87 protein-coding genes, 1 tRNA gene, 1 other RNA gene, 1 pseudogene and 1 other annotated feature are annotated in these 90,818 nt (G+C 56.4%); of the genes and pseudogenes, 46 read left to right on the top strand and 44 right to left on the bottom strand.

Translation table 11 applies throughout. The annotated features are described in order from the left end of the window. From AC3WOK_RS20115 to AC3WOK_RS20090, 6 genes are all read left to right on the top strand, one after another. Positions 1-77: transfer RNA gene (locus AC3WOK_RS20115), tRNA-Arg, on the top strand. Positions 78-202: 125 nt separating this feature from the next. Beyond that, complete coding sequence (gene yqaB, locus AC3WOK_RS20110; protein ID WP_063956831.1) at positions 203-769, top strand: fructose-1-phosphate/6-phosphogluconate phosphatase; 567 nt, start codon at positions 203-205, stop codon at positions 767-769. Then, complete coding sequence (locus AC3WOK_RS20105; protein ID WP_008499541.1) at positions 766-1,194, top strand: YqaA family protein; 429 nt, start codon at positions 766-768, stop codon at positions 1,192-1,194. The genes yqaB and AC3WOK_RS20105 overlap by 4 nt, the downstream gene beginning before the upstream one ends. A gap of 83 nt (positions 1,195-1,277) precedes the next feature. Then, a complete protein-coding gene (gshA, locus tag AC3WOK_RS20100) occupies positions 1,278-2,822 on the top strand; it encodes a glutamate--cysteine ligase (protein ID WP_492355023.1) in 1,545 nt (514 codons plus the stop codon). Positions 2,823-2,975: 153 nt separating this feature from the next. Then, a complete protein-coding gene (luxS, locus tag AC3WOK_RS20095) occupies positions 2,976-3,491 on the top strand; it encodes an S-ribosylhomocysteine lyase (RefSeq protein WP_024907693.1) in 516 nt (171 codons plus the stop codon). 54 nt (positions 3,492-3,545) lie between these two features. Further along, positions 3,546-4,310, top strand: coding sequence for an AraC family transcriptional regulator (locus AC3WOK_RS20090; protein WP_447856115.1), 765 nt, complete (start codon positions 3,546-3,548; stop codon positions 4,308-4,310). On the opposite strand, the gene leuA is transcribed toward AC3WOK_RS20090, so the two are convergent. From leuA to AC3WOK_RS20025, 13 genes are all read right to left on the bottom strand, one after another. Then, entirely contained in the window at positions 4,297-5,952 is a 1,656-nt protein-coding gene (gene leuA / locus AC3WOK_RS20085; protein WP_492355022.1) for a 2-isopropylmalate synthase, read from the bottom strand. The genes AC3WOK_RS20090 and leuA overlap by 14 nt on opposite strands. A 198-nt stretch (positions 5,953-6,150) precedes the next feature. Beyond that, the gene (emrB, locus tag AC3WOK_RS20080; RefSeq protein WP_047348081.1) at positions 6,151-7,698 is read right to left on the bottom strand and encodes a multidrug efflux MFS transporter permease subunit EmrB; all 1,548 of its coding nucleotides are present in this window, start codon (positions 7,696-7,698) and stop codon (positions 6,151-6,153) included. A gap of 16 nt (positions 7,699-7,714) precedes the next feature. Then, the gene (gene emrA / locus AC3WOK_RS20075) at positions 7,715-8,887 is read right to left on the bottom strand and encodes a multidrug efflux MFS transporter periplasmic adaptor subunit EmrA (RefSeq protein WP_059312452.1); all 1,173 of its coding nucleotides are present in this window, start codon (positions 8,885-8,887) and stop codon (positions 7,715-7,717) included. 126 nt (positions 8,888-9,013) lie between these two features. Further along, the gene (gene mprA / locus AC3WOK_RS20070) at positions 9,014-9,544 is read right to left on the bottom strand and encodes a transcriptional repressor MprA (protein WP_023308933.1); all 531 of its coding nucleotides are present in this window, start codon (positions 9,542-9,544) and stop codon (positions 9,014-9,016) included. A gap of 314 nt (positions 9,545-9,858) precedes the next feature. Then, positions 9,859-11,043: an MFS transporter gene (locus AC3WOK_RS20065; RefSeq protein ID WP_047348082.1), complete on the bottom strand. Its 1,185-nt coding sequence runs from the start codon at positions 11,041-11,043 to the stop codon at positions 9,859-9,861. Positions 11,044-11,249: 206 nt separating this feature from the next. After that, a complete protein-coding gene (gene proX, locus AC3WOK_RS20060; protein WP_492355021.1) occupies positions 11,250-12,245 on the bottom strand; it encodes a glycine betaine/L-proline ABC transporter substrate-binding protein ProX in 996 nt (331 codons plus the stop codon). Between the two features lie 9 nt (positions 12,246-12,254). Next, positions 12,255-13,319: a glycine betaine/L-proline ABC transporter permease ProW gene (gene proW / locus AC3WOK_RS20055; protein WP_059312454.1), complete on the bottom strand. Its 1,065-nt coding sequence runs from the start codon at positions 13,317-13,319 to the stop codon at positions 12,255-12,257. After that, positions 13,303-14,514 (bottom strand): glycine betaine/L-proline ABC transporter ATP-binding protein ProV, encoded by a 1,212-nt coding sequence (gene proV / locus AC3WOK_RS20050; protein WP_059312455.1) that lies wholly within the window; start codon positions 14,512-14,514, stop codon positions 13,303-13,305. The genes proW and proV overlap by 17 nt, the downstream gene beginning before the upstream one ends. Before the next feature lie 331 nt (positions 14,515-14,845). Beyond that, entirely contained in the window at positions 14,846-15,805 is a 960-nt protein-coding gene (gene nrdF, locus AC3WOK_RS20045) for a class 1b ribonucleoside-diphosphate reductase subunit beta (RefSeq protein WP_492355020.1), read from the bottom strand. Positions 15,806-15,814: 9 nt separating this feature from the next. Continuing rightward, entirely contained in the window at positions 15,815-17,959 is a 2,145-nt protein-coding gene (gene nrdE / locus AC3WOK_RS20040) for a class 1b ribonucleoside-diphosphate reductase subunit alpha (RefSeq protein WP_492355019.1), read from the bottom strand. Then, the gene (gene nrdI / locus AC3WOK_RS20035; protein ID WP_059312458.1) at positions 17,932-18,342 is read right to left on the bottom strand and encodes a class Ib ribonucleoside-diphosphate reductase assembly flavoprotein NrdI; all 411 of its coding nucleotides are present in this window, start codon (positions 18,340-18,342) and stop codon (positions 17,932-17,934) included. The genes nrdE and nrdI overlap by 28 nt, the downstream gene beginning before the upstream one ends. Beyond that, positions 18,339-18,578 carry a glutaredoxin-like protein NrdH gene (nrdH, locus tag AC3WOK_RS20030; protein WP_492355018.1) on the bottom strand — a complete coding sequence of 80 codons (240 nt, stop codon included), beginning with the start codon at positions 18,576-18,578 and terminating at the stop codon, positions 18,339-18,341. Before nrdH ends, nrdI begins: the two co-directional genes overlap by 4 nt. A 252-nt stretch (positions 18,579-18,830) precedes the next feature. Continuing rightward, a complete protein-coding gene (locus AC3WOK_RS20025; protein ID WP_008502569.1) occupies positions 18,831-19,157 on the bottom strand; it encodes an ElaB/YgaM/YqjD family protein in 327 nt (108 codons plus the stop codon). Between the two features lie 160 nt (positions 19,158-19,317). On the opposite strand from AC3WOK_RS20025, the gene AC3WOK_RS20020 reads away from it, so the two are divergent. Further along, complete coding sequence (locus AC3WOK_RS20020; protein WP_006811693.1) at positions 19,318-19,662, top strand: DUF2002 family protein; 345 nt, start codon at positions 19,318-19,320, stop codon at positions 19,660-19,662. A 32-nt stretch (positions 19,663-19,694) separates the two neighbouring features. Here the strand turns inward: AC3WOK_RS20020 and alaE are convergent, their stop codons facing one another. Further along, the gene (gene alaE, locus AC3WOK_RS20015; RefSeq protein WP_023617655.1) at positions 19,695-20,144 is read right to left on the bottom strand and encodes an L-alanine exporter AlaE; all 450 of its coding nucleotides are present in this window, start codon (positions 20,142-20,144) and stop codon (positions 19,695-19,697) included. A gap of 493 nt (positions 20,145-20,637) precedes the next feature. Between alaE and stpA the strand changes: the two genes are divergently transcribed. Continuing rightward, positions 20,638-21,042: a DNA-binding protein StpA gene (gene stpA, locus AC3WOK_RS20010; protein ID WP_047348091.1), complete on the top strand. Its 405-nt coding sequence runs from the start codon at positions 20,638-20,640 to the stop codon at positions 21,040-21,042. A gap of 38 nt (positions 21,043-21,080) precedes the next feature. Here stpA and AC3WOK_RS20005 read toward each other — a convergent pair whose 3' ends face one another. From AC3WOK_RS20005 to AC3WOK_RS19995, 3 genes are all read right to left on the bottom strand, one after another. After that, positions 21,081-21,260 (bottom strand): hypothetical protein, encoded by a 180-nt coding sequence (locus tag AC3WOK_RS20005; protein ID WP_492355017.1) that lies wholly within the window; start codon positions 21,258-21,260, stop codon positions 21,081-21,083. Between the two features lie 79 nt (positions 21,261-21,339). Next, on the bottom strand, positions 21,340-21,861 hold the full coding sequence (locus AC3WOK_RS20000) for a rhodanese family protein (RefSeq protein WP_059312462.1): 522 nt from the start codon (positions 21,859-21,861) through the stop codon (positions 21,340-21,342). Positions 21,862-21,870: 9 nt separating this feature from the next. Beyond that, positions 21,871-22,170 carry an ArsR/SmtB family transcription factor gene (locus AC3WOK_RS19995; RefSeq protein WP_059312463.1) on the bottom strand — a complete coding sequence of 100 codons (300 nt, stop codon included), beginning with the start codon at positions 22,168-22,170 and terminating at the stop codon, positions 21,871-21,873. A 179-nt stretch (positions 22,171-22,349) separates the two neighbouring features. Between AC3WOK_RS19995 and AC3WOK_RS19990 the strand changes: the two genes are divergently transcribed. Then, a complete protein-coding gene (locus tag AC3WOK_RS19990; protein ID WP_059312464.1) occupies positions 22,350-22,508 on the top strand; it encodes a YqaE/Pmp3 family membrane protein in 159 nt (52 codons plus the stop codon). Here AC3WOK_RS19990 and AC3WOK_RS19985 read toward each other — a convergent pair. Continuing rightward, positions 22,505-23,434, bottom strand: coding sequence for a LysR substrate-binding domain-containing protein (locus tag AC3WOK_RS19985; RefSeq protein WP_059312525.1), 930 nt, complete (start codon positions 23,432-23,434; stop codon positions 22,505-22,507). The two genes, AC3WOK_RS19990 and AC3WOK_RS19985, sit on opposite strands and share 4 nt — an antisense overlap. Before the next feature lie 321 nt (positions 23,435-23,755). Between AC3WOK_RS19985 and AC3WOK_RS19980 the strand changes: the two genes are divergently transcribed. The 7 genes from AC3WOK_RS19980 (at position 23,756) to AC3WOK_RS19950 (ending at position 32,294) form a co-directional block, all read left to right on the top strand. Continuing rightward, positions 23,756-24,361, top strand: a complete 606-nt coding sequence (locus tag AC3WOK_RS19980) for an ankyrin repeat domain-containing protein (protein WP_492355016.1) — start codon at positions 23,756-23,758, stop codon at positions 24,359-24,361. Between the two features lie 107 nt (positions 24,362-24,468). Beyond that, positions 24,469-26,010, top strand: coding sequence for an acyl-CoA synthetase FdrA (gene fdrA, locus AC3WOK_RS19975; protein WP_492355015.1), 1,542 nt, complete (start codon positions 24,469-24,471; stop codon positions 26,008-26,010). Further along, positions 26,010-27,425, top strand: a complete 1,416-nt coding sequence (locus tag AC3WOK_RS19970; protein WP_492355014.1) for a YlbE family protein — start codon at positions 26,010-26,012, stop codon at positions 27,423-27,425. Before fdrA ends, AC3WOK_RS19970 begins: the two co-directional genes overlap by 1 nt. A gap of 11 nt (positions 27,426-27,436) precedes the next feature. After that, positions 27,437-28,981 (top strand): hypothetical protein, encoded by a 1,545-nt coding sequence (locus AC3WOK_RS19965; protein WP_063428890.1) that lies wholly within the window; start codon positions 27,437-27,439, stop codon positions 28,979-28,981. A 118-nt stretch (positions 28,982-29,099) separates the two neighbouring features. Continuing rightward, positions 29,100-30,056, top strand: a complete 957-nt coding sequence (locus tag AC3WOK_RS19960; RefSeq protein ID WP_492355013.1) for a carbamate kinase family protein — start codon at positions 29,100-29,102, stop codon at positions 30,054-30,056. A gap of 1 nt (position 30,057) precedes the next feature. Continuing rightward, on the top strand, positions 30,058-31,437 hold the full coding sequence (locus AC3WOK_RS19955) for an amidohydrolase family protein (RefSeq protein WP_492355012.1): 1,380 nt from the start codon (positions 30,058-30,060) through the stop codon (positions 31,435-31,437). A 125-nt stretch (positions 31,438-31,562) separates the two neighbouring features. Further along, entirely contained in the window at positions 31,563-32,294 is a 732-nt protein-coding gene (locus AC3WOK_RS19950) for a class I SAM-dependent methyltransferase (protein WP_492355011.1), read from the top strand. Here the strand turns inward: AC3WOK_RS19950 and AC3WOK_RS19945 are convergent. Further along, a complete protein-coding gene (locus AC3WOK_RS19945; RefSeq protein ID WP_063956804.1) occupies positions 32,291-32,893 on the bottom strand; it encodes a short chain dehydrogenase in 603 nt (200 codons plus the stop codon). The genes AC3WOK_RS19950 and AC3WOK_RS19945 overlap by 4 nt on opposite strands. 97 nt (positions 32,894-32,990) lie before the next feature. Between AC3WOK_RS19945 and AC3WOK_RS19940 the strand changes: the two genes are divergently transcribed. The 3 genes from AC3WOK_RS19940 (at position 32,991) to AC3WOK_RS19930 (ending at position 35,675) form a co-directional block, all read left to right on the top strand. After that, on the top strand, positions 32,991-33,878 hold the full coding sequence (locus AC3WOK_RS19940) for a LysR substrate-binding domain-containing protein (RefSeq protein ID WP_447856106.1): 888 nt from the start codon (positions 32,991-32,993) through the stop codon (positions 33,876-33,878). Positions 33,879-33,898: 20 nt separating this feature from the next. Then, positions 33,899-35,080 (top strand): aminotransferase-like domain-containing protein, encoded by a 1,182-nt coding sequence (locus AC3WOK_RS19935; protein WP_492355010.1) that lies wholly within the window; start codon positions 33,899-33,901, stop codon positions 35,078-35,080. 85 nt (positions 35,081-35,165) lie between these two features. Continuing rightward, entirely contained in the window at positions 35,166-35,675 is a 510-nt protein-coding gene (locus AC3WOK_RS19930) for a DUF6622 family protein (protein WP_492355009.1), read from the top strand. 2 nt (positions 35,676-35,677) lie between these two features. Here AC3WOK_RS19930 and nudI read toward each other — a convergent pair whose 3' ends face one another. The 3 genes from nudI to AC3WOK_RS19915 form a co-directional block, all read right to left on the bottom strand. Next, positions 35,678-36,103, bottom strand: coding sequence for a nucleoside triphosphatase NudI (gene nudI, locus AC3WOK_RS19925; protein ID WP_492355008.1), 426 nt, complete (start codon positions 36,101-36,103; stop codon positions 35,678-35,680). A 58-nt stretch (positions 36,104-36,161) separates the two neighbouring features. Then, positions 36,162-36,431: a HigA family addiction module antitoxin gene (locus tag AC3WOK_RS19920; RefSeq protein WP_447856104.1), complete on the bottom strand. Its 270-nt coding sequence runs from the start codon at positions 36,429-36,431 to the stop codon at positions 36,162-36,164. Between the two features lie 88 nt (positions 36,432-36,519). Continuing rightward, positions 36,520-36,957 carry a hypothetical protein gene (locus tag AC3WOK_RS19915; RefSeq protein WP_492355007.1) on the bottom strand — a complete coding sequence of 146 codons (438 nt, stop codon included), beginning with the start codon at positions 36,955-36,957 and terminating at the stop codon, positions 36,520-36,522. A gap of 436 nt (positions 36,958-37,393) precedes the next feature. On the opposite strand from AC3WOK_RS19915, the gene AC3WOK_RS19910 reads away from it, so the two are divergent. From AC3WOK_RS19910 to AC3WOK_RS19900, 3 genes are read left to right on the top strand one after another with little or no spacing between them, the layout of a single operon-like run. Next, positions 37,394-37,843 carry an STM2901 family protein gene (locus AC3WOK_RS19910; protein ID WP_059312476.1) on the top strand — a complete coding sequence of 150 codons (450 nt, stop codon included), beginning with the start codon at positions 37,394-37,396 and terminating at the stop codon, positions 37,841-37,843. Beyond that, positions 37,837-38,163 (top strand): DUF1493 family protein, encoded by a 327-nt coding sequence (locus tag AC3WOK_RS19905; RefSeq protein WP_492355006.1) that lies wholly within the window; start codon positions 37,837-37,839, stop codon positions 38,161-38,163. Before AC3WOK_RS19910 ends, AC3WOK_RS19905 begins: the two co-directional genes overlap by 7 nt. A gap of 14 nt (positions 38,164-38,177) precedes the next feature. Further along, positions 38,178-38,663, top strand: a complete 486-nt coding sequence (locus tag AC3WOK_RS19900; RefSeq protein ID WP_492355005.1) for an Hcp family type VI secretion system effector — start codon at positions 38,178-38,180, stop codon at positions 38,661-38,663. Between the two features lie 64 nt (positions 38,664-38,727). Here the strand turns inward: AC3WOK_RS19900 and AC3WOK_RS19895 are convergent, their stop codons facing one another. From AC3WOK_RS19895 to AC3WOK_RS19880, 4 genes are all read right to left on the bottom strand, one after another. Then, a complete protein-coding gene (locus AC3WOK_RS19895) occupies positions 38,728-39,897 on the bottom strand; it encodes a beta-barrel domain-containing protein (RefSeq protein WP_123138623.1) in 1,170 nt (389 codons plus the stop codon). 10 nt (positions 39,898-39,907) lie between these two features. Further along, the gene (locus AC3WOK_RS19890; RefSeq protein WP_492355004.1) at positions 39,908-42,106 is read right to left on the bottom strand and encodes a type I secretion system permease/ATPase; all 2,199 of its coding nucleotides are present in this window, start codon (positions 42,104-42,106) and stop codon (positions 39,908-39,910) included. Beyond that, positions 42,103-43,506 carry a TolC family outer membrane protein gene (locus tag AC3WOK_RS19885; protein ID WP_429057648.1) on the bottom strand — a complete coding sequence of 468 codons (1,404 nt, stop codon included), beginning with the start codon at positions 43,504-43,506 and terminating at the stop codon, positions 42,103-42,105. The genes AC3WOK_RS19890 and AC3WOK_RS19885 overlap by 4 nt, the downstream gene beginning before the upstream one ends. A gap of 80 nt (positions 43,507-43,586) precedes the next feature. Then, the gene (locus AC3WOK_RS19880) at positions 43,587-54,569 is read right to left on the bottom strand and encodes a BapA/Bap/LapF family large adhesin (protein WP_492355003.1); all 10,983 of its coding nucleotides are present in this window, start codon (positions 54,567-54,569) and stop codon (positions 43,587-43,589) included. Positions 54,570-55,333: 764 nt separating this feature from the next. Between AC3WOK_RS19880 and AC3WOK_RS19875 the strand changes: the two genes are divergently transcribed. Genes AC3WOK_RS19875 through AC3WOK_RS19865 form a run of 3 tightly spaced genes read left to right on the top strand, consistent with a single transcriptional unit; the run spans position 55,334 to position 57,187 of the window. Further along, the gene (locus tag AC3WOK_RS19875; RefSeq protein WP_059312481.1) at positions 55,334-55,861 is read left to right on the top strand and encodes a tetratricopeptide repeat protein; all 528 of its coding nucleotides are present in this window, start codon (positions 55,334-55,336) and stop codon (positions 55,859-55,861) included. A 7-nt stretch (positions 55,862-55,868) separates the two neighbouring features. Continuing rightward, positions 55,869-56,399 (top strand): RNA polymerase sigma factor, encoded by a 531-nt coding sequence (locus tag AC3WOK_RS19870; RefSeq protein ID WP_059312482.1) that lies wholly within the window; start codon positions 55,869-55,871, stop codon positions 56,397-56,399. Beyond that, positions 56,396-57,187: an anti-sigma factor family protein gene (locus tag AC3WOK_RS19865; RefSeq protein ID WP_059312483.1), complete on the top strand. Its 792-nt coding sequence runs from the start codon at positions 56,396-56,398 to the stop codon at positions 57,185-57,187. The genes AC3WOK_RS19870 and AC3WOK_RS19865 overlap by 4 nt, the downstream gene beginning before the upstream one ends. Here AC3WOK_RS19865 and AC3WOK_RS19860 read toward each other — a convergent pair. Beyond that, the gene (locus AC3WOK_RS19860; RefSeq protein ID WP_492355002.1) at positions 57,179-57,736 is read right to left on the bottom strand and encodes a YceI family protein; all 558 of its coding nucleotides are present in this window, start codon (positions 57,734-57,736) and stop codon (positions 57,179-57,181) included. The genes AC3WOK_RS19865 and AC3WOK_RS19860 overlap by 9 nt on opposite strands. 194 nt (positions 57,737-57,930) lie before the next feature. Beyond that, complete coding sequence (locus tag AC3WOK_RS19855; protein ID WP_047348115.1) at positions 57,931-58,287, bottom strand: hypothetical protein; 357 nt, start codon at positions 58,285-58,287, stop codon at positions 57,931-57,933. A gap of 399 nt (positions 58,288-58,686) precedes the next feature. Here AC3WOK_RS19855 and AC3WOK_RS19850 point away from each other — a divergent pair, with 399 nt between their 5' ends. Then, positions 58,687-58,995, top strand: a complete 309-nt coding sequence (locus AC3WOK_RS19850; RefSeq protein ID WP_063428922.1) for a hypothetical protein — start codon at positions 58,687-58,689, stop codon at positions 58,993-58,995. Positions 58,996-59,276: 281 nt separating this feature from the next. Continuing rightward, complete coding sequence (locus tag AC3WOK_RS19845; protein WP_063956788.1) at positions 59,277-60,092, top strand: DUF4225 domain-containing protein; 816 nt, start codon at positions 59,277-59,279, stop codon at positions 60,090-60,092. Between the two features lie 13 nt (positions 60,093-60,105). Here the strand turns inward: AC3WOK_RS19845 and AC3WOK_RS19840 are convergent, their stop codons facing one another. Next, positions 60,106-60,432 carry a hypothetical protein gene (locus tag AC3WOK_RS19840; RefSeq protein WP_063428927.1) on the bottom strand — a complete coding sequence of 109 codons (327 nt, stop codon included), beginning with the start codon at positions 60,430-60,432 and terminating at the stop codon, positions 60,106-60,108. A gap of 377 nt (positions 60,433-60,809) precedes the next feature. On the opposite strand from AC3WOK_RS19840, the pseudogene AC3WOK_RS19835 reads away from it, so the two are divergent. The 3 genes and pseudogenes from AC3WOK_RS19835 to AC3WOK_RS19825 all read left to right on the top strand — a co-directional run bounded on the left by AC3WOK_RS19835 (position 60,810) and on the right by AC3WOK_RS19825 (position 63,540). Next, a pseudogene (locus AC3WOK_RS19835) lies at positions 60,810-61,601 on the top strand (nucleotidyltransferase domain-containing protein). 132 nt (positions 61,602-61,733) lie between these two features. Then, positions 61,734-62,510 carry an isocitrate lyase/PEP mutase family protein gene (locus tag AC3WOK_RS19830; protein ID WP_492355001.1) on the top strand — a complete coding sequence of 259 codons (777 nt, stop codon included), beginning with the start codon at positions 61,734-61,736 and terminating at the stop codon, positions 62,508-62,510. Further along, the gene (locus AC3WOK_RS19825; RefSeq protein WP_492355049.1) at positions 62,494-63,540 is read left to right on the top strand and encodes a bifunctional transcriptional activator/DNA repair enzyme AdaA; all 1,047 of its coding nucleotides are present in this window, start codon (positions 62,494-62,496) and stop codon (positions 63,538-63,540) included. Before AC3WOK_RS19830 ends, AC3WOK_RS19825 begins: the two co-directional genes overlap by 17 nt. Before the next feature lie 140 nt (positions 63,541-63,680). Here the strand turns inward: AC3WOK_RS19825 and ssrA are convergent. Both ssrA and smpB read right to left on the bottom strand, forming a co-directional pair. Beyond that, positions 63,681-64,044, bottom strand: a transfer-messenger RNA (tmRNA) gene (gene ssrA, locus AC3WOK_RS19820). Positions 64,045-64,133: 89 nt separating this feature from the next. After that, positions 64,134-64,616, bottom strand: a complete 483-nt coding sequence (smpB, locus tag AC3WOK_RS19815; protein WP_008502505.1) for an SsrA-binding protein SmpB — start codon at positions 64,614-64,616, stop codon at positions 64,134-64,136. Positions 64,617-64,772: 156 nt separating this feature from the next. On the opposite strand from smpB, the gene AC3WOK_RS19810 reads away from it, so the two are divergent. Further along, positions 64,773-65,210 (top strand): type II toxin-antitoxin system RatA family toxin, encoded by a 438-nt coding sequence (locus AC3WOK_RS19810; RefSeq protein WP_024908332.1) that lies wholly within the window; start codon positions 64,773-64,775, stop codon positions 65,208-65,210. Further along, the gene (locus AC3WOK_RS19805; RefSeq protein ID WP_025759268.1) at positions 65,200-65,487 is read left to right on the top strand and encodes an RnfH family protein; all 288 of its coding nucleotides are present in this window, start codon (positions 65,200-65,202) and stop codon (positions 65,485-65,487) included. Before AC3WOK_RS19810 ends, AC3WOK_RS19805 begins: the two co-directional genes overlap by 11 nt. Before the next feature lie 109 nt (positions 65,488-65,596). Here AC3WOK_RS19805 and bamE read toward each other — a convergent pair whose 3' ends face one another. The 3 genes from bamE to nadK all read right to left on the bottom strand — a co-directional run bounded on the left by bamE (position 65,597) and on the right by nadK (position 68,699). Further along, positions 65,597-65,935, bottom strand: a complete 339-nt coding sequence (gene bamE, locus AC3WOK_RS19800; protein ID WP_492355000.1) for an outer membrane protein assembly factor BamE — start codon at positions 65,933-65,935, stop codon at positions 65,597-65,599. Positions 65,936-66,073: 138 nt separating this feature from the next. Next, complete coding sequence (gene recN, locus AC3WOK_RS19795) at positions 66,074-67,735, bottom strand: DNA repair protein RecN (protein WP_047348138.1); 1,662 nt, start codon at positions 67,733-67,735, stop codon at positions 66,074-66,076. Between the two features lie 85 nt (positions 67,736-67,820). Continuing rightward, positions 67,821-68,699, bottom strand: coding sequence for an NAD(+) kinase (nadK, locus tag AC3WOK_RS19790; protein WP_008502500.1), 879 nt, complete (start codon positions 68,697-68,699; stop codon positions 67,821-67,823). Between the two features lie 122 nt (positions 68,700-68,821). Here nadK and grpE point away from each other — a divergent pair, with 122 nt between their 5' ends. After that, complete coding sequence (gene grpE / locus AC3WOK_RS19785) at positions 68,822-69,415, top strand: nucleotide exchange factor GrpE (protein WP_063428938.1); 594 nt, start codon at positions 68,822-68,824, stop codon at positions 69,413-69,415. 52 nt (positions 69,416-69,467) lie between these two features. On the opposite strand, the gene AC3WOK_RS19780 is transcribed toward grpE, so the two are convergent. Both AC3WOK_RS19780 and AC3WOK_RS19775 read right to left on the bottom strand, forming a co-directional pair. After that, the gene (locus tag AC3WOK_RS19780; RefSeq protein WP_047348141.1) at positions 69,468-70,754 is read right to left on the bottom strand and encodes an HlyC/CorC family transporter; all 1,287 of its coding nucleotides are present in this window, start codon (positions 70,752-70,754) and stop codon (positions 69,468-69,470) included. Positions 70,755-70,772: 18 nt separating this feature from the next. Next, positions 70,773-71,564 carry a cytochrome C assembly family protein gene (locus AC3WOK_RS19775; protein ID WP_047348200.1) on the bottom strand — a complete coding sequence of 264 codons (792 nt, stop codon included), beginning with the start codon at positions 71,562-71,564 and terminating at the stop codon, positions 70,773-70,775. Positions 71,565-71,730: 166 nt separating this feature from the next. On the opposite strand from AC3WOK_RS19775, the gene ffh reads away from it, so the two are divergent. The 7 genes from ffh to AC3WOK_RS19740 all read left to right on the top strand — a co-directional run bounded on the left by ffh (position 71,731) and on the right by AC3WOK_RS19740 (position 77,167). Continuing rightward, positions 71,731-73,092, top strand: a complete 1,362-nt coding sequence (gene ffh / locus AC3WOK_RS19770; RefSeq protein WP_014884878.1) for a signal recognition particle protein — start codon at positions 71,731-71,733, stop codon at positions 73,090-73,092. A gap of 136 nt (positions 73,093-73,228) precedes the next feature. Next, a complete protein-coding gene (gene rpsP, locus AC3WOK_RS19765) occupies positions 73,229-73,477 on the top strand; it encodes a 30S ribosomal protein S16 (protein WP_003863133.1) in 249 nt (82 codons plus the stop codon). Positions 73,478-73,492: 15 nt separating this feature from the next. Beyond that, positions 73,493-74,032, top strand: a complete 540-nt coding sequence (gene rimM / locus AC3WOK_RS19760) for a ribosome maturation factor RimM (RefSeq protein WP_047348142.1) — start codon at positions 73,493-73,495, stop codon at positions 74,030-74,032. Positions 74,033-74,063: 31 nt separating this feature from the next. After that, positions 74,064-74,831 (top strand): tRNA (guanosine(37)-N1)-methyltransferase TrmD, encoded by a 768-nt coding sequence (trmD, locus tag AC3WOK_RS19755; RefSeq protein WP_492354999.1) that lies wholly within the window; start codon positions 74,064-74,066, stop codon positions 74,829-74,831. A gap of 43 nt (positions 74,832-74,874) precedes the next feature. Next, on the top strand, positions 74,875-75,222 hold the full coding sequence (gene rplS / locus AC3WOK_RS19750) for a 50S ribosomal protein L19 (RefSeq protein ID WP_002914145.1): 348 nt from the start codon (positions 74,875-74,877) through the stop codon (positions 75,220-75,222). 132 nt (positions 75,223-75,354) lie between these two features. After that, on the top strand, positions 75,355-75,759 hold the full coding sequence (locus AC3WOK_RS19745; RefSeq protein ID WP_063956755.1) for a DUF2946 domain-containing protein: 405 nt from the start codon (positions 75,355-75,357) through the stop codon (positions 75,757-75,759). Between the two features lie 37 nt (positions 75,760-75,796). Next, complete coding sequence (locus AC3WOK_RS19740; RefSeq protein ID WP_492354998.1) at positions 75,797-77,167, top strand: PepSY-associated TM helix domain-containing protein; 1,371 nt, start codon at positions 75,797-75,799, stop codon at positions 77,165-77,167. Positions 77,168-77,169: 2 nt separating this feature from the next. Here the strand turns inward: AC3WOK_RS19740 and AC3WOK_RS19735 are convergent, their stop codons facing one another. The 4 genes from AC3WOK_RS19735 to AC3WOK_RS19720 form a co-directional block, all read right to left on the bottom strand. Continuing rightward, positions 77,170-77,655 carry an OmpA family protein gene (locus tag AC3WOK_RS19735; protein WP_492354997.1) on the bottom strand — a complete coding sequence of 162 codons (486 nt, stop codon included), beginning with the start codon at positions 77,653-77,655 and terminating at the stop codon, positions 77,170-77,172. Between the two features lie 12 nt (positions 77,656-77,667). Then, positions 77,668-78,888 (bottom strand): diguanylate cyclase DgcN/YfiN, encoded by a 1,221-nt coding sequence (gene dgcN, locus AC3WOK_RS19730; RefSeq protein ID WP_059312516.1) that lies wholly within the window; start codon positions 78,886-78,888, stop codon positions 77,668-77,670. After that, positions 78,881-79,432, bottom strand: coding sequence for a regulatory sequestration protein YfiR (yfiR, locus tag AC3WOK_RS19725; protein ID WP_252000828.1), 552 nt, complete (start codon positions 79,430-79,432; stop codon positions 78,881-78,883). The genes dgcN and yfiR overlap by 8 nt, the downstream gene beginning before the upstream one ends. A gap of 138 nt (positions 79,433-79,570) precedes the next feature. Continuing rightward, positions 79,571-79,945, bottom strand: coding sequence for a DUF2799 domain-containing protein (locus AC3WOK_RS19720; RefSeq protein WP_059312518.1), 375 nt, complete (start codon positions 79,943-79,945; stop codon positions 79,571-79,573). A gap of 214 nt (positions 79,946-80,159) precedes the next feature. Here AC3WOK_RS19720 and aroF point away from each other — a divergent pair, with 214 nt between their 5' ends. Genes aroF through AC3WOK_RS19705 form a run of 3 tightly spaced genes read left to right on the top strand, consistent with a single transcriptional unit; the run spans position 80,160 to position 83,295 of the window. Continuing rightward, complete coding sequence (gene aroF, locus AC3WOK_RS19715; protein WP_014832942.1) at positions 80,160-81,230, top strand: 3-deoxy-7-phosphoheptulonate synthase AroF; 1,071 nt, start codon at positions 80,160-80,162, stop codon at positions 81,228-81,230. A gap of 10 nt (positions 81,231-81,240) precedes the next feature. After that, positions 81,241-82,362: a bifunctional chorismate mutase/prephenate dehydrogenase gene (gene tyrA, locus AC3WOK_RS19710; protein ID WP_492354996.1), complete on the top strand. Its 1,122-nt coding sequence runs from the start codon at positions 81,241-81,243 to the stop codon at positions 82,360-82,362. Between the two features lie 60 nt (positions 82,363-82,422). After that, positions 82,423-83,295: an SMP-30/gluconolactonase/LRE family protein gene (locus AC3WOK_RS19705; RefSeq protein ID WP_492354995.1), complete on the top strand. Its 873-nt coding sequence runs from the start codon at positions 82,423-82,425 to the stop codon at positions 83,293-83,295. On the opposite strand, the gene pheA is transcribed toward AC3WOK_RS19705, so the two are convergent. The 4 genes from pheA to bamD all read right to left on the bottom strand — a co-directional run bounded on the left by pheA (position 83,292) and on the right by bamD (position 86,066). Then, entirely contained in the window at positions 83,292-84,452 is a 1,161-nt protein-coding gene (pheA, locus tag AC3WOK_RS19700; RefSeq protein WP_059312521.1) for a bifunctional chorismate mutase/prephenate dehydratase, read from the bottom strand. The genes AC3WOK_RS19705 and pheA overlap by 4 nt on opposite strands. A gap of 30 nt (positions 84,453-84,482) precedes the next feature. Beyond that, positions 84,483-84,608 (bottom strand) — a sequence feature (Phe leader region). Further along, positions 84,560-84,607, bottom strand: coding sequence for a pheA operon leader peptide PheL (gene pheL, locus AC3WOK_RS19695; RefSeq protein WP_100249759.1), 48 nt, complete (start codon positions 84,605-84,607; stop codon positions 84,560-84,562). It overlaps the preceding feature by 48 nt. Positions 84,609-84,718: 110 nt before the next feature. Continuing rightward, a complete protein-coding gene (gene raiA, locus AC3WOK_RS19690) occupies positions 84,719-85,060 on the bottom strand; it encodes a ribosome-associated translation inhibitor RaiA (RefSeq protein ID WP_008502470.1) in 342 nt (113 codons plus the stop codon). Positions 85,061-85,328: 268 nt separating this feature from the next. Next, positions 85,329-86,066, bottom strand: coding sequence for an outer membrane protein assembly factor BamD (gene bamD / locus AC3WOK_RS19685; protein WP_013098339.1), 738 nt, complete (start codon positions 86,064-86,066; stop codon positions 85,329-85,331). Positions 86,067-86,197: 131 nt separating this feature from the next. Between bamD and rluD the strand changes: the two genes are divergently transcribed. The 3 genes from rluD to clpB all read left to right on the top strand — a co-directional run bounded on the left by rluD (position 86,198) and on the right by clpB (position 90,609). Beyond that, positions 86,198-87,178 (top strand): 23S rRNA pseudouridine(1911/1915/1917) synthase RluD, encoded by a 981-nt coding sequence (gene rluD, locus AC3WOK_RS19680; protein ID WP_063956747.1) that lies wholly within the window; start codon positions 86,198-86,200, stop codon positions 87,176-87,178. Beyond that, positions 87,175-87,906, top strand: coding sequence for a purine nucleoside phosphorylase YfiH (gene yfiH / locus AC3WOK_RS19675; protein WP_447856086.1), 732 nt, complete (start codon positions 87,175-87,177; stop codon positions 87,904-87,906). The genes rluD and yfiH overlap by 4 nt, the downstream gene beginning before the upstream one ends. A 129-nt stretch (positions 87,907-88,035) precedes the next feature. Continuing rightward, positions 88,036-90,609 carry an ATP-dependent chaperone ClpB gene (gene clpB, locus AC3WOK_RS19670; protein ID WP_059312524.1) on the top strand — a complete coding sequence of 858 codons (2,574 nt, stop codon included), beginning with the start codon at positions 88,036-88,038 and terminating at the stop codon, positions 90,607-90,609. Positions 90,610-90,818: the final 209 nt, after the last annotated feature.

Genomic DNA, 90,818 nt, shown 5'->3' with positions numbered 1-90,818 from the left:
GCATCCGTAGCTCAGCTGGATAGAGTACTCGGCTACGAACCGAGCGGTCGGAGGTTCGAATCCTCCCGGATGCACCATCTCTTCTGTTGTTCCCTTCGATGTTTAGTTCTTAATCACTCTCGTTGTTATCACTTCGCAATCAGCGACAAAAATCCCCTTTTGCGATAAAGTAATGCTTTGTTAATCGTTTAGCGAGAGCACGATGTACGCACAGTATGACGGTTTGATCTTCGATATGGATGGCACCATCCTGGATACCGAACCCACGCATCGTCAAGCCTGGACTGACGTCCTGGGCCGCTACGGTATGCGTTTCGACCTTCAGGCGATGATCGCCCTTAACGGATCCCCAACCTGGCGTATTGCGCAGGCCGTGATTGAAATGAATCAGGCCGATCTTGACCCGCACCTGCTCGCGCGTGAAAAAACCGATGCGGTAAAAGCCATGCTTTTAGATACCGTACGCCCGCTTCCGCTGATTGATGTCGTGAAAGAGTGGCACGGACGTCGTCCGATGTCGGTGGGAACGGGCAGCGAAAGCGCGATTGCAGAAGCTTTGCTCAACCATCTTGGCCTGCGCCACTATTTTTCTGCCGTGGTTGCCGCCGATCATGTTAAAAATCACAAGCCCGCACCGGACACTTTCCTGCTCTGCGCAGAGTTAATGGGCGTCCCGGCGGCAAAATGCGTTGTGTTTGAAGATGCCGATTTTGGTATTCAGGCCGCGCGTGATGCCGGCATGGCCGCGGTGGATGTGCGCTTACTGTGAGTGACGCGCTGTCACTTGCTTCATTATTCGCCAGCAGTTTTTTAAGCGCCACGCTGTTACCGGGAAATTCGGAAGTGGTGCTGGTGGCGATGCTGTTGTCCGGCGTGAGTCAGCCCTGGTTGCTGGTATTAATAGCAACAATGGGTAATAGCCTTGGAGGGCTGACTAACGTTATTCTTGGGCGTTTCTTTCCGCTGCGTGAGAAATCGCGCTGGCAGGAAAAGGCAGTCGGCTGGCTAAAACGCTATGGCGCTGCCACGCTGTTATTAAGCTGGATGCCTGTAATAGGCGATTTACTGTGTCTGCTGGCGGGATGGATGCGCATCTCCTGGGGACCGGTGCTCTTTTTTTTGTGCCTTGGCAAGGCGTTGCGCTATGTTCTCGTGGCATGGGCAACGCTGCAGGGTATGACGTGGTGGCACTAATTGGTGGAATGAATACGCGACCTTCAATCGTCAACCATTACAATTATGCTGAGTAACATTACTTTGACAGGCGGGAGGTCAATTTGATCCCGGACGTATCTCAGGCGCTGGCCTGGCTGGAAAACCACCCTCAGGCATTGAAGGGTATTCAGCGTGGTCTTGAGCGTGAAACGCTGCGCGTTAACGCGGACGGTAGCTTAGCGACAACGGGTCACCCGAAGGCGTTAGGCTCGGCGCTGACACATAAATGGATCACAACCGATTTCGCTGAAGCGCTGCTGGAGTTCATCACTCCGGTAGAGGGTGATATTGATCATATGCTGACGATCATGCGCGATATCCATCGCTATACCGCGCGCAATCTGGGCGACGAACGTATGTGGCCCCTCAGCATGCCGTGCTATATCGAGCAGGGCCAGGAAATTGAGCTGGCGCAGTACGGCACGTCAAATATTGGCCGGCTGAAAACGCTCTATCGTGAGGGGCTGAAAAACCGCTACGGCGCGTTGATGCAGACCATCTCTGGCGTGCATTACAATTTCTCGTTGCCGATGGCCTTCTGGCAGGCGAAATGCGGTGAAACCGATAAAGACGCCATCTCTGAAGGCTACTTCCGCCTGATCCGCAACTATTACCGTTTTGGCTGGGTGATCCCGTATCTGTTCGGCGCGTCGCCGGCCATTTGCTCATCATTCCTGCAGGGGAAACCGACCACGCTGCCGTTCGAGAAGACCGAGTGTGGGATGTACTACCTCCCGTACGCCACCTCTCTGCGCCTGAGCGATTTGGGTTATACCAATAAATCGCAAAGCAATCTCGGAATTACGTTTAACGAACTGCACGAATATGTGGCAGGATTGAAGCGGGCGATCAAAACTCCGTCGGAAGAGTACGAAAAAATCGGTCTCGAAAAAGACGGCAAGCGCCTGCAGATCAACAGCAACGTTCTGCAGATTGAAAACGAGCTGTATGCGCCAATTCGTCCGAAGCGCGTGACGCGCAGCGGTGAAACTCCGTCGGACGCGCTGCAGCGCGGCGGGATTGAATACATTGAAGTGCGCTCGCTGGATATCAACCCGTTCTCACCGATCGGCGTTGATGAACAGCAGATTCGCTTCCTGGATCTGTTTATGGTCTGGTGCGTGCTGGCGGATGCGCCTGAAATGAGTTCAGACGAGCTGCTCTGCACCCGTACAAACTGGAACCGCGTGATTCTGGAAGGGCGTAAACCGGGTCTGACGCTGGGTATCGGCTGCGAAACCGCACAGTTCCCGCTGACGAAAGTCGGTAAAGATCTGTTCCGTGACCTGAAGCGTGTTGCCCGGACGATGGACAGCATCGACGGCGGCGACGCGTATCAACAGATTTGCGACCAGCTGGTGGAATGCTTTGATAACCCCGAACTGACGTTCTCAGCACGCATTTTGCGTTCTATGATCGATCAGGGCATTGGCGGTACCGGGCGATCGCTTGCGGCGGAATACCGTGAGATGCTGATGCATGAGCCATTAGAAGTCTTGAGCGAAGCGGATTTTGTAGCGGAACGCGATGCGTCCGTTGTGCGTCAGAAAGAGGTTGAAGCGGCGGATACCGAGTCGTTTGAGGCGTTTCTGGCGAGGCAGGCTTAAGCAGAAAAGAAAAAGGCCACATCGCTGTGGCCAAAATATACATCTCTGAATTCAGGGATGATGATAACAAATGCGCGTCTTTCATATACTCAGACGCGCATTCTGTAGAAGAGTTCAGTTTATTTTAAAAAAAATCACTACCGGAGGTGACGTATGCCGTTATTAGATAGCTTTACTGTCGACCATACCCGTATGGAAGCACCTGCAGTCCGCGTGGCGAAGACCATGCACACTCCGCACGGCGACACGATCACCGTATTCGATCTTCGCTTCTGCGTGCCAAACAAAGAAGTCATGCCAGAGAAAGGCATTCATACGCTGGAGCACCTGTTCGCTGGCTTCATGCGTGACCACCTGAACGGCAACGGCGTTGAGATCATCGATATCTCTCCGATGGGCTGCCGTACCGGTTTCTACATGAGCCTGATTGGCGTGCCTGATGAGAAGCGCGTCGCGGATGCCTGGAAAGCGGCGATGCAGGACGTGCTGAAGGTGAAAGAGCAGAACCAGATCCCTGAGCTGAACGTTTACCAGTGCGGGACTTACCAGATGCACTCTCTGGAAGAAGCGCAGGAAATCGCGCGCCATATCATCGAGCGTGATGTTCGCGTGAACAGCAACGAAGAGCTGGCCCTGCCAAAAGAAAAACTGCAGGAACTGCACATCTAGTGCACCTTTTCCCTCTCCCTCAGGGAGAGGGTAGGGTGAGGGTGGTTTAACCCCATGACCACAACCGCAACCTTCTCCTTTACCCATCGTCCCCTCGTTCCGTTTGCCCATGACTACGTTCATGGTGACAGCGAACCGTGGCATGAACATGACTGCGCGCAGCTGTTGCACACCCTGAGCGGCGTGGTACGGGTGGATACCGCGTCGGGCTGCTGGGTGGTTCCTCCCGGCCGCGGCGTCTGGCTGCCGGCGGGTACCTTCCACTCGCTGCGTATCACCGGCAACGTGGCGGCGCGAACGCTGTTTATCGATCCGCTGGCGCGGGCCGATCTCCCTGCTACCTGCCAGATCGTGCAGATCTCCCCGCTGCTGCGCGAGCTGATCCTTGCCGCCCTTGCTTTGCCTGAATCGTACTCACCCGGCAGCCGGGATGAACGTGTCTATGAGCTGATCCTCGATGAAATTCGCATGATGCCGGTACTGCCGTTTCATCTGCCGGAGCCAGAAAGTGAGGCATTACGTCATCTGTGTCTGCAAATCGGGCAAAACGCAGGAGAAAGCTGGAGCAGCGCGCAGGCCGCGAGCATGGTAGGGATGAGCGAGCGTACCCTGAACCGCCATTTTCAGCAGCAGACGGGATTAAGCTACGGTGAGTGGTTGAGAAGGGCGCGCCTGCTGGAGGCGCTACAGCGGCTGGCGCAGGGCCAGCCGGTACTTCGCGTGGCGCTGGAACTGGGTTACGGCAGCCACAGCGCCTTTACGGCCATGTTCCGCCGGGTGATGGGCATTTCACCCAGCGAATACTTCAAAGACAGCTAACCGCATTAAAAAGCGCCTGAAGCGAGGCGCGCGAGACGTCGCCGTCAATGCCCACGCCCCAGCGGCTGCTGCCGTCCTGGAACAGGCAGCGAATGTATGCCACCGAGCGGCTGTCGCTGCGCTCGCCTAACGTATGCTCGTGATAGTCCTTAATCACAAACGGCGCGTTAACCCAGCGGCTCAGGCCGTGAGCGGCGGCGGACAGCAGGCCGTTGCCCTGACCTTCCAGCTGGCGCGTTCCCCCTTGCGTGGCGACGCTTGCCGTCAAACGCAGCTGGCCGTCCTGCTGGCCATCGCTGCGATAGGATTGCAGCGCAAACGGCGGCGTTGCCACCAGGCCGTAGCGGGTGCGGAACAGCTGCCACAGCGCGTTTTGCGTCATCTCTTTTCCGTGGCGGTCCGTTTCCTGCTGCACGTGCTGGCTAAAATCCTGCTGCAGGCCGCGCGGTAGCTTCAGACCGTGATTTTGCTCAATAAGCCACGCGCTGCCGCTTTTCCCTGACTGGCTGTTCACCCGGATCACCGCTTCGTAGGTGCAGCCGATATCCTGCGGGTCCACGGGCAGGTAAGGCATCTCCCAGCGATCGCCGGGCCTGCGGGCATCAAAGCCTTTTTTGATCGCGTCCTGGTGCGAGCCGGAGAAGGCGGTATAGGCCAGCCGACCGGCCCACGGATGGCGCGGGGGCACCGGCAGCTGGTTGCAGGTTTCCACCACTTCCACCACCCGGTTCATATCGCTAAAGTCCAGATTCGGGCTAACGCCCTGGCTATAGAGATTCATCGCCAGCGTCACCAGGCAGACGTTGCCCGTGCGCTCCCCGTTACCGAACAGACAGCCCTCCACGCGGTCAGCGCCCGCCATCACGGCAAGCTCGGCGCTGGCAACGCCGGTACCGCGGTCGTTATGCGGATGCACGCTGATGCAGACATCGCGGCGGCGGCTGAAGTGGCGGCAGAAATATTCGATCTGATCGGCATACACGTTCGGCGTGCTGACTTCGACGGTCGCGGGTAAGTTGATCACCATCGGGCGCTCGTCGCACGGCTGCCAGATTTCCGCCACGGCTTCACAAATCTCCAGCGCAAACTCCGGCTCGGTAAAGCAAAAGGTCTCTGGAGAGTATTCATACTGCCAGCGGGTGTCGGGGTTTTCCTCGCACAGCCTGCGAATAAGCCGCGTGGCGCGGGTCGCCAGCTCAACGATTTGCGCTTTCTCCATGCCGAACACCAGGCGACGGAACAGCGGGGCGGTGGCGTTATACAGATGGACGGTCGCCTGCTTCGCGCCGCGTAACGATTCAAAGGTCCGGACGATCAGATCATCCCGCGCCTGGGTTAATACCTGAATCGTGACGTCATCCGGGATGCGGTTCTCTTCAATCAGCTGGCGAACAAAGTTGAAATCCGTCTGCGAGGCGGAGGGAAAGGCGACCTCGATCTCTTTAAACCCGCAGCTCAGCAGCAAGTCCCAGAACTGCAGCTTGCGCGCGCTGTCCATCGGCTCGGCAAGGGCCTGGTTGCCGTCGCGTAAGTCGGTGGAGAGCCAGCGCGGCGCGCGGATGATGCGTTGATCCGGCCAGCGACGGTCGGGCAGGGAAAGGGTGGGATAGGGCTGGTACTTGTCGGCGGGTGTGTTCAGCATGATGCGCTCCTGTTGTCTTTTCACTATCGTGAAGGGATTTCAGGCGCGCTGCTTTATCGGAACTGACAATCGCTGTCGCGTTCTGGACATCGGTGGCGATTGTTGCCCGGTGGCGGCTACCCCTTACCGGGCCTACGGGCATGTGCCCTTTTGTAGGCCGGGTAAGGGGTAGCCGCCACCCGGCTCCTGCGCACAGGACTAGTGCGCGCCACCGCCGCCGCTACCGGCGCCAAACGGGGGTTTAGCAAACCACACCAGGCCCAGCAGGACGATAAAGATCCCTGCCGATATCCAGAAAATCTCGTTGGCCGAGATAATCAGGCCCTGGTTGGTGATCTGCTGGGCGATCCAGCCGGACGCCTGCTGCTCCGTCATCCCCATTCCCTCCAGCTGGCTATACATCTGCTGCGCGTTGGGGTTGAACGGGTTCACCGCTTCGGTGAGTTGAGCATGGTGCATCGATTCCCGGTTGGTCCACAGCGTCGTGGTGATCGACGTCCCGATGGAGCCCGCCAGCGTTCGGGTAAAGTTCGACAGGCTCGATGCCGCCGCCATGCGCTCAGGCGGTAAGCCGGAAAGCGTGATGGTGGTTAATGGCATAAAGAAGCACGCCACGGCAAAGCCCTGAATAAACTGCGGCCACGCGGAGGCGCCAAAGTCCATTCCCGGTTCGAACGTGTACGCGCGCCAGTAGAAGCACACGGCGTACATGATGAAGCTGAACGTCACCAGCCGGCGCATGTCGAGCTTGTGGGCGAAGCGGCCAATAATCGGCGACAGCAGAACCGGAATCAATCCAACCGGCGCCGAGGCTAAACCTGCCCAGGTTGCGGTATAGCCGTATACCTCCTGCAACAGCTGCGGCAGCAGAACGATCGCGCCGAAGTAGAGCATGTAGGCGAGGCTAATACACAGACAGCCGATGGTGAAGTTTCGCGACTTAAACAGCGACAGGTCGACTATCGGGTTGTCGTCCGTCAGCTCCCAGACAATCAGGAAACTAATGGCGACGACGGCGACCACCGTCAGAACGATGATTTCCGAAGAGGCAAACCAGTCGAGCTCTTTACCCCGGTCGAGCATGATCTGCAGGCTACCAATGCCGACAACCAGCAGCGCCAGCCCGATACCGTCAATGCGCCGCTGTTCGGTACGCGTTTCGCGCCCGCGCAGTGACTGCAGCGTCATCAGTACCACCAGCGCACCGATGGGCACGTTGATAAAGAAGATCCAGCCCCAGTGGTAGTTATCGCTGATGTACCCGCCCAGAATCGGCCCGCAGATTGGCGCAACAATCACGGTCATCGACCACAGCGCCAGCGCGATAGAGCGTTTTGCCGGCGGGTAGTTGTTCAGCAGCAAGCTCTGCGACAGCGGAATCAACGGTCCGGCAACAATCCCCTGAATGACGCGGAAGAATATCAGCATCGTCAGGCTGCTGGACATGCCGCACGCCCAGGAGGCTAGAACGAACAATACCGTCGACCAGAGGAACAGCTTCACTTCACCGACGCGCTTCGCCAGCCAGCCGGTAATCGGGATGGAGATGGCGTTTGCCACCCCAAACGAGGTAATGACCCAGGTTCCCTGGCTCAGCGACGAGCCAAGGTTACCGGCGATGGTCGGGATTGCCACGTTTGCGATGGTGGAGTCCAGCACCTGCATGAATGTCGCCAGCGACAGCGCAATGGTCATAATGACCAGCTGCGCGCCTTCCAGCGGTTTTTGCGGCTTTTGCTGTTGCATAACGCTCACCTTCGGATTAACCGGCGTTTGCCTTCACGATGTCATCGATCAGCTTGTTGACCGGATCGAGGCTAATTTCACGGGCGTTACTTTCATAAGCCGGGCTGCTACGCACCTGGCTTGCCAGGATCTGGCCGTCGCGGTTGGCGGTGTCGACCGTCACCAGCGTAGAGAGGCCGATACGCAGCGGGTGATCCGCCAGCTGTTTGGCATCCAGTTCGATACGTACGGGCAGGCGCTGAACCACTTTGATCCAGTTACCGGTGGCGTTCTGCGCCGGCAGCAGGGAGAAGGCGCTGCCGGTTCCCATATCCAGACCGACCACTTTCCCGGTGTACTTAACGTCATCGCCGTAGATGTCGCTGACGACCGTCGCGGTCTGGCCGATACGCATATGGGCAAGCTGCGTCTCTTTGAAGTTGGCATCTACCCACAGATTGTCCGCCGGCACGACCGCCATCAGCGGCGTGGTTGGGCTAATCTGTGCCCCTGGCTGGACGGAACGACGGGAGACGTAGCCGGTCATCGGGCTGACGATTTTAGTACGCTGCAGGGCAAGCCATGCGTTGCGGACTTCGGTCGCCGCCTGCTGTACGGCTGGCTGGTTTTCCAGGCTGGTGCCCAGCACCATCGCCTGGTTGGCGTTGTACTGTTGAATAGCCACGTCCAGCTGTGCCTGAGCGCTGGCAACGGCGTCGCGCGCGTGCTGCAGCTCTTCACGGCCGATCAGGTTGGCGGTGCCGAGCGGCACGCGACGGTTCAGATCGCTCTGCGCCTGGGCGAGTGCAGTTTTCTGCACGTCGATGTTGGCCTGCAGCTGTTTACTGTTGATCATCAGCTGGCGGGTTTGACGGACGCTGGAGGCCAGCGCGGTCTGTGCTTTCTCAAACGCCTGCTGGGCGTCGGTTGGATCGAGGGTCACCAACACATCGCCTTTTTGCACAAAGTCGGTATTGTCAGCCCAGACTTTCGTCACGCTGCCCGACACCTGCGCCATAATTTGTACCTGGTTCCCTGCCACGTAAGCGTCATCAGTCTCTTCAGCATGACGCAAGACTAAAAACCAATAGATCCCATATGCCACGGCAATAATGATAAAGAGCAAGGTCAACAGAATAAGGGCGCTCTTACGTTTGCCCTTCTTGTTGGCCGGTTGCTGCGGGGTAGTGCTCTCCGCATTTGCGCTCATTGTTGTTCTCCACGATCTTCTTATTTTCACATCGGCTGAGCCGACCTGTTGTCAGAAAGGCCAGCAGTGTGACGTGCTGGCCTGTCGGTTTTCTTATAAATCTGGAATGGTGAGCGTGTCGTCGCGTTAGCGCAGCGCCTCAAGAACGGCGCCATCTTCATCCATCTGGTCCAGACGGGTGAGCAGCTTGCGAGTGATGTGCTCAAGCTGGTCGCGCTCGGCGGTGCTGAGGGCAGACCAGAGTTTGTGCAGGCAATTGTGCTGAGGTGGCAGCACCTCGCGCAGGAACTGGTGACCTTTATCGGTCAGTTGCAGATGCAGGCAGCGGCGATCGTTGTCGCTTTCGCGGCGCTCAATCCAGCCACGCTTTTCAAGCTCATCGGCAATACGGGTCGCGTTGGTACGGGAGGAGCCCAGCGCGCAGCTCAGCTCGGAAGGCTGAATGCTGTGGTTTTCCTGAGACTCCAGCGTAATCAACGCCATAAACAACGTCTCGTTAATCCCTTGAGCTTTCAGCATTTTATTACGGTTTTCCAGAAGCTTACCCTGCATGTGCATGCACAGGCGAGTCAGCAGGATTTCCTGGTACGGGAAGTCCTCATGGCGACTGGCGCGGAATTTAAGCATTTGTTCAATGGGCGTAAACGAACTATCCATTTGGGCATAACCTCATTAATTACAGCCGATATAGTAACGATAGTGACAAATAATGTAAATGAATTATTTGTGCGGTTATATCCGCCAAATTAATGTCACCATCAGAAAGCGCCGGGTAAGTCCGTGACCCGGTGAGCACAGAGAGTGTAGGGGGTGAACCCGCTGAAGAGAGGATGTGAGGACGGGGGTCTGAACTATTCATGCCGATTGTAAATATGTCACCCACATTAAAATTTCTGGGATAAATGATTACGTTTACATTAACAGACTGAAGGGCCTCTTTACACCCTAAGAGGCCCAACGCAATGTAAAACTTAGTGAATTGCATCCTGACGATGATAGCCGCGCCACCATACAAGCAGGTTGAGCGCGGCGACGATAGCCCCGATCCCGCACACGCCGGACCAGCCGGCATGCTGCCACGCCGAGGCGGAGATGAGCGAGCCCGCTGCGCCGCCGATAAAGTAGCTGGTCATGTATCCGGCCGTAAGGCGGTTACGCGCCTCTGGCTTCACGCGATAAATCACGGTCTGGTTGGTGATGTGAACGCCCTGCACGGTGAGATCGAGCACCAGAATACCGACGATCAACGCCAGCACCGAGACATGCCCGTACCAGATCGCCGCCCAGGAGAGCAGGAGTAAAACCAGCCCTGCGGAGGTGGTCAGGTGGGATTTGCCCTTGTCGGCCAGCCCGCCAGCGGGACGCGCACCCAGCGCGCCTGCGGCACCGGCCAGGCCGAACAGGCCAATCACCCCTTCGGAATAATTGAACGGCGGGGCGGCAAGCAGAAACGCCATCGACGTCCACAGAATGCTGAAGTTAGCGAAGGTGAAACAGCCCAGCAGGGCGCGGGTGCGCAGGAGTTTATCCTGCGTGAACAGGCTGAACACGGAGGCCAGCAGCTGCGGATAGTTCAGGTGGTTCTCCTGCTTCACCTTCGGCAGGCCGCGCCACAGTGCCAGGGCCATGATGACCATCAATACGCTCGCCACCCAGTAAACGGTGCGCCAGCCGCCAAGGCTTGCCAGCAGCCCGGCAACGGTACGCGCCAGCAAAATCCCCAGCAGCAGGCCGCTCATGATGGTACCCACCACCTTGCCGCGCTTTTCCGGGGAGGCGAGGGTCGCGGCGAGCGGCACCAGGATTTGCGCCACGACGGAGAACAGCCCCGTGAGCGCGGTACCGACGATCATCATCGTCAGCGACTGGCTGCTGGCGGTGATCAGCATTCCGCCGGCGGCCAGCAGGGTCATGGAGACGATCAGCATCCGGCGTTCAAACATATCGCCAAGCGGCACCAGGAACAGCAGCCCGGCGGCATAGCCAAGCTGCGCGGCCGTAACAATGAAGCCTGCGGAGCTGGCAGAGAGGTTGAACGCGCGGGCGATGGTGTCGAGAAGGGGTTGCGCGTAATAGTTGCTGGCGACCGCCAGACCCGTTGCCACGGACATTAAAAGGATGAGTGCGGGGCTAAGCCCCTGAGTTGTTTTGGTCATGGGTTTCAGGAATCATTAGTTGAGTGATTATTTTTCCGGAAACCATCATACCGAATGATTGTGAAGGGCGGGGGAGTGATGGGTGATGTATTGTGCGGTTTAGGTTGGGTGCGGTTTGATCCCCTCACCCCGACCCTCTCCCAAAGGGAGAGGGAGGTCAAGGTTCCCTCTCCCCCTGGGAGAGGGTTAGGGTGAGGGAAAATGTTTTACTTCTGTGCCTCAAGCGCCTCTTTCACCCAGCCGTCAAACTGCTGCTGGTGGGCTTTGATCCAGCCATCCACGTGGCCTTTAATATCGGCCTCAGACGATTTGCCCGCATGCATCATCGCGTTCTGGGCGTTGATGTCAGCCAGCGGCAGCTTCATCACCGAGAACAGCTTTGCCGCCGCCGGGTTTTTCTCGGCCCAGGCTTTGTTGGCGACGATGTGCATCGTGTTCACCGGGAAGCCGTAGTTCATGCCGTTCGGCAGCTTGGTGTCGATATCTTTCTGCTCGCCCGGCAGGGAGGAGAACGGCACCTGCAGCCACACCACGTCTTTACCCGGCTTCAGCACGTCGCTTACCCAGTACGGCGTCCAGGTGTAATAGATAACCGGCTTGCCCTCTTTGAAGCGGGCAATGGTGTCGGCCATCATCGCCGAATAGTTGCCGTGGCTCACGTCGACCGTTTTTGCCAGATCGAAGGCTTTGTTCTGGTGGTTAATCACCGCTTCACAGCCCCAGCCCGGCGAGCAGCCCATCATGTCGGCTTTGCCGTCGCCGTTGGTATCGAACAGTTTGGCAATCTTCGGATCTTTGAGCTGCGCAATATTGGTGATGTGATACTGGTCGGCGGTTTTCTTGTCGATCAGATACCCCTGCGCCGCGCCGGTCACGAAGGTGCCTTCCCGGTAGAATTTCTTGTCGCCACCGGCGGCGGCATACATGTCGTCGTGCAGCGGCTGCCAGTTCACCGCGGTAAAGGTGGCGTCACCGGAGGCAATCGAGGTGTAGCCCACGTTGTAATCCACCTCGCTCGGGGTGTTAACCGTGTAGCCGAGCTTCTCCAGCGCGCGGCTGACCAGCAGGGTCTGGAAGCTCTCTTCCGAAATGGTGCTCTGCACCGGCTGTACGGTAACGCCTTTGCCCGGCAGGTCCGCCGCAAACGTGCCGGTGGAGACAAGGGTGGCAAACGCTGTGGCAAAAAGTACGCTCTGTCGCATCGTTGTTCCTTATTTAATGAATGGGCGGGTGAGTAACCCGACGGGGCCGGTAGTAAACCAGCGACGATTGCCGCGACTGCGTGAATCACGACCGACGGCCTGGGTCAGGCGGTCAAGAATAATGGCGAGGATCACGATGCCCACGCCGCCGACGGTGGCAAGCCCCATGTCGAGACGGCCAATGCCGCGCAGCACCATCTGCCCCAGACCGCCTACGGCGATCATCGAGGCAATGACGACCATCGACAGCGCCAGCATCAGCGTCTGGTTAACGCCTGCCATAATGGTCGGCATCGCCAGCGGGAGCTGAACCTTAAACAGCAGCTGGCGCGGGCTGGCGCCGAACGAGCGTGACGCTTCGATCAGATCCGCGGGCACCTGGTTAATCCCCAGAATGGTCAGACGGATAATCGGCGGCAGGGCGAAGATAATGGTCACCACCACCCCCGGCACGTTGCCGATGCCGAACAGCATCACGATAGGCACCAGATAGACGAACGCCGGCGTGGTCTGCATCGCATCCAGCAGCGGACGAATAATCTTCGCCGCCCGCGGGCTACGCGCCAGCCAGATCCCCATCGGCAGGCCGATCGCCACGCAGAAGAGCAGGGCGGTCAGCACCAGCGCCAGGGTGATCATCGCCTGCGACCAGGCGCCAATCGCACCAATGGCAATCAGCGAGACCAGCGTGGCGATCCCCATCCCCGCGCTGCCAAACTGCCAGGCGATCAGGGAAAACAGCACGATGGCCACCGGGGCCGGCATGCCCAGCATCAGCTGCTGGAAGCCGTTGAGGATGTAATCCACCGGCACGCGGATCCCCTGGAACACCGGACGAAAGTGCGTAACCACCCAGTCGATCCCTTCCGTGACCCAGCTGTCCAGCGGGATCAGCGTCTTGTGGAACGGATCCATAATATTGAAGTGTTCTGGCGCAGGCGCGGGTGCGCTGTTCAGCCAGTCTGCCGCCCCGCCGCCGTCGGCAGGGGCCGGCGTGGAACCCCACGCATCGGCAGATTGCGCAGCGCTGTCCGCTGCTTCAGGTGTACCCCACGGGTTAGATTGATCGGTCATTGTTTGCCCCCTCGCGATCTAAAGCCTGCAGCAACATCCGTTTTGAGATGATGCCGACGTACTGTTGTTCCTCGCCCACGACCGGCACGGCGCACGGCGCCTGACCCACGTGAGAGAGCAACTCGCTGAGCGGCGTTTCGGCGTCCACGGCAAGCGGAGCGTCTATTAACGCCGCATCGATTCCCTGGTTTTCGCCAAGGGCGGTTTTCAGAGAGTCGATGGAGACAACGCCAACAAATTTATTGCCGCGTTCAACCAGATAACCGTATTCACGGTCTTCGTCCTGCAGCAGCTTCAGCGCGGAGCGCGGGCCGAAACCTGGCGTTTTTCGAATAATGCCGTTTGGCGCTCGGCGGGCAATATCCTTGGCGCTAAAGACCTGGCTAATATCCACGCCGCGGAAGAAGGTGCGCACATAATCATTGGCCGGATTATTGAGAATTTCATCCGGCGTGCCGACCTGCACCACTTCACCATTTTGCATAATGGCAATACGGTCGCCAATACGCATGGCTTCATCCAGATCGTGGGAAATAAATACAATGGTTCGCTGATGTTTCGCCTGTAATTTTACCAGCTCATCCTGCATCTCGGTGCGAATTAATGGATCGAGAGCCGAGAAGGCTTCATCCATTAATAATATGTCCGGATTAATGGCTAATGCGCGGGCTAATCCTACGCGCTGGCGCATGCCGCCGGAAAGTTCATCCGGGTACGCATGCGCATAATTCTCCAGCCCAACCTGACGCAGCGCATCAAGGGCTTTTTCCTGACGTTCCTGAGCGGGCGTGCCGGCTAATTCCATGCCAAAGGCGGTATTATCCAGCACCGTCATGTGCGGCATTAGCGCGAATGACTGGAACACCATCGCAATCTTCTTTCTGCGCACCTCGCGAAGCTCGGCGTCGGATATTCTGGCGATATCCACGCCGTCAATCAGCACCTGCCCGCGGGTGGGTTCAATCAGGCGATTGAGAAGGCGAACCATAGTGGATTTACCCGAGCCGGATAATCCCATGATGACAAAAATCTCGCCTTCTTCAATGGCCAGACTGGCGTCTTTAACGCCAAGCGATAGCCCGGTTTTTTCCAGAATTTGCTCTTTCGTAAGGCCTTTCTCAATATATTTGAATGCGCGCTGCGGATGCTCGCCAAATACTTTATAAAGATTTTTCACTTCTAATTTAATTGCCATGCAATAGAGAGTGTCCTGTTATTTGTTTATGTCGATATGATTACCATGGTAAATTGTTAACGGGCATAACCCTAACATACTCAGAATCTGAGACAACCCTGTGTTTGCTTATGGTATGAATTTTCCGGGAAGCGAAATGGCTGAATTTCCCATGAGTAAAGGGCTGAGCGTGGTTTGAATTTTTCTCAATTTTTTTGCTGCTGCATCGGGGAATTTCGCCTGAATCGGATGATTCAGGCGAATATGACGCGGAAATGACAGTGTAGTTGCTTTGTAAATATTAGAGAGAAATTTGTTGGGTTTATATTAAATTAACGAACGTTAGCGTTCATCAAAAATCCCAGTCTTCATCCTCCGTTTCCACCGCTTTGCCCATCACATACGATGAGCCCGACCCGGAGAAGAAATCGTGGTTTTCGTCGGCGTTGGGCGACAGCGCGGACAGAATCGCCGGGTTCACCTCCGCCATCTCCGGCGGGAACAGCGCCTCGTAGCCAAGATTCATCAGCGCCTTGTTGGCGTTGTAGCAAAGGAAGGCTTTCACGTCTTCCTCCCAGCCGGTGCCGGCGTACAGTTCCTCGGTATAGCTCAGCTCGTTGTCATAGAGATCCATCAGCAAATCGAGCGCAAACCCTTTGAGCTCCTCACGCTTCGCCTCGCTGACTTTCTCCAGCCCTTTCTGATACTTATAGCCGATGTAATACCCGTGTACCGCTTCATCCCGAATGATAAGGCGGATCAAATCGGCGGTGTTGGTCAGCTTGCCCCGGCTCGACCAGTACATGGGCAGCCAGAAGCCGGAATAGAAGAGGAAGGATTCCAGAAACACGCTGGCGATCTTCTTCTTCAGCGGCTCGTCGGCCCGGTAATATTCCAGCACCAGATCCGCCTTTCGCTGTAATGACTCGCTCTCTTCACTCCACGCGTAGGCGGCGTCCACGTCTTTGGTCTGGCAGAGCGTCGAAAAAATCGAGCTGTAGGAGCGGGCGTGCACCGCCTCCATAAAGCTGATGTTGGACATTACCGCCTCTTCGTGCGGCGTCAGCGCGTCACGCATGAGCGCGGGCGCCCCCACGGTATTTTGAACGGTGTCCAGCAGCGTCAGCCCGGTAAAGACGCGGATCGTCAGCTGCTGCTCGGCATGGCTGAGCGTTTGCCAGGCTGGGATATCGTTAGAGAGCGGGACCTTTTCCGGCAGCCAGAAGTTGCTGGTCAGCCGGTTCCACACTTCCAGATCTTTGTCGTCCTGGATCTTGTTCCAGTTAACGGCGCTCACGCGTGACAGTTTCATCCTTTCTCCTTACAGCGCGCAGGACACGCAGCCTTCAATTTCGGTGCCTTCCAGCGCAAGCTGGCGCAGGCGAATGTAGTAGAGCGTTTTAATGCCTTTCTTCCAGGCGTAGATCTGCGCCCTGTTGATATCCCGCGTGGTGGCGGTATCCGGGAAGAAGAGCGTCAGCGACAGCCCCTGATCCACATGTTTTGTCGCCTCGGCGTAGGTATCGATAATTTTTTCCGGGCCAATCTCATACGCGTCCTGATACAGCGCCAGGTTCTCGTTGGTCATAAACGGCGCAGGGTAGTAAACGCGTCCGGTTTTGCCTTCCTTGCGAATTTCAATTTTTGACACTATCGGGTGAATGCTCGACGTGGCGTGGTTGATGTAGGAGATGGACCCGGTCGGCGGCACGGCCTGCAGGTTCTGGTTATAGATGCCGTAGCGCATCACGTCATCACGCAGCTGCTGCCACATCTCCCGGGTGGGCAGAACGATCCCGGCGCGGGCAAACAGCTCGCGCACTCGCGCCGTTTTCGGCTGCCAGTCGCCTTCAAGATATTGGCTGAAATACTCTCCGCTGGCGTAGCGGGAGTGCTCAAAGCCCGCGAAACGCTGGCTGCGCTCGCGCGCCAGCATCATCGAGGTGTGCAGCGCGTGCCAGGTTATGGTGTAAAAATAGAGGTTGGTGAAATCCAGCCCTTCCGGGCTGCCGTAGGCAATGCCTTCCCGCGCCAGATAGCCGTGCAGGTTCATCTGTCCAAGGCCGATGGCGTGCGACGCGGCGTTACCCGCCTCAATGGACGGCACGCTGCGGATGTGGCTCATGTCCGACACCGCCGTCAGGCCGCGAATGGCCGTCTCTACCGTGCGGCCAAAGTCGGGGGAATCCATGGTATGGGCAATATTCAGCGACCCGAGGTTGCAGGAGATATCCTTGCCGATATCCGCGTAGTCCAGGTTCTCGTCGTAGGTTGACGCGCTGTTGACCTGCAGAATCTCCGAGCACAGGTTGCTCATGTTGATGCGCCCGGCAATCGGGTTGGCGCGGTTCACCGTGTCCTCGTACATGATGTACGGATAGCCGGACTCAAACTGAATTTCGGCAAGCGTCTGGAAGAAATCGCGCGCGTTGATGGTCTTTTTGCGAATCCGATCGTCGGCCACCAGTTCGTCGTAGAGCTCGCTGATGGCCACGTCGCCAAAGGCCTTGCCGTAAATTCGCTCGATGTCATACGGCGAGAAGAGCGCCATCTCGGCATTCTCTTTGGCAAGCTTAAAGGTGATATCAGGGATCACCACCCCCAGCGACAGGGTTTTGATACGGATTTTTTCATCGGCGTTTTCGCGTTTGGTATCCAGAAACCGCAGAATATCAGGATGGTGCGCATGCAGGTAAACCGCGCCCGCGCCCTGACGCGCGCCAAGCTGGTTGGCATAGGAGAACGCATCTTCCAGCATCTTCATCACCGGGATCACGCCGGAGGACTGGTTCTCGATGCGCTTGATCGGCGCGCCCGCTTCACGCAGGTTAGAGAGCAAGAACGCCACGCCGCCGCCGCGTTTCGAAAGCTGCAGCGCAGAGTTCACCGCGCGGCCAATCGACTCCATATTGTCTTCAATGCGCAGCAGGAAGCAGGAGACCAGCTCGCCGCGTTGGGCCTTGCCGCAGTTGAGGAAGGTTGGCGTGGCGGGCTGGAAGCGCCCGGAGAGGATCTCATCGGTGAGCTGTTCCGCCAGCGCTTCATCGCCCTGGGCCAGCGTCAGCGCCACCATCACGGTACGATCCTCAAAGCTTTCTAAGTAGCGTTTGCCGTCGAACGTCTTGAGGGTGTAGCTGGTGTAGTACTTCCACGCGCCGAGAAAGGTCTGGAAACGAAAACCGCTGGCGTGGGCGCGTTCAAACAGTCTTACCACGAAGGGGCGATCGTAGCGGGCCAGAACGCGCTCCTCGTAGTAGCCCTCGTTAACCAGATAGTCGAGACGCTCATTCTGGCTCGCGAAGGTCACGTTGTTGGGCCGCACGTGGGCGGCGAAAAAGGCGTCCACCGCCTCGCTGTCTTTATCAAACTGAATGCGCCCCTGACTGTCGTAGAGGTTAAGCATCGCGTTTAACGCGTGGTAATCCGGCGTCGCCTGAATTACCCGTTCTGCGGTTGTCGTTGCCAAAATTCGTTCACTCCTTTACGCACGTTTTCGACGTCCTGCTGCGTCCCCATTAGCTCAAAGCGATAGAGATACGGCACGCCGCATTTTTGAGAGATGACATCTCCGGCCCGGCCAAAGGCGTCGCCGAAATTGCGATTCCCCGCCGCGATCACGCCGCGAATCAGCTCGCGGTTATGGGGATCGTTCAGAAAGCGGATCACCTGGCGGGGCACAGCGCCCGCCGTACCGCCGCCGCCATAGCTCGGCACCACCAGAATGTACGGCTCCTCTACCCGGATGCGCTCCCGCTCGTTCAGCGGAATGCGCACCGCAGGCAGCCCGACGCGCTCAATAAAGCGGAGCGTGTTTTCCGAGCTGCTGGAGAAGTAGACCAGCGCACTCATGCACGCGTGGCCTGAGCGCTCAGGCGGTTGATCATGTCCGGGCGAAAGCCAGACCAGCTGGTCTCCCCGGCGACAACCACCGGAAGCTGACGGAAACCCTGCGCGCGCAGGGTATCGGCGGCCTCGGGCTGCTGGTCGATATTCACCATCTCAAAAGCCATCCCGCGGCTTTCCATCGCGCGTTTTGTGGCGTGGCACTGAACACAATCGTTACGAGTGTAAATAATAATGCTCATGATTCGTATTTCCATTTAAAATGAGAGAGCGGCGCGAATCATCGCGTCAGGTTGTGTCTGTCTTGCTAAAGGGAATACTAGATGTAGTTGTCTTAAGTTTCAACCATACAAGATATGGGAAATTCAGATTGATGTCGTCCCAATGATGAGCACAGCGGGGCAGGGCAGGCTATACGGGTTTTTCAGGCCATCAGGCAAAGAAAAGCCCCGGCAGCCGCTGGCTGTCGGGGCAGAGAAATGCGTTAGGTATCGTTATTTACGCAGGCTGAGCAGGGCGCCCACGAAGATACCGACCGCCGCGACCGTGCCCAGCGTACAGAGCGGTTTTTCGCGCACGAAGGTTGTGGCGCAGCTGACCGCGTCGCAGGCCGCCTGCGTCGTACGCGTACGTCCATTCAGACGCGCGCGGGTTTCACGGAGCAGAGACTGAGCCTTACGCTTTGCGGCATCCGCTTCGTCCTTCGCGTCACTTCCCCAGGACTTCAGCACCTCTTCCAGCGTGTCCGCTAATTGGCTGACATCATTACGAATATCCTGAGCGTCGTCATTAATATCGTTTCGGTTCGGTCTGTTAAACATACGATCCTCCGTAAATTTGTGTTCCCGTTCAGTTTAGTTCAGAAATTTAATATCTGAAGCGCATCACGCGTTATCCGGCAGTTTATGGACTATTCTGAAAGCCCTGCTAATGCTGAATACTGTAAGGTTGCCGGGCAGGAAAAGATAACGAGGAAAAGATATGTATTTACGACCTGATGAGGTGGCGCGCGTTCTTGAAAAAGAGGGATTCACCATGGATGAGGTGACATCAAAAGCGTATGGATATCGCCGCGGCGAGAATTATGTTTACGTTAATCGTGAAGCCAGAATGGGACGTACCGCTCTCATTATTCACCCGACGCTGAAAGACAGAAGTCTGTCATTCGCTGAGCCTGCCTCGGATATTAAAACCTGCGATCATTATCAGCAATTTCCGCTCTATTTAGGCGGAGAGACGCATGAGCATTATGGTATTCCGCATGGCTTCAGCTCGCGCATGGCGCTGGAGCGGTTTTTGAAGGGACTGTTTGGCGACGTACAGTAAATTTGCGACTGGCGTTCGCCAGTCGCTTCACATCACGCTTTTGCCTGGCTGTACTGGCTGACCTTAAACAGGCGGCGACAGTAGTCGAGAAAATAGCCGTAAACCGCACCCATCAGCATTGAAATCACAATATTTGAACTGACCGCCGCGGCAATCTGGTGCCAGTCCGCGCCCACCGTCAGCAGAATGGCCACGTAAACCGGAGACTGGAACGTCACATACGCCAGCACGTCCGCCAGGTTTTTCACCCAGCCGGCGGGGCTGATACGCCGCGCGAAGCGCATGACCGCATCGCGGTATAAACCATAAGGCCAGGCAATAATAATATTGACCGGGATCGCCACCAGTCGAGAAGAAAGTGACTGCTCGAAGGTCATTCCGGAGAGGAAAATTTCAATCAGCATGTTCACGACGGAACAGTAGACAACCATCGCGAAAGTATCCGCTACCGCATGGCGAAGGCGTGATTGCGGTGAGAACATGTCTGAACTCCTTGAGAAGAACACAAAAGAAACGATTTTCCCGAAGCGGTTAGTGCTTTAGGTTGGTTTGTTTGACGTGTATAGCGTATATCTCTATGTTTGAACTAACAACTAGTGATTAATTTTTATTTAATCGCGTTTTGTCGACAAAATTCTCTAAATTTGGTTGTTTTTTGTTCGGTTCGTTATAATCTGTCTCGATCAATGATTTTCATATAAAAATCAATCGATTGTTGTTGGTTGTGCTGCGGTGGGACTCGGTTCACTTGCGGGTAGCGCAGAATGCTGAAATTTGGATTAAAGTTAACCCTTTATATTGTTGTGAGTATTGAATTCGGGCGTATGCCGCAGGCGTCATAAGATAATATTACCGGCGATATTTAATCTTATTAACAGTAGGGGCGTACGGCAACGCGGGTAGATATTTAAACAGAAATGAATTATTCTGTCGGCGATTTATCTATTTACCCTAAAGAAAAGGTTTTCAAATAATATGTCTTTGACGTTACAGAATCTTAATAATATCCGAACTCTGCGGGCCATGGCGCGCGAATTATCCCTGGACGTTCTTGAGGAAATGCTGGAAAAGGTCAGGGTCGTTGCCGAAGAGAAACGTAGTGAACTGGCGGAATTAGAGCAGCAGCGCGCTGAACAGCAGGAGAAAATTAACGCCCTGCTGGAGCTGATGAAAGCTGACGGTATTTCACCGAATGACCTGCTGGGCACTGAGCTGGCGCAGGCGGGCAAGCCAGCGAAAAAACGCAAGCCGCGTGAAGCCAAATATCGCTTTATTGACCAGAACGGTGAAGAGAAAACGTGGACCGGCCAGGGCCGCACGCCGAAGCCTATTGCCAGCGCGCTGGCAAACGGTAAATCACTGGATGATTTTCTGATCTAATGCGTGAACCGGGCGGAATATTCCGCCCGGCTGTCTGTTCAGCAGACGCCAAAATCACCGTCTTCGGTATACGGTGCCAGATCGGCAGCTTTCAGAGTATATTTCTCGCCTTGCTCATTGCTGGACTGTACCGCCACAATGCTCTCACCATTCACTTCGAGCACCTTCAGCTTTGGGCCGCCTTTGCGCGGTTGTACATAATCACCGACAGAAAACATATTACCTCCTCTTCGTTTTAGCGATCTTCACCTTAGCCCACGTACGACGGCGGGTACAGCGTAATTCACCGTTTACTGCTTATGAGGTACGCCGGTTCCAGGGCATCACCTTGAGCAGCCGCGCCATGCCGCAAAAACCCGTCACACCCGCGAGCAGCAGCCCGGCCCCCACGAAACCGCTCAGCAGGAAAAAGCCGCTGGAGACGCTATAGCCCAGCACCACGCCGCAGAGAATGAGCAGCCCGGCGGCAATTTGTACCTGACGCATCAGCGGCAGCGGCTGGGATTTATCTTCGACGGTCTGTAGCCCGGCCTGCTTCCAGCCCTGAATGCCGCCTTCAACCACAAAAGCCTGAGCGGGCGCGGCAGCCTGTGCAAGGCGATCGGCATTCCCCGAGGTCCGGGCGCCGGACTGGCAGTGAAAAATTACCGTTTCACCTGCGTGCGTTTTAAGCCCCCCGGGCAGAGTATCCAGCGGCACGGACTGCGCGACGGGAATATGCTCGCGGGCGTACTCGTCGGCATCGCGGATATCAATCAGTCTGGCGCCTTCAGCGACGCGGGCGCTGGCCTGGCGCGGGGAGAGAAGAGGAAGTGACATGGCGGCTCCTTACGGACAATAAAGGGTTTTCAGGGTGCTGATAAGCTGATGCACCGCATCGTTTTTAATGAAATAAAGAATGCGCTGCGCGTCGCGGGTGCTGTCGATAAGGCCTTCCTCACGCATGCGCGCCAGGTGCTGCGACGTAGCGGACGCGCTAAGCCCCGTCGCACGCGCCAGTTCCCCCGCGCTGGTGCCGGGGGCACCGCACAGCGTGCAGAGGATCAGCAGCCGACGCGGGTTGCTCATTGCTTTTAAGAGTGTGGCGGCCTGCTCGGCGCTGGTCTGGAGTTGTTCAAGTTCAGTCATGGTAGTTTAGCATTTTCTTAATTAAGCAAATGCTAAACTAATCTAACGCTTTAAACCAGCGTCAAAAGCGTAAAAGAGGGTAAACGCGAGGTTAGGGACTGGTACAGACGGGTAAACGGGCTATGCTTAGAGAGTTCTCTTGATTATTTTCAATGGATTAGCTTGCACGGAGTTTTTATATGGGATTTTGGCGCATTGTTTTTACGATCCTCATACCGCCGCTGGGCGTGCTGTTGGGCAAAGGGCTTGGCTGGGCGTTTATTATCAACATTCTTCTGACGCTGCTGGGCTACTTCCCCGGCCTCATTCACGCGTTTTGGGTACAGAGCAAAAGCTAAGCGCGCCACAGTAAATCGCTATAGATATCGGTCAGCACGCCCGCTGGGCCAAACTGCTGTTTGATCCACCGCGTGACCTGACCGGTCGCGGCATGCTGCGTGGCGAGCAGCATGCGCGAGTCCTGACGCGGGTTATTAATCCGCCGCGTCACCAGCAGCCCGTCTTCCACCGCCTCGCGCGTCATATATTCCGGTAAAAAACCTATCCCTTCCCCCAGGATCTGGCACTGGCATTTGGTGTTAAAGTCCGGCACCAGAATGGCCTCCTGCCCGTGCAGCAGCCAGCCGACCTTCTTATTAATCGTGTGTGCGGTATCTTCAACCATGATGTTGGGGTACAGGCGCAGCTGGCTCTCCGCTATCGGTTCCGGGACGAAGGCCAGCGGGTGTTCAGGCGAAATGGCGAACACCCAGCGGATGGCGCCGATCTCGGTGTAATCAATCCCGCCGCCGTCGAGCAGCGTGTCCGGTGCGCCAATCGCGATATTGGCCTGGTTGTTAATGATGGAGTCCCAGACGCCGTTATACACCTCGGTAGTAACGGTGATCTGGCAGGTAGGAAACTGCTTTTTTAGCACCTGCAGCAGCCGCGCGGTATGGCGCGGGGTGTATAAAAGCTGATTGATACAGATGCGCACCCGCGCCTCAATGCCCTGAGAAATGGTATCTATGCCGCGCTTGATGGCATGGAAATCATTCAGCAGGTCGGTCGCTTTGCGGTAAAAGTAAAACCCGGACTCGGTCAGTTCAATGCTGCGCGTGTTGCGGACAAACAGCACCACGTCCAGCCCGGTTTCCATCCGCTTGATGGTGTAACTGATGGCTGAGGTAGTGACCCCAAGCTCGGTCGCCGCCTTGCTGAAGCTGCCGAAGCGTGCGGCGGTGGTAAAGGCCAGCAGGTTCTCTTCGGTAAAGATGGAATTCATATCGCTGCTCCCGTAAGCCATCAGTTTTGAACATATTTTAACAGCACCGTTACAATGCGCTTGATGTCGATCACAGTTCTGACGTTTAACGCCAGGCCGCGCGACATAAGGCTTTGTCAGGCATAAGCAGAATGCAGCCTTGCGCGTTTAAAAGCCCTAAAACATAAGAAAAAGGTTGCACGGCCGCACGTTTTAGCTGAACCGTTGAATTTAACTCAACAATGAATTGACTGTCGATGAATCATTTTTAAGCGGATTCTTTTATGACCAGGCTGTTGCTATTCTCAGGTCAATAGAAATAAAAAACATCGGAGTCTGAATATGTCTGAAACTGAACTCGTTACTGAATTTCTGCTGGCGGCAGAAGAGGGCAATAGCGATGCGCTAAAAGCCTGTCTGGAGAAAGGCGTGGATATTAACGCCACCAACCGCCAGAAAAGAACGGCGGTTATTATTGCCAGCCTGAAAAAGCATTATTCCTGCGTGGCGCTGTTAATTGCCGCCGGCGCGGATATTGATAAACAGGACCAGACCTGCTTTAACCCCTTCCTGATTAGCTGCCTGACCAACGATATTACCCTGCTGCGCCTCGTGCTTCCTGCAAACCCGGATCTTGACCGCCTGACGCGCTTCGGCGGCGTGGGCATTACGCCTGCCAGTGAAAAAGGGCACGTGGAGATCGTGCGCGAGCTGCTTGAAAGAACCGACATTAACGTCAATCACACCAACTTTGTCGGCTGGACGCCGCTGCTGGAAGCCATCGTGTTAAACGACGGCGGTGCAAAACAGCAGGAGATTGTGAAGCTGCTGCTGGAGCACGGCGCGAACCCGCACATGACCGATAAATACGGCAAAACCCCGCTCGAACTGGCGCGGGAAAAAGGCTTCGATGCGATAGCCGACCTGCTGCTGGCGGCGGGCGCGTAAAGCAATCGGCCAGCCGGGTCCGGCTGGCCGTTAATTTAAACAGCATTTTTACCGACGTGCATTTTGCACGACGGCGGCCCCCTTTTATCCGCATCCTGGAGAAAATAATGCCAACGAAAATCGTGATTAAAAAGAACACCTATTTTGACTCGGTCTCATTAATGTCCGTTTCCACCAAAGCCAATAAATTACCGGGCGTCGAGCAGGCCTTTGTGGCGATGGCGACGGAAATGAATAAAGGCGTCTTAAAAAACCTCGGGCTATTAACGCCGGAATTAAACGAGGCTAAAAACGGCGATCTGATGATCGTGATTAAAGGCGACGCGGCCAATGATGAAACCCTGGCCGCTATTGAGGCGCTGTTCACCCGTAAAGAGAGCGCGGGCTCCCATGAAGCGCGCTACGCCACGATTGCCAGCGCCAAAAATCATCGCCCTGACGCAAACCTCGCGGTCATTTCGGTGAACGGTACCTTCGCCGCGCGCGAAGCGCGTCAGGCGCTGGAAAACGACCTTAACGTGATGCTCTTCTCCGACAACGTGTCGCTCGACGACGAGCTGGCGCTGAAGCAGCTGGCGCACCAGAAAGGGCTGCTGATGATGGGGCCGGACTGCGGCACCGCCATCATCAACGGCGCGGGGCTGTGCTTCGCCAACGCGGTGCGCCGCGGGCCGATTGGCATCGTCGGCGCATCGGGCACCGGCAGCCAGGAGTTGAGCGTGCGCATCCATGAGTTCGGCGGCGGCGTGTCGCAGCTGATTGGCACCGGCGGGCGCGATCTTAGCGAGAAGATCGGCGGACTGATGATGCTCGACGCCATCGACATGCTGGAAGCCGACGAGGGCACCCAGGTTCTCACGCTGATCTCCAAACCACCAGCGCCAGCGGTGGCAGAAAAAGTGCTGGCCCGCGCCAGAGCCTGCCGCAAGCCGGTGGTCGTCTGCTTCCTCGGCCGCAGCGAACCGCCCGCCGATGAAGACGGCCTGCAGTTTGCCCGCGGCACCAAAGAGGCGGCTCTGAAGGCAGTCCTGCTTACCGGCATCAAAAAAGAGTCCCTGGACCTGCATCCGCTCAACTGGCCTTTGATTGAAGAGGTGCGCGCCCGCCTGACCCCGCAGCAGAAGTACATTCGCGGCCTGTTCTGCGGCGGCACCCTGTGCGACGAGGCGATGTTTGCGGCGCTTGCGAAATTCGACGACGTCTACAGCAACATTCAGCCTGATCCGGCCAGGCGCCTGAGTGACATCAGCGTCAGTAAAGCCCACACCTTCCTCGACTTTGGCGACGACGACTTCACCAACGGCAAGCCGCACCCGATGATCGACCCGACCAACCGCATCAGCCGCCTGCTGCAGGAGGCCCGCGACCCGGAGGTCGGGGTGATTGTGATGGACTTCGTGCTGGGCTTTGGCGCGCACGAGGACCCAGTAGGGGTGATGCTCGACGCCATCAAAGAGGCGCAGGCGATTGCGAAAGCCGATAACCGTCCGCTGGAGATCCTCGGCTACGTGCTCGGCACCGACCAGGATCCACAGCCGCTGGCGCAGCAGTGTCAGCTGCTCACCGACGCCGGCGTGATTTGGGCCAGCAGCAGCACCAACACCGGATTACTGGCCCGTGAATTTGTCTGCAAAGGGGAGAAAGCATAATGACGACCTTATTTAACCAGCCGCTGAACGTGATTAACGTGGGAATTGCGATGTTCAGCGACGATCTCAAAAAGCAGCACGTTCCTGTTACCCAGCTTGACTGGACGCCGCCGGGGCAGGGCAATATGCAGGTCGTCGGGGCGCTCGACCAGCTGGCCGAAAAACCGCTGGCGGAGAAGATCGCCGCCGCTAACCAAATCGCCCTTGAGCGCATTATTCAGTCCCATCCGGTGCTGGTGGGCTATGACCAGGCCATCAACGTTGTGCCGGGGATGACCCGCACCACCATTCTGCACGCCGGTCCGCCCGTCTCCTGGGAGAACATGTGCGGGGCGATGAAGGGTGCGGTCACCGGGGCGCTGGTATTTGAAGGGCTGGCGACGGATCTGGAGGACGCGGCCAGGCTGGCGGCTTCAGGCGACATCACCTTCTCGCCGTGCCACGAGCACGACTGCGTGGGCTCCATGGCGGGCGTTACTTCCGCGTCGATGTTCATGCATATCGTTGAGAACAAAACCTACGGCAACCGCGCGTTCACCAACCTCAGCGAGCAGATGGCGAAGATCCTGCGCATGGGCGCCAACGACCAGAGCGTTATCGACCGTCTGAACTGGATGCGCGACGTGCTCGGCCCGATGCTGCGCGACGCCATGAAGATTATCGGCGAAATCGACCTGCGCCTGATGCTGGCCCAGGCGCTGCACATGGGCGACGAGTGCCACAACCGCAACAACGCGGGCACCACGCTGCTGATCCAGGCGCTGACGCCGGGGCTGATCCAGGCGGGCTATCCGGTGGAACAGCAGCGCGAGGTATTTGAGTTTGTCGCCAGCAGCGACTACTTCTCTGGCCCGACGTGGATGGCGATGTGTAAGGCCGCGCTGGACGCCGCCCACGGCATTGAGTACAGCACCGTCGTTACCACCATGGCGCGCAACGGCTACGAGTTTGGCCTGCGCGTTTCCGGCCTGCCGGGGCAGTGGTTCACCGGCCCGGCGCAGCAGGTAATTGGCCCGATGTTCGCGGGTTATAAGCCGGAAGATTCCGGGCTGGATATCGGCGACAGCGCCATCACCGAAACCTACGGCATCGGCGGCTTTGCGATGGCGACGGCCCCGGCAATCGTTGCGTTGGTGGGCGGGACGGTGGATGAAGCCATCGACTTCTCCCGCCAGATGCGCGAAATCACCCTCGGCGAAAACCAGAACGTCACCATTCCGCTGCTTTCGTTTATGGGCATCCCAACCGCCATCGACATCACTAAAGTCGCCGGCACCGGCATTCTGCCGGTGATTAACACCGCCATTGCCCATAAAGACGCGGGCATCGGCATGATTGGGGCGGGCATCGTTCACCCGCCGTTTAGCTGTTTTGAAAAGGCGCTGTTGACCTTCCGCGATCGCTACTTTTTATAAGGCAAGCATCCATGAAAAACATGAAACTGGAGTGGAAAAGAGGTGACTGGGCGGCGTATTTCGGGTTGATGACCAACAACCTGACCAATTTGCTGACCATGATGGGGCTGCTCATTTTTGTCGTCGGCATCCCGAAGGAGATTGTTTATGGACGCATCGCGCCGGCCTTCGGGCTGGCGGTGCTGGCCGCGAGTATTTGCTACGCGTGGTTCGGCATGCAGATGGCGCGCCAGACCGGGCGCACGGACGTCACCGCGCTGCCGTCCGGCCCCAGCGCGCCGTCGATATTTACCGTGACCTTCCTGGTGCTGATGCCGGTTTATCAGCAAACGGGCGATGCGGAGTTCGCCATTCAGATTGGCCTGGTGTGGTGCTTTGTTGAGGCGATGATCCTGGCGGGCGGTTCGTTTTTAGGGGAAACCATCCGCAAGATGATCCCGCGCACCGTGCTGCTGTCGTGCCTGTCCGGCCTGGGCCTGCTGCTGCTGGCGATGAACCCGATGCTGCAGGCGTTCGAAGCGCCGACCGTGTCGTTCATCGTCCTGCTGCTGATCTTCATTAACTGGTTCGGTAAAAAGCCGATTTTCGCCAGAATTCCCACCGGTCTGCTGCTGCTGGTTGCCGGCACGGCCCTGGCGTGGATCTCCGGCCTGCAAAGCCCGGAAGCCATCAAAGCCTCGATGTCGTCGTTCGGCTTTAATCCGCCGCAGCTGCACGTGGACGGTTTCCTGCAGGGGCTGCCGCACGCGCTGCCGTATCTTGCCTCGGCGGTTCCGCTGGGCCTGGCAAACTACATCTTTGACCTGGAGAACATCGAAAGCGCCCACGCGGCGGGAGACGCCTACCCGACGCGCAAGGTGATGCTGGCGAACGGTCTGGCCTCCATGCTCGGCTGCCTGATGGGCAACCCGTTCCCGGTGACGGTCTACGTCGGCCACCCGGGCTGGAAAGCGATGGGCGCGAGCATCGGCTATACGCTGGCCTCCGGGGTGACCATGTTCATCGTGCCGCTGTTCGGGCTGGGGGCGTTTATGCTCGCCATCATTCCGATGACCGCCATCGTGCCGATTCTGGTGTTTATCGGCGTCGTCACCGCCAACCAGGTGGTGAGGGAAACGCCCAAAGTGGAGGTGCCCGTTATCTTCATCTGCCTGTTCCCGTGGATCGCCAACTGGGCGCTGACCATGATGAACAGCGTGATGGGCGCGGCGGGCACCAGCGCGGCGAAAATCGGCACCGACGTGCTGCACAGCAAGGGCATCTACTACGAAGGGCTGATGCATCTCGGCAACGGCGCGCCGCTCGCCAGCATGCTGTGGGGCTGTATCGCCATCTTTGCCATCATCAACAAGCCGCTGCGGGGCGCGATTGCCGCCGCCGTTGGGGCACTGCTGGCGCTGTTTGGCGTGATCCACGCCCCGGTGGTGGGCTTTGCCGAAGGCAGCTCGCTGATGTTCGTCACCGCGTATCTGATGATGGGCGGCATGTTTGTGGTGAAGCATGTTCTCGACAGCCGGGAAGTGGCGAGCGCTGCGGCACCGGTTTCTGAATCCTGATAATGCCTGATGTCCTCACCCTAACCCTCTCCCACAGGGAGAGGGAACGTGAATCCCCCTCTCCCTGTGGGAGAGGGCGGGGTGAGGGCACCAGACCGCACCTTTTAAAGGAACCTGTATGAAAGAGCTTATGGTCGTCGCCATTGGCGGCAACAGCATTATCAAAGACAACGCCAGCCAGTCGGTAGAGCATCAGGCGCAGGCGGTGAAAGCGGTGGCAGAGTCGGTGCTGGAGATGCTGGCATCTGACTATGACATTGTGCTCACGCACGGCAACGGTCCCCAGGTGGGGCTGGATCTGCGCCGCGCCGAAATCGCCCACGAGCGGGAAGGACTGCCGCTGACCCCGCTGGCAAACTGCGTGGCGGACACCCAGGGCGGGATCGGCTACCTGATCCAGCAGGCGCTGAACAACCGCCTGGCCGCGCGCGGGGAGCAAAAAGCGGTCACGGTCGTTACGCAGGTTGAGGTGGATAAAAACGATCCCGGCTTTACGCACCCGACGAAACCGATCGGCGCGTTCTTTACGCAGGCGCAGCGGGATGAACTACAAATCGCCCATCCGGACTGGTATTTCGTAGAAGACTCCGGTCGGGGCTATCGTCGCGTGGTAGCCTCACCCCAGCCGCTGCGGATTGTTGAATCGGAGGCCATCAAAACCCTGACGCAAAAAGGCTTTGTGGTGATCGGCGCGGGCGGCGGCGGGATCCCCGTTGTGCGCTCGGCGCAGGGCGATTACCAGAGCGTCGATGCGGTGATTGATAAAGATCTCTCCACCGCGCTGCTGGCGCGCGAGATCCGCGCCGACGTGCTGGTCATCACCACCGGGGTGGAGAAGGTGTGCGTCAACTTCGGCAAGCCGAACCAGCAGGCGCTGGATACCGTCAGCGTGGCGCAGATGGCGCGCTATATGGAAGAGGGCCATTTCCCGGCGGGCAGCATGCTGCCCAAAATCGTCGCCTCGCTGGAGTTTTTACACCACGGCGGTAAGCGCGTGATTATCACCTCGCCGGACTGCCTGCCCGCGGCGCTGCGCGGGGAAACCGGTACCCATATTGTTAATGAAGGAAGATAAGATGAGTGAAAACAAAAGCCGCCGCGAATTCATCAGCCAGAGCGGCAAAATGGTCACCGCCTGCGCGCTGTTTGGCGCGACCGGATCCGTCGCGTATGCTGCTGACTCAGCAAAGCCAACCTGCGAGACCGGCAAACCGATGAACATCACCGCTAAGCATTACTATCTGGACAACGTGCTGCTCGAAGCCGGGTTTAACGTTGAGGACAGCGTGGCGACAAGCACCCGCACCGAGCTGAAAACGCTGGAAATCAAAGACGGGAAGATCGTCGCCCTGCGCGACAATAAAAGCCACGCGGACGCCACGCTGCCGCACTATGACGCGGGCGGCAAGCTGATGCTCCCGGCGATGCGCGATATGCACATCCACCTGGATAAAACCTTTTACGGCGGTCCGTGGCGCTCCCTGAACCGTCCGGCGGGCATCACCATTCAGGACATGATCCGCCTCGAGCAAAAGATGCTGCCGGAGCTGCAGCCGTATACCCAGGAGCGAGCGGAAAAGCTGATCGACCTGATCCAGTCGAAAGGCTCCACCATCGCCCGCAGCCACTGCAATATCGAGCCGACCTCCGGCCTGAAGAATCTTGAAAATCTGCAGGCGGTTTTATCGCGCCGCAAGCCGGGCTTTGACTGTGAAATCGTCGCTTTCCCGCAGCACGGGCTGCTGCTGTCAAACTCAGAAAAACTGATGCGCGAGGCGATGCAGGCCGGGGCGCACTACGTGGGCGGGCTCGATCCGACGAACGTCGACGGTGCGATGGAGAAATCCCTCGATCTGATGTTCCAGATTGCGCTGGACTACGACAAAGGGGTGGACATTCACCTGCACGAAACCAGCCCGGCGGGCGTGGCGGCGGTGAATTACATGGTGGAAACCGTGGAGAAAACGCCGGCGCTGAAGGGCAAGCTGACCATCAGCCACGCCTTTGCGCTGGCAACGCTTAACGAGCAGCAGGTGGATGAGATCGCCACCCGCATGGCGGCGCAGCAGGTGACCATCGCCTCTACCGTGCCGATTGGCACGCTGCATATGCCGCTGAAGCAGCTGCGCGATAAGGGCGTGTTTGTGATGACCGGCACCGACAGCGTGATCGACCACTGGTCGCCGTACGGCCTGGGGGACATGCTGGAAAAAGCCAATCTTTATGCCCAGCTCTACATCCGCCCGAACGAGCAGACCCTTTCCCGCGCATTAGGTATCGCCACCGGCGACGTGCTGCCGCTGAACGACAAGGGCGAGCGCGTGTGGCCGAAAGCGCAGGACGACGCCAGCTTTGTGCTGGTGGACGCCTCCTGTTCCGCCGAAGCCGTGGCGCGCATCTCCCCGCGTACCGCGACGTTCCATAAAGGGAACCTCGTCTGGGGCTCGGTGGGCTAATGTGGTGCCGGGTGGCGCTGCGCTTACCCGGCCTACGGTTCGGAGATTTTGTAGGTCGGGTAAGGCGAAGCCGCCACCCGACAATGCAGTATACTGCTATGCACATTCTTAAAGAGGGAGCTGTCATGGCACAAAACATCTACGACAATCCGGCGTTTTTCGAAGGCTACGCCCAGCTTCCGCGCTCGGTGCAGGGGCTGGACGGCGCGCCGGAGTGGCCCGCGCTGAAAAGCATGCTGCCCGATCTCACCGGTAAATCGGTTGTGGATCTCGGTTGCGGCTACGGCTGGTTCTGCCGCGCCGCGCGTGAACTGGGCGCGTCTGAGGTGACCGGCGTGGATATCTCGGAAAAGATGCTCGCCCGCGCGGCGGAGCTGACGCATGATGCCCGGATCCACTACCAGCGTAGCGATCTCGAATCGCTGACGCTCAGCGAGAACAGCCTCGATCTGGTCTATAGCTCCCTGGCGCTGCACTACCTGTCGGAGCTGGACACCCTGTTTGCAAAGGTTCAGCGCGCGCTCAAGCCCGGCGGCAGCCTGGTCTTTTCGATGGAGCACCCCATTTACACCAGCGCCACGCGTCAGGGCTGGCTGACCGACGATAACGGTGAGCGGTTCTGGGGCGTGAATCACTATCAGGATGAAGGCAAGCGCGTCAGCAACTGGCTGGCAGACGGGGTGATTAAGTATCACCGCACGCTGGGCACCACGCTTAACGCGCTCATCAGGGCCGGGTTAACCATAAGTGAAGTCAACGAGTGGGGACCAACGCAGGCGCAGATTGACGCCTGGCCCGCGCTGGCCGAAGAGGCGGAACGCCCGATGCTGGCGTTGATCGCCGCCCGTAAGGCCTAATACCCGACCTTATACACCCGCCCGCTCTGCACGCCCTCCACGCTGCGGCGATAGGCGTTCGCCACGGTTGCCGCAGGAACGCTTTCAAAGCCCGGGAAGAAGCCGTCGTAGGTTTCGACGGATTCGGTGAGCACCGTCGGGCTAATCAGGTTGATGCGGATCCCGCGCGGCAGTTCACAGGCTGCGGCGCGAACAAACCCTTCCAGCGCGGCATTCACCGTGGTGGCATTCACGCCCTGGGCAATCGGCTCGTGCGCCACGATGCCGCTAATCAGGGTGATTGAGCCACCTTCGTTCAGATAATGCTGGCCGGTCAGCGCCAGGCGCACCTGCCCGAGCAGCTTATCCTGCAGGCCCTGATTGAAGTCGCTGTCCTTCATGGTCGCAAGCGGGCCAAAGTAGAGGCCGCCGCTGGCGGAGACAATCGCATCCACCGGGCCGATGTTCTCAAACAGCGCCTGCACGCTTGCCTGCGACGTAATATCGACCTGATAGTCCCCCTGCGTGCGGCCGACGCGGATAACCTCGTGACGACGGCTTAATTCTTCTGTTACGGCACGACCGACCGTACCGCTGGCACCAATAATGACGATTTTCATAGCCGACTCCTCATGTTGTGAGCCTTCATTCTTTAGTAAATTAAAATGCAGATAAACTGGGCTAAAGTTAGAAGATTACTAACCAGGGGTTTGGAATATGGATAAGCTTCGCAGCATGGAGACCTTTATTGCCGTGGTGGAAAGCGGTAGCTTCACCGGCGCGGCGACGCGGCTGGAGATGTCGGCGGTGATGGTGGGGAAGTACGTTGCGCTGCTGGAGTCTCAGCTCGGCACCCGCCTGCTGGAGCGCAACACGCGTCGCCAGAGCCTGACCGACGCCGGGCGGGTCTATTACGACGAGGCGAAGCGGGTGCTGGAGCAGGTGGCGATTGCCGAAAGCGCGGTTGAACGCCTGCGCGCCGCACCGTCCGGCACCCTGCGGGTGACGGCACCCACCTCGTTTGGCGGCAGTGCCATCGCGCCGCTCACCGCCACTTTTTTACAACGCTACCCGGACGTGCGCGTTGAGCTGGATCTGACCAACCGGATGGTGGATCTGGTGGAGGAGGGTATCGATCTGGCCATTCGCATTGGCGATATTCACAACGACGATCTGGTGGCGAAATACCTCTGTCCTTACCGGATGGTGATCTGCGCCGCGCCGGACTACCTGGCGCGCTACGGTACGCCGCAAACCCCTGCCGATCTGGTGGATCATCTCTGCCTGTCCCACAGCGTGTGGACCGCACGCAACGAGTGGCGGCTGCCGGGCGTCGAAGGCGAGGTGCGCTGGAAGCGGGATGCGGTCCTAAGATGCAACGATGGCTACGGGCTGCGGATGGCCGCAAGAGCCGGGGCGGGGCTTCTGCTGCAGCCGGAAGTGCTGGTGGCGGAAGATCTGGAAAGCGGCAGGCTGGTGCGGGTGCTGGAGGAGTACATTCCGGCGCCAAGACCCGTGCACCTGCTGTGGCGTCAGGATTTACGACCGCTCCCTAAGCTTACGGAATTTATCGCCCATCTTCTGCTAAGATTGGGCACAATATAAAAAAAGAAGGTAAGCAAAGAATGTCTGTGAATAAACTCGCCAGCAGCGCGCAGGGCCTGCAATCATCTGCCATCCGTGAATTATTAAAACATAGCAAAATGGCCGGCGTCATTTCGCTGGGCGGGGGCATTCCTAACCCGGCCTTATTCGATCGCGAAGGCCTGAAAATTGCCGCTGATGCCGTATTATCACAGCATTTTGGAGAGGCCTTTCAGTACGGTCTGACCGAAGGTGTGCCGGGGCTGCGTGAAGAGATTCAGCGCATCTGTGAAGGGCGCGGGATCCGCTGCAAGGCGGATGACGTGGTCGTGACCTCCGGTTCGCAGCAATCGCTCGACGTGCTGGCGCGCGCATTGATTAACCCGGGCGATACCGTTGTCGTTGAGCGTCCAACCTATCTTGCCGCGCTGCAGGTGTTTGGCCTGGCGCAGGCGAATTTTGAATCCGTTGGCACCGATGGCGACGGAATGAACGTCGACGAGCTCGAAGCGCTGGTGGCCAAAAAAGCCATTAAAGCGGTGTATATCGTTCCAACCTTTGGTAACCCTGGCGGCGTGACGCTTTCTGAGGCGCGTCGTAAACAGCTGGTGGAACTCTCGAAGCGCCATGACTTCGTGATCGTCGAAGACGATCCGTACAGCGAAATTAACTATACCGATGAAGTCTTCCGCCCGTTAATTGCCCATGCCAAAGATATCGGCAACGAAGAGAACGTGGTGTATACCTCAACCTTCTCTAAAATTCTTGCGCCGGGTACGCGGGTGGGCTGGGTGCTGGTGCCGGAGTGGCTGAAGCGTGCGGTGGTGAACCTTAAGCAAACCACCGATCTGCACACCAGCACGCTGTCGCAGCTGATGACGTACGAATACCTCAAGACCGGCCGGCTGGCCGATCAGATCAAACCGATCCGCGCAGCCTATCGCCAGAAGTACCAGACGTTCGCCACGGAACTGGAGGCCGAGCTGGGCGATGTAATGTCGTTCCACAAGCCGAAGGGCGGCATGTTCCTGTGGGCGAAGATGAAAAATGGTTGTAATACCACGCGCTGGCTGGAAAAGACGTTAAGTAACGGCGTAGTATTTGTGCCGGGCGAATTTTTCTACTGCAACGAGCCAGACCATTCGACGTTGCGCATGTCGTTTGTCACGCCAACGGATGAAGAGCTGAAAGAAGCGGTTCGTCGCCTGAAAAAATCGCTGTAAAAGACCTGCGCATAATGGCGTTCCGGCCGTTATGCGCAATACGCGTTCAGGGCGGCACGGGCCGCAATCGTTCATGGTGATCTCCATGTTTGAATTTCTGTTCGGTGTCGTTACGCACACGCCCGCCTGGGTGTGGGTGCTGTTTATCTTCCTTATCTCCCGCGGCATTAAAGCCCGCAGGCCCGCCACCGTTACGCTGGAGCGGCTTGCCATTATTCCGGGCATCTTTCTTATCTGGGATATCTACGATCTGGTGGTCTATCGCACGCTGACTCCCGGTACTCTCGCATTGTGGACGGCGGGGATCCTTGCCGGCGCAGCGCTGGGGTATTTCCTGATCAAGCAGGCGGTTATCACCCGCGCGGAGGCGCCGCGCAGCCTTTACCGCCAGGCCGACTACACCGCGCTGCCGTTTATGATGTTGGCATTCGGGGTGAAGTATGTGCTGGGCGTGATGAGCGCGGTCTCTCCCCAGACGATGCAGCAGCCCGCCATGAGCGCGCTGGCGATCGTCTCCGGCGGCGTATTTGCCGGCGTCTTTATCGGGAAATTTGCGCGCTATGTTGGGGTGTATAACGCCCGAGCTCAGGCCTGAATTTACAGTAGCCCTTTTTGCGTGAAGGTAATGCGCGTCGCTTCGTTGAGATCCAGCGCTTTTAACGATTCCGGATTAACCCAGGCGATCTCCTGAAACTCTTCATTAAACGTGACTTCCCGGTTGGCGCTGATGCAGTCGAAGATCAGATAGATCATGTAAATCTCCTCTGTGGTGCCATCGGCGTAGGTTTTGACCCTGATGTCATCGCGAAAAGCCCATGGCGTGACCGAGGCGATCTCCAGCGCTTCGCCAAGCTCTTCGCTGATCTCACGGCGCAGCGCCTGTTCCATGGTTTCGCCCGGCTCCATCCCGCCACCGGAGAGAGCCCACTGGCCGGGGAACACGCCGCGATCGTCGGCCATTTTGCACAGCAGGTAGGCACCGTCGTTCTGGATGATGGGGCAGACAATGGTTCGTTGGCGCATGATTTCTTCCTGAAAAATGAATTTGGGCTACTTTAGCAGATTGGGGGGGAGGGTTATGTTAGAGGTGTTCGATTCTCGCTCCCTGGTTTTCTGCGTTTTGTTGCAGATTCAGCCAGAATTCAATGCTGGTATCGAATGCGTTTGCCAGTCTTATGGCCAAATCAACGGTGAGTTTGATTTTATTGTTTAACAGCGCGCTGGCAGTGGTGTGATCGGTGTTTATTCTCTCTGCCAGTTCTGAGATGCCGAGACTGAGTGGTTTAAGATAATCGTGCAGCAACACTTCGCCTGGTGTGGTTGGGATGCGTATTTTTTCCTTGTTATTCATAAGTAACGTCCTGTTTATAAATATAAAATAGGTGCGGTATGATGCCCTCACCCCGGCCCTCTCCCTATGGGAGAGGGAGAAAAACATATCAACCCAGCAACGCGATTCCAGCCTCCGTTCTCAGCCAGCGCGGAGCTTTTAGCTGGTCGGCAAAATATCCAGTGAGTTCAAAGAGTAAATCCCCCATCACGCGGGCGGATTCGGGCGTGAGCGCGCCACTAATCAACAGTTGGGTAACTTCCTCGCAGTAGCGACAGAGCTGATCGGATTCGGTGTTGAATACAGGCTCACGTTCGGGAAACACGTCGACGGTAAGACGTTCCTGTAAGTGCTCAGGGATTGGCTCCAGCAGCATCGGGCGGAGCAGGGCGAGCGTTGAGGCAAGACGACCGCAGAGCGCTATTTTTCTTGCAGGCTCGGTCTCTTCTACCAGCGCTTCGCAATAGCGCTGGCAATTGTCGGCAAGATCGATGAAGTCGGTGTTGCAGTCGAAAGGGGTCGTGAAAAGTGCGTTACTGGTGGTCATATGACAGTTTCCATTAAGTGATTAAGACACTGCCAGAGAAATGCCAATTTCCCGGGTGGCAGGACTGAACGGAGTTGGCATTACCGGCCTTAATGGACACCGGCGCGTCTTGCGACGCCCCCGTCCAGCCCACCATTGAAATGTAGCCAGACGCACGGCGCAACAAGATCTCACGCCGCCATTAAGTTTAACCGGGATGCCAATCCCGACGCCAGATTTTGCTGGCGTGGAAGGAACATACGCCTGCTTTAACAAAATAAAAATGATGTCAGATGGATGAAGTTATATTTTGCGAGGTTGCTTCAGGAAAAATGTCTCCTCGTTAAAAGATCTTAATTTTAGTTATTTAGGATTTTATAAAGGTTCTTTTTATCAACATAGCCGTTTGAGTGGAGTATGGTGTCTGTTATTAAAAAAAACTGTCAGGAAGGCGCGTATGGATACGGTCGAGGAATTAAACGGAACGTACTTCTACAAAGGGATCAGCAATATATCAGCGGGAGAGCTATTTTTCTGGATTTTTTTGGATAAAATTGAAGAACAGTTCGGAGGGATAGTAGATGTAGTAACGCTGAGTTGTATCATTTTAGGATTGCCCTTATTAAAGACGAGAAATAAACCTTATGGAACCACTGCGGGAACGTCCATAGCCTCAAAATATTTGCGCCAGTATCTCAATGTTCAGTTACCGGTAAGACTACCTACCTTAACGGAAGCAAGTATTACCACATTAAAACCTAAGTATGTTACTAACCTGGGTGCCTTCATTGGGAGAGGACTGCCTGTCATTGGCTGGACAATGGTTGCAGGTGATTTGGCTCAGATATGCTATAAGACAATTAAAACCTATAACACGATTGCTCACGAGAAAGATCGACTATGGTAATGGAACAAGAGGTTTTAGCTTTTTTCCAGAACGAGTTACCGGTACTCGGGACATTTACTGGGAAACTCATCCCATTACAGTTGGATGATGTTTTACAAGAATATGCAGAGGATGATGATTTAGTCGTCTGTATGGATAAATACAGCGTGCGATTCAATGTCGATATAACGCTGATGAATTACAATGCCTATTACCCATGGTTTCACACATGGTTTTTTCGAAAATGGTTTACTGATAAACCCGTGGAACAAATTTCTAAACCTTTAACGGTAAGGATGTTCGCCGAATCTGCGAAAGCGGGGAGGTGGCTATATGATTAATAAGGAGAGTAATAATGGCCGTACCCGTTCATTTATGGCTAAAAGATGATGCAGGAAATCTGATTAGGGGATCATCTGATGTGGCATATCGAGAAGGAAGTATTGAATTACGAGGTTTGACACATAATTTGAGTATCCCGGTTGATGGGACAACAGGAAGGCTTACTGGAACACGTCAGCACGCTCCCTTCCTGTTTGAAAAAGAAATTGATAGTGCATCCCCCTATCTTTATCGGGCTGTTGCAATAGGGCAAACTCTCAAATCTGCTGAGGTAAAGTGGTATCACATTAATGATGCTGGGCAGGAAGTTGAATACTTCAATATTTTACTGGAAGGTGTAAAAGTTGTTTCTATTACGCCAATTATGCACGATACGCGTAACTGTCCGGGAACAGGGCATATGGAAAGTATCCAACTGCGCTACGAGAAAATCACATGGCGTTATGTTGATGGAAATATTCAATACTCAGATGCCTGGAATGAGCGATCAACGGTTTGAAGTGCAGCAAATTGCCTCCGCTCTATAAATGGAGAGGAGGCATGCCCTGTTCTTCCTGCAAAGATCAACGCTCCCTCAGCGCCTCCTTCGCCCGGTTAAACGGCTTAATCATATAATCCAGCACCGTTTTTTCTCCGGTCTTAATGTCCACCGTCGCAATCATCCCCGGCACAATTGAAAAGTGCCTGCCGGCCTTATTCACCAGATAGTCCTGGCTGGTGCGGATAAACACCCGGTAATAGAACACCTCCGGCTTGGCTTCGTCCTGAATGGTATCCGGAGAAATCGTCTCCACCACCCCGTGCAGCCCGCCGTAAATGGCGTAGTCGTAGGCGGTGATTTTGACCAGCGCCTCCTGGTTCGGGTGGATAAAGGCGATGTCGCGCGGCGACAGGCGGGTTTCAATCAGCAGGTGATCGTCCACCGGCACAATCTCCATTAGCTCGCCGTTGGGCGGGATCACGCCGCCGATGGTGGTGACCTTGATGTTTTTCACGATCCCGCGCACCGGGGATTTCACCGTCAGACGGGTGACGGAGTCCTGGCGGCCTTTGAGGATCGCCGAGACCATATCGACTTCCGCGTTGGCCTTGGAGAGCGCCTCGCGCGCCTGAACGTAATACTGCGAGCGCACGTCGGTGAGCTTCAGCTCCAGATCGCTTTTCTGCCGCTGCAGGCGCAGGACCTCCACGTGGCTGGCGGCCCCGGTTTTGACCAGCCGCTGGGTGATGGCCAGCTCCTTATTGGCGAGATCGAGCGCGGCGCGCAGCTCTCGCTGAGTATCCTCCAGCTGCGCGCGTCGCGAGTTGTAGAGCCGCGTTTCGTCGGCAATCAGATCCGGCCATTTTGCCAGCGAAGGGGGAAACTTCAGCGGCAGATCGTTCACCTCGGCGTACAGGCGAGCGCTGGAGGCCAGTGAAGCGCGGTAGCGCGCCGCGCTTTCGCCGACGTTCGACTCGGAACGCGTCGGATCGAGCCGCGCCAGGACCTGCCCGGCCTGCACCTGATCGCCCTCGTGGACGTTCAGCTCGGTGAGGATCCCGCCGTCCAGCGACTGTAACACCTGCTCGCGCGAGCTGGGGATCACCTTCCCGGAGCCGGTTGATACCTCATCCAGCACGCCAACCCACGCCCAGACGCCCAGCACCACGAACATCAGCAGCGAGAAGATCACGATCCGCCGCGCGCCGGTGTAGCCGCTTTCGGAGTCGAGGGCGTTATCCAGATCGTCCATTGCGGCAACGTCACGCTGACTGATTTTCATTTTTCCACTCCCGTCCGGTTGCTGCCTGCTGCTGCTGTTGCTGCATACGGCTGTTGTTCAGCGCCTGGGCTTTCGGCGCGTCCATTACCAGCATGCCTTCCTTGAGCACCACGACCCGCTCCACCAGCTCCAGCACCGGTACGCGGTGCGTGGCGACGATCAGGGTGCGATGGCCGAGCCAGTCGCCCAGCCGCTGGATAAATTCCCGCTCGGTGTGCTCGTCCAGCGAGGCGGTGGGTTCATCCATCAGCACGATATTCGGATCGCGCAGGAGCATGCGCGCCAGCAGAATCGACTGGCGCTGCCCGCCGGAGAGCCCCACGCCGTTTTCCATGATCGGGTAGTCCAGCCCCTTGGGTAGCTTCTGCACGAAGCCCGCCGCGCCGGTCATCTCCAGCGCCTCGAAAATCTCTTCGTCGGTGGCGCGCGGCATGCCGAGGGTAATGTTTTCGCGCAGGGTGCCGTAAAACAGCCGCGCGTTCTGGGTCATAAAGCCGACGTTGCGCCGGACGTCGGCGACGTCGAGATGCGGCAGGCTGAAGCCGTCGAGCCGCAGCTCGCCGGCCGCCAGATCCATCCCGCCCGCCATGGACTGCAGCAGGGTCGATTTCCCGGCGCCGTTGCGCCCGAGGATCGCCACTTTTTCGCCGGGCCGGATCTCCAGACGGTTAATGCGCAGCGCCATGCGCGGATCCTCCGGGTGATAGCGGAACTGCGCCTGTTCAAAGAGATAGTGCCCGCGCAGCACGTCCTGGCGAATTGGCGTCTCTTCGCGCTGGTTCTCGGTGGGCAGCTGCATGATGCTGTCCAGCCCCTCTTTTGCCGCTTTGACCTGCTGCCAGCGGGCCAGCACGCCGCAGAGCGTCGCCATCGGGGCGATCATGCGGGAGGCCAGCATCGACGCGGCGACCACCGAACCGGTGGTCAGGGTGCCGTCAATCACCATCGGCGCGCCGACCACGATCACGGCGGCGTAAACCAGGCTCTGGATGGTCATTCCCCAGCTGATCAGGTTCTGCGTCAGCTCGCGGGTACGCAGGCCGGATTCCGCGGTAATCTGGATATAGCTGTTCCACTGCTGCAAAAAGCGGTTTTCCGCCTGCATTAGCTTGATGTCCTCCAGCCCCTGAACGCTCTCCACCAGCACCGCGTTGCGCAGGGTTGATTCATGGGCTGACTGCTTCGCCAGCTCCGCCAGCTTTTTCTGCAGCAGCAGGCCTGGCAGAACCATGATCACCGCCGCGACCGGCGCGATCCACGCCAGCTGCGGAGCGATGATCGCCAGCACCACCACGAACAGTAAAAAGAAGGGCAGGTCGACAATTGTTGAGATGGTGGACGAGGTCACCATCTCGCGGATCTGCTCCAGCTCGCGCAGCTGGGAGATAAAGCTGCCGGTGGAGCGGGGAATAGCACTGTTGCGCAGCCGCAGCGCGTGGCCGAATACGCGATCCGAAACGCGCATGTCCGAGCGCTTGCCCAGCAGATCCATAATGTGCCCGCGCGCCACGCGCAGCACGAAGCCAAACAGGGTGGCAATCAGCACGCCGATGGTCAGGACGTAAAGCGTCGGGTAGGACTGGGCGGGGATCACCCGGTCATACACCTGCATGGAGAAGACGATCCCGGAGAGCGACAGCACGTTGATAAACAGCGCGGCGAGCATCACCCAGCTGTAGGGGCGCAGGTCGCGCATCACCAGCCGGTAGAGCCAGTCCGGGCGGTATTTAGAGATGTAGGCGTCCACGCGGCTGTCCTTCAGCGCGGCGAGTGGACGCAGGGCAATGACGTGGCGGATGGCGGGCAGCATCGCCGTCATCGACAGGCGGTTGGTGTAGGTCTGGTCGTCAAAGAAGCTGACCTCAAGGGTATCGTCGCCGTCGAAATGTTCGATCACGCCGATCCTCCCGTCGTCCATCGCCACCACCACCGGCAGACGCCAGCTGTTGATCGCCTCCTGGCCGGCAGTAAGCAGCTGAAACGACAGCCCCGCCTCGCGTGCCAGCTGGGTGAGGGCGGGTACCATCGGTTTGCCCTTCAGCCACGGCGCGCCCGCCAGCAGCGCGCCGGGAGAACAAGAGACGCGGTAGCGCGTGGCGACAAAGCCAAAGGCCTGCGCCCACTGGACCAGGGCCTCATCCGTCATGTTTTCACCTTGCGGGATATCACGCTGCTTCATGGCTGGATCTCCACGGTCTGGATGGTGCGGTTATCAAGGTCGAACGCGTGACGCAGTTGCCCGGTGTTATAAAGGCAGTTGAGCTGCAGCTGATGCAGCTGACCGAGAGTCTGCTGCTGGGTGAAGCGCGCCTGGTAGACCTCCTGCTCGGCGTTGAGCACGTCGAGCAGCGGGCGCGAGCCGAGATCGAGATACTGCTGCTGGTACAGCTCGCGGGTGCGGGCGCTGAGCGCCTCCTGGCGGCCCTGAATTTGCAGCGTACTTTGCAGGCTCATCACCTGGCTGCGGGCTTCCAGCAGTTTCTGGCGGACATCAAGACGCGTGCGCTGAATGGTGGATTGCGCCGCTTCCACCGCGTGTCCGGCGGCGTTACGCCGGGCGGTGAGGCCGCCGCCCTGATAGAGCGGCATCTGCACTTTTACCCATGCGGAATACTGGGTGCGATCCCGCGTGTCGCTGCCCGCATAGCGATCGTTCATGTAGTGGCGCACCTCCGGCTCCAGCGAGACGGTTGGCGTCATCTGCGCGTCGGCGTAGTCGAGGTTAGCCTGGGCGACGTTGGCCTGCGCCCAGGCGGCGAGTACCGCGGGAACCAGACGGTCATCCGGCTCGGCGATGTCGCAGCTCCGGCCCAGCTTCTGCGGGAAATCATTGCTGATCGCGTTCAGGCTATTCCAGCCGAGAAAGCTCATCAGCGTGGCGCGGGCGCTGTCCAGGCTGGCCTGGTACTGCATCAGCTGGGCGCGCGCGCCTTCGATACGGGCATCGGTCTGCACCACGTCAGAGAGCGAGGTGGCCCCTTCGTCATTACGCTGGCGGGTTAGCGTGCCGATGGAGGAGAGGGCCTCAAGCTGCTCTTTGGCGGTATCGACCATCTGCTGCCACGTTTGCACCTGCACCATGGCGATGGCGGTATCGTGGGCGATGGTGTCAATGCTCACCAGCACGTTGGCCTGCTGCTGGGCCACGCCGGCGCTCTCGGCGCGCACCTGGCTTGCCACCTTGCCGAAGTCGTAGAGCATTTGCGAGAGAGAAAGCACCAGCGACGGCGTAAAGCCGTTCTGGTCGCCGTCGTGGGAGTAACCGTTGTCCACGCCGGCATTAATCTGCGGATAGTATTTTGATTTAGCGACGTCAACCTCTTCGCTCTGCTGGTACAGTTTTCCCACCGCTTCGCTGATGGCCGGGTGCCAGGTGACGGCGCGGTTGACGGCGTCGCCAAGCTGTAACGAGCCGGGAGCGGCTTTGCCGGCCACCGGGGCCACGCGGCCGTTGAGCGAGGGGAGTTCCTGCGTTTCGCGAAGCTGTCCGGTATTGATCGTTGCCGCCGGGTTCGCGCAGAGAGCGGGCATAGATATCAGGCAGCACGAGAGCCACCAGTAAGGCATCTTCATTCCCATGTCATGTCCCTAATAAAATAAGTACAGCTTTATTGTTATGCCCGGGCGCCGTGCGCCCGGGTCATCTGTTGCAGGTGCTATCAGGTAATGATGTGTTGCTGGTTTACAAGCTCGTCGTAGGTGGTTTGAACCCCATCAAGCGTAACGAGTGCAGTATTAGTGTAGGTGGCTCCTGCACCGTCACGGTCGATGGAGATCACGGTATTGCCATTACTATTAGTGACATGGAGATAATTTCCGAGCGTCGAGGCGCTACCGTTCCAGCCCACCAGCAGATCGCCGATGTCGATCTTGTCCCCCTGCGCCAGCGAGAAGCCGGTCCAGTGATCGCCCGTCGCGCTGCTGACGTTACCCCCGGTGGCGTTGCCTGCGGTGCTGTTCAGCACCTGGTAAATCAGCGTATCGCCGTAGGCCGTACCGGTAATGGCGTCGTTATGCTCCGAGCTGATGAACTGCGGCGCCATATTGATGGTCAGCGTGGCGCTGTCCGTTTTCCCATTGGCATCGGTCAGGGTGTAGTTGAAGGTCTCCTTCGAGGTGATGGTTGAGAGCGACACCCCGGTATTGAGGGTGTAGGTGTAGTGGCCGTCCGCGCCAATCGCCAGCGTGCCGTAATGGCCGGTAACGTTCACCGTTGCGCTGCCGTTATACGGATCCAGCGTGGTGGTCACGCCGTTGTAGCCGGTAACGCTCAGACGGGTATCCACCGAGTGCAGCTGATCCAGCACGCCGCCAGAGTCGGTACCGTCAAAGATATTGCCGTTAACGGTATGGCTGCCGGTGACGTCAAAATCACTCAACGAGTAGGTGGTGCCGTTCACGCTTGGCGTGATGGTTATGTTACCCACGCTCAGCCCCGGTACGCTACCGGTGTAGCTCAGCGTATAGGTCCCGGCGTTCAGGTCCAGCCCGGTCAATGGAACGTCAATGCTGCCGCCTACCAGAGGAATGAGCGCCAGAGAGCCACCGCTGAAGGATCCTGAGCGCACAACATTGGTACCATCACTGATTGACCAGTTTACCGTCAGCCCGCCCAGCGCCAGCAGCGAGGCCACATCAAAGTGCAGCGACGCGTTATGCAGTGCGGTGTTTGGATCCACCACGAAGGTCCCGTTTCCGCTGCCTTGCGTTGACGAGAACAGCGCGGTCGTCCAGCTGGCGTTCCCCACTGTGGTATCGGAGTACGTCGACGTGTGGTGCACTGAGGTGAGATCCATCACGGCGCTGACATCGTTCACCGCATCCATCGCTCGCGCGGTTGGGGTGATGTTGAGCGATGCCGTATCCTTCGAGCCGTCAGGCGCGGTAACGGTGTAGACGAAGGTATCAGGCGTGCTGATATGGTCCGCCCCCACGCCGGTCCTCAGGATATAGGTGTACTGACCGAACGAGTTTATGGTCAGCGTACCGTATTCTCCCTGAATGTCGGTTGTTCCACTGCTGTTGACCGCCACGCCGTTCACTTCGGTGACCACCGTGCCCGCTGGAACAGGGTCATTCGCCAGCACGTCGCCCGTGGTTGTCTCGCTGATGCTCGCCACGCTGTAGACGTGATCCTGCAGGACGCTCAGCGTGTAGCCCGTCAGGACGGCGATCCCCGAGGCGGTATTGAGTAAGAACAGGTACTCCCCGGCAGGCAGGTTCAGCGTCAGCTGAGGCGAGGTGCCCCCCAGCAGCGGGGCGCGCAGCCAGCCCGACTCGACGCGAACCTGTTCGAAGGTCTGGGTCGCGTTGTTGAACTTATAGACGTACAGATCGAACACCGACGCCAGCGCCACGCCGCCAACGGAGGCCTGGATGGTCATGGTGCGGGTGGTGCCTTCCTCCACGTTATAGATAATAGGGTTGGTCATGTCGTCCAGCAGGTTCAGCCCCAGCGTGTTGCCGAGATTAATGCCCACCAGAGTAAAGCCGCCCTGAGACGAGGCGCCGTTATTGATTTCGTGCACGCTGGTGTCAAAGGTCAGCGAGGCCGTGTCGTCTACCGCCACAATACCGTTGACTACCGTACCGGCACCGAGCGACAGCACCAGATTCGCCGACGCGTTCACGCCGTTGTGGGTGATGGTGTAGGTGAAGCTCTCCGTGCGGCCAATGATCGCGGCGCTGGTGTCGGTCAGGCTGTAGGTGTAGCTGCCGTCGCGGTTAATGGTCAGCGTACCGTACTGGCCCTGGATCACCGTGCCGTCGGCGTTCACGCTGGTGGTTACCCCCAGCGCGTTAGTGACGGCGGAAACGGTGGTCCCGGCCGGTGCGTTGTCGCTGCCCGCGGTCGGGTCGGTATCGAGGATCACGTTGCCGTTGAGGCTGGTTTCGCCTGTGACCGTACCCGGACCGGTCTCTTTCACCGCCACATCAAGGCTGGTGTAGGAGCCGGTGGCCAGCAGGTTGGTGTTATAGCTGAGCACGCGATACTCGCCGTCGGCCAGCCCGCTCAGGTTCAGCGACACGCCGGTGGCGCCCAGCGTCAGCAGATCGGCAAACTGCGGTTGGCCGGTATCTACCACGGTGGTCCAGGCGCCGTTGACGTAATGCTGAACCACCAGCTCAAGGGTGTTGAGCAGGGAGAGCACCGCCCCCGTGGCGTTGGCATTCACTACGATATCGGCGCTGCCGCCGCTGACCACCGTGAAGTTCACCTGCGCGGTGTCATTCCCCAGCAGCGTCAGGACGTTGCCCACGGCGCCGACCAGCAGGAAACCGTAATCACTGTACTGGCTGTTGGTCACGGTCGCTGTGGTGCTGAGGTTCAGCTCTTCGACGTTATTGCTGGCGGAGAGCGGTACCACCGGCGCAAGGGCGGAGCCCGGCTGTGAGATGTTGCCTGCGGCGTCGGTGGCGGTGATCTGCAGCGTCTGGCCTTCGGTCTGCTTGTTCGTGAAGGTGTAGCTGTACGTGCCGTTGCTGTCCGCCGTGGCGGTCACCGTCGAGCCGTCCGCAAGGCGAATCGCGACGGTGCTGCCTGCTTCAGCATTCCCGGTCAGTACGCTACCGTCGGCGTTGAAGGTCCCGGTAGGCGCCGTTGGGGCGATCGTATCGACGATAATCGTCGTTACGGCTGAAGCCACGCTGGTGTTGCCCGCCGCATCGGTAGCCGTGGCGGTAAAGTTATGCGTTCCTTCTGCCAGCGTGATGGTGGTTTGCGGCAGGGTCCAGTTGCCGCTGGCATCCGCGGTAACCGTGCCTACCAGCGTAATACCATCGTAGATCCGTACCGTGGCATTTGCTTCGGCGGTGCCGTTCAGCGTTGGACGCGCATCGTTGGTTGGGTTCGTGCCGGTTACCGGCCCGGTGACGCTGCCGACATCATCGATGACCGCGCTGATGACCGGCGCGCCTGGCGCGACGGTATCGACGTTAATGACATACCCGGCGGTTGGCGCGCTGGCGTTGCCCACCGCATCGGTGGCGGTAAAGGTTAAATTGTGCGGACCGTTGCCCAGCGCCGGGGATGGCGTAAAGCTCCATGTACCGCCGGTCGCCGTCACGCTGCCGATTTGCACGCCGTTATCAAAGATTTTCACCGTGGATCCAGCTTCCGCCGTACCCGTGAGGGTTGGCTGTGCATCGTTGGTCAGACCGCCGCTGGCGATCGGCGTGGCGGCATTGCCCACATCATCCACAATGCTGGTCAACACCGGCAGCGCAGGCGGCGTGGTGTCGACAGTAAGGCTAAAGCTTGCCGATGAGACACTGGTGTTGCCTGCTGCATCCGTGGCCTGCGCGGTGAAGCTGTGCGGGCCGCCTGTCAGCGTGGTGGTGAGCAAGATACTCCAGCCGCCGCTGGCATCCGCGGTACCCGTTCCGACAAGCGTTGTCCCTTCATAGATATTGACCGTGGCAAACGGTTCACTGGTCCCGACAAGACGCGGTACGGTGTCATCGGTCGTCTGCCCGGACGTGATTGGCCCGGTAATGCTACCCACGTCGTCTATCGCCTGGCTGATAACCGGCGCGTTTGGCGGCGTAGTATCAACAACCAGGGTAAAGCCTGGCGAGGCTGGACTGACGTTGCCTGCCGCATCGGTGACCGTGGCGGTCCAGGTATGGCTACCGTTGGCCAGCGGCGTTGATGGCGTAAAGCTCCATGCGCCGGTACCGTCTGCCAGCGCGGTGCCGACTGGCTGTCCGTTTTCATAGATAGTGACCGTGGCGTTAGCCGTCGCGGTGCCGTTCAGCGTTGGTGTGGTGTCATCGGTGCTCTGCCCGGAAGAGAGCGGAGCCTGAACACTGCCCGCATTGTCTGCCGCAGTGGAAATAACCGGTGCGGACGGCACGCCCGTATCTACCGTCAGGTTAAACGGTGCTGTCGTGCTGCCGGTATTGCCTGCCGGGTCGGTGGCGTTGAAGGTGATAGCGTGTGGCCCGTCGCTCAGATCGGTGCCCGGGGTGAAAGTCCAGTTGCCAAGAGCATTCACCACCGCAGTGCCGATTTCGCTGCCGTCGACAATGACGTGCACCGTGGAGCCCACGTCGCCCGTGCCGTTGAAGGTCGGACGCGCGTCGTTAGTGCTGTTGCCCGACGTGAGCGTCCCGGCGACCGGCGCGACGTCGTCAATCACGCTGGTGACGACCGGCACGGTCGGGGCTACGGTATCGATGGTAAAGGCGAAGACCGACGAGTTCGCCGAGGCGTTGCCTGCTGCATCCGTGGCATAGGCGCGCAGGGCGTAGCTGCCGTCGTCTAGCGGCGCGGTCGGGATAAACGACCAGTTCCCGCTTCCGTCAACGGTTGCAAGACCGATCTCCGTACCGTTATTCATGATGTGAATGGTGCTGCCCGCCTGCCCGGTACCGCTAATCGTTGGGGTGTTGTCGTTGGTCGTCTGCCCGCTGGTGAGGTTGCCCGTGATGCCGCCAGGGACGTTGTCGTTCACCGTATCAAGCGTTGGAACCGTTGGTGCCGTCAGGTCAACCACCACGCTCCAGGCGTTTGACACCAGGCTGACGTTGCCCTGCGGGTCAGTCGCCTGCACGGTAAAGCTGTGCGGGCCTTCGCCGAGCGCGGTGTCAGGGGTAAACGTCCACGCGCCGGTGCCGTCCGCCGTGACCACGGCAATCTGTGTGCCGCCGTCGAAAATGGTCACTACGCTATTCGCGTCCGCTGTTCCCGAAAGGGTTGGCGTGGCGTCGTTGGTGGGGTCACCGCTAACGACCGTAGTGGCGGCATTGCCCACATTATCCGTTACGTTGGTGATAACCGGCGTGGTGGAAACTGTATCCACCACGACGGTGAAGTCCGCTGAAGGGCCGCTCTGATTCCCCGCCGGATCGGTTTCGCGGATGGTCAGGACGTTATTGCCTTCCGCCAGGACGGGCGTTGTGTAGCTCCAGGTGCCGGTATCGCTGACCGGCACGCTTCCCAGCAGCACGCCGTTATTGTAGATGGAGATGGTATCACCCACAGCACCGGTGCCGGTGAGGGTCGGCTGGTTGTCGTTGGTGGTCTGGCCGCTGGTCATCGGACCGGTGACAGGACCAACGTCATCAATTACCGCACCAATGGACGGTGTGCCCGGCGCGGTAAGGTCGACGGTGACGCTGGCCGCCGGAGAGCGGCCGCTGGTGGCACCGTTGAGGGTCGCGGTCACCTCAAAGGTGTGCAGCCCCTCGCCAAGCGCGGCCGACGTATAGCTCCAGTTGCCGCTGCCGTCGGCGGTCACCGTTGTTAATGGTGTCGTGCTACCGTCCTGATAGATGGTAATCACGCTGCCCGCTTCGGCCGTACCGGTAAGCGTTGGCGTGGTGTCGTTGGTGGTTTTGCCTTTCACATCGCCGGTGACCGGATCCACGTCATCGACGATTGCAGTAATGACGGGTACCTGCGGCAGTTCAAGCGACGAGTCGGTGACGATGAAAGGCACGCCCGCGCTGGCATTTCCTGCGGCGTCGGTAGCGGTCACGGTCAGCGTGGTCGGATCCAGCTGCGCCGGGCTCAGCGCAATGGAGAAGTTACCGTCGCTGCCGACAACGCCGGTACCAATGACCGTGGTACCGTTTGTCACGGTTATGATGCTTCCCGCTTCACCGATACCGGTCAGCGGTGTTCCTTCATTAGCCAGGAGCATGTTGCCCGGATCTGCCGGGGCGACGGTATCGACCGTCACGCTCAGCGGCGCAGAGCTTCCGGAAGCGTTACCTGCGGGGTCGACAGACGAGACGGTGAAGGTATGCGGGCCATCCGACAGCGTTGTGCCGGCAGTCCAGCTCCAGCTGCCGTCCGGCTGTATCGTCACCGGCACTCCGGAAGGTGTACCGTCGACGGAGACGATAACGGTGGTGCCGGGTTCGCTGGACCCGGTAAGGGTCGGGGTGTTGTCCTTCGTGTAGAGCACGTTGTTGGACAGCTGGCTGTCAGCAACCGTGCTAATGACAGGGATCTCAGGCGCAACGGTATCGAGGGTGACGGAAACGACCGGACTCAGCGCGCTTACGTTACCCGCTGCATCAACTCCTGCAACGGTGATGTTCAGCAGGCCGTCCGTTTGGGGGGGCAGGTCCAGGCTCCATTCACCGTTAACGACATCGACACGTCCTACCTCGACGCCGTTGTTGTAAACGATGACCGTCTCACCGTTAACGCCGGTTCCTCCGACGGTTGGCGTCGCATCGGTGATAAAGCCACCATTCGGCTGCCCTCCGACGGCGTCAAATACTGGCGTATCTGGTGCTACGGTATCTACGGTAATCGTAATTGCTGGCGACGGGTCAGAGACGTTGCCCGCCTCATCGGTGGCGGTGGCGGTATAGACGTGGCTACCCTCAGCAATATTACTGTCAGGGCGCCAGCTCCAGTTGCCGTTACTGTCTACCGTGACGGTGCCCACGACGGTCGGTGTGCCGTTAACGGTGTCAGTGATGTTGATAACGTCATTCGCTGTGCCGGTGCCGCTCAGGATCGGACGCGGATCGTTAGTGGTGCCGCCATCGGGAACGGGGCCGGTTATCTGGCTGACGCTGTCGGTCACGACCGGTGCTGCAGGCGTGAGCGGCGGATCGGTATCAATGGTGATGGTTACCGGCTGGGACGGGGCGCTTTCGTTACCCGTGCCGTCAGTGTTGGTGACGGTCAGCGTAATATCATAAGTGCCGTTAGGTAACGGGGTGGCTGGCGTCCAGCTCCAGTTGCCGGTGCCGTCCACGACGACATCATCAAGTTTGACGCCGCCGTTGTAGATTGTCACGGTGTCGCCCGGATTGCCGGTGCCGTTCAGGGTCGGCGTGGTGTCGCGAGTGGTTTCGCCCGGGTTCAGCGGCGTTACTGTTCCATCAGGATTGACGGTGATGGCCGGGACATCCGGCGTGGCAGGCGCGACGGTATCTACCGTCAATACAAACGGGCTGGAAATGGTGGTATTGCCGGCGGCATCCGTGGCGTGAACCGTCAGCGAATGCGGGCCGTCGGTGAGCGGCGTAACGGGCGTAAAGCTCCAGCCGCCGCTCCCGTCGAGGGTGGCGGTGCCGAGCAGGGTGGTGCCGTCATAGACGGTAATAACCGCATCAGCCGGCGCGGAACCCTGCAGCAGCGGCTGGGTGTCGTCCGTGGTGTCACCGCTGCTGAGCGGGCCCTGAACGCCGCCGACGTCATCGGTCACGGTGGCGATGGTTGCAGCCACTGGCGCGGTGATATCGACGGTAAAGGTAAAGGCGTTTGATGGCTGGCTGGTGTTACCCGCCGCATCGGTGGCGACAACGGCAAAGGTATGGGGGCCCTCGCCAAGCGGCGCGGTGGGGGTATAGGTCCACGTGCCGCTGCTGTCGACCGGGATCGTGACAAGATCGGCGCCATCCAGGCGAATGGTGACCGTCGAGCCCGGCTCAGCCGTGCCGTTGAGCGTCGGGGTGGTGTCGTTGGTGCTGTCGTTAGGATTAAGCGCACCGAGACGCTCCGGTACATCATCCACCACCTGAGTAATGACCGGGGCAGCAGGCGCCACGCTGTCAATCGTCAGGCCCCAGGTATTGGATACACCGCTGGTGTTGCCCGCCGCGTCGGTGGCTACGGCGGTCAGGACGTGCGGACCCTCGGTAAGCGGTGTGGTAGGGGTAAAGATCCATACGCCGAGGCCGTTGGCAACGGCCGTACCTATATCAACGCCGTCCACGCGGAGGGTTACCGTCGAGTTTGCTTCGGCAGTGCCGCTGAGCGTCGGGGTGGAATCATTAGTGGTTTCATTAATGTCGAGCGAGCCGGTACGCCCGGGCACATCGTCCACGACCTGCGAAATCACTGGAGCAGCAGGTGCAGTCCCGTCAACGTTTATTGTCCACGCGCCGGAGATGCCGCTTTGGTTACCGGCTGCATCCGACGCGGTTGCCGTCAGCACGTGGGTGCCATCGCCCAGCGGTGAGGGCGGAGTAAAGCTCCACTGGCCGGATGAGGAGACAACTACCGTACCAAGGATATCGCTGCCGCTGGAAATCGTGATGGTTGAACCCGCCTCTCCTGTGCCGTTCAGGGTCGGGGCCCGGTCGTTGGTGAGCCCGTTCTGGCCCACGGGCCCGATGGTGGCCTGCACGTCATCAGTAACCTCAACGATGACCGGCGTCTGCGGCGGGGTAACGTCCGGCGCTGCAGCGGCGGTTGCGGGCCCGGTGTTACCTGCCGCGTCGGTGGCGTCAGCGGTCAGAACTTCACCGTTGAGCTTCGGTGGGGTCAGCGTCAGGCTAAAGTCGCCCTGACCGTCGGCAACAGCCGTGCCAAGGATAGTGTCGCCCTCACGGATGGTGACCGTGCTGCCCGGCTCCGCGATGCCGCTGATGGTGCTGCCATCATTCGACACCACGAGATCGCCCGGGGCAAGCGGTGGCGTGGTATCCACTACCAGTGCGAACGGGCTGGAGATAGTGGTATTGCCAGCGGCATCCGTGGCGTGAACCGTCAGTGAATGCGGGCCCTCGGTGAGCGGGGTTGTTGGCGTAAACTGCCAGCCGCCGCTGCCGTCAAGGGTGGCGGTGCCGAGCAGGGTTGTTCCGTCATAGACGGTAATAACCGTATCAGCCGGCGCGGAGCCCTGCAGTAGCGGCTGGGTGTCGTCCGTGGTGTCACCGCTGCTGAGCGGGCCCTGAACGCCGCCGACGTCATCGGTCACGGTGGCGATAGTCGCTGCCGGTGGCGGAGTGGTATCGACGGTAATGGTGAAGCCACTCGAAGGGAGGCTGGTGTTACCCGCCGTATCGGTGGCAACGGCGGTAAAGGTGTGAGCGCCTTCGACAAGGGGCGTGGTGGGGGTATAGGACCACAGACCGTTGCTGTCGGTTAGCGCTGTGCCAATATCGGTACCGTCCAGCCGGATAGTAACGGTTGAACCCGGTTCAGCGGTGCCGTTGAGCGTCGGCCTCGTGTCGTTAGTGAGCCCATTCTGGTCGACAGGGCCGGTGGTAGCCAGCACGTCATCAACTACCGAAACGATGACCGGGGCTTGTGGAGGGGTAAGATCCGGTGCAATAGCGGGTGCTGTCGGCCCGGTGTTACCTGCCGCGTCGGTGGCGTCAGCGGTCAGAACTTCACCGTTGAGCTTCGGTGGGGTCAGCGTCAGGCTAAAGTCGCCCTGACCGTCGGCAACGGCCGTGCCAAGGATAGTATCGCCCTCACGGATGGTGACCGTGCTGCCAGGCTCCGCAGTGCCGCTGATGGTGCCGCCATCATTCGACACGACGAGATCGCCCGGCGCTGACGGCGGCGTGGTGTCCACGGTGAAATTAACAGGCGCTGATGCCGCGCTCTGGTTTCCGGCTGCATCGGTTTCAACGACGGTTATCGAGTGTGCCCCTTCCGGAAGCGGGCCGTTCGGGGTGACGCTCCAGGTGCCGTTGGGCTGCACGGTTGTGGTGCCAATCACCGTGCCGTTATCGTAAATAATGATGGTTCCGCCGGGCTCGCCAGTTCCCGCCAGGAGCGGCTGTGTAGCGTCGGTAGACACCCCCGACGTAAGGGTTCCTCTGACCTGGCCTACGTCGTCGGTCAGCACAATTGCCCTTGGTGCATCCGGCGGAGTAATGTCGACCGTAAGGGTGAACATCGGTGAGGCCGGTCCGGTATTGCCGGCGGCGTCGGTTGCCTGCATGGTAATCTGATGGGTGCTTTCACTCAGGTCGGATGACGGGGTAAAGGACCAGGTGCCGTTGCTGGCGACGATCGCCGTGCCAATGGCGATCCCACCGTCATAAATGGTTATGGTCGAGCCCGCTTCGCCCGTGCCGGTCAGCTGTGGACGCTGATCGTTAGTGCTGCCGCCGTTACTGATTGTTCCGGTCTGTGGGTCAACATCGTCAGTTACGCTGACGATTGCCGGCGCATCGGGCGCGGTGGTATCCGGCGCGCTGATAGTCGTGCCCGGGCTGGTATTCCCCGATGGATCGGTTGCGGTGGCGGTAATCTGCTCGCCGTTGGTCAGCGGTGTACCCAGATCGATGGTGAATTTACCGTCGCTGCCGGTTTTACCCGTGCCAATTACATTACCGTCGGCATCTTTCAGCGTGATGGTACTGCCCGGTTCCGCGGTACCGGAGACGGTTTTACCATCCGCAGAGAACTGAAGACCGGTTGGGGCATTCGGCGGTGTCGTATCCGGATCGGAAGGGTTTGTCGGCGTGCCGGGGTTCGTGCCGTTGCCATTATCGTCATCACCGCCGCCGCCGCCACCGCCACCACTTGCCGCCGCCGCGATGCCGCCCGCGGCGACAATGCCGCCCAGTGCCCATGGCCAGATGGCGGCACCACCGGCATCACTCCCGGACGAGGCAAGCAGCACGTCCGTTGAGGCGATAGATTCATACGTGGCGGCCCCGGTAGGATCTTCAATCCACCATAATGCGCCTTCGCTGTCCTGCAGAACCAGCTGGCTCGCCCCCTGAGCATCAGTGACGTAGAAGTTTTTAAGGGTAATCACCTCGCCGGAGTGGAGTGTGATCACCAGATCGTTACCGCTGCGGGCGAAATCGGCGACACTGGCCCGCTCGATATGAAGCTCAACGATAGAGGAATGGCTCAGCGTAACCTGGGTGCCTTCCGTGGTCGTTTCTACGCCAGTAAGTTTCGATATAACAGAGATTTGGCTCATTTAAATATTACTCCAGCAGAAGTGTCGTGAACGGCGAGCAAGACGAGCCATCTCTGCTGAAGGTAAAGGGCGCCCCCGGCGCAGTTGCTGTTATAACGCAGCACTGACCGTTATTTTTAGCGCGCACGATGCCCGCCAGAATTTAGAGTGGCAACATCAGAGCGAATCTAATTACGTATCAAAGAGAACAGTTGTTATTCGTGTTTTTTGCCTTATAAAACCCTGTAATTAATAGAGGATTTATTTTTGAGGATATAAAAATGATATAGACAGAAAACGCTGGTTGTGCAACTTAAGCTTTCGTAAATAGAGAGGTAAACAATGAGGTTGGCATTAATGTATTGATGCTGCCTATAAGTTTATTTTCTTATCTTGTTGTTTTATATTGATTTTATTTTATATATTGGCGTTATTAATTAATGTTGTTGATGTGGTGTGATAATTAGCAGGCGCCTCTTTGAATATAAGTTAAAAGGCTATTGTTTATGTCTGCTTAATGCGTATTTAAGTTAGGGTAACATTTTTGATGTAAGATATATTATGTCATTTGTTAAATGAAAATATATTCTTATGCAGGATTCAAACTCTGCTAATGTGCGGAAAAATAACAACGCCGGAGGGCAAGGATAAAATAACCTGTTTTATTTTCAATGCGATTACGACATAAGCATGTTTTTGGCCCCGCAAAAAATTCACCGAAGAACGAATAAAAATCATCAGTCGGGCGTTTACTGACGTCACTTCCTTTTACCCTGGAGCTTTATATGAACACGACCTCGCTTCGTTTGATCCCGGTGCTGATTTTTTCCCTGCTGTCTCCGCTGGCGCTGGCCATGGGCGATAATAGTACCGAGAGCAAAACGCCCGACTGTCCTTCCGGACAGGTGTATGACAGCGCAACCCAGAAATGCGTGCCGGACAAGAGCAGCAGCCTCAGCGACCAGGACAAAACCAACTATGCGTACCATCTCGCGAAGAAAGGAGAGTACCAGGCGGCGCTGAACCTGCTTGATTCGCTGAAAAATGGCAATACGGCTGAAGCGTGGAACTATCGCGGGTTCGCCACGCGCAAGCTTGGCCGCACGGACGAAGGCATTGGTTACTACCAGCGCGCGCTGGCTATCGCCCCGGATTATGCCAAAGCCCGGGAATATCTCGGTGAAGCGTGGATGGTGAAAGGACGGCCCGATCTCGCGAAAGAACAGCTGAAGGTGATTGCCGGTATTTGTGGCCAGTCCTGCGAGGAGTACCGTGACCTTCAGGCCGCCATCAACGGACATCCGGAATCCTGATTTTCTCGTGGAGGGAAAACACATCGCTACCCGTGAGGTTCGCCAACAGTTAGCCGAACACCTGCCGCGTCTCTGGCGCTATGGGCTGGTGCTGTCGCGAAACAGGGATATCGCCGAAGAGCTGGTTCAGTCCACCTGCGTGCGTGCGCTTGAAAGAAGCGGCCAGTATACGCCGGGCACGCGCATCGACAGGTGGCTGTTCGCGATCCTGCACTCCATCTGGATCTCTGAGCTTCGGGCACGGCACGTGCGTCAGGGGCAGGGGTTTGTGGCGAGCGACGAGCTTCTGGCACCGGACACCCGTGAACAGGATGAAACGCGTTTGCATTATCTGAAGGTGATGCAGCGCGTCGGCGCGCTTCCTGAAGCCCAGCGCAACGCGGTATTTTTGGTTTACGTCGAAGGCTTTACCTACCAGGAGGCGGCGGAGACCCTGGCGGTGCCCATTGGTACCGTGATGAGCCGACTGGCGACGGCGCGGGCAACGCTTGCCAGGTCCGTCGACGCACTGCCTCCGGTAAAGGAGAAACGCTCTTGAATTCGCACCGTTTTACACCGCCCTATAACGACGATGCTATCGTGGCATGGATAGATGGCGAGATGTGCCGCGCCGACGCGCAGCAGTTTGAAGAACAGTTGAAACGTGACGAACGCCTCGCCGGACGAACCGACGAGCTGATGAAAAGCAGCCTGGATTACGCAGGGGCGTTTGCCTCCCTGCTGGATGACGCTCCCCTCGGGGCGATGCAGGCGCGTCTGGCGGCGCTTCCCGATCCGCAGGCCTCCGCGCCGGCTGGCGTGAGCAGGCGGTCGCTGATTGCGGCCTCGGTCAGCTTTTTGCTGGTCGGTTCCGGGCTGGGGTATCTGCTGCGGCCCGCCTCCGCACCTGACGATGAGAACGCCCATATTCGCGACCTTGAAGCGCAATACATGTCCCTTTACAGCGTCGAGACGCTGCTGGATATGGACAGCGCGGCGCCTGTCCTGCAGCGCGGGCTGGAACGGGCAGCGCAGGACATCGGCGTGAAGTTGAACATGTCGCAGCTTGTCCTGCAGGGGGCAGAGCTAAAAATGGTGCGCATGCTGCGCTATGAAACCACCTCGATCGCGCAAATCGCGTGGATCGGCGCCGACTACGGCCCGATGGCGCTCTGTATCTCTCCCGTTGATGAGAAGACGACGTCCTCTCTGCGCCAGGAGCAGCGGCACGGAATGAACCTGGTGTGGTGGCAGGATGCGGGCTATCAGTTTGTGCTGATAGGCCGCAACCCGCAGCCCCACCTGCGGGGAAACGCGGAGCAGCTGCAGCGCCTGATATCAGGATGAGGGTACGCCGTGAGCCTGAATCGCAATGGCGATGGCAATACGATCGTCAACAACCAGCGCAAACTTATCCATCCCGTAGGCCGCGCGTGATATCGCCGTGTTGGCATCAAGCGTGAGGGCCTGCGCCTGCGGGTCTTTCACGACGGCCTCCAGGATCACCGGGCGGGAAATGTTGCGCACGGTCAGCGTGCCGAACACCCTGAACCGCCCGGCGCCCACGTCGACCACGCGCGAGCTGATGAACTCGATAGTCGGGTAGCGCTCAGATTCAAAAAACATGTCGCTTTTCAGCTGCCAGGTGAGCAGCTTGTTTGAGGCCACCAGGGTTGCCACGGGGATGGTGACGTGGATGTGGTCGTCAACGTCGTTATCCGGATTGAGCGTTACGGCCCCCGTCACGCCGCTGAACGTCGCCCAGGAAAGGATGCCGCCGAAGGCATGCCACGATAGCCGAATGGCGGTGTTATCGGTGTCGATAAGGTAGCTTTTCGGGGCGGCCAGCGCCCACGGACAAACTAAAATCAGCAATATCACCAGGCGTTGTAGCATCTCAGGATCTCTTTAGGGGGGCAGGGAGTAAACGCGTCATCCCCGGGATCTATTCGGCTTTTCTGCGTCAGGATTCGACATCTTTTCAATCGCGATGGCGGAGCCGCATCGGGTGAGCCTGGTGAGAAGTGTAGACGGCATAAAGCAAAGCGGTGGGGAATAAAAAAGGCCGCGTGGGCGGCCTTTCGAAGGGATTACTCAGTGACTTTCTTTTCCAGCTCGCTGGCACCTTCTTTGGTTTTGTTCCAGCCCTTCTCAGCACCTTCTTTGGTGGCATCCCACCCTTTCTCGGTGCCTTGCTTGGTTTTATGCCAGGCTTTCTGGGAATCTTCGCTGACCTTGCTGCCAAAGCTTTCGCTTTTACCTTCCGCAGCGTGCTTCTGTTTCAGCTTCAGCTCTTCACCTTTGTTCTGCTCTTCATGCAGTTTTTGCTTCGCCTCGTTGGCGTTTGCGTTCGCCGCAGCGACGGTATCGTCAGTTGCATGTGTGGTCGCAGCAAATACTGGGGAAGCCAGCAGAACGGCAGATAATGCGATAATTGTTTTTTTCATAATGTCCTCATTTAACGTTATCGGTTATGAGCGTGATTCAGCATGGCACAGACGAAGCGGGGTGGCTTTAGGAAAAAACTGTAATGAGATCAATGTGCCCTGATGAGGAGAATTTCGCCTGAGGATTATCCAAAGGATAAAAAGCCTGTTTCAGCGAGGGCGGCAAGGGTCAGGAGAATGAAGATTATGACGGTTATGGGTTTGTACATATTGGGGTTCCTTCCGTGTTTGGCGGCTAATCCGTAGCGCTGGGTGGTGTGGATTATTTTCCACAGGAGAGGGGGAAGGGTGTTGATGTTTGTCAATGTCAGTGGAGTACAACATAAACTACCAGCCAGTGAGGCGGTATTTTATTAAAGATCGAGATATAGTGGCTTTGATTAGGAGGAGGGGAATGGCATGGCGATAACGGAAGATGCGTTGATTAGAGCGGGTTTTACACAAGAAGAGCTGCAAAAGCTTAAACGCTATGCAGATTCTCAACGTTCGACACTGGATATTTTGCTTCCTGCCCTTTCAAATCGTTTTAAAGGAACGGTTATTCTCTCAGTTATCCTGATGGTTTTGTTCATTCTGGCTGTATGCTTCGCTTCCCGAGAAAATGTCATCTCATTAGGTGTTGCTGTACTGTTTATCTTTGTCATCTTCTGTTGGGTTATGCCCCTGAAATTAGCGTATAAAGCCTGGCGTTTAATAAGAGGTTATTAGGCCGTTGTATTCCTTATTTAATGGGATAAGTTACGGATACAACTAAGTCCATGGGGCTTTTACCATCCGAGCCCTTAACAATGAATGCAGTGGATACATCCACAACCCCAAACATTAATTGGCCTGGTTTGGCGATGTAGGTCCTTCGAGCGTTAGCTGTTGGCGTATTACCCGCCTCTTTCTGCGTGGAGAGACTGCGGCAAAAGTTCACAATGTAATCATAATATGGTTAAGTTAATCACAGCGTAACATCAGGCTGAAACCAGAATGGACAAGTATAAATGGATATATATCTGAACCAGAAGAGATCTATTAATTACTATGCTGCCATGGCGCAGATAGAAGCAAACTCTTTGTGGAACGTAGCAACGCAGGTCGCCAGCGCACATTTTAAAGATGGGCTGACCCGTATCAGGTTTCTTGATGAAATTAAAGGATTCATTAATGCGCAGCGTAACGGTATCCGTCAGGCCAGTAATGATGATGTATGCAAAGAGTGCATCGCGAATTTAAAAGCCGAACGCGATAACCTTAAGATTCAGGACAGAATGTTGCGCACGGGCGAGGCTTATCTGGCTGCTGCCGTAAAACTTTATGAAGAAAATGGAAAAATAGTAGGGTACGCAATTAGCGTCGTTGGAATTATCCTTGGCGCCATTCAAATTGTGGGCGGTGCAACCATGGCTGTTGGTTCAGCGAGCACCGGGAATGTCCTCGGGGTAATTGCTGGGGCAACGCTGATCTTTCATGGAACCAGTAATCTAATGGAAAATATTGATAAGCTAACCGGAGTGCCAAATCCAGGGAATATTGCTAAGGATGCGTATATGGGGGCTGCAGAGTTTCTGGGATTTGAGCGTAAGACAGGCATGTTAGCCTGGCAAGGGATGAACATGGTTACGTCAATGTACGGAATATTTCGCCCAATGCTTAAGCCGGAAAGCTGGAGGCTGTACGACTGGTTATCTACTGACTTTTACCGCAAAGTTTCAACGATGACGCGCCCGGCGCTGACTATTGAAGTTGGAAAATCAGCCCATAAACTTTATACAATGGGCAAAACCTATAATACTGATGAAAAAGAGTTTGCTCGTTAGTCAGAAAGGAGGGTTATCCCTCCTTGCGTAAAAACTTCACAGCCTTCCATGAAACAGACAACGGTGCCATTCCTAATATAAAAAGACATAAAACGATAATTACTGCAAAATAAATCAAACCATTACCATAATCTCTTGTGATAGTGGCATAGGTGGCAAAAAGCAGTAAACCAATGACAATTACCCAGGACGTGTAGAAACGTCTTTTAAGCTCAACTAATAGTGAATGCAGAGTCCGATCCTTTCGTTTCGGGTCTTCAAGTGCGGCGCGCAAAGCCGTAATGTTTTTATCAGTAAAACCGTATAACCGCAGTTTCGTTTCCTGTTGTGCGTCTATCACTCTTCACTCCTGAACTTTGAATGCTCCTGCCTGATTATATAAAACAATAACAGTTATGGATGAACAAAAACAGATTCATAAATCACTGAGGTCGTGAGCTACTCTATTGTGCCTGTAGTCAGAAAAAGCCCGCTACGTGCCTGACAGCCTGAACATAAGTATACCCCTCGTCCAGGAGAGATTGCTTTATGATTAAGAATTACCCCTACGGGGTGCGTGTCGTTGCGGGCAACGACAGAATCCGTCCTATAACCGCTATATGTGGCTAAGCGAGCAAACTCCTCAGGGGCATTACTGTTTCTTCAAAAATATCTGGCCTGAATATAAATGACTCGATATTCTGTAATGCTTTGTCTTTTTTGTGAACAGGAAAAAGTATGCTAAGTACGTTACCCGATTTACACAGAAGTTTTGCAGAGCAACTCAAGCTTAAGTTTCAGTCTGACTCGCGGATTCACTCCCTTCTCGCTGGCGGCTCGCTTGTTCATGGCGGGTTCGATAAATACTCCGACCTCGATTTTGTCGTTGTGGTAGACCCTCTCTACTATGACGAAATCATGGCACAGCGTATTGTGCTCGCCGGAACGCTGGGCCATCTGCTCCATGCTTTCACCGGAGAACATGTCGGAGAGCCTCGTCTCCTTATCTGCCTTTATGGCCCCGAACTCCTTCACGTCGATCTGAAATTTGTCACCCTGGACATGCTCACTCAACGCGTTGAGGAGCCAGCAGTGCTGTTTACCCGTGATAACCTGGCTCTGGAGTGCCAACTGGCTAAATTTAAACCTCACTGGCCTGATATGACGCCGGAGTGGTTTGAGTCCCGAGCCTGGATTTGGCTTCATTATGCGGTGGTGAAGCTGGGAAGGGGAGAACTTTTTGAAGCGATTGGCATGCTGTCATTCTTCCGGGAGCAAGTGCTGGGACCTATGCTGTTCCGTCGTGCAAATCTTCCGCAACGTGGTGTTCGCCGCATTGAATTCCATGGCATTGATCCTGATGGCCTGCTGGCTTCCACGCTGGCAACGCACGATCGTGACTCCGTCAGCATGGCTATCTGAAAGGCTGTTGACGCTTATATCAATCTGCGGGCTGATGCGCTGCCGGAAAATATCGCAGACGATGCGGCACGTTGGGCGATTCTTGCCATGCTGAAAGCCAGAGCGTGACACCTGAAGGGTTTCGGTCTGGTTCGCCCCGAGTTCAGACGACGTTTGCTAAAAAATGGTCGTCTGAATTTCGGTTGTGACGGTTTTACGGAATGCTTAGATTCATTTTCAATCTATCGAGAGGATATGGATATGAACTTTGCAGACCTCCACAACCAGCATGAACCCATTCTTATCGCCAACGTCTGGGATGCCGCCAGTGCTGTCGCAGCGCAAGAGGCAGGTTATCAGGCACTGGGAACGTCCAGCGCAGCAATCGCGTCCACGCTGGGATATGAAGACGGGCAGGGAATGCCGTTTGATGAGCTATTTTATATGGTCACCCGCATCCGGGCTGTCAGCAACCTGCCATTGAGCGTTGACATGGAAGCTGGGTATGGTGATTCAGCCGAAGCGATAACAGCCAATCTCAGGCGCCTTGCCCAGACAGGCGTAGCAGGCGTTAACCTTGAAGACAGCAGAGTCATAGACGGGGGGCGTCAGCTTGACGATGCCCTTGATTTTTCCTGTACCCTGAAAACAGTATGCGATGTGCTGAGAAGCGAAAATCATAGCCTGTTTCTGAACATCCGGACTGATACTTTCCTGCTCGGGCATGAAGACGCGTTGCAGGAGACAATATCACGGGGACAGCGCTATAAAGCTGCAGGTGCTGACGGCCTTTTTGTTCCCTGTCTGACGTCAGAGAACGACATCAGCCTCATTGCAGAGGCAACGGGTCTGCCTCTGAATGTCATGTGTATGCCCGAACTTCCGTCGTTCGACAGGCTGAAAATGGCCGGGGTAAGCCGCATTTCAATGGGCAATTTTGTTCATTCAGCCATGCAGTCGACGCTGACTGATGTCATGCATGCGATCCGATCTCGTCAGACGTTTGAAGGACTTTTTGGTGATGAAAATAACCGATAAGAATTTGTGTGATATCTGGTATCAGGCATTACTTGAACGTGCTTCAGAATATACTGGCGTGTTTTTTGTTGGCGTCAAAACCACTGGCGTATTCTGTATTTCAGTATGTCGGGCACGAAAGCCTAAACGTGAAAATGTCGAATTTTATAAAGATGCCAAATCTGCCCTTGCGGCCGGCTTTCGTCCCTGTAAGGTCTGCAGGCCCGCTGAAAATGCGCACAGCGCGCCATTATTTGTTGAACAGGCGCTTGCGCTTGTCAGGCGCGATATTAAATCCCGCGTAACAGACGCGGAGCTTCGTCAGCATGGGATCGGTCCGGAGCGGGTAAGACGCTGGTTTCTGCAACATCACGGCATCACTTTTCAGGCCTTCCAGCGAATGCAGCGGGTGAACGTTGCCCTGCAGGAGCTGAAAAGCGGACGAGCGGCGACTGACGTTGCGCTGGACAATGGCTATGAATCCCTGAGCGGGTTTGGTTATACCTACAAGCGGCTTACTGGCGCAGCGCCGACTCAGACAACCCAGGTGATTGTTATTCATCGGTTTACCACCACGCTTGGGCCGATGTTTGTCTGCGCAACAGAACGGGGAGTCTGCCTGCTGGAGTTTACCGATCGCCGGATGTTAGAAACTGAATTTCGCGATATCCAGCGTTTATTTAACGCCAGAATTGTTACTGGAGAAAACAGCCATACCCGGCAGACAGTAAAAGAAATCAGCGAGTATTTTGCCGGAACCCGCCGACAGTTTGATCTCTCTGTAGATGCTCCGGGCAGTGATTTTCAACAATCCGTCTGGCACGAGCTGCGTGCCGTTCCCTATGGACAGACTTCACACTATCAGGCCATTTCGCTACGGATGAATAAGCCAAATGCCGTGCGCGCCGTGGCTGGTGCTAATGGTGCAAACCGGATTGCGATTGTGATCCCATGTCACAGGATAATTGGAAAAGATGGCGCGATGACAGGTTACGGAGGGGGGATTTCACGCAAAGAATGGCTCATTGAGCATGAGAGGAAGAATGTTTAATAGTGGGATGCTTCAGTAGGGCTGGGAATTTTATGGGCTTCGCAGGACAAATTGAAGGCACAAAAAAGCCCACAGGGCTTGCGCCGTGCGGGCTTTCAGGACTTCATCGGATGACTCTGGTAATCACCGATGGAGAATTTTGGTGGAGCTGGCGGGAGTTGAACCCGCGTCCGAAATTTCTACATCCTCGGTACTACATGCTTAGTTTGTCTTTACATTCGCACGCCAGCTGCGGACAGACACGCCACTAACGAACTAGCCTGATTAGTTTTAACGCTTCAACCCCAGGCAGGGCTTCCACGCGATCTCTTTTGGGTTTGACCTCTCTTTGATCCCCGTCTTAAGAGCGGAAGCTAGGGAGAGAGGGCTCAGAGCAGGTTATTAAGCTGCTAAAGCGTAGTTTTCGTCGTTTGCGACTATTTTTTTGCGGCTTTTAACGAGGCAAACCGCCCCTCGGCATGCACCTTGGGTTTCGCAAATCCCGTCGAATCCAGAATCAGCCCCAATAGTGTTGAACTGAGTATACCAGATTTCACTTCCTGGATACCAGCCCGAAACGCTAACTTATTGAATAGTACAATAAGTGCGCAGAATCAACGTCCTGCGTTTTTCATAATGCGCGCTTTGTCCAGCTGCCACTCGCGCTCTTTCAGGTCAGTACGTTTGTCGTGCTGTTTTTTACCCTTCGCGACGCCAACTTTCACTTTGCACCAGGCGTTTTTCCAGTACAGCGACAGGGCGACCACGGTGAAACCTTCACGGTTAATGCGTCCGTAGAGGGATTCAAGCTCACGCTTGTTCAGCAGCAGCTTGCGGGTGCGCGTTGGGTCACACACGTAGTGTGAAGAGGCGACGGTCAGCGGCGTAAAGTTCGCGCCGAACAGAAAGGCTTCGCCATCTTTCAGGATCACGTAACTATCGCCGATGTTGGCTTTCCCGGCGCGCAGCGATTTTACTTCCCAGCCCTGCAACGCAAGGCCAGCTTCGAATTCTTCTTCAATGAAATACTCGTGGCGAGCACGCTTGTTGAGCGCAATGGTCGCCGAGCCTGGTTTATGTGCTTTTTTCTTCGTCATAAGTGTCGTAAAGCCGTCGGTAATCTGATTTCAAAAAGTCACCTCATTGCGTCCTGTGAGGTCTAACGCGCTATATTAGCACGAGATGAGGCTTAGCGTTTTTTTAACAGGTGATAAATGTTATTATTTGTCCGTTGTGTGACCATGGGAAATGCTATGCCTCAGATTAGCCGTACTGCGCTTGTGCCTTACAGCGCGGAACAAATGTATCAGTTAGTGAACGATGTTCAGTCTTATCCAGAGTTTATTCCGGGGTGCACCGGGAGCCGCGTTCTGGAGTCTGGTCCGACGCAGATGACGGCGGCGGTGGATGTCTCCAAAGCGGGGATCAGCAAGACGTTCACCACCCGCAATACGCTGACCAGCAATCAGAGTATTTTGATGCATCTGGTGGATGGTCCGTTTAAAACCCTGATGGGGGGCTGGAAGTTTACGCCGCTGAGCGCAGACGCCTGTCGCATTGAGTTCCAGCTGGACTTTGAATTCACCAATAAGCTGATTGAGCTGGCGTTTGGCCGCATCTTTAAAGAGCTGGCCTCGAATATGGTTCAGGCGTTCACCACCCGCGCCAAAGAGGTTTACAGTGTCGCATAAGATAGCTGTAGAAGTGGTGTACGCATTGCCGGAGAAGCAGTACCTGCAGCGTGTAACGCTGGAAGAGGGCGCGACCGTTGAGGCGGCTATCCGTGCTTCCGGTATCCTTGAGCTCCGAAGCGATATTGACCTGGCGAAGAATAAGGTCGGGATTTACAGCCGTCCGGTGAAGCTGGGTGATGTGCTGAAAGAGGGCGACCGGGTGGAGATTTATCGTCCGCTGATTGCTGACCCGAAAGAGCTGCGTCGCCAGCGTGCAGAGAAATCTGGTAAGTAGCGGTTTCTTTCCCCGGTGGCGCTGCGCTTACCGGGGCTACGATTCGGCGCAAGAGTTCAGACACAAAAAAGGTGCTCAATGAGCACCTTTTTGCATTTCTGACGTCTGATTATTTGCTCAGGGCAGGCTTGTTGTCGATGTTGGTCAACACACCAGCGCTGCTGAAGGTCAGCGTCAGGGTCTGCTGGGTCGCATCTTCATGGCCCGGCTTCTGACGGAATACATAGAACCAGGTGTTAGTGCCGAACGGATCGGACATCATCGGGGTTCCCAGTGCATAAGCGACCTGCTGTTGTGTCATCCCCACACGGATTTTGGACACATCGTTAGGGGTAAGGTAGTTCCCCTGGTTGATGTCAGGACGGTAAACCACTTTCTCCAGAGTGGAACAGCCTGCGGTCAACATCAGAAGAACCGCTGCGGCAGCGGTCAGCATTTTACAACGCATAGTGATTTGATTCCTTTTCGGGCCCGAGCAGAACGCGGCTCATATGTAATATGCCGATGATAATAGACCTTGCCCCACTTTGAAACCGGTCTGGCGGCGTTTTTGTTGTTCTGTATGACCCTGAGATCCCGAAAAAGTTTATGCCGCCAGCAGTTCTTTCGCGTTCGCGAGCGTATTACGCGTGACTTCGCTGCCGCCGAGCAGGCGTGCCAGCTCCTGCAGACGCGCGCGTTTATCCAGCGGCTTCATGTGCGTTTCGGTCATTTCACCATCGGTTTCTTTGCTGACGATAAAGTGATGATGGCCACAGCCCGCGACCTGCGGCAGGTGGGTTACACACATCACCTGCGTTGATTCGCCTAGCTGGCGCAGCAGTTTACCCACTACCGCTGCCGTTGGGCCGCTGATCCCCACATCCACTTCATCGAAAATCAGCGCTGGGGTTTCCATTTTACGCGCGGTAATCACCTGAATCGCCAGCGCAATACGCGATAGCTCACCGCCGGAGGCGACTTTGGATATCGCCTGCAGCGGCTGACCCGGGTTGGTGGTGACGCGGAATTCGATGCGATCCGCACCTTCTGCCGTCAGGTGGTTTTCTTCAAAGCGGACATCAATGGTGAATACGCCGTGCGGCATCGCCAGCGTATGCATGCTATCGGTGATGTGCTGGCTTAACTCCAGGGCGTAATGCTGACGGATTTCATGCAGCTTTTGCGCTGTCGCCAGCGCCTGTTCATGATGCAGGTTCACCGCCAGAGAGAGGGTTTCCAGCGAGTCAGCCTGATCGTCAAGCTGCTGCTGTTCTTCCAGCAGAGACTGATAGTAGCCCGGCAGCTCTTCCGGTGTGACGTGGTGCTTGCGCGCCAGCGAGATCTGACGGGAGATGCGCTGTTCCAGCTCAAACAGACGGTTCGGGTCGAGATCGAGACGTTCGCAGTAGTGGCGCAGTTCGTCGCCGGCTTCGGAGATCTGAATGGCCGCTTCTTCCAGCATATCCAGAACGCCAGAGAGTTTGCTGTCCATACCGACCAGCTCGGTAATCAGCTGACGAACGTTATACAGCTGGCTCTGGAGGTTCACGTCTTCGCCATCGGCCAGCAGGTTGAGCGCATTCTGGCTGGTTGAGAGCAGGTGGCCGCTGTTCGCCAGGCGTTTGTACTCTTCGTCGATTTGCTCAAACTCACCCGCCTGCGGGTTAAATTCATTCAGCTCTTTAAGCTGGTATTCCAGCAGCTCCGCGCGTGCGGCGCGCTCCTGGCTCTGCTGCTGGTGCTGGGCGAGCTCGCGGCAGCTCTGATGCCACTGGCGATAGTGCTCCGCCATAAGCTGAGTAAGCGCATACTCACCTGCGTAGCCATCAAGCAGCGCTTTCTGCTGTTCTGGTTTGACGAGTTGCTGATGCGCATGCTGACCGTGGATCTGAATAAGCAGCTGGCCAAGCTCGCGAAGCTGGGAAAGGGGGACCGCTGTACCGTTGATAAAACCGCGGGAACGACCGTCGCTGCTGATCACGCGGCGAAGTAAACACTCACGTCCATCTTCAAGCTGGTTCTGTTCCAGCCAGCGCTGGGCGGCAGGGGTGTCTTTCAGGGAGAAGCGGGCGCACAGGTCGGCACGGTTTGCGCCCATGCGCACCATATCGCCCTCTGCACGGCCGCCAAGGCACAAGCCGAGGGCATCAATGGCAATGGATTTACCTGCACCGGTTTCCCCGGTGATCGCCGTCATGCCGCTGTGGAAATCGATCTCAAGCTCACGAACAATGGCAAAGTTGCTGATGGTCAGTTGTGCCAGCATAATTGTTTTCCTGTATGAAAAACCATAACTGTGTTTTCATACAGTATAAACTGGTTTTATATACAGTAAAGTCCTGTATGCAAAATCAGAACAATTTTTTTGACCAGCCAAGCTTCGAGCTTAATGTGTTGAAATAGCTGTAATCTTTCGGGTGAATAAGGTTCAGATGGTAATCACACCGGCGAATCAGGACATCTTCACCTTCCTGGATCGGCAGCGCTATCTGGCTGTCGCAGCTGATCTCCAGGTCGTTACGGCGGTGTGAGAACCGCAGGCGTATCGTGCTGTCGCCGTTGATGACCAGCGGGCGGGCAGAGAGCGTGTGCGGGAACATCGGCACCAGGGTAATGGCGTCAAGAGAAGGCGTCAGGATCGGGCCGCCGGCCGAAAGCGAGTAGGCGGTTGAGCCGGTCGGAGTGGAGATAATCAGCCCGTCAGAACGCTGGGAGAAGGCAAAGATTTCGTCGATATAGACTTCGAACTCGATCATGTGCGCCACTTTACCGGGGTGCAGCACGACCTCGTTAATCGCGGTGCTGATGCGTTTCTGGCAGTCCTGCTGGCACACCTGCGCTTCCAGTAAAAAGCGTTTTTCACTGATATAGTGACCTTCCAGCACGTCGGCCAGCTGCTGCTGCGCATTGTCCGGGTCGAGGTCGGTTAGAAAGCCGAGATTGCCACGGTTGATGCCGATAACCTTGATGTCATAGCGCGCCAGCGTGCGGGCCGCACCGAGCATGTTGCCGTCGCCGCCCACCACCACGGCGAGGTCGGCCTGTTGGCCTATTTCAGCCAGCGTGCCGGTTTTGACGCTCTTCAGCTGCAGCTCCTGCGCAATCTGCTGCTCGACCATCACTTCATAGCCTTTGCTACACAACCAGCGATACAACATTTCATGTGTCGTCAATGCGGTAGGGTGACGCGGATGCCCGACGATCCCAATACACCTGAAATGATTATTCATTTTCTGGAGGTCCTTGTGCCTGATGAATGATGACAATCTGTCTTGTTCCCTTGAATCCCGGAAACTGATCCCCATAATAAGCGAAGTTAGCGAGATGAATGCAGAAAAACGCGGAGAAATTCATGAGTAGTAAAGAACAGAAAACGCCTGAGGGGCAAGCCCCTGAAGAAATTATCACGGAACAGCACGATGAAGTTGAGGCTGTAGAGCCAGACGCATCTGCTGAGCAGGTGGACCCGCGCGATGAAAAAATTGCGAATCTGGAAGCTCAACTGGTAGAAGCACAGAATCGCGAACGTGACGGTGTTCTGCGTATTAAGGCGGAAATGGAAAACCTGCGTCGTCGCACCGAGCAGGACGTTGAGAAGGCGCATAAATTTGCGCTGGAGAAATTCGTCAACGAACTGCTGCCGGTGATTGATAGCCTCGATCGCGCGCTGGAAGTGGCTGACAAAGCGAATCCGGACAACGCGGCAATGATCGAAGGTATCGAACTGACGCTCAAATCCATGCTCGACGTGGTGCGTAAGTTTGGCGTGGAAGTGATTGCTGATACCAACGTTCCGCTGGATCCCAACGTTCACCAGGCGATTGCAATGGTGGAGTCAGAAGACGTTGAAGCCGGCAAAGTGTTGGGCGTTATGCAGAAAGGTTACACCCTGAACGGCCGTACCATTCGCGCTGCGATGGTGACCGTGGCGAAAGCGAAAGCGTAATTTGCCTTTCGTAGTGCCGGGTGGCGGCGTTCGCCTCACCCGGCCTACAGCCTTACTCAGCGATACTTTCGCGCAGTGGTTTCACGGGCAGGACTTTGACCTGCTTAATCATATTGTCCTGCACGTCCAGGATATCAATATCGTACTGCTCAATACGCACTCGCGTGCCCGCCGCCGGGATCTCTTCCAGCGCTTCCAGAATCATCCCGTTAATCGTGCGAGCTTCATCTTCCGGCAAATGCCAGTTAAACGCTTTGTTGAGTTCACGAATGTTCGCGCTTCCGTCAATCAGCACCGAACCGTCATTTTGCGGGGTGACCTCTTCCGCGAGGGAAGGAGACATTGAGGTGGTAAAGTCCCCGACAATCTCTTCCAGAATATCTTCGACCGTCACCAGGCCCTGAATATCGCCATACTCGTTAACCACCAGGCCGACTTTCTTCTTGTTGCGCTGGAATTTCACCAGTTGCGTGCTGAGCGGGGTTCCTTCTGGCACGTAGTAAATCTCGTCGGCGGCGCGCAGCATCACCTCTTTGGTGAACTCTTTTTTCTCGGTCATCAGACGGTACGCTTCGCGCACGCGCAGCATGCTAATGGCGTCATCCAGCGAGTCGCGGTACAGCACAATGCGCCCGTGCGGGGAGTGCGTTAGCTGGCGGACGATGGCTTTCCAGTCGTCATTGATGTCGATACCCACGATTTCGTTACGCGGCACCATGATGTCGTTCACGCTTACCTTTTCCAGATCCAGCACCGACAGGAGCATGTCCTGATTACGTCGGGAGATCTGGGAGCGGGATTCGTTCACGATGGTGCGAAGCTCGTCTTTGCTGAGCGCGCTGCTGATGGTGACGTCGGCTTTGATTCCCACCATCCGCATCAGCAGGCGCGTCACCATGTTCAGCAGCCAGACCAGCGGCATCATCAGGATCTGCAGCGGCGCCAGCAGGAAGCTGCTCGGGTAGGCGACCTTCTCAGGGTAAAGCGCAGCGATGGTTTTCGGCAGCACTTCGGCAAACACCAGCACTACGAACGTCAGCACGCCGGTGGCAATTGCGACCCCGGCGTTGCCGTACAGGCGCATCCCGACGATGGTACCGAGGGCAGAGGCCAGTATGTTGACGAGGTTGTTGCCGATGAGCACCAGGCTTATCAGGCGATCCGGCTTGCGGAGCAGTTTTTCGACGCGACGTGCGGCACGGTTGCCCTGTTTAGCACGATGACGTAACCGGTAGCGGTTTAAGGTCATCATGCCGGTTTCCGAGCCGGAGAAATAGGCGGAGATGACCACCATGACGATCAGCGTAACGATCAGCGTGGTGGTAGAGATGTGTTCCAGGGGGAACTCCTTTGTTTCTTAGCCAGCAAATTGCTGTATGAAGCGGCTGCCAAAATAGGCAAGGGTGAGAATGCCCGCACCCGCGACGTTGAACCAGACCACGCGGCGACCGCGCCAGCCTTCATGATAGTGGCCCCACAACAGGACAATATAGACAAACCACGCGATGATAGAGAGCACCGCTTTATCGATATTCTCCACGCTGAACAGGTTCTTCATGTAAAACAGGCCGGTGCAGAGCGTGAGCGTCAGCAGCACCACGCCCACCTGGGTGATGTGGAACATCTTACGCTCAATGACCATCAGCGGCGGCATCTCATGGTTAAACGCCAGCTTTTTGTTTTTCAGCTGGTAGTCAATCCAGGCGAGCTGCATGGCGTAAAGGGCGGCGATGATCAGCGTCGCATAGGCAAAGAGCGACAGGCCGATATGCACCAGCATCCCCGGGGTGGCCTCCAGATGCGTAATAAACTCATTGGGCATAAAGGTGGCTAAGGCCAGATTGATCAGCGCGAAGGCGTACACAATCGGCAGCAGCAGCCAGCCGCGATTTTTAGAGGCCACGATGGTCATCACCGTGCAGATCATCAGGCTGACCAGCGAGCCGACGTTGAGGACGCTCAGGTTTTGCACGCTGCCGTCGCCGGGGATGATGCGTGATTCCAGCGCAAACGCGTGGCTAATCAGGGCGATCACCGCAGAAAGAATAGCCATGCGCCGCCAGCCGCTGTTTTTTTGCAGCAGTCCGGGAACGATCAGCGCGAGGCTGACAGAGTAGGCAACAAGGGCGATCAGTGCGAAAACAGGCATATAGGCATCGACAGTTGTCTTAATAAGAAAGAGAAGCAGTATAACGTTACGTGACGCCTGCTCCAACCGTTGCATAACAACAAAGGCGCCTTCATGTTATACTCCGGCAAAATTCTGTGTATGTGTCGCCCATGGCGGCCCAACGTTTCTACTCAGGCGAGAGACAATGTTTGATAATTTAACCGATCGTTTGTCGCGCACGCTGCGCAACATCAGCGGCCGCGGACGCCTTACTGAAGAGAACATCAAGGAAACGCTGCGCGAAGTGCGCATGGCGCTGCTGGAAGCAGACGTGGCGTTGCCGGTTGTTCGTGATTTTATCAACCGCGTAAAAGAGAAGGCGGTTGGTCATGAAGTTAACAAGAGTCTGACCCCGGGTCAGGAGTTCGTCAAAATCGTTCGTAACGAACTGGTTTCGGCGATGGGCGAAGAGAACCAGGTGCTTAACCTGGCGGCTCAGCCTCCGGCCGTGGTACTGATGGCGGGCCTGCAGGGTGCGGGTAAAACAACCAGCGTCGGTAAGCTGGGTAAATTCCTGCGTGAAAAGCACAAGAAGAAAGTGCTGGTGGTGTCTGCGGACGTCTATCGCCCGGCGGCGATCAAACAGCTGGAAACCCTGGCAGAACAGGTTGGCGTGGATTTCTTCCCGTCAGACGTGGCCCAGAAACCTGTCGACATCGTTAACGCGGCGCTGAAAGAGGCGAAGCTGAAGTTCTACGACGTGCTGCTGGTGGATACCGCTGGTCGTCTGCACGTTGACGAAGCGATGATGGACGAGATCAAGCAGGTGCATGCTTCTATCAACCCGGTAGAGACCCTCTTTGTTGTTGACGCCATGACCGGTCAGGATGCGGCGAATACCGCGAAAGCGTTTAACGAAGCGCTGCCATTAACCGGCGTGGTGCTGACCAAAGTGGACGGTGACGCCCGCGGCGGTGCTGCGCTCTCCATTCGTCACATCACCGGTAAGCCGATCAAATTCCTCGGCGTGGGCGAGAAAACTGAAGCGCTGGAGCCGTTCCATCCGGATCGTATTGCTTCCCGTATCCTCGGCATGGGCGACGTGCTGTCGCTGATCGAAGATATCGAGAGCAAGGTGGACCGCGCGCAGGCCGAGAAGCTGGCCAGCAAGCTGAAAAAAGGTGACGGTTTCGATCTCACCGACTTCCTTGAGCAGCTGCGCCAGATGAAAAACATGGGCGGCATGGCAAGCCTGATGGGCAAACTGCCGGGCATGGGCCAGATCCCTGACAACGTGAAAGCGCAGATGGATGACAAGGTGCTGGTGCGTATGGAGGCGATCATCAACTCGATGACCCTCAAAGAGCGCGCTAACCCGGACATCATCAAAGGCTCCCGTAAACGTCGTATCGCAGCCGGTTGCGGCATGCAGGTGCAGGACGTTAACCGCCTTCTGAAACAGTTCGACGACATGCAGCGCATGATGAAGAAAATGAAGAAAGGCGGCATGGCGAAGATGATGCGCGGCATGAAAGGCATGATGCCGCCAGGATTCCCTGGCAGATAAATCGTGTTTCATGCTCAGTATCAAGATGCTGATTGCATTTTCCCCAAAAATCAGTAAAATTTTCGGGCTTTTAATATGACACCCGGGCTCCGTTCCTCGATGGGGCCCGGTTGTTTTATTCACACAAGAGGATGTTATGGTTACTATTCGTTTAGCTCGTCACGGCGCTAAAAAGCGTCCGTTCTACCAGGTTGTTGTGACTGACAGCCGTAATGCACGCAACGGTCGCTTCATCGAGCGCGTTGGTTTCTTCAACCCACTGGCCGCTGGCGCAGAAGAAGAAACTCGTCTGGATCTGGATCGTATCGCTCACTGGGTTGGCCAGGGCGCTACTGTTTCCGATCGCGTTGCTACGCTGATCAAAGCAGCAAACAAAGCAGCTTAATCTGTCACGGTGGTCATGATGAGCAATAAAGCACCTGTTGAACCGATCGTATTGGGAAAAATGGGTTCTTGCTACGGTATCCGTGGTTGGCTCAGAGTGTTTTCCTCCACTGAAGACGCTGATAGCATTTTTAATTACCAGCCCTGGTTTATCCAGAAAGGCGGTAAGTGGGAAGAGGTCGAGCTGGAAAGCTGGCGTCACCATAATCAGGACATCATCATCAAGCTGAAAGGCGTTGACGATCGTGATGCCGCGAATGCGCTGACTAATTGTGAAATTGTCGTGGATTCGTCGCAGTTGCCACAGCTGGAAGAGGGTGACTACTACTGGAAAGACCTTATGGGTTGCCAGGTAGTGACCACTGAAGGCTACAGCCTGGGGAAAGTCATCGACATGATGGAAACCGGGTCAAATGACGTTCTCGTCATTAAGGCAAACCTGAAAGATGCATTTGGCATCAAGGAGCGGTTGGTTCCGTTCCTCGATGGACAGGTTATCAAGAAAGTCGATCTCGCTACTCAAACCATTGAAGTAGATTGGGATCCTGGTTTTTAAATTCTCCGGATAAACGGTAAAAGACGGCGCTATGTGGATTGGCATAATTAGCCTGTTTCCTGAAATGTTCCGCGCGATTACCGATTACGGGGTAACTGGCCGGGCAGTAAAGAATGGCCTGCTGAGCATCCAGAGCTGGAGTCCTCGTGACTTCACGCATGACCGGCACCGTACCGTGGACGATCGTCCTTACGGCGGCGGACCGGGGATGTTAATGATGGTGCAACCCTTACGGGACGCCATTCACACAGCAAAAGCCGCGGCAGGTGAAGGCGCAAAGGTGATTTATCTGTCACCTCAGGGACGCAAGCTTGATCAAGCGGGCGTGAGCGAACTGGCGACGAATCAAAAGCTGATTCTGGTCTGTGGTCGCTACGAAGGGATAGATGAGCGCGTAATTCAAACCGAGATTGACGAAGAATGGTCTATCGGCGATTACGTTCTCAGCGGTGGTGAGTTACCAGCAATGACGCTGATTGACTCCGTCGCCCGGTTCATTCCGGGTGTTCTGGGCCATGAAGCTTCGGCAACGGAAGATTCCTTTGCCGACGGGTTGCTGGACTGCCCACACTATACTCGTCCTGAAGTGTTAGAAGGGGTGGAAGTACCGGCAGTATTACTGTCTGGAAACCATGCCGAGATACGTCGCTGGCGTTTGAAGCAGTCGCTGGGCCGAACCTGGCTTAGAAGACCTGAACTTCTGGAAAACCTGGCTCTGACTGAAGAGCAAGCAAAGTTGCTGGCCGAGTTCAAAACTGAACACGCGCAACAGCAGCATGAACATGATGGGAATGCGTAATACGCTCCCGAATATCAGTTTACCCAGGATAAGAGATTAAATTATGAGCAACATTATTAAGCAACTTGAACAAGAGCAGATGAAGCAGGACGTACCTTCCTTCCGTCCAGGTGACACCGTGGAAGTGAAAGTATGGGTTGTTGAAGGTTCCAAAAAACGTCTGCAGGCATTCGAGGGCGTGGTTATCGCTATTCGTAACCGCGGTCTGCACTCTGCATTCACTGTTCGTAAAATTTCCAACGGCGAAGGCGTTGAGCGTGTCTTCCAGACTCACTCTCCGGTAGTTGACAGCATTGCTGTTAAACGTCGTGGTGCTGTACGTAAAGCTAAACTGTACTACCTGCGTGAGCGTACTGGTAAGTCTGCTCGTATTAAAGAGCGTCTGAACTAAGATTCGCTTAAGCGACATCCTGTTAGAAAGGGCTGGCCGAAAGGCTGGCCCTTTTTTTATCCCATCGCACCTCTCGCGTTAACTCTTTCGTCATAAATCATTTACAATGCTTGCCTCTTGAGGGGAGGGGAAGTGGATAACGTACTGCACCAGCATAACTGGAAACGCGCAGCGGCCTTGACCGCGCTGTTTGCGATCCTGCTGATCGTAGTGGCGCCGCTTATCTCCGTCTCGCTGCAGAAAGATCCCATGAGCGCCATGCCGGGCATGCACCATGACATGAGCATGATGTCGATGGATGAGCATCAGGGTGATATGCCCCACACGATGCCCGTCGACCATGCGGAAGCGTGCGGCTACTGCGTGCTGTTAGCGCACGTCCCTGGCATGATGCTGGCGCTGATCGTCCTGCTCAGCGTGGTGCTGCAGAGGCTTCGCGTTAAGTCGCCGCGCCAGGCGGTCAGCCACTGGCACTTTTTCCCCTGGCTTTACCCTGATACCCGCGCGCCGCCGCGGCAGTCTGCTTTTTCCCTTTAAAAAATATCGATAACTTTTTGCCTTAAAAAGGAAAAGTATGACTACCTGCACTCCGCGCGCGGCATGGGGAAACCTGCTGCGTCGCCTCCATTTCTATATTGGGCTGTTTGTCGGCCCGTTTATCTTCTTCGCCGCGCTGACCGGAACGCTGTATGTGGCGACCCCGCAGCTGGAGAATGCGCTCTACCGGCATGCGCTCCACGCGGACTCCGTGGGCGAGCCGAATCCTCTGGCGGAGCAAATTGCCGTGGCGGAAAAAGCCGTTGGACCAGATTTGCGTTTGCACGCCGTTCGTCCGGGGCTGGTTGAAGGCGAAACCACCCGCGTTATGTTTGCTGACCCGGCGCTAGGGCCATCGGAGAGCCGGGCTATCTTTGTGGATCCGGTAAGCCTGTCGGTGCTGGGGGATATGACGGTGTACGGCACCAGCGGGATTTTACCGCTGCGTCAGACCATTGATTACCTGCATACGTCCCTGATGCTGGGCGACGTTGGTCGTCTCTATAGCGAACTGGCTGCCTCGTGGATGTGGGTTGCCGCGCTGGGGGGAATTGCTCTGTGGTTTTATACCCGACCAAAACGGCGGATCAACAATCGCTTCCAGAACCGGCGTCGCGTGCACGTGGCGCTGGGCTGGACTCTGCTGGGCGGAATGCTGTTGTTCTCAGCAACCGGGCTGACCTGGTCGCAGTGGGCTGGCGGGAACGTTGACAGGCTGCGGGCTGAGATGAACTGGCTAACCCCGCAGGTGAACACGACGCTTTCCGGCCAACATGAGAGCGTGGATGAACATGCCGAACACCGTGGCCATCACGGTGGAATGATGATGCCGGAAATGGCGATGGATCTGACGCAGTTTGATGGGGTGTTAAGCGCTGCGCGTAAAGCGGGAATTGATGCCAGCAAGCTGGAGATGCGCCCGGCGACAACGGCGGATCGCGCCTGGACCGTGACGGAAATCGATCGCAGCTGGCCGACTCAGGTGGATGCGGTTGCGGTCGATCCCACGACGATGCAGGTCCTGGACAGAACCCGGTTCGAGGATTTCCCGCTAATGGCAAAACTGACCCGCTGGGGCGTGGATTTCCATATGGGGATCTTATTCGGGCTGGTGAATCAGCTTCTGCTCGTGGCCTTCGGCCTTGCCCTGTGCGTGCTCATTATCTGGGGCTACCGGATGTGGTGGATGCGTCGGCCGGCACAATCGGCAGTGAATCCGGTGCAGACGCTTTGCCAGAGCTGGCTTGCGCTGTCGGGATGGGGAAGAGGCGTGACGGCGATGGTTAGCCTGCTGCTGGGGCTGGCCTTGCCCGTTATGGGCGTGAGTCTGGCGCTGTTTGTGATGGTGGACTGGCTGCGCTGGCGAGCGGCAACAGGAGTGGCGCTCGCCGAAAGATCCGCTAAATAACCCTATGGCGTGCTGATAACCACTGCGACGCGGCGGTTTTCAGCGCGCCCTTGCGGGGAACCGTTGCTCGCAACCGGGTATTTTTGACCTAATCCCCGCGTGGTGAGATTGCTGCGCGGGATATTCGCTCCCTTCGCCCAGGCGTCGGCTACGGCATTGGCGCGTTTTAACGACAGCGCTTCGTTGTAGCTGGCTTCACCATAATTATCCGTGTGACCGTCCATTCGCGCGTGGTTCAGGCCGGTTTCCGCGAGGCGAGAGGCCATGGATTGAATCTGCGTTTCACTTTCCGGGCGCAGTCTGGCGTCATTTTTATCAAAGAGGATGGTATCCGACATACCAAGCGACCAGTCACCGTTCAGTTCGTTAAAACCGTAAGACTTCATCGCCGCAATTTGCTCTGGAGTGAATTTGCCTTCAGGCGGAGACTGACAGCCTGCCAGAACCAGTGAGGCCAGTACTAACGGCGCGAAGTATCGTTTTAACATAGTGTATCCTTTCTAACTTATTGTTTTCGTACGCTGGTTTTTAACCTGGTACATATTGCGGTCGGCCCTCTCCAGTAATGCTTCCACGGAAGCATTTTCCCACGCCAGAGCAAAGCCAATGCTGAGTGACATTGATGCTTTTTGTCCGTTATGAAGATCAAACGGGCGGATAAACTGCTGCGAAAGCGCAGCACAAATGTGTTGAACCTCAAGCTCAGAGTGTACGCCGTAGAGCACCATGGCAAATTCATCACCGCCAAGGCGATAGGACTGATGACGTTTGTCGCCAAACTCCATCATCCTGCTGGCCACTTCAATCAGTACGCAGTCACCTGCCGCGTGTCCCCAGGTGTCATTGATAAACTTAAAGTTATCACCGTCGAGGAAGAGAAGGGCCGAGTTTGTTTTGGCAGAAGGGTCGTTCATTAAGGCCGCAATGCTGTTACGAAATGCAGCGCGGTTGGCAAGACCGGTGAGCGGGTCGTGCATGGCGGTACGCAACAGCTGGGCGTTTTTCGCCTGGAGTTTCAACTGCCACTCTTCCATCTCATCCAGAAGGCTGTTGAAGTCTTCACCAAACTGGTGAAATTCTTCGATACGGCCGTCTTTCACCCGGCGGGAGAAGTTGCGGTTAGTGCGTACGTCATGCACGACATCGGTAATGTTTTGCAGAGCCGTTACCATGCCGCGATGTAAAGACTGGGTAATGGTGAGCGCGACGACGGTCGCAAAAAGAATGCAGCCGGTAAGCACGGCAAACGACATCCAGATGAAATGACTGATGAGACTGTCGCGTGCGGTAAGGCGGATTTCGCCGATCATCGTGCCGTTATGCATGATGGGCTGCGCAATAGGTACGGGGAAAAGCCAGCGGCTGACCAGCGCGCCCAGCGTGTCGTTGTTATCCTCCGGGTTCCAGGACCAGTAGGCAAACCGCTTCTTATGGGCGTTGATAACCTCAGCCACGGCAAACTGGCCCTGTTTGCCCAAGGCTGCAAGCGTTTCGTTGGCTGCCAGCGAATCGTTGAAAACCAGCGAGGCTTCCAGGCTGTGGCTCATTGTTGCGCCGGTTAATTCAAGATTCTTTTGCGCATATTGTTTTAACGTCACGACGGAGGCAAAACAGAGCAATAGCCATATTAACGTCATGGTTATGATGACGCTTATCATACTGTTTCGCCTCAACGTTCTTTTAAACGTCGGACGTGACGTTGAAATGAAATCTTTATCCATGCTGCTTATTCCGTGCAAGCATTAATACATCCGGATTGACTCTTACGCCACTGCGCGTCAATGCATCCAGGTTAACGGAGAACCGTACCTGGCCGCGATCGATTATCAGGCAAAAGGCACTGCCAATTGCACATTCCGGATTTTGCTCTGAGATTAATAGCAATGCTTTGCCCTGATATTGGCTTATTAATTCAAGTTGTTTTGCCGGTGATTCAGAACCGAAATATATCGCATCGCACGTCGCGGCCAGGGCTTCCCGATCGTTACGTACAATAACGGGAGTATAAGGTAACTCGCTATGTCCTTCGTCGCTGATGAGGGCGTGCGTATAGTGAGAAGTGGCATAGACGCAGAGTTTAGGCTGCCCGGAAAGCGACGGCCATCGCGTATAGCTCACAATGCCTGAGACAATCGAGCGTACCGATTTATCCGTTTCCGTGAGCGTGCCAGCCGTCGCTGGGCCCACCATAAGAAACAGCATTAGTACCAGAGTGAGTCGGAACAAAGAGATCAAGAATAAATTTCTCACCAGAATCCGCCACATCGCTCCGGAAATAGATGTCCTTAAGAGTTGTGGGCAGAATACCATTGTTTATCAGAGCCGTCATTATGTCAGAAATAGCATCAGGTCGACCTAAGCTAAATCCTACAGTTGCTTATTTTCCGGGGGATAAAAACAGACTTAATTTAGTCTGCTGGAACGCATACTTTCATCCATTCCTTCTTGCCATGACGCATGCAGTTTTGCTGCATTTTCAGCAGTATCGCAACTGGCAGGAAAAGATTTTCCCGCTAACCCCCAGGCGTGAATAAATCCTTCTTCGCAGACTTTTTTCTGACCATCGGCGTAGCCTCGAAGATATTCACTACGATCAACGTGTGGGTCGTTAAAACTATCGGACAGAGTCTGGTTATCTTTAACCGGCAGGCCGTTCATGGCGTCTTCTTTACCTGCGTCAAACCAGGAGGGACTGGTCCAGTCGGGCTGGAAGGTATAAGGATTGATCTGGCAGCCCGATAAAAACAGCGACAACAGCGCGAGAGCAATTGGACGCATAGCCATTCTCCTTTTTTCTTCAGCATAGCCTGGCTAAAGAAAACGTGTATGTAATTTAAAGTTTACGTTTTTATCGCCTGTTTTTTGCAATAAATTGGCTTATGTAAACTAATGTGTACGTATTTTGGATTGAAATGTTTACTTTTTATGGTATCGTGGTGTCACCTCTTTGAGGAAAACAACTATCGCAAACGAGCTTTACAGGATCGCCATCATGCAAAAAGACGCGCTGAACAACGTACATATCACTGACGAACAGGTTTTAATCACTCCGGACCAGCTGAAAGCGGAATTTCCGCTGAGCGTCGCGCAGGAAGCTCAGATCGAGCATTCGCGCCAGACCATTTCTGACATTATCGCCGGCCGCGATCCGCGTCTGCTGGTGGTATGTGGTCCTTGCTCGATTCACGATCCTGAAACCGCCATTGAGTATGCTCGTCGATTTAAAGCATTAGCGGAGGAGGTCAGCGATAGCCTCTATCTGGTGATGCGCGTCTATTTTGAGAAGCCACGTACGACCGTTGGCTGGAAAGGGTTGATTAACGATCCGCACATGGATGGCTCGTTTGATGTGGAAGCAGGGCTGAAGATTGCGCGTCGACTGCTGGTGGAACTGGTCAGCATGGGGCTGCCGCTGGCAACCGAAGCGCTGGACCCGAACAGTCCGCAATACCTGGGCGATCTGTTCAGCTGGTCCGCAATTGGCGCGCGTACCACGGAATCACAAACCCACCGCGAGATGGCGTCGGGCCTGTCGATGCCGGTTGGCTTTAAAAACGGTACCGATGGCAGCCTGGCGACAGCGATCAACGCCATGCGCGCTGCCGCCATGCCGCACCGCTTTGTCGGTATTAACCAGGCAGGCCAGGTGTGTCTCCTGCAAACGCAGGGCAACCCGGACGGTCATGTGATTCTGCGCGGCGGTAAAGCTCCCAACTACAGCCCGGCGGACGTAGCCCAGTGCGAAAAAGAGATGGAGCAGGCGGGACTGCGCCCGGCACTGATGGTAGATTGCAGTCATGGTAATTCGAATAAAGATTACCGTCGCCAGCCTGCGGTTGCGGAATCCGTGGTCGCTCAGATCAAAGATGGCAACCGTTCGATTATCGGTCTGATGATTGAGAGCAATATTCATGAAGGCAATCAATCATCTGAACAACCGCGCAGCGCAATGAAGCATGGCGTATCCGTGACGGATGCCTGCATCAGTTGGGAAACCACCGATGCCCTGCTGCGTGAGATCCATAAAGATTTAAACGGCCAGCTGGCGACGCGTCTGGCTTAAGAGGTTAGTTATGGTTGCTGAATTGACCGCGTTACGCGATCAAATTGATGAAGTAGATAAGGCGCTGCTGGACCTGCTGGCGCGCCGCATGGCACTGGTTGCCGAAGTCGGTGAGGTGAAAAGCAAATATGGCCTGCCGATTTACGTCCCGGAGCGCGAAGCTTCAATGCTGGCCTCCCGTCGTAAAGAGGCACAGGCGCTGGGGGTTTCGCCGGATTTGATTGAAGATGTCCTGCGTCGCGTAATGCGGGAATCCTATTCCAGCGAAAACGACAAGGGCTTCAAAACCCTTTGTCCGTCCCTGCGTCCGGTGGTGATTGTCGGCGGGGCAGGGCAGATGGGACGTCTGTTTGAAAAAATGCTGACGCTTTCTGGCTATCAGGTACGCATTCTGGAAAAAGAATACTGGGCGCAGGCACCGGAACTGATGAAAGATGCAGGGATGGTTATCGTTAGCGTGCCGATCCACGTGACGGAGCAGATCATCGGGAAGCTTCCTCCTTTACCGAAAGATTGCATCCTGGTTGACCTGGCCTCCGTTAAAAATGGTCCGCTACAGGCGATGCTGGCGGCGCATACCGGTCCGGTGCTGGGTCTGCACCCGATGTTTGGCCCGGACAGCGGCAGCCTGGCAAAACAGGTGGTGGTTTACTGTGACGGCCGTCAGCCGGAAGCCTATCAGTGGTTCCTGGAACAGATTCAGGTCTGGGGCGCGCGGCTGCACCGCATCAGCGCGGTCGAGCACGATCAGAACATGGCCTTCATTCAGGCGCTGCGCCACTTCGCGACGTTTGCCTACGGTCTGCATCTGGCGGAAGAGAACGTGCAGCTTGAACAGCTGCTGGCGCTCTCTTCACCTATTTATCGTCTGGAGCTGGCGATGGTCGGGCGTCTGTTTGCGCAGGATCCGCAGCTGTACGCGGATATTATCATGTCGTCCGAAAACAACCTGGCGCTCATCAAGCGCTACTATCAGCGGTTTGGTGAAGCCATTACGCTGCTGGAGCACGGAGACAAGCAGGCGTTTATCGACAGCTTCCGCAAGGTCGAACACTGGTTTGGCGATTACGCGCAGCGTTTCCAGAGTGAGAGCCGCACGCTGTTGCGCCAGGCAAATGACAGTCGCCAGTAATGCGATGATGTATATACTAAAAGCCAGCATCGCTGGCTTTTTTCATTTTGGGGAACTGTCATGGCTGAACTGCAGCTGCTGTTAAATTACACCGGGCATCTGCCTGAATGCCCGACGTGGAGCGCAGAAGAGCGCGCACTCTACTGGGCCGATATCCTGGAAGGGGAAATCCACCGATACCATCTGCCGACGGCGGAACACACCGTGCTCTCTTTCCATGAGGAGGTAGGCTGTTTCGCGCTGCGCGAGCGCGGCGGGTTTATCGTCGCCATGCGCAGCGGCATCTGGCTTGCCGATAAGCATGGCCTCCTGCAGCGCAAGGTGTGTGATAACCCCTCTAACCCGCAGCTGGCGCGTTTTAACGATGGGGGAACCGACAGTCAGGGGCGCTTCTATGCCGGGACCTTCTGGGGGCCGGGGGATTACAACGGCGCGCTGCTGATGCGTATCGATAACGATCTGACGCCGAAAGTGATCCAGTGCGATATTCACGGGCACAATGGCTTAGCGTTTAGCCCGGATAACCAGTGGATGTTTACCTCCGACACGCCAAACGGCGTGATTTACCGTACCCCGCTTGATGAGCAGGGTGAGCCGGGCAGGCGCGAGGTGTTTCGTCAGTTTAAAGAGGGCGAGGGGATACCGGACGGCGCGGCAATGGATGTGGAGGGCTGCTACTGGAGCGCGCTGTTTGACGGCTGGCGTATCGCGCGTTTTTCTCCAGAAGGGGAACAGCTGGAAGAGTATGAAATGCCGGTACGTTGCCCGACGATGGTCTGTTTTGGCGGCGATGATATGAAAACGCTGTTCATTACGACGACGCGGGAAAATATGGATGCGGAGGAGGTGGCGAAGTATCCGCTCTCCGGCGCCATCTTCACCCTGCCCGTGAGCGTGGCAGGGGTGAAGAAAAGCCGCTTTATCGAACGTTAGCTCGGATCGACCGGCACGACGTTTTCGCTCGGATAGCAGCCCAGCACTTTCATGGAGCGGGTGATTTCGCCCAGCTCGCGCAGGGCTTTCTGCATGGAAGCAGACTCCAGGTTGGCCTGGATATCGAGATAAAACATCTCTTCCCATGGATTACCGTGGATCGGACGTGATTCCAGCCTGGTCATGATCAGGTTGTGGTTACGCAGCACCAGCAGGGCTTCAACCAGCGCGCCGGCCTGCTGCCCGGTCGCCATCAGCAGCGTGGTTTTGGCCGGTACCTGGTCTGAAACGTTGATGGCCTTGCGGGCCAGCACCACGAAGCGGGTAATATTTTGCGTCTGGTTTGCCAGGTTGCGCTCCAGCACCTGTAAACCATACAGCGCGCCGCCCGCTTCGCTGCCGAGCGCAGCAACGGTTGGGGAGTTAGCCTGCGCCACTTTTTCCATCGCCGCCGAGGTGCTTTCGGTGTACTCAATTTTCCAGTTCGGATAGCGGTTCAGGAACTGGCTGCACTGCTGGAACGGCTGTGGATGACTGTAAACCGTTTCGATCTTGCTCAGGTCCGTTGAGCCGGAGACCAGCACGCAGTGATCGATAGGGATCGTCAGCTCACCAACCAGCGAAAGAGTGGTGTGCTGCAGCAAATCGTAGACGTCGTTGATGGCGCCGGAGCTGGTGTTTTCAATCGGCACCACGGCGTAATCCGCCTGGCCGGTCTCGACCTGGTTGAAAATATCGGCGAATTTTGCACAGCCGCTCTCAATAAATTCTTCGAAATGGCGTGCGGCATACTGACGTGCGGCCAGGTGAGAATAAGAGCCCTTTGGCCCAAGGAAAGCGACACGTGCAGAGTGTGGATTGGTTTTGTTCAGATGCTGCTGGAGCAGCGCTTGCTGGGTCAGAACGGAGTCTTCAATGATGAGCTGGAACAACCGGGTGATGTAGTGGGCATCGAGGTGATGCGCTTTACCGAGCTGAATGAGACGTTCCAGCAGATCGCGCTCGCGGTCAATATCACGGACCGGGCGATGGGAGTCCAGCTTGGCTTTGCCCACTTCAACGGCAAGGGCTCGGCGTTCGGCCAGCAGCGCCAGCAGCTTCTCGTCCAGCGCGCTGATTTTTACTCGCAGATCCAGTAACGGGTTTTCCGGTGTCATAGTGTTGCCTGTCTCATTTTATCGTTATCAATAAAAAAGGCCCCCCGGTGTGGGAGGCCTTGTTGTTCGTCTTCGCATTCTTTATCACACGACGAAACGCCTCCCGTTCAGGGGAAGGTAAAAAAGAATGCGAAGAAGAACGGCGTAAGTTTCATAAAGTCATCCTGTGATTGATACCGTTAAAGTACCCGTACTGTTTTCACCCTGTCAATAAAAAACAAAAAACGCGCCCGAAGGCGCGTTGGCGGTACACTCAATTTAAAGGATTACTCTTCTTCAACTTCTTCCGCGAAGCTGGCGTCTTTCACCGATGTTGTGGCGCGACGGGCTTCACCTTTGTGTTGCACTTTATTGAGCTGCCGTTCCAGCTTGTTGATCAAATCGTTAATTGCGGTGTACATATCCTCATGTTTTGCGCTGGCGACCAGATGGCCGTTTGGAGTATTGATAGTTGCGTCAGCGATGAAACCCTGCGGCTCCTTGGACAGGATGATATGTGGATTAATCAAATGAGTTTGCCATTTATCCAGTTTGGCGAGACGGTCTGCGACGTGCTGGCGAATTGCCGGAGTAATTTCCATTTGTTTACTGGTAATGTTCATTGTCATAAATTTTACCTCTTGTCTTTCCGTCTTGGTGATTCCAGCATACCCGACCTAATGTCAAAATGTGTGATTTAGATCACGTTATTTTGTCGGTTTTTGTCAGGGAATCTTTTTTGTGAGGCAGGGCAGGAAGAGGTGAGATTTACCTTGTGGAAGGCAAAAATTGGGGCCATAGTTGACTGGATGTGTTGGGGCTAACGCGCTTTAGCGACGCTCGGAAACGAATAAAAAAACGGCAGCCTTCGGGCTGCCGTTTTACATTGAGGCAATATCAGGTGTTGCTGCTGTTGGCGGCGATGATTTTCGCCACTTTATCAGCCTGAGCAGTCATCTGCATCTGACGGTAGGCATTTTCCATCAGCTTCAGGCCGTCGCGCGTTGCCTGGGTGTCCGGATAGTCACGCAGCATACCCTCTACGCGGTTAACCACGGCAACCCATGCACCACGGCGGGTATAGTATTCCGCCACGGAGTATTCATATTTCGCCAGACGGTCTTTCAGGAACACCAGACGTTTGGTCGCGTCGGTCACGTACTGACTGTTCGGATAGCCGCGCACCAGTTTGGAGAAGTCATTGAAGGCATCACGCGCGTGCTGCGGATCACGGTCGGAACGATCCACGCCGAAGAAGCCCTGCAGAGCACTGTCGTCCAGCGCCATGTTGGTGAGGCCGCGCATGTACATCACATAGTCGATGTTAGGATGAGTCGGGTTCAGACGCATGAAACGATCGATGGTTGCCTGAGCCAGCGGCAGATCGGCATTTTTATAGTATGCGTAGATAAGATCTAACTGTACCTGCTGCGAATACGGACCAAATGGATAGCGATTATCCAACGCTTCCAGTTGCGTTATCGCCTGTTTCCAGTTACCGTCCTGCAACTTTTGTTGTGCAGTCGCATAGATTTCATTCGGCGGATTGTCAGGGACCTGTTCATTTGAACCGGAGCAGCCCACCAAAGCCAGGCTCAACGTGGCCGCTGCCACCAGATATTTCATGCGCGTCATGACGTTTTGACTTTCCTCAAATGTTTGTCCGGGAGAAACTCTGTTCCTGCTCCCGATTAAGACCAGCTACAATAGCACACTATATTAAACGGCAAAGCCGTAAAACCCAACGTTAAACGAAGAAGCAGTTTATGGCACAACGAGTAGAACTCACCGCAACAGTCTCCGAAAATCAGCTCGGTCAACGCTTAGATCAGGCTTTGGCCGAATTGTTCCCTGATTATTCGCGTTCACGCATAAAAGAATGGATCCTTGACCAGCGCGTGCTGGTAAACGGCAAGATCTGGGACAAACCAAAAGAGAAAGTGTTAGGTGGGGAAGCTGTCGCCATCAATGCTGAAATCGAAGAGGAAATCCGCTTCGAGCCGCAGGATATCCCACTGGAAATCGTCTATGAAGATGATGACATTCTGGTGATCAACAAGCCGCGCGACCTGGTTGTTCATCCGGGGGCGGGGAACCCTGACGGTACGGTACTTAACGCACTTCTCCATTATTATCCACCTATCGCGGATGTCCCGCGCGCGGGCATCGTGCACCGTCTGGATAAAGACACCACCGGTCTGATGGTGGTCGCGAAGACCGTTCCCGCCCAGACCCGTCTGGTGGAATCGCTGCAGCTGCGCGAAATTACCCGTGAGTATGAAGCGGTAGCCATTGGCCATATGACCTCTGGCGGTACGGTGGAAGAGCCAATCAGCCGTCACCCAACCAAACGTACCCATATGTCGGTGCATCCGATGGGTAAACCGGCGGTGACGCACTATCGCATTATGGAGCACTTCCGCATTCATACGCGTCTGCGCCTGCGTCTGGAAACCGGGCGTACTCACCAGATTCGTGTGCATATGGCTCACATTACCCATCCGCTGGTGGGGGATCAGGTCTACGGTGGTCGTCCACGTCCGCCTAAAGGCGCATCGGATGAGTTCATCAGCGTTTTGCGTAAATTCGATCGTCAGGCACTGCACGCGACTATGCTGCGCCTTTACCACCCGATCACCGGTATTCAGATGGAGTGGCACGCGCCTATCCCGCAGGATATGGTGGACCTTATTGAGGCGATGCGTGCTGATTTCGAAGAACATAAGGATCAAGTGGACTGGTTATGACCAAACTGATTGTCCCGGAGTGGCCATTGCCCGAAGGCGTGGCTGCCTGTAGTTCAACCCGTATTGGCGGCGTGAGCCAGGGGGCGTGGGAGTCTTTGAATCTCGGCGCACACTGTGGCGACAACCTGGAGCACGTTGAAGAGAACCGCAGGCGTCTGTTTGCTGCGGGGAACTTGCCGTCGAAGCCGGTCTGGCTGGAACAGGTTCACGGTAACACGGTGCTGAAGTTGACGGGGGAACCCTACGCTTCTAAACGCGCCGATGCCTCCTACAGTAATACTCCGGGAACGGTTTGTGCCGTAATGACCGCCGATTGTCTGCCGGTTCTGTTTTGTAACCGTTCAGGTACCGAGGTTGCAGCAGCCCATGCGGGCTGGCGTGGTCTATGTGAAGGCGTGCTGGAAGAGACGGTCGCCTGCTTTAACGACGAGCCCGCCAATATCATGGCCTGGCTTGGCCCGGCAATTGGTCCTCGTGCTTTTGAAGTGGGCCCAGAGGTTCGCGACGCCTTTATGGAAAAAGATCCGCAAGCCGTGGAAGCCTTCCTGCCTTCCGGGGATAAATATCTGGCCGATATCTACCAGCTCGCTCGCCAGCGCCTGAATAACGTGGGCGTAACGCAGATCTCCGGTGGCGATCGCTGTACCTTCACCGAAAAGGGTGATTTTTTCTCCTATCGCCGCGACAAGACGACGGGTCGTATGGCAAGTTTTATTTGGCTGATATAACCTAAAGAATCAAGACGATCCGGCACGTGCCGTTTTCTTTTCACATAATTCAGGTCATTAACCTTGAATAATTGAGGGATGACCTCATTTAATCTCCAGTAGCAAATTTGACCTGTTATGGGAGGAGTTATGCGTCTGGATCGTCTTACTAATAAATTCCAGCTTGCTCTCGCCGATGCCCAGTCCCTCGCACTGGGGCACGACAACCAATTTATCGAACCTCTTCATTTAATGAGCGCCTTGCTGAATCAGGAAGGGGGATCGGTACGTCCTTTATTAACGTCCGCTGGCATTAATGCTGGCCAGTTACGCACCGCTATCGATCAGGCGCTGAGCCGTTTACCGCAGGTCGAAGGGACCGGCGGCGACGTTCAGCCGTCGCAGGATCTGGTGCGGGTGCTGAACCTTTGCGACAAGCTGGCGCAAAAACGTGGGGACAACTTTATTTCGTCAGAGCTGTTTGTTCTGGCGGCGCTTGAATCACGCGGTACCTTGACCGACCTGCTGAAATCTGCCGGTGCAACCACCGCCAATGTGACTCAGGCGATTGAGAAAATGCGCGGAGGTGAAAGCGTGAACGATCAGGGAGCCGAAGACCAACGTCAGGCTTTGAAGAAATTTACGGTCGATCTGACCGAACGAGCTGAACAGGGCAAACTTGACCCGGTGATCGGCCGTGACGAAGAGATTCGTCGTACTATTCAGGTACTGCAACGTCGTACTAAGAACAACCCGGTACTGATTGGTGAGCCGGGTGTCGGTAAAACCGCCATTGTTGAAGGCCTGGCGCAGCGTATCGTGAACGGTGAAGTGCCGGAAGGTCTGAAAGGACGCCGCGTACTGGCGCTGGATATGGGCGCGCTGGTGGCCGGTGCGAAATACCGCGGGGAGTTCGAAGAGCGTCTGAAAGGCGTGCTTAACGACCTGGCGAAGCAGGAAGGCAACGTCATTCTGTTCATCGACGAACTGCACACCATGGTCGGTGCCGGTAAAGCGGACGGCGCGATGGACGCCGGGAACATGCTGAAACCTGCGCTGGCGCGAGGTGAGCTTCACTGCGTTGGTGCCACTACGCTGGACGAGTACCGTCAGTACATTGAGAAAGATGCTGCGCTGGAACGCCGTTTCCAGAAAGTGTTTGTTGCTGAGCCAAGCGTTGAAGACACCATCGCAATTTTGCGTGGCCTGAAAGAGCGCTATGAACTGCACCACCATGTGCAGATCACTGACCCGGCCATCGTTGCGGCCGCGACGCTTTCGCATCGTTATATCGCGGACCGTCAGCTGCCAGATAAAGCCATCGACCTGATTGATGAGGCGGCATCGAGCATTCGTATGCAGATTGACTCGAAGCCGGAAGAACTGGACAGGCTCGACCGACGTATTATTCAGCTCAAGCTGGAACAGCAGGCGCTGAAGAAAGAGTCTGATGAAGCCAGTAAGAAACGGCTGGATATGCTCAATGAAGAACTGGACGATAAAGAGCGCCAGTATTCTGAGTTAGAAGAAGAGTGGAAAGCCGAGAAAGCATCCCTTTCTGGCACTCAGACCATTAAGGCCGAACTTGAACAGGCAAAAATTGCCATTGAGCAGGCTCGACGCGTGGGCGATCTGGCGCGAATGTCAGAGCTGCAGTACGGCAAAATACCTGAGCTGGAAAAACAGCTTGAGATTGCGACGCAATCGGAAGGTAAAACGATGCGTCTGTTACGTAATAAAGTGACGGATGCCGAAATCGCTGAAGTGCTTGCCCGCTGGACCGGTATTCCCGTGGCGCGCATGCTGGAAGGCGAGCGTGAAAAACTGCTGCGCATGGAGCAGGATCTCCACAATCGCGTAATTGGTCAGAACGAAGCGGTTGAGGCCGTATCCAACGCCATTCGTCGTAGCCGCGCGGGGTTGTCCGATCCGAATCGCCCGATTGGTTCGTTCCTGTTCCTGGGGCCGACCGGTGTTGGTAAAACCGAGCTGTGCAAAGCGCTGGCTAACTTTATGTTCGACAGCGACGATGCGATGGTGCGTATCGACATGTCGGAGTTTATGGAGAAACACTCCGTCTCGCGTCTGGTCGGTGCGCCTCCGGGATACGTCGGTTATGAGGAAGGGGGTTATCTGACTGAAGCGGTGCGCCGTCGTCCTTATTCCGTCATCCTGCTGGATGAGGTGGAAAAAGCGCATCCGGATGTGTTCAACATTCTGCTTCAGGTTCTGGATGATGGCCGCCTGACCGACGGGCAGGGGAGAACGGTCGACTTCCGTAATACGGTTGTCATTATGACCTCGAACCTGGGTTCCGATTTGATTCAGGAACGTTTCGGCGAACTAGACTATAGCCATATGAAGGATCTGGTGCTCGGTGTGGTCAGCCAAAACTTCCGTCCGGAGTTCATCAACCGTATTGATGAAGTGGTGGTCTTCCATCCTCTGGGTGAGAAACACATTGCGTCGATTGCGCAGATCCAGCTGCAGCGTCTGTATAAACGTCTGGAAGAGCGTGGATATGAAATTCACATCTCCGACGATGCGCTGAAGCTGCTGAGCGAGAATGGTTACGACCCGGTGTACGGGGCGCGTCCATTAAAACGCGCTATCCAGCAGCAGATCGAAAACCCGCTGGCGCAGCAGATCCTCTCCGGAGAGTTGATTCCAGGCAAAGTTATCCGTCTGGAAGCCAACGACGATCGCATTGTGGCAGTGCAGTAAGTCACAAAACGCAAAAACGAGCCGCTTGCGGCTCGTTTTTGTTTAAAAACCAGGCGAAAATTGAGGTCTGGAGTAAGGTTTGCCTGGAAAGTGAGCAGTCAGTAAATAATTTTCACTTTACCCTTGCAGGTTCGGAATAACTCCCTATAATGCGCCTCCACTGACACGGAACAACGGCACACACGCCGCCGGGTCAGCAGAGAAAAGCG

The organism is Enterobacter sp. FW301-JW81, assembly GCF_058788735.1.
This window is presented reverse-complemented; position numbering and strand designations above follow the sequence as displayed.

Bases quoted from the DNA above. Each gene is read 5' to 3' on its own strand.
- yqaB (WP_063956831.1), top strand. From the start codon at position 203: ATGTACGCACAGTATGACGGTTTGATCTTCGATATGGATGGCACCATC.
- luxS (WP_024907693.1), top strand. From the start codon at position 2,976: ATGCCGTTATTAGATAGCTTTACTGTCGACCATACCCGTATGGAAGCA.
- AC3WOK_RS20090 (WP_447856115.1), top strand. From the start codon at position 3,546: ATGACCACAACCGCAACCTTCTCCTTTACCCATCGTCCCCTCGTTCCG.
- leuA (WP_492355022.1), bottom strand. From the start codon at position 5,952: ATGCTGAACACACCCGCCGACAAGTACCAGCCCTATCCCACCCTTTCC.
- emrB (WP_047348081.1), bottom strand. From the start codon at position 7,698: ATGCAACAGCAAAAGCCGCAAAAACCGCTGGAAGGCGCGCAGCTGGTC.
- emrA (WP_059312452.1), bottom strand. From the start codon at position 8,887: ATGAGCGCAAATGCGGAGAGCACTACCCCGCAGCAACCGGCCAACAAG.
- mprA (WP_023308933.1), bottom strand. From the start codon at position 9,544: ATGGATAGTTCGTTTACGCCCATTGAACAAATGCTTAAATTCCGCGCC.
- AC3WOK_RS20065 (WP_047348082.1), bottom strand. From the start codon at position 11,043: ATGACCAAAACAACTCAGGGGCTTAGCCCCGCACTCATCCTTTTAATG.
- proX (WP_492355021.1), bottom strand. From the start codon at position 12,245: ATGCGACAGAGCGTACTTTTTGCCACAGCGTTTGCCACCCTTGTCTCC.
- proW (WP_059312454.1), bottom strand. From the start codon at position 13,319: ATGACCGATCAATCTAACCCGTGGGGTACACCTGAAGCAGCGGACAGC.
- proV (WP_059312455.1), bottom strand. From the start codon at position 14,514: ATGGCAATTAAATTAGAAGTGAAAAATCTTTATAAAGTATTTGGCGAG.
- nrdF (WP_492355020.1), bottom strand. From the start codon at position 15,805: ATGAAACTGTCACGCGTGAGCGCCGTTAACTGGAACAAGATCCAGGAC.
- nrdI (WP_059312458.1), bottom strand. From the start codon at position 18,342: ATGAGTGCGCTGGTCTACTTCTCCAGCAGCTCGGAAAACACGCTCCGC.
- nrdH (WP_492355018.1), bottom strand. From the start codon at position 18,578: ATGAGCATTATTATTTACACTCGTAACGATTGTGTTCAGTGCCACGCC.
- AC3WOK_RS20025 (WP_008502569.1), bottom strand. From the start codon at position 19,157: ATGTTTAACAGACCGAACCGAAACGATATTAATGACGACGCTCAGGAT.
- AC3WOK_RS20020 (WP_006811693.1), top strand. From the start codon at position 19,318: ATGTATTTACGACCTGATGAGGTGGCGCGCGTTCTTGAAAAAGAGGGA.
- alaE (WP_023617655.1), bottom strand. From the start codon at position 20,144: ATGTTCTCACCGCAATCACGCCTTCGCCATGCGGTAGCGGATACTTTC.
- stpA (WP_047348091.1), top strand. From the start codon at position 20,638: ATGTCTTTGACGTTACAGAATCTTAATAATATCCGAACTCTGCGGGCC.
- AC3WOK_RS20005 (WP_492355017.1), bottom strand. From the start codon at position 21,260: ATGTTTTCTGTCGGTGATTATGTACAACCGCGCAAAGGCGGCCCAAAG.
- AC3WOK_RS20000 (WP_059312462.1), bottom strand. From the start codon at position 21,861: ATGTCACTTCCTCTTCTCTCCCCGCGCCAGGCCAGCGCCCGCGTCGCT.
- AC3WOK_RS19995 (WP_059312463.1), bottom strand. From the start codon at position 22,170: ATGACTGAACTTGAACAACTCCAGACCAGCGCCGAGCAGGCCGCCACA.
- AC3WOK_RS19990 (WP_059312464.1), top strand. From the start codon at position 22,350: ATGGGATTTTGGCGCATTGTTTTTACGATCCTCATACCGCCGCTGGGC.
- AC3WOK_RS19985 (WP_059312525.1), bottom strand. From the start codon at position 23,434: ATGAATTCCATCTTTACCGAAGAGAACCTGCTGGCCTTTACCACCGCC.
- AC3WOK_RS19980 (WP_492355016.1), top strand. From the start codon at position 23,756: ATGTCTGAAACTGAACTCGTTACTGAATTTCTGCTGGCGGCAGAAGAG.
- fdrA (WP_492355015.1), top strand. From the start codon at position 24,469: ATGCCAACGAAAATCGTGATTAAAAAGAACACCTATTTTGACTCGGTC.
- AC3WOK_RS19970 (WP_492355014.1), top strand. From the start codon at position 26,010: ATGACGACCTTATTTAACCAGCCGCTGAACGTGATTAACGTGGGAATT.
- AC3WOK_RS19965 (WP_063428890.1), top strand. From the start codon at position 27,437: ATGAAAAACATGAAACTGGAGTGGAAAAGAGGTGACTGGGCGGCGTAT.
- AC3WOK_RS19960 (WP_492355013.1), top strand. From the start codon at position 29,100: ATGAAAGAGCTTATGGTCGTCGCCATTGGCGGCAACAGCATTATCAAA.
- AC3WOK_RS19955 (WP_492355012.1), top strand. From the start codon at position 30,058: ATGAGTGAAAACAAAAGCCGCCGCGAATTCATCAGCCAGAGCGGCAAA.
- AC3WOK_RS19950 (WP_492355011.1), top strand. From the start codon at position 31,563: ATGGCACAAAACATCTACGACAATCCGGCGTTTTTCGAAGGCTACGCC.
- AC3WOK_RS19945 (WP_063956804.1), bottom strand. From the start codon at position 32,893: ATGAAAATCGTCATTATTGGTGCCAGCGGTACGGTCGGTCGTGCCGTA.
- AC3WOK_RS19940 (WP_447856106.1), top strand. From the start codon at position 32,991: ATGGATAAGCTTCGCAGCATGGAGACCTTTATTGCCGTGGTGGAAAGC.
- AC3WOK_RS19935 (WP_492355010.1), top strand. From the start codon at position 33,899: ATGTCTGTGAATAAACTCGCCAGCAGCGCGCAGGGCCTGCAATCATCT.
- AC3WOK_RS19930 (WP_492355009.1), top strand. From the start codon at position 35,166: ATGTTTGAATTTCTGTTCGGTGTCGTTACGCACACGCCCGCCTGGGTG.
- nudI (WP_492355008.1), bottom strand. From the start codon at position 36,103: ATGCGCCAACGAACCATTGTCTGCCCCATCATCCAGAACGACGGTGCC.
- AC3WOK_RS19920 (WP_447856104.1), bottom strand. From the start codon at position 36,431: ATGAATAACAAGGAAAAAATACGCATCCCAACCACACCAGGCGAAGTG.
- AC3WOK_RS19915 (WP_492355007.1), bottom strand. From the start codon at position 36,957: ATGACCACCAGTAACGCACTTTTCACGACCCCTTTCGACTGCAACACC.
- AC3WOK_RS19910 (WP_059312476.1), top strand. From the start codon at position 37,394: ATGGATACGGTCGAGGAATTAAACGGAACGTACTTCTACAAAGGGATC.
- AC3WOK_RS19905 (WP_492355006.1), top strand. From the start codon at position 37,837: ATGGTAATGGAACAAGAGGTTTTAGCTTTTTTCCAGAACGAGTTACCG.
- AC3WOK_RS19900 (WP_492355005.1), top strand. From the start codon at position 38,178: ATGGCCGTACCCGTTCATTTATGGCTAAAAGATGATGCAGGAAATCTG.
- AC3WOK_RS19895 (WP_123138623.1), bottom strand. From the start codon at position 39,897: ATGGACGATCTGGATAACGCCCTCGACTCCGAAAGCGGCTACACCGGC.
- AC3WOK_RS19890 (WP_492355004.1), bottom strand. From the start codon at position 42,106: ATGAAGCAGCGTGATATCCCGCAAGGTGAAAACATGACGGATGAGGCC.
- AC3WOK_RS19885 (WP_429057648.1), bottom strand. From the start codon at position 43,506: ATGGGAATGAAGATGCCTTACTGGTGGCTCTCGTGCTGCCTGATATCT.
- AC3WOK_RS19880 (WP_492355003.1), bottom strand. From the start codon at position 54,569: ATGAGCCAAATCTCTGTTATATCGAAACTTACTGGCGTAGAAACGACC.
- AC3WOK_RS19875 (WP_059312481.1), top strand. From the start codon at position 55,334: ATGAACACGACCTCGCTTCGTTTGATCCCGGTGCTGATTTTTTCCCTG.
- AC3WOK_RS19860 (WP_492355002.1), bottom strand. From the start codon at position 57,736: ATGCTACAACGCCTGGTGATATTGCTGATTTTAGTTTGTCCGTGGGCG.
- AC3WOK_RS19855 (WP_047348115.1), bottom strand. From the start codon at position 58,287: ATGAAAAAAACAATTATCGCATTATCTGCCGTTCTGCTGGCTTCCCCA.
- AC3WOK_RS19850 (WP_063428922.1), top strand. From the start codon at position 58,687: ATGGCGATAACGGAAGATGCGTTGATTAGAGCGGGTTTTACACAAGAA.
- AC3WOK_RS19845 (WP_063956788.1), top strand. From the start codon at position 59,277: ATGGATATATATCTGAACCAGAAGAGATCTATTAATTACTATGCTGCC.
- AC3WOK_RS19830 (WP_492355001.1), top strand. From the start codon at position 61,734: ATGAACTTTGCAGACCTCCACAACCAGCATGAACCCATTCTTATCGCC.
- AC3WOK_RS19825 (WP_492355049.1), top strand. From the start codon at position 62,494: ATGAAAATAACCGATAAGAATTTGTGTGATATCTGGTATCAGGCATTA.
- smpB (WP_008502505.1), bottom strand. From the start codon at position 64,616: ATGACGAAGAAAAAAGCACATAAACCAGGCTCGGCGACCATTGCGCTC.
- AC3WOK_RS19810 (WP_024908332.1), top strand. From the start codon at position 64,773: ATGCCTCAGATTAGCCGTACTGCGCTTGTGCCTTACAGCGCGGAACAA.
- bamE (WP_492355000.1), bottom strand. From the start codon at position 65,935: ATGCGTTGTAAAATGCTGACCGCTGCCGCAGCGGTTCTTCTGATGTTG.
- recN (WP_047348138.1), bottom strand. From the start codon at position 67,735: ATGCTGGCACAACTGACCATCAGCAACTTTGCCATTGTTCGTGAGCTT.
- nadK (WP_008502500.1), bottom strand. From the start codon at position 68,699: ATGAATAATCATTTCAGGTGTATTGGGATCGTCGGGCATCCGCGTCAC.
- grpE (WP_063428938.1), top strand. From the start codon at position 68,822: ATGAGTAGTAAAGAACAGAAAACGCCTGAGGGGCAAGCCCCTGAAGAA.
- AC3WOK_RS19775 (WP_047348200.1), bottom strand. From the start codon at position 71,564: ATGCCTGTTTTCGCACTGATCGCCCTTGTTGCCTACTCTGTCAGCCTC.
- ffh (WP_014884878.1), top strand. From the start codon at position 71,731: ATGTTTGATAATTTAACCGATCGTTTGTCGCGCACGCTGCGCAACATC.
- rpsP (WP_003863133.1), top strand. From the start codon at position 73,229: ATGGTTACTATTCGTTTAGCTCGTCACGGCGCTAAAAAGCGTCCGTTC.
- rimM (WP_047348142.1), top strand. From the start codon at position 73,493: ATGATGAGCAATAAAGCACCTGTTGAACCGATCGTATTGGGAAAAATG.
- trmD (WP_492354999.1), top strand. From the start codon at position 74,064: ATGTGGATTGGCATAATTAGCCTGTTTCCTGAAATGTTCCGCGCGATT.
- rplS (WP_002914145.1), top strand. From the start codon at position 74,875: ATGAGCAACATTATTAAGCAACTTGAACAAGAGCAGATGAAGCAGGAC.
- AC3WOK_RS19740 (WP_492354998.1), top strand. From the start codon at position 75,797: ATGACTACCTGCACTCCGCGCGCGGCATGGGGAAACCTGCTGCGTCGC.
- AC3WOK_RS19735 (WP_492354997.1), bottom strand. From the start codon at position 77,655: ATGTTAAAACGATACTTCGCGCCGTTAGTACTGGCCTCACTGGTTCTG.
- dgcN (WP_059312516.1), bottom strand. From the start codon at position 78,888: ATGGATAAAGATTTCATTTCAACGTCACGTCCGACGTTTAAAAGAACG.
- yfiR (WP_252000828.1), bottom strand. From the start codon at position 79,432: ATGTGGCGGATTCTGGTGAGAAATTTATTCTTGATCTCTTTGTTCCGA.
- AC3WOK_RS19720 (WP_059312518.1), bottom strand. From the start codon at position 79,945: ATGCGTCCAATTGCTCTCGCGCTGTTGTCGCTGTTTTTATCGGGCTGC.
- aroF (WP_014832942.1), top strand. From the start codon at position 80,160: ATGCAAAAAGACGCGCTGAACAACGTACATATCACTGACGAACAGGTT.
- tyrA (WP_492354996.1), top strand. From the start codon at position 81,241: ATGGTTGCTGAATTGACCGCGTTACGCGATCAAATTGATGAAGTAGAT.
- AC3WOK_RS19705 (WP_492354995.1), top strand. From the start codon at position 82,423: ATGGCTGAACTGCAGCTGCTGTTAAATTACACCGGGCATCTGCCTGAA.
- pheA (WP_059312521.1), bottom strand. From the start codon at position 84,452: ATGACACCGGAAAACCCGTTACTGGATCTGCGAGTAAAAATCAGCGCG.
- raiA (WP_008502470.1), bottom strand. From the start codon at position 85,060: ATGACAATGAACATTACCAGTAAACAAATGGAAATTACTCCGGCAATT.
- bamD (WP_013098339.1), bottom strand. From the start codon at position 86,066: ATGACGCGCATGAAATATCTGGTGGCAGCGGCCACGTTGAGCCTGGCT.
- rluD (WP_063956747.1), top strand. From the start codon at position 86,198: ATGGCACAACGAGTAGAACTCACCGCAACAGTCTCCGAAAATCAGCTC.
- yfiH (WP_447856086.1), top strand. From the start codon at position 87,175: ATGACCAAACTGATTGTCCCGGAGTGGCCATTGCCCGAAGGCGTGGCT.
- clpB (WP_059312524.1), top strand. From the start codon at position 88,036: ATGCGTCTGGATCGTCTTACTAATAAATTCCAGCTTGCTCTCGCCGAT.